The organism is Lactobacillus sp. ESL0261 (assembly GCF_003693025.1).
GTDB classification, from domain to species: domain Bacteria; phylum Bacillota; class Bacilli; order Lactobacillales; family Lactobacillaceae; genus Lactobacillus; species Lactobacillus kullabergensis.
Genome location: NZ_REHN01000006.1, coordinates 57,672 through 173,014 on the forward strand (window position 1 = coordinate 57,672; position 115,343 = coordinate 173,014).

The following is a 115,343-nucleotide window of genomic DNA, read 5'->3' on the forward strand; positions in this document are numbered from 1 at the left end:
AAGCATCGTTTAGAAATTAACCATGGCTCCCTAGATAAATTATGTGAAGAACTGGACTATGATCCGTACGATTTTTTAACAGATTCTTGTGATATTGATAATGGAGATAGTTTTTCGTCAATAATCGAATGGGCATACGGGAGTGAAAGAATAGGAGATTTAATAAAATGAAACTTTTTGAAATAAACAGTGCAATCAAAGAAGTTGCTGATAAGGATGATATTGATCCAGAAACATTAAAAGATACTCTTGATTCTCTAAAACTGACTAGAGATGACAAATTGGATGGATTAGCTGGATTAATTGAAAGAAATACTGCAAACATCGAATTTTTGACAAACAAAATTAAGCAGCTTACAGAGCAGAAAAATCATTACGAAAATCAGAAAAATAATTTGCAAAATTATATGACTGAAGTGATTGATGATGCCGGAATTAAAGAACTACATACAGAACATTACATTTTAAAACCACGCAATTATAAGCAAAAAACTATTATTTCAGATGAACGTAAATTACCTAAAGTTTATATCGTAACCAAAGAAGTTTCATCAATAGATAAGAGAAAACTTTATCAAGATATGAAAGATGGTCAAAACATACCGGGTGCTCATTTAGAACCAAATAGGAAAACAACAATTAGCTAGGAGGTTTTTATGATAAATGAAGATTTTTTAAGGTGGCAAGAAGAAACTTTTAAAGCGATTGAACTTTGGACCATTAGATTAAAAAATGAAGCTTTGAAGCAGGACACCTATAAGGGCGCGATTAATTACCTTGAAATAAATTATCCTAGTCCAATATGCGCATATGAAGGATCACCTAGCGAACAGTTTCAATCAGTGATTAGATCCATGTTTGAGGAAGCAAAAAAGATGGTTTATGACGAAGCACAAAGTCAGGAGATTAAACATAGTAAATAATAAAAATGTACGAATTAAGATCATATCAAAACGATTTAATTCAGAGGATTACTAAGTCAATGCAGAATGGTCATCATCATATTATTGTCCAGTCACCACCGAGGACGGGCAAAACAGTGGTAATGGCAGAAATTGCTAGGAGAACGACTGCTAAAAACAATCGCGTGATGTTTATCATTCATAGAAAAGAAGTATTGGATCAGGCTAAGGCTACTTTTAAAGCTCAAGGTGTTAATCCTAACCTAGCAACAATGGGGTTGGTACAGACACTATGCAGACGGGTAAATAAGTTACCTGAACCACAATTGATTCTGATTGATGAAGGACATCATGCACTTGCAAAAAGCTACCAGAAAATACTAATCAAATTCAAAAATGCTTATGTATTGCTCTTCACAGCTACTCCTAGACGAACTGGTCAGAAACAACTTGATCAGATAGCAGATGACATCATCATTGGCAAATCAATTAAAGAATTAACCAATGAAGGTTTTCTAGCACAATTCAGATATTTCCAACCACCTAATGATTTTAATAGTAAATTACTAAAACGCAATTCGACTGGCGATTATACCAACAAGTCTATGGCTGAAGCAATGAACACTAAAATCTTTGGCCATGTGGTTAAGCAATATCAGCGGATTGCCAAAGGGATGCAAGCAGTGGTTTACACCTATTCTATTGAATCAGCAAAGAGGGTAGCTCAAGAATTTAACAATGCAGGAATTTCAGCTAAAGAAGTTGATGGAAAAACACCAGAAGTCGAAAGGGATGAAATTGTTACTGATTTTAAAAATCAGAAATTAAAGATATTGGTTAATGTTAATTTGTTTACCGAAGGAGTAGACCTTCCAAATGTTGACTGTGTGATTATGGCAAGACCTACCATGTCACTAGCATTATATTTGCAATTTTCAATGCGTTGCCTAAATCCAAGACCAGGTAAGACAGCAATAATTATTGACCACGCTAATAATGTGCAGAAATTTGGCTATCCAGATGATGACCGTGACTGGAAGCAAGCAGTGATTAGTGGCACAAAATCAGTTTCGAAAATCAATACTGATCCCGGCATGCCAATAATTACATGTGATTACTGCTTTGCAGTTGTGAAAACCAGTGAAGTTAAAAATGGCAAATGTCCACTCTGTGGTAAGCCGATCAAAATCCACGAGGCAAAGCAAGTTAAAGATCTTGACTTAGTTGAAGCAAAAAATCGTAAAAAATTAATAGCGGAAATAGTAAAAAGCGACTTACTTAAAAAAGTCGCTAATAAGAAAGTTAGTGAATTAAAATCTCCAGCTGAATTTAATGCTTATGCAAAATTGCATGGCTATAAGCAAGGATGGGTTTATTTCCAACTTAAAATGAGAGGAATGATTAAGAAATGATAGTTTTACCAAAACCTAAAAAATTAGAACCAAAGGCACAGCCACACAACTTTTTTATCTGGGGCGCTCCCATGAGTGGCAAGAGTTACTTCGCGAGCTTTTTCCCGAATCCAATTGTGCTTAATACCGACGGCAACAGCGATCAGGGAACTGCACCAGCGTTTCAAATTAGGAATTTAAGAGATAAGAACGGCAAGCCAACGCAACTTGTTACCCAACAGCTAGACGATATTATCTTAGCTTTACAAACAGAAAACGAGCAAAGAAAATCAGAGGAGCAATTCAAAACTATTGTAGTGGATGTGATAGATGACATTATTGTTATGCTCGAGCAGGCGATATGCTGGGATAACAAAGTTAAGTCATTAAGCGATATCCCATATGGCAAAGGCTACGCATTATTCAACACTTCACTGCAACAATTAGTAATGGATTTAAAAGCACTTCCGATGAACATCATCTACATTAGCCGAGAAAATTCGATTACAGACGACAACACTGGTGCCACTACTTACCATCCTTCACTTAAGACTAAATATTTTAATGTGGTAAATGGCAATTGTGATGTGGAAATCAGGACTAAAAAAGTTGGTGATGGCTTTAATGCTTCCTACTTTAGAGAAGTAAAAAGCTTAAGAACACAATATAATCCGAAAAATATAACAGACCATCGTATTTTAAAACTATTGGAAACATGCAATGGAATTTTTAAAAAGGAGAGTAAATAATGAGTCTTTTAGATGCAATGAACGAATTGAAACAAAAAGGTTTTAACCCGAAAGAAGGTAAAGAATACAACCCATACGAGCCGATTCCAGATGATACCTATCTTATGAGTTTTGACAATGTGACTCATAATGTCAAAGGTGACCGAGATTTCCTGATGTTAACTTTTAGCGTTATCCAGGGTGAATATGAAGGTAGACAGGAGTCTATTTTCCCATCACTTGCGCAAACAAAAGCTAATGGTGATCCAATGCCGAATTCAGTTATTGCTAGAAGCATTTCTGAAATTCAAATTATTGGTGAAACTCTTAACAATCCAGTGCCTGACAAGTGTTTTGCTTTTGAAAATGAAACCGAGGCTTATGATGCAATTGCCGAAGCACTGCAGCCAGCATGTGGCAAAGTTTTAAAAGTGACTATCAAAACTACCCCTAATAAGAAAAATCCGCAATATCCGTTTAGAAATTATACATTTGAAAAACAGGAACAACCGAAAGTAGCCGATGCCAAAGATCCATTTAATGGCACAGGCGATACTGTTGATATTAACGATGACGACTTACCATTCTAGGAGACAAACAAAATGAATGTTAAACAAATAATTTTTAACGGTAATATTGATAACTTCAAAGCTAAAAATGGTGTTGTGAATATTCAAATCAGTACATCAGCTAAAAATTTATCATTAGACAGTTTAAATGAAATTGCAAAAAATCAGATTCAAGTAGTGCTTGAGTCTAACCAATTAGAAATGATTGATTCTGAAACTAAGTAATTATGCCACTAGAAAATTTAGTTAATTATGCAATTAGCTATGCAGCACACGGATTTTCTGTCATTCCAATTGGATCAAACAAACGACCGTTAATTAAATTTGCCGATAAGCCAGCACTTACTAGTGATGAAATTAGAAAGGTCTGGCAACGCTATCCATTGGCTAACATCGCTCTTAAAACTGACAAGTTTTTCGTGATTGATGTTGACCGTCATGGCGATGTTGATGGTCTACAGTCTATCCTTAAACAGAACCACAACGAATGGTTTAAAGACACTTTGAGAGAAAAAACTGCTCATAATGGTTATCATTTCTTTTTTCAAAAACCTAGCAATGAAACTATTGGTCAAAACATTGGTTTCTTACCAGGAGTCGATTTAAAAGCTCACGAAAATAATTATGTGGTAGTCGCTCCCAGTAAAATTGATGGCAAATCCTATCGGTGGCTTAATCATAAGCCCATAAGACCAGCTCCCGCTGGTTTACTGGAATTAATTAAAAGTAAAGCTAAGCCTGAGAAAAAGACGATTTTAGATTATAAAATTGCCAGCAAAACGCAGACTTCAAAACTCTTTGAATTAATTGTCAATGGTCTAGGCGATAATGGCAAACGAAATGATACTCTTACCAGTTTTGTCGGGGGATTATTATATCGAGGTGTTGATCCAGATGCAGCAGCTAAATTAGCATTAATTGCAAATACCAATACAACAGACAGTCTTCCACTGAATGAAGTGGAGCGAACAGTAAATTCTGTTATTGAAAAAGAGATTAAAAGAAGGGGGTTTGAATGAGTGACGTTATTAAAATCAATGAAAAAAATGCTGATAAGTTACGAAAAACTACCATTGAACTTGAACGTCAGAATAATGGTGCTGTTAAAACTACTAGCGTTAAAAACGTAGTGCTGATTCTATTGCATGATCCCAACCTCAAGAATCTATTTCGATTAAATGAATTTACCCAAGAAATTGATGTAGTTGATAATCGTAAATTAGAAATTAAAAATATTGGTACCGTCATAATTAGCAAGGGTCAATATACAGATCAGGTTACTAACTCAGTAGAATTATATATCGAAGCCCGTTCAGATTATGAGCATGCCACTTTTAAAAATGTGATTATCGAGCAAGCAATAGATAATGTCGCTTACATGAATTCTTATAACCCAGTGATTGATTATATGGATAATGCATATAAACATTGGGACAAGAAACGCAGAATTGATAATTTCTTTCCTGAATATTTAGGAGCTAAGAAGAATGCGACCACAACATTAATTACTCGGACATGGTTAATGGGAGCCGTAGCCAAAGCTTTTAATCCTGAAACTAAATTTGATTATGTTTTGGATTTGGTAGGTGGTCAAGGTGTGGGAAAAACATCTATTTTGAAAAATATTGCGCCAATGGGACTATATACGGACCAATTTAATACATTCACTAAGAAAGATGATTTTGAAGTAATGAAAAATGCTCTGATTGTCAATGATGATGAAATGACTGCCAGCAATGAGGCGAGTTTTGAAGAAATCAAAAAATTCATCACGATGCAAGACTTCGAATACCGCAAGCCTTATGGTCATAAACCATTACACTTCAAGAAAAAATTTGTCATCGCACGAACAACCAACGAAGTGCGGCACTTACGGGATCGTTCTGGTGATCGAAGATTTTTATCAATTTACGCTGATCCAGAAAAACAGACTAAAAATCCTGTGACCGATCTTACTCCAGCAGTAGTAGAACAAATATGGGGTGAAGCAGTTTGGCTCTATAAGAATGCTAAAGATCCATTTAGATTTACGCCAAAACAAGAAGCTTTGCTAAAGCAAAATAGAGAAGAATTCCGCTATACATCAGGTCTTGAAGATAATTTAATGGACGTTTTGGAGAATAAATTTAAAGGGCAGAAGTTTATTCCCAACAGAGAATTATCAGTTGCTTTGTTTCAGGACCCTAACGCTTTATCACGGAATAATAAACAGACACGTGATATTCGTTATTATATGGAACACATGGGTTACAACACAAGTGCTGTAGTTAAAATTAATAAAAAAGCTGTAAGAGGATTTCAAAAGTTACAGTAAGTTACAGTAAAGTTACAGTAACTGTAACCGCGAAATCGCTTGTGTAAGTAAGTAACAGGGGTATTGGTTACAGTAAAACAGTAAATATTAATAAAACTTTTTATTTATATAATACTTACCTCTATTAGCTTTAAAAAAGTTTTTATGAAATTTACTGTAACCAGTAAATTTTGATAAGCCAAACCCTTGAATGAGTAAGAAAAGAATAGGTTACAGTAACTGTAACCGGAGTGTAACTTTTGAGGAAAACATCATGGAAATAGTTGAAGGATATTTAGCTAAAAATCCTGTTGTGATGGGAAGTAAAGAATATAAGTATCAAAGAATAAAATTTAAAGTGAAAAACATAAATTGCTATTATTTGGGTCTTGCTGAAAATGTAAATCAAATTGTGATGACTGCAGAGAAATTAAATTGCAAAATGAAAATTTACGGCTATTGGATTGATTCAAATAATAAAAAAATAGGTATAAGTGTAGATCACGCAAAAGGTAGTTTTTCCCAATTGGATTTTGTTATAGATAAAAAATGTTTAGTAATTACCGAAGATGATGATTATTGGAGTGATAAAGATGAAGTTTAAAGACATTAACAGCAATGAATATGAAATTCCAGTAAGTGCTATTGATAGTATTCAAAAAATATATTCAGGTACTGAAAATAAAGTTGCTGAAGCTGTTTTAACGATTAATGATAAAAAATTACATGTTAATAAAAAAACCTGGGAAAAAATTCAAAAAGAATATAATCGAGAAAATGAAGTAATAATTGGAACTTATGAAGGTGCTTTTTATAGATCAAAGGTTGCAGTTTTAATAAACAATATAACTGAATTAATTGCTAAACCTGAAAATGGATATGCAATTAAATATAAGTCTGGAAATGGAAAAGAGAAACAAACATGCTCTATTACTAAATATCAATATGATTACTTACAAAAAAGACTAGTTTTTAATAGGAATGATAAAGATGCAGACTTTTAAATTTAAGGGGAGCGCTAGTGACGGTGTTATTAGAACATACGAAAAGCAAGCAATAGATATCAATGGTTTAAATATTAAAGTTAAAAATAAAAAAATTGTAGTTTATACAATCAAAATCAAAAATCGAATTTACTACATCAACAAAGAGGTATTCTTTGATGCTTTAGAAAAATTGCAAAATTTAAATTTACACGATATTAATTTTAGCTGAGGTAAAAAATTAGGAGAATTTAAATGGCAAGAACAGTATATCGGAAGAATAAGGATGGCAAGATAATCTATGTTGGTCACGTGCCACCTGAGTATCAGCTGAAAGACAATGAGTTTTTTCAGAAGTTGCCTAATGAAAGGAGCTAATTAATGAAGGGGATATATTTTATATGTGAAGCCTTAGGCCTCATATTCGGTATTATTGGCTACATACTTTTAGAAGTTAGGTCTGAAAAGAATTTAGCATTTGGAATAGCATTAGCATTGATTGCGGTGGGTTTCATTTTAATAATCGGATCAATTATTCTTGAAAAATATATGTGGTGGACAAGTTTAGGGTGGTAAAGTTGAAAACTATTATAAAAATGGATGATGGAAGGACACAGTATGATGTGTTAGGTGATATTGCGTTCGAAATAGTTAAGACAAAGGAACCATATGTAAAAGTTGATGAAAGCGAGTTAGGTGAGTTATTTATAAATAAAAGCCATATTCTATCTATGCAGCAAAAAAGAGAATATACGGATGATGGCAGGGTAATGACTATAGATCAGGTACTTAGTGAGCAAAAGAAAGTAGATCAATGAATGAAAACATGGTTATGTCTGAACATGAAATTCAAAAACAAATTATGCGTGAATTATCAATGCATCATTGTACTGTCTTTAGAGCTAATGTTGGCAAAGTGTTGATGCAAAATGGTAGATGGCTTGATACTGGACTACCTAAAGGACATCCAGATTTATATGGCTTCAGATGGGTGGACAATCAAGTGTTTTATATAGAAGTAAAATCTGAAACTGGTAAACCTAGAGATGATCAGATTAGATTTCATAAATTCCTATTATCACATAATGTGATACATGGAATTGCTCGTAGTACTAAAGATGCTCGTATGATTGTGGAAGGAGGCTTGGTGGGATATGGCTATCCCGTATAATTTAATCCATAGCTTAGAAAATGAATATGGAACATTAGCATTGGTACCAGAAAATAATTTAACTTTAAAGTCTATTCAAAAATCGCTGTATGACAATGAAGAAGAAATTATTGATGCTAAAATCACTACCTTAATTAATGACGGTTATTCAATTAGTGAGATAGCAACTGAATTAAATTTTAGCCAAAATAAAATTAGATCAGCTGTTAAACGTTTAGGATTAGAAGTTAAACCTTATTTTAAGTATGTAGCGATAAATCGAAAAACTGGACAAAAAATATATAGTAAAAACTTTAGCAAATACCGTGTTATCACTCATCAATCTTTACAATTTATATCAAGTGCTAGGCTTTATTTAAATAAAAAAGGATATTATTTAAGAAAATTTCGCAAAATTGTCCGTTTTAAAAATCTAAAATCTGGAGATAAGTATTTTTGTAAAAACAAAATTTATACTAAAGAATAGAAAGGAAAAGAGCTGTGGAAGAAAACATCGATCTACCTATTAATATTGATCAGAAAAAAACCGCTCAAAAGGTACGTGACTTTTTCAAATTTAATTTTGAACACTACCTAATAAGAGCTGGTTATCATCGTACCGATCTTAGCAGCCCACAGCTCGATCCTACTGGTATTATGAGTCATGGTGGTAACTCAGCTGAGAATAAAATGGCGACTATTTTTGAAGCACAAGATAAATGCCAAGCAGTCTATCATGCTATTGAACAATGCGCTGATAGTTCAAAACAACCATTCAGAACGATTTTAAAATCACTTTATATTGAAGAACTTACTGATTGGCAAGTGGCTGCAAAAGTGCAGTATAGTGATTCTAGATATAGTGATTTAAAGCGTTATGCTTTGTGTCAGTTTGCAGACACAATTGATACTTGGAAAACAATTTATAACGTAAAAATTCCAGAACTTAAGGTATTTAAAAATCGGGTCAATATCGGGTCAGAATCGGAGAAAGGTCGGGTTGAATAGGTGTTATATTGGTAGCATCAAGAATAAAAGATAATTCTTGAATGTGTATATACAAAAGTAGCGATAGGTTCGAATCCTATCGTTGCTATAACGTGTAATTCAATACGGAAGTCAAGGTATATTATTTAAAGGACTTAACCTATTGATTAACACGTTTTATTATATTCATCTCAATTAGACTGGCTTTTAAGGCTGGTTTTTTGTATTATTTTAATGGGGTGAATAAGATGAATTTGATATTAGATTTGATATATAAAATTACAATAACTTTTATAATTTTTTTATCTAAAGCAAATTTGAGTAAAGCAAACTGGGGCTCAGTTGCTGATTGGGTTAGTGGTATTGGTTCATTAGGGGCAATTATATTCGCTTATTGGCGAATGCATGTGCAAAAAAATAAAGAAGAGGAAGATAAAATATTAGCTAACCGACCGTACTTTTCATGTACAAGGCTATATTTCTTAAGAAGCGGAGTAGATCATTTATGGATAACAAGTGACGATAATTTTAATAAAGCAATAGACAATATTTTTTTTAAAAAAAGTACAGGCCAAATCAAATTTAAGAATGGTATTTATGCATATGAATTGAAAAATGTAAGTCGAGCCGTAGCTACTAATATAGTATTAAAAATTGTATATTATGGTATGGGAAGCAATAAAGTATTAAAAATAAACTATTGTAATATTGGAACAAGTGTGATAGGTAATGAACGAGCTATCATACTACCTCATAATCTAATTACTGAACCAATTCTTTTTCGTGATTGCCCTAAAAGAATTTATTTGTATTCTATGTCAATTGATAATATAGTTTATCGTCAAAGTTGGATTCAAAAATCTAATGAAACTGGTATATGCATACAGCAAGTTGATATCAAAGAAGTTCCGATTGAAGAAATGCCTAATGGAGAAGTTTGTATGCGTATACCACTGTAAATTCGACCAACGAAGACATATAAATATCACTAAAACAGACATGAATGTGTCTTTTTGTTTGCTCTAATTTAATTGGGTGCAGATTGCTTATTGTCTATGATTTATATTTGTATTCGAAAGGAAGTTAGATAAATGTTTAACAGTATATGAAATGCGTTATCGTATAATGTGTGGCCATTCACGGTTGCAGTATTTAATCTCTGAGCAATAAGCAAGGTCTTTGTTTCTAATTTATCAGAGTTATTGCTGATAGTTATCTTGAAATGCATTCCTTGAATTAAGGTTTCTGAGTTCATTAAAGATAGTCAAAAAGGCGAATGTTGAGTTCGCTTTTTATTTACCCGAACTTAGGAGGTGGTGAAATGATGTGAGTGAATTAAGAGGCAAACAGCGTAAGTTTGCTGATAATTATATAAAAAACGGTAATGCGACAGAAGCATATGTAAATGCTGGCTATAAAGTCAGAAGTAATGAAACTGCCAGAGCTAATGCAAGTCGAATGCTAACAAATGCTAACGTAAAAGCTTATATTGAAAAGCGGTTAAAACAGCTTGAATCGGCTAAATTAGCAACAGCTAAAGAGACTTTGGAGTATCTCACATCAGTAATGCGAGGTGAGCAAAAAGAGACTGTGGTAACTGCTAAAGGACTTTATAAAAATGTAGAAGTTTCAGCCAAAGATAGGATAACTGCAGCAAAGGAATTGCTTAAAAGATATCCAGTTGATCCATTGGCGAAAGCACAGTTACGTAAAATTAAAGCTGATGCAACAATTGCTGAACATCAGGCTGAGCAGTTAACATCAGACGACAATGACACAACAGTAAACATCAATTTTGACGTACCAAAGGGAGATAAGGATGCAAGTAAGTCTTAAGAACAACATCTCACCTGCGTTTTATGACTTGTTTTGGGACATACACAACAAAAAACATGCTAATTATTGGCTTAAAGGAGGACGTGGCTCAACCAAGTCCTCTTTTATTTCAATAATGATCGTTCTGGGAGTCATGCAGGATAAAAATGCGAATGCGATTGTTTTGCGTAAGGTAGCAAATACGTTGCGTGACTCAGTATTTGAGCAATACTTGTGGGCAATTGACTTATTGCACGTTGATGAATATTGGCAGTCGTCTGTTAGTCCAATGCAGTTGACATTCAAGCCAACTGGTCAACAGATTAGATTCAAAGGTGCAGACGATCCACGCAAGATTAAGTCACAAACTTTTAGACAAGGCTACACGAAGTTTAAGCACTTTGAAGAGGTAACCGAATTTAAAGGCATGGAAGAAATTCGTTCAATTAACCAGTCTCTTGGGCGTGGTGGTTCAGGTATCATTACCTTTTATTCATACAATCCACCTGCTAGGCAGTCTAATTGGGTTAATCAAGCAGTTGATCAGGAACAGATGCGTAAAGATACGTTGGTTAACCTATCTGATTATCGTTCTGTGCCTAAGTCTTGGCTTGGTATAGAGTTCTTAGCAGATGCAGAGCAGTTGAAAAAGGACAATGAGAAAGCATACAGACATGAGTATTTAGGCGAAGTAACTGGTACAGGTGCAGAAGTGTTCAACAATATTACGACACGGTCTATTACAGACGATGAAATCGCCCGATTTGATAAGGTTTATCATGGCTTGGACTTCGGTTTTGCACATGACCCTACAGCGTACGTCAAGATATATTGGGATGCTGCTAGGAGACGTATTTTTATTTTCGATGAATTTGAGCGAGTGGGACTTAAGAACCGAGATGCAGTTGAAATGATTAAACAGCGTAATCCGCTAAATGAACCAGTAATTGCAGATTCAGCATCCCCAGGGACAATTGCCGAGTACCGTGATTTAGGACTGAATATATATGGAGCTAGAAAGGGTCAAGGCTCACGTGATCATGGCTACAAGTGGCTCGAAGACCTACGAGAAATTGTCATTGATCCTGCCAGATGTCCTGACGCTTGGCGTGAATTTACGGGCTATGAATTTGAGCTTGATTTGAACGGTAACTATAAATCAGGTTATCCAGACGGCAATGACCATACAATGGACGCAACACGTTATGCGTTAGAGAGATTAATACAGAGAGGAGGTTTCGAATCGTGGAAGTAGATTCAATGAAAAAGCTCTTAGAGCAAACACAAGATAGGCGTAATATTTTTAATGAAAAGTATAGTAAGTCGAAACATTATTATTTAAATGAGAACGATATTACTATCAAAAATCATGGCGAATCAAAAACAAAGGAAGATGATGCTAGTAAAGAAAGCAAGAATCCGCTTAGACCAGCTGACAACAGGATCAGTTCTAATTTTCATCAATTATTGGTGGACCAAGAGGCGGGCTATCTTGCCACTAAACCGCCAACGATTGACGTTGATGACGATAAGCTCAACCAGCAAATTAAAAATACGCTGGGTGACAATTTCGGCTTGAGATTGAATGAGCTAGTTGTAGATGCAGCTAATGCAGGTATAGCATGGCTACATTATTGGATTGATTCAGATGGTCAATTTAGATATGGACTAGTCCCGCCTGATCAAGTAACACCGATTTATTCAACTGATTTAAATCGTAAACTGGTTGGTTTAAGACGATCATACAGGGAACTTGAGCCAGATACTGCAAAAACCTATTGGGTGCATGAATATTGGGATGAACAGACAGTTACCGCCTTTAAATCTAATGATGATCAATTTAGCGATTTGGAAGCAATCAATGACCGCTTTACTATTTTTGATGCCTCAACTAATGAAAAAATGGGCACATCAAGTGTGAATAAGCATGGTTTAGGGAGAATTCCTTTTATAGCATTTCCAAAAAACAAAGAACAACAGCCTGATTTATATCACTATAAAGGTCTGATAGATGTCTATGACAAAATCTATAATGGCTATGTTAATGATCTTGATGATATTCAGCAGGTATTTTTAATCCTTAAAAACCTGGATGGGCAAGATTTGGATGATTTCAGAGAAAATTTACGTAGATATAAATCCATTAAAATAAGAAGTATGGGTGCTGGCGATGATTCTGGCGTTGATCAGCTTGCAATTGATATTCCAACTGAAGCACGGAATTCTATGCTTGAAACTACTAAGACGAACATCTTTGTCCACGCTCAAGGTATAGATCCAACAGACTTTAAGACCAACAATGCAACCGGTACGGCGATTAAGATGTTGTATTCGCATTTGGAATTAAAGGCAGCTAAGACGGAAGCTTATTTCAGGGATGCATTAACTGAGCTAGTCCGTGCAATCATGAACTGGCTACACGTACCAGACGCAGATAGTCGACCAATCGAACAAACTTGGACTAGAACAGCAATTCAAAATAATGTTGAAAAAGCACAAGTAGTCAGTCAACTAGCTAACTGGACAAGCAAAGAAGCAATCGCTAAGGCAAATCCAATAGTTGAAGATTGGCAGCAGGAACTGAAAGACCAGCAGGAAGACCTAAAGAATCGCAATGATGAGTACGGCAACCCTGACAACCTAAACGGTGGTGACAATAATGATGACCAAGAGAGAGGTTAATTATTGGAAACGTCGTTTTCTTTTTGAAAAGAAGCAACAGCTGCAGAATACGGCTGAATATGAAACAGCAATGCGTGCTCGTTTAAAAGAAGTTGAGCAGGTGCTAGAGCAGGAAGTTGATTACTGGCTTAAACGTTATGCAGCTAATCAGGAAATTACTGTTAAAGACGCACGTAAGATACTCTCAACCATTGGTACACGTGACTGGCACATGACCTTAAAAGAGTTTAGAGCTAAGGCTAAAGCTGGCGGATTTGATAAGGAATTAGACGCTGAGTATTTTCGTAGCCAATTATCAAGGCTTGAGAACATAGACGAGCAATTGACTAACCTGTTAAGTCAATATGCAAGGTCTGAAACGGACAAAATGGAAAGTAGTCTATCTAACCAGTATCAGCAAACATACATGCACAGCATCTATTTAACGCAAATGGAGAGGGCTAAATTAACCAGTAACTTTGCAAATGTTAACGAGTATCAGGTAAAAGCAATTGTGCACAAGCCATGGCGAGGTAGTGATTTTTCAAAGCGAATATGGAAAAACTACACTGAAGTTTTACCCAATGAATTGGGAGATGCATTATTACGTGGTTCAGTCCTAGGTCATTCCCACGAACAGATTTTCAAAATGATGCGCCAACGCTTAAAAGACATAGAAGATTACCAATTACACAGACTGATTATCACTGAAATGGGACATGTAGCAGAGACAGCTACAGCTCAAGCATATAAAGAGGAAGAAGTTGACCAATATCAATATTTAGCAACGCTTGAATCACACACATGTGATGAGTGCGCTCATCTAGATTTAAAAGTCTTTGACTTGAAAGATAAGGTTTAAATTATCCGTTAATACATCCATATTGTAGATGTACAACAATGCCATATATTGAAGGTTTGCCCGATAGCTCTGAACGCTGGGCTCGTGATCCTGAAACGGGCAAAAGTATGTATGTTGAAAACATGACCTTTGACCAATGGCAAAAAGAAATAGATAATCAGCGTAAAAATCTAGTCAAAGTGTATAAAGTAAATAAAGCTTCAAGATACATAACAAATAAAAGAAAATATAAGTGGAATGAACTTAATGCAGAGCAGTATAATAAACATGTAAGGGATACGCCTGAATTTAATAACTATAAAAAGGGTCGGAAACGACCATTAAGTGAACTGGTTATATCTTTTGCTGAAGCTCAATCGTTGATTGACAAATATGGAAAGAAAAACGAAAGCGTTAATAAAAATCAGATTCTGTTTAAACATGAATCATATATTGGTTTATGGTCAGACATAAATGGTAAATTATTTCCAACTAAACGAGGACGTATTTCCTATAGAAAAAATAAAGGTGCACATATTACACCTAGAAAGCCAGACAAATTAGATTAGAAAGGTTGAAAAATGGATCCACATAAAATGTCTTTACCAGAAATAATTGCAAATTTTCGCGCAAGAAATGTCACATTTACATTAAAAGATGGTAGCAAGAAAACTATTTTTGTTGAAGAAATCGAAAATGAGGACGATGATCAGCCTGAACTAATCTTCATGGCTGCAGGTGACGATCCTCAAGATATTTGGATTTCAGATGTGGTCAGTGCAGTACCAGCATAGGAGAGAAATATTATGTCCCAAAACAGCTATGAAACTATAGAATTTAAAATTTTGCAGTATCTTAAAGAATGTAGAGATAATGTAGAACAAATTAATCCTGATCAAATAAAAAAGATAGCTGATAGTGTTGGCTCAGATAAATTTGTGAGTGTTTTAAGTGATTTAGAAAAGAGAGGGTATGTTGATAAAAAAACATTTGAAATAGATCCACAGGGCTTTTTAACAATTAACATACTAAAAGATAGCCCTATTACTGATCAAGGTTTACAATTCTTGTCTGAAAACTCCAGCATGACTAAATTGTATAAAGCTTTAAAAGAAGTAAAGTTTTGGCTTAGGTAAAGTTTATTAAAGCAGCTTAACAGCTGCTTTTTATTGCCCTGAGCATGGCGTAAAAAGGCTTATTTTTTATACCTTGATTTGTGTTCGCCACACGTAAAAAGAAGCGAGAGAGGAAACAAATATGAAACGTGAAGAACTAAAAAAATTAAATTTAACAGATGAACAAATTGACAAAGTAATGAGCCTACATGGCGCCGATGTTGAAAACTCAAAGTCCAAGATTGACGAATTGAATAAGACTAACGAGTCTTTGCAGTCGCAGATTGCAGAGCGCGACAAGGATTTAAAAACACTCAAAAAGCAAGCAGGCGATAACGAAGAACTCACTAATCAGTTCAAAGAGTTACAGAGCAAATACAAGCAAGACACCGAGAATTTAACTAAGGAATTGCAACAAACCAAGCTCAATAGCGCAGTCGACAGTGCATTGGGCAAGGCAAAGGTACGTAATACCAAGGCTGCTAAGGCTCTGCTGAATATGGACGATATACAGCTCAACGACAAAGGCGAACTTGAAGGCTTAGACGATCAAATTAGTTCATTACAGAAATCAGATGGCTATCTATTTGATCAAGGTAGTAAGGAACCATATCAACCACAAGGTGGTGGAGCTAAGACAGACCCTGATCCAATAGCGGCCATGACTAATATTTTCAAAGGAGAATAAAAGTAAATGGAAGCAATAGTTAATTATGCAGACAAGTATCAAAAAGCAGTTCAACAAGGATTTTATGATGGTCACTTATTTACCAGTGATCTATGGTTATCTCCATCTAATAAATTAATTGATTTTGATGGGGCAAAACATATTAAAATACCTAGACTGACAATTCTAGAAGGTCGAAAAGACAGAAAAAGACGTGAGATTACAGACATTAAAGCTAATTACAGCAACGATTGGGACAGTTATGAACTAACTAATGAGCGTTATTGGGACACTTTGGTTGATCCTAACGATGTGAATGAAACGAACTATGCAATTACAATTGCGAACATCACTCGTCAATTTAATTTGGACGAGAAAATGCCCGAGATGGATAAATATATGTTTAGTAAGCTGTTTTTAGAAAAGCAAACAAAGGATGGTGGCAAAGGTATTACTACTGACACTTTGGACGAAAAGAACATTCTAACTGCTTTTGATAATATGATGACCGACTTTGATGAGGCTCGAATTCCTAGCCAAGGCAGATTTCTTTATGTAACAACTAAAATTAATGCAATGTTGAAGAGAGCAGAAACCATCAATAGAAGTTTAGTATTAAAAGATCCTAACAATATTAATCGTTCTGTTCACAGCTTAGATGATGTATCAATTATTGTTGTGCCAACTGATTTAATGCAAACAGCGTACGACTTTACGGTAGGTGCCAAAACCATCGATAATTCTAAGCAAATTGATATGATGCTGATTAGTAATGGGGTTCAAATTGCACCAGAAAAATATAATTTTGTTGGCTTTGATGACCCAATGGCAATTAACAGCGGGAACTGTCTCTACTACGAAAGTTCATATAATGATGTCTTATTGCTAAACACTAAAACAGCTGGTATTCAGTTTGTAATTTCGGATAAAACAGTTCCACAAGCTCCAGCAACTAAGGCAGCAGATGCGGATTCAGACACTAAAGCAAGTAGCACTAAAACTGCAAGCAAAAGCGGGAAGTAAAAATGAACGATGAAAGAAAAAAGGAGATTAAAGATAAGGTCACCAAATTATTAGGTGACAAGGCAAACGGTGATCTGATTGATTATAGTGTAGATAGAGTAATCCAGTCTGTAGCAAACTTTACCAACATACCAGTTGGAGAACTGCCACCAGAAATAGACAGCACTATCATAGCAATGTGCCTGCAATTAATTCAGACACACGAATGGACTAGTAATGATACCGTCAATTCAATTAGTGAAGGTGATGTGTCGGTTAACTTCGGCTCGCCTGCTGAAATATACGCTCAGGTACAAAAGCTTAACCCGGTTACTGATGACTTTATCAGTGACCTAATTCATTTTCGGAGACTACCACAATGATTGATGCGCTAAATAAATTGAAAGACATAGCTCCGATGTTATGGACTGACAAGGTTACTATTCAGGCTACTAAAAAAGTAGTTAATGAGCACCACATAACCACCAGTGAGCCTGTGACGATAGTTACAGATGAACCAGCTAAGGTTATACTCAAAGGATTAAAAGCCAGTGAGCAGTCGTTTTTTGGCACAGATGAGTATGACGCAACGTTACTACTCAGAACAGGAATAGATGTGCCGGCAGGTGCGACTATTATTGTTACTGATGTTAATGGCAAGGTGACGAAGTACAAACGTAGTAGTAAAGGCTATTCAGGCTATGCGAGCCACCAAGAAATAGCAATGACAAGGGATGAAAAAGCATGAGCGCATTTGGAGATTTTGACAATAGTCAATTTGAAGAATTTGCCAAACATGTCAATGCTGAGATATCAGGTGGTCAGTTAAAAAACGAAGTCAAGAAAAGCGTTAAGAATGTGGGGGAGACCTATAAGCGCAATGCGGAAGCTAATACTCCTGTTAAAACTGGTGATCTAAGACGGAGTTGGCAATTAATTGGTCCGATTTTTTCAGGGGCTGACATAACAATTGAACTTAGAAATAGCAAAAACTATGCTTCTTTTGTCGAGAATGGACACAGACAGACACCAGGCAGATACGTACCTGCAATTGGTAAAAGACTAAAGGCAAGCTGGGTTCCTGGTCAGCATTTTCTGCAAAAAGCAACTAAACAGACTTCTAACCAAATTCCACAGCTGATTACGCCAGTTATGGACAATATCCTGAGGAGGCTGATGGAATGACAATAATTGAAAGGATTGCTGACGAGCTAGCACGGCTATTCCCTGATGCAACAATTTACACTGAAAATCAAGCAGACGGATTTCAAGAACCGTCTTTTTTTATTGAAAAAATTGATACCAGCGAAGCTCCTGAAATGTTTGACAGGCAATATCGAAAGTATGCCTATCAGGTAATCTATTTTCCTGATCCCGACAATCCTAAAACGGATATGGAGCGAGTGGAAGATTATCTTCTGAGCGGTTTATTAGAGTTAAAAAATTTTGCTCCGTTAAGGCATATACAGGTTACGCAACAAGAAGACAACACGCTAATCTATCAATTCGAAGTTTGGGGCAGGTTTTACCCCGACAAAAAAGATGAAATTAAATTAAACAATGAAGAAGTGAAAGGAAATATTAAATGAGTTGGAAAACACAGAATAAGCGCCGTCCAGGTGCCTATTTTAACGTTGTCGGTAAAGGCAATGACAATAATGGTATGGACATTGGACGGACATTACTACCAGTTGGCACTCAGCTAAATTGGGGAGCTAAAGGGATTATTAAATTAAACAGTGACTCAAACTTTAAGGCACTGTTAGGACACGATATTGATGAGCCTGAACTGCAAACGCTCCATGAAGTGCTTAAAGGTGCAAATACAGTTTTATTGTTAAACAACAATGATGGTGTTGCGGCTACAGCCAACGATGAGTCATTACCATGGGCATTCACTGCTAAATATTCTGGCACAGTCGGAAATAATTTGCATGTAACTGTACAAAAAAGTGATAGCAAAGTGATCGTATCAACATTGTTAGGCAGTAGGATTGTTGATCAACAGGATATTAATGTGGATAAGCCAGAAGCATTAATGTCAAATGACTATATCATAGTTAAATTGACTGACAGAACAACACCAACAAGTCCTACTACCCAGGACAGCGATGATAATGCTAAGGCACCAATTGTTAAACCAGCAAGCCTTAATCCATTGGCTGATTTACAGCATGATGTAACGGTTGATCTAACAGGCGGAACTACTATGCCAGTAGACATTAGCGACTTATTAAATGATGCACTTGAAACCGAAGACTACGATGTAGCCACTACAGCTGGTTTCCCAATTGATAGCCCGATACATAAGCAATTGGTCGATGAAATTAAGCATTTGCGTGAAGACAATGACATCAAAGTACGTGGTGTTATTCCTTATACAGCTGACAAGGTTAACTATGAAGGTATTTCTACTGTAGCGAATGGCGTTGTTTTAGGGGACGGCACAGAACTAGATGCTACAGTAGCTGCAGGTTTCTTTGCAGGTGCTTCAAGTTCAGCTGATGCAGCTAAATCATTGACCTATGTGGAATACCCAGATGCAATTAGCGCATATCCTAAATTCAGCAATGACAGAACTATCGAGGCTTTAGAAAATGGCGAAATAGTCTTTACAACAAAACGCAATGAAACTGTTGTAATTGAGCAGGACATTAATTCATTAACTAAAGTCACTGCAGAAAAGCCAGTCTTCTTCAGCAAAAACCGTGTAGTACGGACAATGGATACGATTGCAACCAATACCAAACGGACATTCGAAGATATGTTTATCGGCAAGATCACTAATAGTACAACAGGACGTGATCTGTTTAAGGCTAACCGAGTAAGCTATCTGCAAGGTTTAGCAGATGCGAATGTAATCAGTGATTTCAAGGAAGACGATATTTCTATTGAAGCAGGTAATGAACGTGATTCAATTCTCGTTAACTTAGCAGTAAAGCCTTTAGATTCAATGGAAAAGCTTTACATGACAATGGTTGTGCAATAATAGGAGGTTTTTAAAACATGGATGAAACAGTAAGCACAGTTGGCAGCTTTCTTAATGGTCGTGACACAATCTCAACCAAAGATGCCAAAGTATACGTCACAATTGAAGGCAAAGTTATTCCGCTAATTGAGTGCAAAAAATTTAGTGCAAAACTAGAAAAAAATAAAGAAGATGTGCAAACATTAGGCAGTCGCTGGAAGCACAAAAAAGTTACTTCAGTAGAAGGTACTGGAACACTTGGAGGTTACCTAATTAGTTCAAATTGGACAAAATACGCTTTGCCATATATTAATGGCGGCAAAGACTTATATTTTGAAATCACAATGACTATTAATGATCCTACCAGTAGAGCAGGAACACAAACTTTGCATTTTGGCGAAGTAAACTTAGATGATGTGCCGTTTGCTGACTTTGAAGCAGATGATGGCGTTATGGATTGGGAATCAGACTTTACCTTTGAACAGGTAAATTTAGTCACCGGTTTTAATGGATTCGATTTGTAATTAGGAGGAAACAAAAATGGCTTATAATGTCGAGGATTTTTTAGCAGAAAATGTCAAGCCCAAAAATGAAACTAAGGAAGTAAAAATAAAAGGTTTTAAGTCACCTTTTATTATTAAAGCACTCACAGCGGATGAATTTAATGAAATGCAAAAGCAAGCAACGACTAGCTATGTTAACAAAAAAACGCATCAACGTATTCAAGAAACTGACCAAGGCAAGCTAGTTGATTTGATGATGGCTGAAGCAGTTATACAACCAGATTTAAATAATGAAAAATTACAAAAGTCATGGGCTTGTATTGCAGATCCTGCTGGTGTCCTAAAGAAAATGCTAAATGCTGGTCAGTATGCTGACCTTGGACAATCAATCCAAGAAATATCAGGCTTTGATATTGACAGTATTAACAACTATGTCGAACAAGCAAAAAACTAATTAATGAGTCTTATGGCGATTTCAGCGTTTATTATTACTGCTTGAATGAATATCATTGGACTCCAGTACAATGGGCTGAATTGACACAAAAAGAAAAAGCACTAGTAGTAGCTTCTATTCAAATTAGGCAAAAAGAAGAAAAAAAGCAAGAGCGAGAAGCTAAACGTAAAGCTAGGTCTAAACATATATAGAAGGGAGGTAACTAATGGCTACAATAAGCAGTACTTTAAAAATAAATGATGCTTTCAGTAATGTATTAAATAAGTTTAATGCTGGTGTACAACGTAGTGTTAGCTGGAGTTCCCGTCTTAAAAATGCAATAAATGGGGGTAGTAATGGAATGCTATCTCTTGGAAATGGCGCTAGATCTGCAGGAATTGGACTAAAACAGATCATAGCAGGAACTGCCTTTGGCGGAATGATTAGTTCAGCTGCAAGTGCTGCTACCACCGGAATTCATTCAATGATTGATGAACTAAATGAGGCTAGTGTTTCCTGGCAAACATTTGATGGGAACATGCGTCAATTAGGTAGGTCACCAGCACAGATAGCAGCAGCCAAAAGTTCGATGCAAAAATTTGCCCAAGACACAATTTATTCTGCATCAGACATGTCCTCTACTTATAGCCAATTGGCAGCTGTAGGTGTTAAGAATACTACGAGGCTAGTCAAAGGATTTGGTGGATTGGCTGCAGCTGCTACTGATCCAAAGCAGGCTATGAAGACTTTGAGTCAACAAGCAACACAGATGGCTGCAAAGCCTACAGTTCAATGGCAAGACTTCAAACTTATGCTTGAACAAACACCAGCAGGTATGGCTGCAGTCGCTAAGTCTATGCATATGTCAACTCAAGACTTAGTTAAAAATGTGCAGGACGGAAAAATAAAAACCCAGGAATTTCTTAATTCTGTTGCCAAAACTGGTACTAATGCTAATTTCAGCAAAATGGCTACACAGTATAAAACTGTTGGTCAGGCAATGGATGGGCTGAAAGAAACTTTATCCAACGGTTTACAGCCACAATTTCAAAAATTAAGTAAAATTGGAATTAGTGCAATTGAAGGAATAACCAATAAAATGAGTGAGTTAAATTGGAACTCCTTTGGGGATGGCATCATTAATGCCATTAATTACGTTAAACCAATTTTTGACAAGTTTAAATTAGGTTTGCAAGATGTATTCGATGGCTTTAACAGTACTGGCGCTGGTAAAGAAGTTGGGAAAATGTTTCAAACTATAGCTGACGCTGTTAGTGATGTAATTGACACGATGAGCGAAGGAGATGGCAAGACTAGCTTTTTTACGACATTAGGCTCAATTTCTGGTAGAAGTATTTCGGGAATAGCCAAGGCAATCAGCGCAATTGCAAAAGTAATTGGTAAATTAGATCCAAGTAGTTTGCAGGCTTTAGGTACTGCATTCTTTATTCTGAAAACAGGAACTAGGGGACTAATATTTACAACTGTTGTATATGGTCTAAATAAACTTAGCAAACTGAAGCCTGGTACACTAAATAATATTGCAGGGGCTATTAAAAACCTTGCAATAGCTTTTGCGGCTTTCAAAGTAATAAATACTCTTGGTAAAGGAATTTCAGGTATAGCAAAAGTATTTGGAGCATTTAAAAAAGTAAAATCTCCTAAAATACCAACAAATAGTGTTCCTGAATCGGGAGGAATTATGCAAAGTGCTGGAGCCTTTTTAAAATTAGGTGCTGCATTGATGGAAGTCGGTGTTGCTGTCGTATTAGTTGCTAGTGGTTTCTGGATACTTGCTCAGGCAGCAAATTCTTTAGCAAGTGGCGGAGGTACGTCGATTGCCGTGTTCTTTGGAATGTTAGTTGCAATTGGCGCTTTAGCTGTAGTAGTTAAATTACTTGGACCGGCTTTTATTAGTTCAGCAGCAGGATTTCTTATCTTTGGAGCCTCGCTTCTATTGATTGGGGTAGCCATTTTTATAGCTACGGCAGGCTTGGCACTGTTAGGGATGCAATTGCCTAACATTGCCACCTATGGCGCTCAAGCTGCCTTAAATATTATTTTATTAGCAGTCGCAATTACAGTTTTCGGTGTAGCAGCAATCATTGGAGCAATCGGCATAGTTGCTCTAGCCCTAGCTATTGTAGTTTTATCTGTATCACTAGTAATTGCAGCAGTTGGAGCTGTTTTATTGGGCGCAGGACTATTAATATTAGGTGTTTTTGCAATTATAGCGGCAGTTGGCATTACTATGTTGGCAGTTGGTGTTGCATTACTTGCAGTATTTTCAGTTATAGCAGCAGTAGGATTAGTTTTAATGGGAGCTGGTATAGCAATATTAGCTGTTGTTGCTATCATTGCGGCAGTAGGAATGATGGTGTTTGCTTTGGCGTTAATGTTAGCTACACCATTACTTATGATAGACGCTGTTGCAACACTATTATTAGGTGTAGCAGCCGTTGTTCTGGGAGCCGGTCTACTAATAGTAGGTGTTGCATTGATGGTTGTTGCCAGTGGCTTAGCAGCCGTCGGAGTTGCAGTGATGATGTTAGTCACTATGTTTATCATGGCAGGAACCATGATGGTTACAGCTATCACGAGTGCAATGAGTAACGTCGTAAATAGTGTCAGAAATGGTATTTCAAATGCAGTTAATGCAGCAAGAAGTTTTGCTGGCTCACTAGTAAGTGTTGGTAGAGACTTGATTCAAGGCTTAGTTAATGGGATCAAATCCATGATTGGTGCTGCAGTTAATGCAGTATCAAATGTTGCAGGAAAAGTTGTTAGTGCAGCTAAGAGTTTCTTCCATTTGGGGTCACCTTCTAAACTGTTTAATCAATTTGGCCGATGGTTAGACCAGGGGCTTGCGATTGGTTTAAATCATGACGCGGATATAGCTGCAAATGCCTCAGCGAGCATGGCAGAGGGTGTAGTCGCCGCTGCATCAGATATGACACCAAGGCTTAATCCTTTGGTAATGGGTCAAACTAATGCAGGAGATTTGCTTGCTAATGGCTTTGACCGTGCCGCAACTGCTGTAAATAGTGTTGCCAATGCACTAAACGGATTGGATGGAGCTACAGCAGGAATTGGTATTAATGAACAAGATCAATTAGAAACTTCAATCAGTAGCAATGATGCTAATGGTTCGAATTTAATTGGAACTAAATTCGGCAGTAATAGTTTAAGCAACGACAATCGTAGCTCTACTGTCACGATAGAAAGTGGCGCTATCCAGATTAACAGCACAGGTAAAGAGGATGAAGACTTCGAAACTCTTGTTGGCAAATTTGAAGATTATCTTATTTCTAAAAGCGAAAAATCATTAAGTTAGAGAGGTGATGTTTATGGACGGTTTTGGCGTCTTTTTGACAAGTTACAAAACCAGCAAAACAATTCAACTACCAGTCAATCCAGCCGAGCTAAAGCTTAATTACGAGAACGATGACCAAAGTGAAACGGTAGTCAATTTAGGTGAAATAAATCGACTGGGCAATATTAAGCTAGTAGGAATTACTATCGAATCCGTTTTGCCAAAATACAAAACGACCTATCTAGCGGATGATTCGCCTAAAAAGCCTGATTATTACATCAAATGGATTAAAAAGATCCAAAAAGCCAAAGGATTAGTCAGGCTAGTTGTTGCCAACACCAAAATAAGCATGTGCATGACAATTGCCAGTTTCAATTATGGTTTTGAGGATGGCTTTGATGAAGAGTATAAGTACACGCTTGAACTAAAGCAATACCGTAGCTTTAAAGCTGAAAAAGTTAAAAAGAAGAAAAAACATAAGTCGAAAAAAGGTAAAAAGAGAGTTGCGCCACCTAAAAAGTTTGGAATTCATTCAAAAGTAATCGTAAATGGGCGTTTACATTTAGATTCGAACGGTAATGGTCCGGGAGCTTATGAAAAAAACGCCAAGCGCCAAGTAATTAACATTGCCAAAGGGCATAAGTACCCAATATGTGTTGGCATTAATGGCATTGCTCGGGGTTGGGTTAAGAAAAGCGATGTGAAGAAAGCATGATTACGACATTTAAGTTAGTGCGTCGTAGCAACATGTATCGTAAATCTAAGAAAAATGGCAAGGGAACCACTTACGATTTGCGTAAGATAGTGGCGAACGTTAAATGGACAACTGACCTTAACTTTAGTGCTGGCGAATTGACGTTTGACTTAATTCAGAAAGCACATCCGATTATCCCTTACACAGGCGATATCATTAAGTTCAGGTGGAGTCATTATAAAATCTTTTATGGCTACGTCTTTAATTACAAAGTCAAAGAAGATGACACAGTTAGTGTTACTTGCTATGACAAAGAACGCTACTTAAAAAACCAGGACTCAATCGTCTGGCAGTCAGGCACTATTGCTGATCGTTTTAACAATGTTTGCAAACGTGCAGGAATTAAGCATAAAGTAGTCGACAAGCCTACTCATAAAGTTGTTGCCGAAGTATGCGATGGTAAAACATACTTTGACATGCTTAAGAGTGCCATTTCCAAAACTTTGAGTGCGACTAAGCACATGTATTATGTGTATTGCAACTACGATACGGTGGAGCTAAGACGTGCGCCCTATAAGAAATTAAAAATTATAATTGGTAGTAAGTCCGCAATGACGGGCTTTTCTTATGCTGTTGATATTAACGATACAGCTAATGTGGTTAAGGTCATCCAAAAGGATGTTAAAAAGTCTCAGTCTAAATCAGCCACTGCCAAGCAAAAAAAGGCTAATGGTAAGAATCAAAAAACAACTAGTGCCAAAGCTAAGACCAGTAAAAAGGATGAAGCTAAGCGTACCAGTTTTAAAACTGTTAGTACCAAAGGCGATTCAACAGAGCAGTGGGGCAAATTGCAGGTTACTGTTAATAAGAAAAATAAGGCTAATCACGCTCAGATGGTAAAACAGGCTAAGGATGAATTACGCAAGCGTAATCGTGCGAACAAGGAATTAACAATTGACTGCATTGGTAACGTTGACCTGGTAGCAGGCAATGCCGTGACGATCAAGATTAACGACATTAACAAGACCTTGAAGAATTGCCCAATATTAAAGGCTGAGCATGATTTTGGCACAGATTACATGTGCCACTTAACAATGAAAGTAGGTGCGGAATGGCTGGAGAACGCTTAATTAAGATGCTAAAAAGCCGTGGCGGTAAAGACAGTGACTATGCTGATGTTGTCTATGGAGTTGTTATTAGCACGGAGCCATTGAAGGTGCAACTTTCTAATAACATGGTAATTGACGATAATTTTATCGTATTGGGAAAGCATATTGGCAAGTTCAAGCTACCAGGTAAAGCAACTATTACTGGCAGTGATGTCATAAAAACCGAAAAAATTACTTTTAAAGATATGGAATTTGATAACAGCCTAAAAAAGAACGACAAGGTAACCATGATCCGGATGGATGGCGGACAGCAGTTTTACCTATTCGAACGAGAGGAGGGATAGCATGGATGACGATGACAATATTATTGTGACTGACGATGACAACATGGACGATGAAAGTGCTGAACTGGAAGATACCGATATTGACACTGATGGCGGTGATGATGAGACTTTGGATGATGAGCCAACTCTAACTTTTAAAATTGAAAATGGACGCATTCGTGGTAAAGTTGATGAGAAGCAAGCCATGATTCAAGCAGTAAACAAAATACTGCAGACAGAGCGTCTAATCTATCCCATTTACTCTGACCAGTATGGCAATGATTTAAACGATTTAATTGGCAAAGACATGGGTTATGCCAAAGTTGAAGCCGAGCGAATGATCAAAGAAGCATTACTGGCAGATGACCGAGTGGTTGATGCTGATATAGATGAAGTAATTGAAGTAAGCCGAGATACTTTAGGAATTAAAGGCACCTGCGTCACGGTGTACGGCAATATTGGCATAGATAGTGAGGTGACGATTGATGAATCCTGATGAATTGGCTGCTAATTATATGGCGCAAGATTTTGAATATTGGCTTAATCTGATGCTAGATAATGTGCCAGATGATATTGATCAAAGAGAAGGCTCGGTCGTATATGACGCACTCGCACCTGCAGCTATGGTTATGGCACAGCAGTCACTATCTTTAGCTAATATTGTCAAGCAGACTTATGTCAAGACAGCTCAAGGACAATTCCTTGATTATCGGGCAGCCGAACACGGCACAGCCAGATATACGGCAACGCAGACAGAGGTCAAAGCAAAGTTTTTAGATTCAGACGGTAATCCCATTAACAACGTACAGATAGGCGACCAATTCGCAAGCATTGGGGAAACGCCTATTTTTTATACGGTGCAAAAAATTAATGATGATTTGACCGGTGAATTAACTGCCGATGACCCAGGGACAACAGCCAACTCTTACATCGGGCAAATATTGCCAGTAACGAGCAACGATAGTCTTTCATGGGCAGAAATAACCGAGATAGTGGCTCCAGCTCGAGATGCAGAAACAGACGACCACTTACGTGAACGTCTGTTAAGAGCAGATGACTGGATTGCTTACGGTGGGAACATTACTGATTATTTGGCAATGCTCAGCAAAATAAGCGAAGTTGGAGCAGGGCAAGTGTATCCAGTGTGGAATGGAGCAGGTACGGTTAAATTGGTTATCGTTGACAATAACCTAATGCCAGCCAGTGCTGATTTAGTCAAAAAAGTAAAGAACATAATTGATCCTACTGACAATGAGAGTCAAGGTTATGGCTTGGCTCCAATTGACCATCAAGTAACTGTAGTTGCACCAACACCATTGACAGTTAACATAGCAGCAACAGTAAACATTGATGGCACGCATGGTACTGACCTAGCTAAGGCAAAAATCAAGACTTCTATCGAAGAATATTTTAAGTTGCTAAGGCAAAGCTGGAACAATATTGATGCTAAAACTGGGCGAAGTTACTCTCAAACAATTTATCGCTCCAAAATCCTATCTCAAATCATGATGGTTGATGGAGTGATCAATGCGTCTGTGCCAACATTAAATGGCTCTGATCAAGACATTGCCCTTGTGTTTGATAATCAGACTTCACAACTGCCAGTTTTAGGGGAGGTAAAGTTAGATGGCTAACAATTTAATGGACTATCTTCCTGACTATTACAATGATGTTTACGAAATGCAGGCAATAATGCATGCACAGGGTGGCGTTCTGGACAAAGCAGAAAGTGAGCAATTACGGCTGCTTTTAAACCAATTTGTCACACAAACAGATGCGAAAGGCATTTCTGTCTTTGAAGATCAGGTAGGGATTAAACCTGCTCCAAATGATGATTTAGCGACACGAAAAAACAAAGTATTGATGCGACTTTTGCCTCCAAGACCAATTACAATTGGCTACTTGCGCGACTTGTTTGCAACTTTGAAAATACCTGCGACTATCAAAGTTATTAAGAGGGATGCCATAGTTGAGGCTAAAAGCACTGAAATTAATAGCAGTCAAATTGAAAACATTAAATACCTGCTTAACATATATCTGCCAGCCAACATGATCTATGAGATTAGAGTGGCGCTAAACAGAGCTGAAGTTAGTAACGATTTTAAAGTTGGTTTGGGGACTTGGCTGAAAGCAACAACTGCAGTGCAAGCCAACGTTTCTCAGTTTATTAATTAGAAAGGAGGAGCAAAGATTTGTCGAAATACAATAAAACGATTTTAACCAATGCAGGTCTTGATTTAGCTGCTAAAGCCAGTTCTGGTAAAACCAAGTTCACGATTACTAGGGCTGCCACATCAACTGAAAAATTGGCGGATAAGAGTATCAGCGAGTTGCAACAGTTGACGGCACTACCTAGCCTGATGCAGTATGGCGAGATTAATAATGTCGCAGATTCTGCACAGGATAAAAGCATTGTCATTGGAACTGAACTTATTTTTAACAACAAGGATTTATCAAACAGCTACAATATCAATACCGTTGGTTTATTTGCAAAAGAGGATGGCAGTGATAAGGAATTTCTTTATGCTTTAACTACGGCTTTGGAACCAGAAACTATGCCTGACTTCAAGGATAAAGTATTATTCAAGTTCAACTTAACAATGTTTGTGGTAGTCGGTCAGACTGATAATGTCACAGTTGATGTCACTGACAATGGTGTAGTTACGCAAGAGCAACTAGCTAAGGCTGTTCAGGCTTTGCCACAGAAGCAGGATATTACCAATCTATTCAACAAAATTGATATAGAGATTAACTCACTTCATCAAACGATTAACAATGATATTAAAAATTTAACAGCCCTTAACAGCGATAGTGGCAATAATATCTATAATACGAAAATTGACCTTGATACGTTCTCAACGGTTGGGATAAGCAAGTTTCTTGGGTGCCAATTGCAGTCTGACGGCAAAATGGCAGGCTTTGATGCAACGCAAGGCAATTTATATGGTTGGATATTTGATGTTCCTAAGTGGAATGGTGCAAATACGTACGAGCAAATTGTCTACATTAGCGACTACGGTCAAGGAAGCCTAACATACGTGCGCACCAAAGCCGATGCAACGAGCAAGGAAGCCTTTCTCAAAATTGCAAATGACAAGGATTTAGACAAAATCCATACAATTTCAAATCCAATTTTAAAAGATAATAAAACTAACCCTGATTCTTTAACAGAACCAGGGATTTATTATTCTAAAAATGGTTTTAATTTCGCTAAGAATGACATACCTGATGGCTATCGGAGTGATGGTAAGACATATATTTTCGTATTGGAGGGTGAAAACCCAGGGTATTCATTGAACTATTTTCAGCAATTCATGTTTCAAGCTACTAAATTTAATTTTGAGTGCTGGTACAGAGCTGGCTATAAATATGGCAGTGATGCTTACTATACAGTCAGCTTTGTTAACATGAAAGACATCTTCGGGAAGATGAAGCAGATCAGCCTTAATGGTGGCACAGCAATCAGTCCAAACGATAATGGTGTAGCTAATATTAACGTTGTCACAAAGGTTGACAACACAGCTCCTGACAACAATGGCAATGTGAATACTGACCACTACACAAAAGCTGAATCTGACAAGCGTCACAATGATCTGATTTCTAGGATTGAAATTCAGGAAAATAAGGAAATTGTCCACCAGTGTGATGATCTAGACAGTGGCATTGCATACTCAAAAGCGCATCCGAATGTTTTTGTGGCAACACCATAAGAGGAGGTAATGGAATGTTGATGAATGGCAAAGAAGTTAACAATCTAATTATAGCAGGACAACAGTTTTCAGCTGTTAAAAATTCTTTGATCGGAACCAATGTCCAAGTTAAAAAGGGGCAAACAGTATACTATGTTGGCGATGTTTCATTAGCTACGACAGGACGCTTTTCAATAGGTTCTACTTCCAAAGATGAAATAGTGCCAGTTAAGCAATGCCTATTTTTGATAAAAAAAACTAAACCTGAAGATGGAGAATATTGGATTCAGGTTCAAATTAGTTTTTCGGGCGAAGGAAATAAGTTTTTTTACGTTTCAACGCCATGTTATATAAGGCTGTCGGATATTACCATCAAAAGTGAAGTGGGGGGGGTAAATAGTCCCTCCTATTTACTAATAATATATAACATGAGGGAGGTGGCTCCCTTATGTTAATGAATGGCAAAGAAGTTAATCATTTGATTATAGATGGAGAAACATTTGATAAAAGTTATGTCGGTCGCAAAGTTCGATTACTTAAAGATTGCCTTCAAAGAGGATATATTAGCAATAGTTTTGGTGACCATTTAGTCGCTGAAGGCAACGCTGGCACAATGTTAGCTGGGTCAGAAAATACTATAATTGCAACATATAAAGATTGGGTATCAATTTATGGCGGTTGGGTAAAAAAATCAGATGTAGAGCTGATAAATTAAATTAAGGAGAGTTAAGATGGCAGAAACAAGTATTAATAATAGTTTTAAGCAAGTGTATATTTCATTTGCACAAGTTCCTTTTGCGTTTGGTTTTATTCCAAAAAGTGCGACAGTAAACTACCCATTTGTTGAGGAAGCGCCAGACCCAAATTTTAAATTTCCAATGTATGATTGGAATAACTATCGTTGGTTTGACGCTGATGGTAAAGTTCAAGGTCAACAATTGGCAGAAATGGCAGAAAGCATTAAGCAATTAAAAGATGATATTGCCAATGGCAAACTAAGCAATGAGGCTCTTAACCAGCAGCTAGGTACATTAGTAGGCTTAGTATCGCAAGGTGCTATTGCACAACAGGCATCACAGCCAAGCACTGATGACAAGGCTGATACTGCAACAGAATCTGATGGAGGTGCAAAATAATGAACATAATGAACGCATTTGAGTCGCTTTACAAATATCTCTTTAGCGTCAATGTATACACCAAAGCTATGATTGCTGGATACGTAGGCAAGACCATTGATGAGAAGGCATATAAGGAAATAACAGGTGATGACTATGTGGCACCGTCTGCTTAGTAATATTAATGAGAACCACGATCAGACCATAGCAGGTGGCACCATTTTAGCCATTGGCATCGCTTTGCTACGTGATAGGAACTATTTCTATTGGCCACCAGAGTGGACACTTTTTATGAACGATAAAAGACTTGACCTAGCAATAATATTACTAGGTCTTTTAATTACCGCTGATTCTATGTTTAAGAAGAGAAATAGAGGTTGGCGCATGTTTATCTTGATTTTGGGTGCCTGGACTTTGTGGTTTTTAATCGGCTTGCAACTGGGACATGCTTTTGGTGTGGGCGAATTTCGCATGGATATAACAGTGATTGTTGAGACCGCAATATCATTATTATGCCTATATAGTATTTATCAAAGTTAGAGAGGTGGTTGTGTGCATGATGTTAGTACTCTAATTTATGTACTAGGAACACTAATCGAAGCAGCTGCTACCTTTTTAGCTGTGACACACACATCACATAAGGAGGACACAGACGACATTATTAAGAACCTCAATATTGAAAGAGATAATTTTAAACAGGATTATCTTTATGAACGTAAAAAAAGACTGGAAATACAAGAAAAATACGAAGAATTAAAAAAGAAGCTAGAGAACACTATTTAGTGTTCTTTTTTTGTCGAAAGGAATAAAAATGACTCAATTTATTAATTTGTTAAATTCATTATTGCCATACGTTGTCCTATTAGCAGTCGGCATTGTTTCTGTCTATCAATATGCTAAACAACACAATCCAGCATTTGCCGAAAAAATGAAATGGCTGTATGACGTAGCGCAATATATCGTTACGCAACAGGCAACGCATACCGATATCACGGGAGCAGAGAAGAAGCAGGCAGCAACTGACGCTTTACTAGAACAAGCAAAGGCTTCGAAAGCAAAAATAACTAAAGAAACAGCTGAGGGCATGGTTGAGAAGGCTTATCAAGAAGGTGTTAAAAATGAAGCTAAATAAAAAGTATGCATTGTCTGCAAATGAAGGTGCGTCTGCTCTTGCTAAAAGAGATATTATTGTAGCTCATTCAACGGCAACACCTAATGGTGAAGCGTGGGCAATTGCTCACAACATGAAAGCTGGCATTAATACCGCACAGACCTACGTGCATTTGGTCGTTGACGACAAAGAGTGCTACCTGGTAGGTGGCTTAGGCTATGTAGCGTGGGGTTGTGGTTACTATGGCAATCAATTATCGCCAATGCAAATCGAGCTGTGTGAATTTAGCAATAAGACTCGAGCAAAGAAAGCCTACCGTAACTATATCGGGCTAATTCGTGAGTATGCTAAAAAGTACGGTATTCCGTTAACACTTGATACTTCTGCAAAACGTGGTGTAAAAACGCACAACTGGATCACTCAGCACTTAGGTAACACTGACCATTCTGATCCGTATGGCTATTTGTCAAGTATCGGCATTAGTAAGGCACAGTTTGCCCACGACGTTGCTCATAGTGTAGGTGGCACAGCACCTGCAGCAAAAAAGCCTGCTAAAAGTGCAAGCAACAAATCAAAATGGGTTAAGAAGCCAGGAACTTTTATTTTAGGAAAAGCACTTAAACTACATACCTCACCACACATTAGCGCACCAGCAATTGCTAAATTGCCAAAGGGCAGCGCGATTAAGTATGATGCTGTCTTACAAGGCCCAAAGAGATTATGGCTAAGGCAGCCACGTGTCAATGGCTACGGCTACATTGTCGGAAAAGATAAGTATGGTAAAGCAATGGGGAAATTTAAATAATATATAATTAAGCCACTCAGATTAATTTCTAGGTGGCTTATTTTTGTTGTGTTAAAGTATCAGTTTTATGCATTCTTAAAGCCATACATACTATATATAGAAAATTATTCTTAAAGCACTACTATATATTCCAATAACTTAAAATTTAATTGACATTATTATTCTAATACTATTTAATTATCTCTGGTTAAATTACTTTAAGGGAAAAATGAAATATATGAAATATAATAATCAAGAGGATTTTCCAGACTCTATCAAATATCAATGCCCGCCAAAGGAAGCTAAGCAATTTCAAGGAAAAATTTATAGATTTTCTAAAAAAGTCAATAATAAAACTGATAGCAAAGATTGGATATCAGACTCAAAAATTAAACATGCATACAATAAATGGAGATCTGCTAATAATTATGAACTAATGTGTCAGTCATCAGGGTATTCATGCTTTCTCTCAGAGAAACAAGCTAAAACAGCATTTATTAAAATGGCTAAAAACAATAAAGCAATCAAAAAGAAATTTAAAAGTTTTTATTATGTAGCAGTGAATAAGGCCGATGGTGTTTTACTTGATACCACCAATTATAAAAAAAAGTATAAACATTTTACATTCTGGATGTCTAGTAAATCAGATATAGCTACACAACATTTTCAAGTAACCAAATTACAGGCATAATTATGAGAAAAATAAAACATGTTCCTTTTAAACAAATAAACATTTATCATATTTACGATTATTATGATGAACCTATTCTATATTCTTTTGCTAGTGAGACTGGCGAACTTTTTGTCGCTAACTTTATCGATTATGAAGAAAATAGCGATACTGATGTGTGGGCATTTTTGCCAGTAACATTTGATAAATTACGTCATTTGGAAAATAGTGATATTTCTTTGTTAGACTTATATAAGAATCCGGTTTCACAAATTACTTATATTGAAAAGAAAAACACTAATCAAGATGAATTTTTCATTGAAGAAACAGCTAAAATTAAATCAAGTTGTTTACCTGATGAAGATTCTTTTATAGAATATGAAGACATTTCAACATTAAAAAATTCAATAATATCTGATCAAATTAGTAAAGATAATAGGTATGGTCTAAATATTTCTATTCGGCCGATTCGGTTTATACATGAAATTTCTGTTAGTATGTATACAATTTTTTTAAAAGAACTTCAAAATTTATTAATCGCTATTAAACAGCCCAAAAACTTCAAAACTTTGATAAAGAGATATGTGGAAGATACCACAACGCAGCTTCAAGTGGCAGGAACTTATCCTGGATCTTTTGGTACTAAGCTACTTTCAAATGGTGTGTCTTCACTAATAAATGACGATGAGGCTTTGCCATATAAAAAGCTTGTAGAGCTATTTCAAGAAACACAAAATGGCAATAAAATAGATTCAAATGAGATAGTAGAAAAATATGGCTGGCTTGTTCTTGAGCATCTAAATAAATTTTCTGAGTGTATTACAGGAGTAAAAGGAGGGAAAATCCAAGCAGAAATACCACGACCAGGAGAAAAAACTGAAATCTTGGATTCACATTTTACTCCTAATAATATTAGTAAATTTATAAATAAAGTTGATGAATTATCTCATACTACAGATGAGGAAACTAAAACTATGAGCGGATATTTAACACGTTATGATTTTAACCAAAAGAAGTTTACTTTAACTGTTATAGGTGAGAATGATAAATCTTTTAATTATAATGGAATTGTCAAAACAGAAAGAGAAAAATTTGTTATTCCAGCTTATGGTCAAGCAAAATTAAACGTAATTGTAAGTTCAGATCATCTTAATAGAGTCAAAGAACGTGTTACTTATGAACTTTTATCATGGGAAAGTAGTGACGAAGCAGATTAATATAATTAAAAAAGTTAAATTAAACCACTTTAGGTAAAACTAGGGTGGCTTTATTTTTGTGCAATAAAAAAGCTTCCACTTGGGAGCTACTATAAGTAAATAAAGCTACATGCTAGCTTCATAATAACGATATCTCTGTTCAACTAAAGAAAAAAACTGTTGATAAGAAAATACAGTTCGACATTGTCGGCTAAGTCAAAGGGTATGATGGCGATAAGATTGTTATCGGGGATACTGAGATAGAGTTAGGTAATACTAATCATATTGAGATTAATTAATATTTGACGATGTTCGCCAAAATGTTCGCCAACTTTATATTTAATAATTTTAGCAAACATAAAAATTATCGAAAATTATTGATATATAAAGAAACTAGCTTTAACTATTTTTATCTATTATCTTTATTTACGCCCCTCACCTCCATATAATCTATGTTGTAAATGCTGACTTTACCGCATTTAAGCATAATGATGGATTAAAAATGGACTAAACGGTGCTTATCATTAGCATTGTTTAGTCCATTTTTTATTTATAGCGTATCAAGTATTTCTTCAATGCGGTTATCAGTTTTAGCTTTTAGTTCGTCAATCATATGAGCATAAACTTTTGCTAAAGTTATCAAAATATTACAAGTGGCCGTGTAAAGAAATAATTTTTTAGTAAGTGTCAAGTTGAAAGTTAAGGTCGTTAGATATTAAATTAAAAAAACATATTTTTACTTTCTGAAAAATAGTTATATAATTTTTCTAATTACAGGTTGATTTTGGAATGTGTGATACAAATATGAATTTTAATCGCTTAATAAGTTGGTGTAATAGTTTTCAACTAGGATCTTTAGCTGATTGGGTGGGCATTATTTTTAGTTTAGTCAGCATTATGACTGTGTATTTTCAAACTAAAAAGCAAATTAACAATGAAATAAAACTGAATAAAGAAAAGGCTCGACCCGTTTTTAGTTTAGGATATTGGACAGTAGAAAATGTAGTTCAGCCAGAAATAAGATCTTTTTTTTCGGAGTTTAATAATCTATATGCTACAGAGGTTAGAATAAATTTACGTAAACATATTTACAATCACGGGAATGTTCTTGAAATTTATAATCCATCTATGGTACCAATTTTGTTTGTCAAGCTTATGATAAGATATAAATTAAAGATATCTGGTATACAAGATGAAACTTTTTATATAGGTAGGATAGAGCCGAGTGAAAGAATAAATTGTATACCTATCCAATTTGCCTTTCCTGATATTAATATTTCTGATTTTAAAAAATTGACGAAGGAGCAAAAAGTTTATGTTCACGATAAAGAAGTTATAGTAAGTCCTTCGGTAGTACATAATATTACTCTTTGGTATACAACTTCTGAAAATGAGCATCTTAAATGTGAATTTGTTGAAGATAATAATCTTGGATGCTTACGGTTAATCAATATTAAAGAAATTAAGCTTGATAGTAAGGATTATAGTACACAAGGCTTCTATGAAAGTGATTCAAAAATTTGGAAAATGAAAGACTTGAACGATTTTTTCATAGATGAAAAATTAGATGAAATTAACAGAAAAAAAGGAATTTATCCAAGTTTTAATAAGAAATAATAAAAAGGTAAAGTTTTTATTTGGAAGTTGATGAAATGGATCCACATAAAATGACATTGCAAGAGTTAGGAAAACATTTTTATGGTAGAACTGTTCAATTTAAGTTAAAAAATGGTAAAACGAAAACAATATTTGTCCAAGATATTATGAATGAAGAAGATGATGAACCAGAATTAACTTTTATTGGAGGTTCTGAAGAAAATGAAGTTCGCATCTCAGAAATTGTGAGTGCGTGTGAAATCAAGAAATAAAATTTTAACCAAAAAAATGACCTTCAAATATTTTATGAATTTTGAGGTCACATTTTGAAATAATTGTATTTTAATTGAATAGTTTAATTTTAGTTAGTTGTATTAAAGTTTACCATTCTACTTGTAATTATAAATCCGTTTATTTGAAATCTCATCAGATTAGGTAAAGACCTTTTTGTCTTAATACCTGTTCAGATGTTTTATCAGCAGGAGAATAACCATTATTTAGTAGTTCTGATATATACCAAGAATTATATTTGACACAGGTTACAATTCTTATAATTAGTCCTATAATTCCAAAAGAAAAAAATTCAAGTAATTGAATAATTCCAAAAAGAATGGCAAACTTCCAGTCTCCTCTGAAGATTGGTACCCACGCACCAAAGAAAAGGGCTGTCCAACTTGCCCCAGCTTTCACCTGTTTAATTACTCCTGTTTTATCACTTTTCAAATTTGCTTTCATTTTTGCACTCCTTAATTTTTACCTTAGGTTTTAGGTCGCTGGCAATATGGACAAATCTTAAGAAAATTTGCTATTCTATTTATATATATTTATTATACTAAAAATAAATCAAAAAACGATCTGATTTAAAAACTATCTTACTAACAATAAAACTACTTAAATTAATTTAAACTTAAAAACGGCAAATTATGTGCGTTGTAATAGTTAAGTACATAGTCTGTCGTAAATTTAAAAAGAAGTCACAATGAAAAATTTAACACAAAAAAACAAACTACTTTTAGGCTATGCCATTTCAGGACTGGGTGATCAATTTTATACTTTTGCAATTCCATTGCTGATGCTGTCTAGAACCCATTCATCAGTCATAATGGGACTGTTAACTGCAGTTGAATATCTGCCGACAGCTCTATTTGGACTAACAATTGGACCCATTTTTGATATATATTCTCGTAAGAAAATCATGCTCTTTTCTTTAATAATGCAAATGGTGCTAATTATAATTGCACCATTTTTGGTTATAAAAAACATTTCATTATATTGGCTTTTATTAGTAGTCTTTATACTTGGTACATTTGATTTAATTACTTGGACTGGATATCAAATATTCATAGCCGAGTCGGTTAAAAAAGAGGAACTTTCATCTGTTTCAGGACAAATGGGATTAATTTCGTCAATTCAAAAAACTTTTGGTCCAGGTATTGCAGCTGTCATTATCAATTTAATTGATTACGTAGGTGGTTTTTTACTGGATGCCTTAAGTTTTGGCTACTTAACCTATGTCATTAAAGATTATGAACCGTTGTATAAAGAAAATAAGTCAGTGAAAGAAGAAAAGTCTTTTAATAAAAGCGCAAAAGAGGGAATCACTTTTTTATTTGCACATCATGATATTAAATGGCTGATCGCAAGTTTTTTCGTGGCAAATATTGGATTTCAAGCAGTTGTTCCCATGCTTACTTTTTTGTTAAAACAAGAAATGAAAGTTTCTGTTAATATGGTCAGTATCTTTTACACAGTAGCAGCGATTGCAAGTATTCTAGGCAATTTTATTTATTTACGTATTAATAAAAACATGAGACTTGGTACGCAAATGATTCTGATTGCCTTGTTAATAATGGTAGGTTTCCTAATTATGCTTGATCTCCAGTCATTTATTTGGGTCACTTTTGGTTACGCAATGGTTTCGTTTGGTAGCGTCTGGTCGCAAGCCAACTTCTTTACTGTTATTCAAGCAGAAACCCCATCTAAATTTAAAGGAAAAATAACTTCGATTTCAACTTCACTAACAAGAATAATTGGTCCTGTTATGTCATTAATTAGTGGTTTTCTAATCAAAGCAGAAGTCCATTCAATATTTATTGTTGCCGCTATCTGTATGTTTTTTTCAATCCTTATAACTGTAGTTACTGGTTTAGGTAAATTGGGAAAACTGGAAAAACTGGACTAATTATAGAAAGCAGTTTAATATCTATTTTTTAGCCAGGGAACGATCTAATATATTAAAAATAGCCGGATTTTTATATATCGCAACAACGTCGTATTTTAATTTAGGCAAGTTTGGCAAAAAAGTAACATGATTATCATATATTTTCGGCAGTGGCAGCTCTTCTGGATATATAGCCATTCCATAATTTAAAACAACGTTTGATAAAGCAGCATCAAAGCTATCTAAATAATTAATTTGTTCATAACTAATATTCATTTTTTCTAGAATATTTTTAATTTTTGTTTGTACGTCATTATTATCAGTAGCAGTCCATTTTTGTAAGAAAAGGGGCTGCTTTTTTATAACTTCCCTTTTGAGTCTTCCTTTTTGATCAATAGCTTTTTGATTCAATAAAATGCCAAAATTGGCAGTGCCAACTTTTCTAACATGGATATTTTTAATTTTACTAACGGCAGTGGAAAACCCAATCAATACGTCATAATCTCCTGCATCGAGTTTAGGTATACTGGCGGCAAAGTTTTCAGTGTCAAGTTGTAATTGTAAACCTGGATTGTTTTTAGCAAGAGACTGTGCCAATTGAACTGCCCAATAATTGAAGGCGTGCAAATAATGAATTCTTATTGTTTGAAAGGAATTGTTTAATTGGCTGATTTTTTCGCTAAACTCATAATATTTGTTTAGTACAGGCACTGCACAATGGTACAAATTAATTCCGGCTAAAGTGACCTTAAAATGAGAAGTTGACCTATCAATAAGTTGAACGCCCAGGTCTTTCTCTAAATTTTTTATTGCATTGCTAATTGCTGTTTGGGAGACAAAATTTCTTTTGGCAGCAGGGGTAAATCCTTGAGTTTCAACGACGTCAATAAAGTACTTATATGTTAATAAACTATATTTCATCACACTTTGTCCTTTTACTTATAACTTTAACTAATAAGTTATTATCATTATATGTTAGCGCTTCCCAAAAAGCGAGGGTAAAATTGAATTGTAACGACAGTTACCTTTACTAAATTAGTTTTAAGACTAAAAAGGAGAAAGTATAATGGCTGAAAAATATATTTTAGCGATTGATGAAGGTACTACTAGTACAAGAGCAATTATTTTGGATCATTCTGGTAAAAAAGTAATTGACTCACGGAAAGAGTTTAATCAGTATTTTCCTAAACCTGGCTGGGTAGAACATGATGCCAATGAAATTTGGAACTCAGTTTTATCCACAATTGCCAATTCATTTATTAACTCAGGGATTAAGCCCAACCAAATTGCGGCTATCGGTATCACCAATCAGCGTGAAACGACTGTTATTTGGGATAAGAAGACTGGCTTGCCAATTTACCATGCGATTGTATGGCAGTCTCGTCAGACATCAGATATTGCAGATAAAATTATTGCTGATGGCTATTCAGACATGATTCATGAAAAAACTGGCTTAATTCCTGATGCCTACTTTTCAGCAACCAAAATTCGCTGGATTCTTGATCATGTTCCTGGTGCGCAGGAACGCGCAGAAAACGGTGAATTATTATTTGGTACCATTGATTCATGGTTGGTTTGGAAGCTAACTGGCGGCAAGGTCCATGTGACAGATTATACGAACGCCAGTCGGACAATGCTGTTTAATATCACCAAACTTGATTGGGATGATGAAATTCTTAAGCTATTAAACATTCCAAGAAAAATTTTACCTGAAATTCGTTCTAACTCCGAAATATACGGTACTACGGCTGAATTTCACTTTTATGGTAGTCAAGTACCAATTGCCGGCATGGCAGGTGACCAGCAGTCAGCTTTGTTTGGGCAGTTAGCATTTGAGCCGGGAATGGTTAAAAACACATATGGAACTGGTGCGTTCACCGTTATGAATACGGGTGAAAAGCCTAAGTTTTCAGCTAATAATTTATTAACTACTGTGGCATATGGCATAAACGGCAAAGTAAATTATGCTTTGGAAGGTAGTATTTACGTTGCTGGTTCAGCTATTCAGTGGCTGCGTGATCAACTGGGCATTATTGATGATGCTCCTCAATCAGAAGAAGCTGCCAAGCGCTCAAAAGATAACAATGAAGTTTTCGTCGTCCCTGCATTTACCGGTTTAGGAGCGCCGTACTGGGATTCTAATGTCCGAGGAGCTGTTTTTGGTCTGACTCGGGGAACAACCAGTGATGACTTTACAAAAGCCACATTACAATCTCTAGCTTATGAAAGTCGTGATGTTATTGATACGATGCACGAAGATACTAAAATTCAAATTCCAAAATTAAAGGTTGATGGTGGTGCTGCTAATAATGACTATTTAATGCAGTTCCAAGCTGATATCTTGGGTATCGAAATTGAGCGTGCTGCCAACCTCGAGACAACGGCATTAGGTGCAGCTTTTCTTGCTGGTTTAGCTATTGGCTTTTGGAAGGATTTTGATGAAATCAAGAAAATTCAAAAAGTAGGTAAAACCTTTAAACCGCAAATGAGCAATGCAGAAAGAGATCACCTTTATGAAGGCTGGAAATCAGCTGTTAAAGCTGCTCAGAGCTTTTCATATAAGCCATACCAGAAAAACAATTAGAAATTTTTATTAAAAAGAAAGAGGCCAAATCATGGCGTTTTCAATTGAAACCAGAAAAGAAGAAATTGAACGTTTAAAAAATGAAAAATTAGATTTGCTGGTTATCGGAGGCGGCATTACCGGAGCAGGCGTTGCTCTTCAGGCCAGTGCAGCCAAAATGAAGACAGGCTTGATTGATATGCAAGACTTTGGTGGAGGCACTTCATCAAGGTCTACCAGACTTGTACATGGTGGTATTCGCTATCTGAAGACTTTTGATGTCCAAGTCGTTTCTGATACAGTCAAGGAACGTGCTGTTATCCAGCATATCGCTCCACATATGACCCAACCTGATCCTATGATTTTGCCAATTTATGACGAACCAGGGACAACGTTTACTATGTTCTCGGTAAAAGTAGCAATGGATCTTTATGATCATTTGGCTGGTATCGAAGGAGATTCACCTTTAATTAAATATGCCAACTACATGATGGATAAGGAAGAAACATTAAAACGAGAGCCACAATTAAATAGTGAGAACTTGCAGGGTGCAGGTGTTTACTTAGATTATCAAAATAACGACTCCCGCTTGGTAGTAGAAAATGTTAAAAAAGCTCATGAATTAGGATGTCTGGCCGTTAGTCGCCTGAAGAGCATCGAAATTTTACATAATGATCAAAAACAAGTTAATGGTGTTCGCGTTCATGACAATTTAACAGGCGAAGAATTTGATATTCATGCTGATGTTGTTATTAACACTTCTGGGCCTTGGTCAGATTTGGTAAGACAAGAAGATAAAGAAGTTTACAAAAAACCGCGTTTGCGTCCTACAAAAGGTGTCCACTTGGTAGTTGACCAATCCCGCTTGACTGTGCCACAGCCAACATATTTTGGTTCGGGTACGGCTGATGGCCGAATGATTTTCACTATCCCTCGGGAAGGTAAAACCTATTTCGGCACAACGGATACTGACTTTACCGGTGATTATGCTCATCCTACTGTTGAACAAAGCGATGTAGATTACTTGTTAAATATTATCAATAAAAAGTATCCTGCTGCTCATTTAACAATTAATGATATCGAAGCTAGCTGGGCTGGTGTACGTCCTTTAATCGAAGTAGAAGTTGAAGGTAACGAAGCTGCAGATGCAGCAACTGGTGCCAGTGTTTCTGACAGTACTTCAGCGCCATCTGCCGTATCACGTGGTAGTTCGTTAACTGAAGCAGAAGATGGGTTGATCACTTTGGCCGGCGGTAAGTTGACAGATTACCGGATCATGGCTAATGGTGCAATGAAGAAAATCCAGCAAAAATTTCATGACGAGTTTTCTAAAAACTTTACGTTGCAAGATTCAGCAGAAATTAAAGTTGCTGGTGGCGATTTCGATTCTGACAACGCAGAAGCTGAACTTGCTCGCATTGCGAAAGATGGTGTGGCTGCTGGCCTTGCAGCTGATGATGCAAAAGAGATTGCAAACTTATTTGGTTCTCAGGCAGAGCAAATTTACGACTATGCGCAAACAATCAAACCAGAAGAAGGATTGAGTATTGGTGAAACTGCAGCTCTTGATTACTCTCTTGCAGAGGAAATGACATTAACACCAGTTGACTACCTATTAAGACGTACTTATCATATTTTATTCAAGAGCGATACATTAGACCAGGTAAAGAATGGCGTGATTAAACACATGTCTGATTATTATGGCTGGGATAAAGCCCAAAGAGAACAATATGAAAACGAGTTGGAACACGAGATTGCGGAATCAAGACTGGAGGGATTAAAAAGCAAAAGACAGTAGAAGAAAACAATAAAAATAGTAGTAAATTATTCCCCATTTAAAAACCTGTCAAAACAATATGACAGGTTTTTTCTTTGGTATTTTTGAAACGTTATATTAAAATAAACGAAATTATTTATTATAAATATTTTATTATGGAATCAGCTTTTAAAATAATAACATTTGTTTTCATATTTGAAAAAATAGTTTTAAATTTATAGTTTAAAAGATTAAACTAATAGTGAGGTGATCATAATGGAGCCATTTTTTCTTACCCCATATTTTAGACCCAAAATTTGGGGTGGACGAAAATTAAAAACTATTTTTAATTACGATATACCTGACGGTAAAGTTGGTGAAGCTTGGGTTATTTCCGGATATAAGGATGACGCTTCAACTATTACAAACGGTGACTTTAAAGGAAAGAGTTTACGTAAAGTATATTATGAAAATCCGGAACTATTTGGTAACCCCAAGAGTAAGGAATTTCCGCTCCTTGTTAAGTTTTTGGATGCCAATGATAATTTATCTGTGCAAGTTCATCCAAATGATGAATATGCTCGCAAAGTGGAAAATGACAGTGGAAAAACAGAAAGCTGGTATGTTTTACAAGCAGATCCAGGATCATATCTAATATATGGTCATACTGCTAAAACACGTTCAGAGCTTGCTGAAATGATTCACAAGGGCGAGTGGGACAAATTATTGCGCAAGGTTCCTGTTAAAGCTGGTGACTTTTTCTATGTTCCTTCAGGAACGATTCACGCATTGACTAAAGGAATCCTAGTCATTGAAACGCAGCAATCAAGTGATGTTACCTACCGTTTATATGATTATGATCGTGTAGATCAAAAGACTGGCAAAAAAAGGGAGCTTCACACCCAGAAGTCTATTGATGTCACTCAAGTACCTCACATTGATCCTAAACTTAAAATAACAACTAGCAAAAAGCAAGATACCATCATTAAGACCTTGGTGCAGCCACCACTGTCTCCTCATTTTTACCTGTGGCAAATAGATTTAAATGGTCAGTGGAATACTGGCTTAAATGGGCATCCTTTCTTATTAGTAACAATTATTAATGGTTCAGGTACAATTGAGTGTGAAAACAAGAGTTTTAATTTATCTATTGGTACAAATATGATAATTCCGAATAATATTAAGGAATTTAAATTTTTAGGTAATATGAAAATGGTTATTTCTACTCCTGGCAATCAGGATTAATTCTTAAGTCTTAAGATGGAAAGGAAAAGAGAATGATTTATATTGCGTGCGGTTCGATTATTATGGTAGTTGGACTGTTATGGCTGATATCGCCTCCCAAAAGACCACGTCCATTTTATAGTTATTATTCGTACTTGGCCCAAGTTAATAAAGCTAGTTTCAAATTTGCTCAGCACAAGGCAAGTTACTATTTTATTATATTTGGTTTAATCCAATTAGTATTAGGGATTGGAATCCATTTGCTTAAATGGGATCGATATTTTTTACTTTGGCTGCTGACATTTTATCTTTTCATTATCTTTCCAATCATGGCTACGGAAAAAAGTTTAAAAAGCTTTTTGCAAAAACGCCATGAATTGCCAGCAGATTACGTAGACCCTGACAAAGTAAAAAAGGAGAGAACAAAAGGATTTAGGGACCGAAAATGAAATTGAAAATTTTAATGGTCGAGGATGATCAGTCGGTTGCAGAAATGATGGAAATGTTCTTTGAAAAAGAAGGATGGACCACTGAAATTGCGACTGATGGAGAACAAGCCGTTAAAATGTTTGCAAAAAATCCAGATCAATATGATTTAATAACATTAGATCTTAACTTGCCGAAAAAAGATGGCATAGAAGTTGCTAAAGAAGTTTGTGCAATTTCACCATCCATACCAATTATCATGCTGACTGCTCGTAGTAGTGAAGAAGAACAGATTCAAGGATTTAATGCTGGTGCTGACGACTATGTATCCAAACCGTTTAGTCCCCTGGCTTTAATAGCTCGCATCAAGGCTTTGCAAAGAAGAATTAGAATTGAGGATAAGCAGGAACAAACAAAATCAGCAGAGAATACTGAAAAATTTGATGTCGAAACTGATCACATAAAAATTTCTAAAAGCCGGCGTGAGGTGCTTTATGATGGTCAATATGTTGAAAATATTACACCTAAAGAGTTTGATTTACTCTATACCATGGCACAGAAGCCCAAACAAGTATTTTCTCGTGAACAATTGTTAGAGTCTGTCTGGGGTTATGATTATTATGGTGAAGATCGCACCGTGGATGCACATATTAAAAAATTGCGCCAAAAATTGGAAAAAGTAGGTGCAAATGTTATCCAAACCGTTTGGGGCGTCGGCTATAAGTTTGATGATTCGTAGGTTTTAACATGAAGTTAATTTATCAGCATATGCTTAGTTTTTTACTAATCATTCTTACTACGGTATCAATAATCGGTTTTTCTGAAATAAATAATGCAACTAAACAATCATATGAATATAATTATCAGAGAATGGAAGATTTTGCTTCAGCTTTAGGCACACTAGCCGTAAGCGATGAAAAAAAGGGCTCGGCCATGTTAAACCCCAAATTTTTGCATAAATTAGAATTCGTCCTCCATAGTGATAGGGTGTATCTTAGTGTTTTTGATAAGCAAGGTGCTCAGATTTATCCTAAGAAAAATGACGACATCCACCTAACTTCAAAGAGGGTTCTGCAATTAAAGCAGGGAAAGAAGCTTCACATCAAAAATAATAATGAAGCACTTTCCAGCTTGGGGCATAAAAAGAATGCCTGTACTGGCGTTCTTTTACCGTGGAAAGACAAAGGCAAATTTATTGGGGCAATTTGGTTAGGAGTCCGGGTGGCCAAGGTTGAAAGACCGGTGACAATAGCTAAGCAAAATTTGTTTAGTGCTCTTGTTTCAGCAATTATTGTGGGTTTGATGCTTAGTTTGATTCTTTCTTTTTATGCAACTGACAGAATAAAAAAGCTATCACTTGCCACTAAAAAAGTTGCTGCTGGTGATTTTGATGTCCAAACAAACTATAGCGGAAATGATGAGATAACTCAGCTTGCTGATAACTTCAATCAAATGGTTCGCGCTTTAAAAAAATCAAATCAAGAGCTTAAGGAGCAAGAAAAAAGGCGTGATCAATTTATGGCTGATGCGGCTCATGAAATGCGAACCCCTCTGACTACTATTAATGGTATTTTAGAGGGCTTGCAATATGATGCCATTCCTGATAAAGCAAAGCCTAAATCTATTGCCTTAATGAATAGGGAAACTAAGCGTCTGATCAGGTTAGTTAACGAAAATTTGGATTATGAAAAAATTCGTAATAATCAAATAAACCTAGTTAAAACCACTTTTAATGCTAGAAAAACACTCGATGATGTGACAATGCAGCTTAAACAAAATGCTGCCAAGGTTAATGACACAATTACTATCAAGGCACCAAGAGATTTGCCTATCTATGCTGATAAAGATCGTTTTACTCAAATAATGGTTAATTTGGTTCAGAATGCAATTCAGTTTACTTCTGATGGCGAAATTCAAATAAGTGGCTACCGCGTTGCTCATGCAACAACTATTGTTGTTGAGGATAATGGTATTGGGATGAATCAACAACAAATTAAATATGTTTTTGAAAGATATTTTAAAGCTGATCCTTCTCGTAGCCGCTCTGGCAAAGGGGAGTATGGCTTAGGCTTGTCAATAGTTTCTTCTTTGATCAAACAACATGGTGGCAAAATAAGTGTGCAGTCAGAAATAAATCAGGGGGCTGAATTTACAATTATTTTATTTGATCGTGGATATGAACAATACCTTGAAAATTAAAAAAATCATTTCCAAGTTCGGAAATGATTTTTTGGTTTTCAGAGTTTATTCGTTATCTTTTGTTGCCTCATGCCAGATCTTTGCAGTCGCAGGAATGCTTCCCAAATTCGTAAGGTCGTCTTTATTAACTACAATTAGATTGTTAGGTCCCTTAGCTAAATTATTGAAACTGTCCAAACTCTGATTTTTAAAGTAGCCGTCACTTGCTTTAGCCAGACTGGCTTGCAATTGATCTATCCGATATGCTTCAGCTTCAGCTTCTGTTTTGACAGCTTCAGCTTTAGCCTTAGCCGTTGCAATTAAAGCATCATTTTTAGCCTTTGTAGTCAGTTCAATATTTTTAGCTTCACCTTCAGCTTTTTCAATAGCAGCTATTTTTTCACGATCGGCAGTTAGCTGTTTGTCCATGGCCTTTTGAATTTCGGTGCTAGGTAAAAGTTCATCAATGTTGACTCTGACTACACGAATGCCATAAATGTCCGTTAAATCACCAATAGCATCTGAGAGCTGACTGTTAATACTACTTGTTGAACCTAAAGCATCATTTAGATCCATCCGTCCAATAATGTCCCTTAAATGGCCACGGATAAGCTCAACCATTGATTTAACTGAATCTGTATTATTGTAAAAATACTTATAGGAATCAGTTACTAAGTAATTTAAAGTTAAGCTGGTAGTAATTTCTGCATTGTCTTTAGTAATAATTGAGTATTTTGAAATTTCTGCCGGAAACATTGCCAAGGAAACTTTACGCAACCTCTGTATTACGGGGATGATTAGCACTAAACCAGCTTTTACGGTTCTGGAATATTTTCCTAATGTTTCTATTAAACCTTCATTATTTTGCGGGACGACCCGGCAGCAAGAGAGTAATAAAAACAAAAGCAGCACGACAATTATGATAAATTTCATTTTAACCTCCAAATTAAAAAATTATGATTATTTCTTAATTATATGACTTTTTATGATTTTTTCTAGGTTTAGTCTGCTTTTCAGTTAAATGATTGCCAGAAACAGATTCTGGAATTGTTGTGATTTCTTCTTCACGACCTTTAAGTTCTGTAGCATCCGTTTTGTATAATCTGGTAGTAGATTTGCGCTGTTTGCTTATAAGTGCAGTGGATTTATTTTTTAATTGCTGTCGGAGGTCTTCCATCTGCATATAATTGGTTAAATAGTCAAACTGTGTGGGGTCAACGGGTTTAAAACCACTAGGAGTGTAAAAACGCAATAAATTATGATTATTTAATAAGTCGGAGTATTTAAGTGACTTTTTGCCTGCTTTTGCCAACTTTGTAATTTCATATTTTTCTTGTTCAGTAAAATTAATGATCTGCTTTCCGCTTTTACGGTCGTAAACAATGCCCTTTAACCCTTTACCTCCAATAATAACGTATTTCTGACTAACAATAGTTCCGTTCCTAAAAGTAAGCCATGGGCGATATTTTGGAGCTAGCAGATCACTGCCAAACTGTATATAATTGCGATTTGAAATTCCCAGAAGATGGAGCAAAGTCGGCAATACATCTATTTCACCTGCAACTTCCTGTTTGATTTTTCCCTTTAAATTCGTAGCATGTATCATAAAAGGTACACGTTGCATTTGAACATTATTATAAGTATTCCAAGTGTCAGAACTTTCACCTACGATTGGTGCCAAAGTTTCATTTTCAGAATTTGTTAATCCATAATGATCTCCATAAATTACAACCATAGTATTTTTAATCAAACCTGATTTCTTCAGGTAATTGAAAAATTCGCGGATAGATTGATCCAAATAATGGGCTGTTTCAAAGTAGTTATTAATTGAATTGTCTGAAGTATCACTGGTTTTAAAACTCGGATCCAGGTCCTCTTCGTCCATGTCAAAGGGAGTATGATTTGTAACGGTAATAAATTTAGTATAAAAAGGCTGCTGCATCCTTTCTAAATATTTGATGCTTTCAGCAAACATAATTTTATCTTTGATGCCATAGCCAATATGGTCATTTTTATCATGACTAAAGTAATTTTGGTCAAAGAAATAGTTATAACCCATATTTTTATAAACATCATCACGGTTCCAAAAAGTGCCGACATTGCCATGAAATACAGCAGAAGTGTAGTTGCCATGTTGACGCAAAATTTGAGGAGCAGCCTGAAAAGTATTTGAGCTGCCCATGGCAGTGAATAATGATCCGTCAGAAATACCATAAGTGCTGGTTTCCAGCATGTTTTCGGCGTCACTGGTTCGGCCAATTCCAACTTGGTGGTAAAAATTGGCAAAACTTAATGTATGTTTGTTGTGATAAAGTGAATTGAGATAGGGAGTAACTTCCTTACCATTAATTTTTAAATCAATTAAAAACTGTTGAAAGCTTTCCAAATGAATTACTATTACATTTTTCCCTTTTTCTTTACCAAAATATTCTGTGTTTACTGGTAATTTGTTTTTTTTGGTATAAGCTAAAATTTTATTTAAATCAGCAGTATTGGCATTTTTATTTACCTGTTCGGTTTGTTCATTTTTAACAGCATCATAAACCGTGTAGGTATCAATACCAAGATATTTAACAATGTATGATCGATCGAATGTGGTACCTAACAAGCGTGGTCTGGAAGACTCAGCTAAAAAGACATTTAGCACTAAAATTAAAGCACCAACTGAAGTAACAGCAAAAGGTGTAAGGAGGCCAAAAGATTTTTGATCAATTCTGATTTTGTGCGCAATCAGTAATATGATTATTATGATAAGGTCAAGCCACAACAACAAGTCAGAAGGTTGGAGCAGTGCCACTGCACTTTTTCCGAGGCCAGGTGCAACTTTACCAGCATTAGTAATGGTCTTCGCTGTAATAAAATCAGAAAATTGCCGATAGTAAAGAACATTAGCAAATAACAGACCAGAATTTGCCACATCAAGCAGGACCATTGCGCAATATGAAATAACAGGCTTAGAAAAATATAAACCGATACTTATTAATAAAATTGCACTACCAACAGGACTTAACCACATGATAATATGTTGGTAAGGATCTGAAATACCCAAATTGAAATCATGGTAGGCTGCAAAAATGTATTTGAGCGCAAATAAAACAACCAGAAGGCAGAAAAAGCCTATACGAGTCTGAATGAAGTTAGTCAGATTTTTTTTATTCAAAATGAACTCTCCCTTATCAGACTATTTTAAAAGTTTCTGTACTTTTAGACAATCTTTTCTGTTTTGTTAGACCTTTTTTAATAATTAATTGCGGAAACTTGAGTATAATTTAAATGAACTATATTTTAGGAATTGAATCAGAATGATATTTTTAGGACCACTGTATAACCTGCTTTCGCAACTTTACGCTACTAAAATAAATCATTTTGCTTTGATTAAGTTGATTGTACTGGCACTGGATAAAACTATCTTTTATTTTCTGTTTTTTATGGTAATACGCTTAATCTGGCTAATGACTATTAGAAGTCGGCGTACAATTAAGTCTGAGGCGTCAGTATGGTTATTTGCTTTTTATTTAATTTTAGTACTGATGTTGACTACTTTTCGTAACACTTATTTTCCCTGGAACCTGACGCTTAATCTGCACAGGCCTTTAAACGAAATAAATTTTGTCTTTTTGAGGGAAACTTGGAAAATGTATCATGCCCCTAGCAGGCTAGACTTTGTATATAATTCTTTAGGTAATATCCTGTGCTTTATCCCATTTGGATTTTTGTCACCCTTTGTTTTTTCAAAAAAACAAACCTTCTGGCGTGTTGTTTTGGCCGGTGTCATTTTTTCGGTATTTATTGAAGGAATGCAGTTTTTACTGGAAACCGGCGTGACTGATATTGACGATGTGTTCTTTAACAGTTGTGGAACGGTAATTGGTTATTTCTGCTATTGGCTTGTAATGATAATCAGGAGAAAGACGCGTAAAACTAACTAAAAGCACTGGTATTTGTAAAATAAGATTGCTAAAATGTTCTTGTGAAATACATATTTAATTCAGTAAGGAGAGCGTGTTTATGAGTTTAATTAAATTTGATAGTACAAAACTGACACCATTTGTTCACGATAACGAACTAGGCGAGATGCAAGCTTTAGTTAACGTTGCCGATAAAGAACTTAGAGATGGTTCAGGTGCTGGCAATGATTTTCTGGGTTGGGTCGATTTGCCAGTTAATTATGACAAAGAGGAATTTGCCAGAATCAAAAAAGCAGCCCAAAAGATTCAAAGTGACTCTGAAGTTTTAGTTTGTATCGGTATTGGTGGTTCATATTTAGGCGCTCAGGCAGCTATTGAGTTTTTAAATGGTGCATTTTATGGCAAGGGTAAAGAAAAATATCCTACTGTTGTATTTTGCGGCAACTCCTTATCAGGCTCGTATTTACATGATCTGATTGAATGGCTTGGTGACAAGGACTTTAGTGTTAATGTCATTTCTAAATCTGGTACTACTACTGAACCAGCTGTTGCTTTTCGCATTTTTAAAGATAAATTAATTGAAAAGTATGGCGCAGATGAGGCTAAGAATAGAATCTTTGCTACAACAGATCGTGCTAAAGGAGCTTTAAAAACTGAAGCAGATGCTGAAGGTTATGAAGAATTTGTTGTGCCGGATGATATTGGTGGACGCTACAGCGTACTGTCAGCTGTTGGTTTGTTGCCGATTGCAGTTTCGGGAGCTGATATTGACCAATTAATGAAAGGCGCTGCTGATGCAAGAGCAGAGTTTACTAATACGGATTTAAGCAACGCGACTCCTTATCAATATGCTGCTTTGCGTAATATTCTTTATCGCAAAGGCTACACCACTGAAATTGTTGAAAACTATGAACCAACTTTAAGAATGTTCAGTGAATGGTGCAAGCAATTAATGGGAGAATCAGAAGGAAAGGATAATAAGGGCATTTGGCCGGCCAGTGCCAACTTTACGACTGATTTGCACTCATTGGGTCAATATATTCAAGAAGGCAGAAGAAATCTTTTCGAAACAGTTATTAGAGTCGAAAATCCAGCAAATGATGTGAAAATCCCTTCTGATGATCGTAATTTAGACCAGTTAAATTTCTTATCTGGTAAAAGTTTAAACTTTGTAAATGAACGTGCCTATGAAGGAGTTGTTCTTGCTCACACTGATGGTGGTGTTCCTGTTATGACAGTTAATATTCCTGATCAAACAGAACACACTTTAGGTTACTTAATTTACTTCTTTGAACTGGCAATTGCTGTTTCTGGCTACGTTAATGGCATTAATCCATTCAACCAACCTGGTGTTGAAGAATATAAACGGAACATGTTTGGATTGCTTAATAAACCAGGTTATGAAGAATTACACGATGATTTGACAGCTAGATTCAAGGAAGAAAAATAATTTTTAATTATTGAAACTTTTTTAAAATAAGCTTATTATAATTATATGCTTACTTTATACAAGCTATATTGATATAAATTAAATATAAAATATATATCATCCTGTACATTGTATCTATTCATGTTAACCATTATGGAAAGGGTAAAAGTTTTTGACTTTTAACCTTTTTTTATTAGGGAGATTTATTTATATGGAAGAAAAGAAAGAAACACCCAAGAGGGTTTTGGCAATTATCAGTTGTGCTTTAATGGCTTTTGTTTCCATTTTGACAGAAACAAGTTTAAACGTTACCTTTCCCACATTGATGAAACAATTTCATATTGGTTTGGGATTAGTTCAGTGGACGACAACAGGGTATTTATTAACAATTTCTGTGATTATGGTTGCAAGCTCATATTTAAATGACCGTTTTTCGGCAAGACAGTTGTTTTTAACCGCTGCAATTGCATTTATTGCCGGTTCAATTGTGGCTGCTTTTGCCTCTAATTTCTGGGTCTTACTCGCAGGTCGGTTAATTTCTTCAATTGGAGCAGGATTGTCAATACCGTTAATGTTTAATATGGTAGTGGAATTAATGCCGCAAGAAAAATGGGGCTTCTATATGGGTTTGACTGGTTTAGTCATTATTCTTGCGCCGTCTCTAGGTCCCACATTTGGTGGCACAGTTGTTTACTATTTTGGCTGGCCACTAATTTTTGAGATTGTAGCTGTAATTGCTGTATTTATTATGATTTTGGGTTTATTCGTAATTGAACAATACCATGAGAAAAAGCATCCGAGTTTTGACTGGCTAAGTTATATTGTTATTGCTAGTGCAATGGTAATTTTTAACTTAGGTTTCAATAGAATTAGTAATGGTTTTACAGATATTGGTTTTTGGCTCAGCATGATTGTCGTGGCAATTTTGGTATACACATTTATAAAATTGTCACGCTCCAGCAAAAAGAAACTGATAAACTTGAATATTTTTAAAAATAAACCCTTTATTTTTGCCATGATATCTTATCTATTATTGCAGTTTATCAATATTGGTACCAGTTTCGCTGTGCCTAATTATGTGCAAATTGTTAATCATGCCAGTTCTTTAATCGGGGGATTAGTTTTGCTTCCCGGTTGTATTATTAGTGGTATTTTAAACCCCTGGTTTGGTCATATTTATGATAAAAAGGGTGCGCCATTGCCACTGCTTACGGGAACAGTATTCTGCTTAACGGCCTGTTTGCTTTTTTCTTTGTTTAGTTTGAAAATCAGTACATTCATGGTCGGTGTTTTTTATGGCATTATGATTATTGGTCGCCAGATGGCGTTTAACAACACTATGGCTGAAGCATCGAAATTACAACCAGAAGAATTGCATACTGATGCGACCGCAGTCTTTCAAACTGGCCAACAATATGCTGGATCAATGGGAACAACAGTAATGGCAGCTATTATTTCATCATGGCAAAAAAGACCTGGTAATTATGCAACACTTACGGCACAGGGCAGTCAGGAAGCATTTTTATTTTTGACATTTGTCAGTGTGATAATTTTGCTTAGTTATTTAAACTTATTCAGACTTGAGAAGAAATTGAATTAAAATAAATCAAAAAATGGCTATTGAAAGCTTCGTTACAAATAACGAGGCTTTTTTTTCACCTCTTTAGTGCAAATCTCTGATTTAAGCATTTTCAAAAATTTGTCATGATAGAGGTGTAGAAAATGTTTTTTAGAAAGGAAAATTTTATGAGTAAGAAAATTTTATTAATTTGTGGTTCAGGTGCATCTTCTGGTTTTATGGCTGCAAATATGCGTAAAGCCGCGAAGAAAGCTGGTTTGGATTTTAAAATTCAAGCTAGAAGTGAAGCAGAATTATCTGATTATGCTAACGATATTGATGCATTAATGGTAGGACCTCACTTAAAATCTGAATTTAATGCAATAAAAAGTAGGGTACCTGAGAATGTAAAAGTTATTTTGATGAAGCCAGATTACTATTCAATCCTAGATGGTAAGGGTGCAATAGAGCATTTGGAAAAAGAACTAGAACAGTAGGATAAGAAAGGAGTTTTAAAAATGAATAGCTTCATGAATTTTTTAAATAATAAATTCGCTCCCAGAGCGCAAAAAATTGCAAATAATCAGTGGATTGTGACAATTAAAAACTCAATATTGGAAGTGCTGCCATTTATTTTTGTTGGTTCACTGATAACTCTATTAAATATTCCAACAAATTTTTGGAAATGGTGGCCAGACTTGTCTCCAATCAGTAGTTTTACTTTTGGCTTAACTTCAATCTTTGTTGCTTTTTTAGTACCGTTTAATTTTATGGAATTTAAAAAGATTAATAAGCAAAGAATAATTGCGGGCTTATCTTCAGTTGCACTTTTTTTGATGTTAGCTAACCCGTCTTGGGATAAAACAGGCAGTATAATATCATATCAATTTTCAGAACTAGGTGCAGGAGGCATGTTTGTAGCTTTAATTGAAGGAATTTACGTTTCTTTAATTATGGAACTGTTTGGTAAATTTAGTTTTTTTAGTGATGATACCTCGATGCCAGACTTTGTGACCGCATGGTTTGATTCTATGCTGCCAATCACGGTCGTGATTGCGACAGGATGGATACTAACAAATATTTTGCATTTTAATTTTTATCAATTGATAGTGAATATTTTTGCCCCTCTAACTACTTCATTAGATACCTGGTGGGGTTTCTCCATATTTCTTTTTTTCGAATGCTTTATCTATTCAATGGGTATATCTGGATGGGTGTTAGCTGCAATTGATCAGCCTGTTATGTTTGCTGGTATAGCAGCTAATGCTAAAGCATTTAGTTCTGGACATGCAGTTACACATATCTTTACCAGTGAACTTATTTATAGTTTTCCTTGGATTGGAGGGGTTGGTTGTACTATGCCGCTAGTATTAATGATGTTATTTTTAGCGAAATCAAATCGTCTAAAAGCTCTTGGCAAAGCCAGCGTTTTACCAACTGTTTTTAATATTAATGAACCAGTTGTATTTGGCACAATAGTTTGGAATCCTTACTTAATGATTCCATTATGGATCAATGGCATTGTTTTGCCTTTAATTACTGCGTTTTGGTTTAAAGCAGGACTTTCTCCAATACCCCACTCGTTAATGCAGATGTGGTATATCCCATTTCCTTTTGTCACTTGGATTGTTAGTCCAGCAATCAGTTCAATAATTTTATTATTACTTCTCTTTGTCGTTGGTGGATTAATATATTATCCATTTTTTAAAGTTTACGACAGGAATTTGGTTAAACAAGAAACTGGAAGAGAGGCATAGAAGTGGAAGATAGTAAACAGTTGAGAGAAGAAAATATCAAAAACACAATGAACATTATTCTAAACGCTGGCGATGCGCGCGATTTCATTAGTAAAGCCCTTGATGATGTCGCAGATTATAATTATGACAATGCAAAAATGAATATGAAGAAAGCAAATGAAAAATTAATAATAGCTCATCGTCTGCAAACCAAGAAAATTCAGGAAGAAGCTGAAGGTAAACCTATAGAATATTCTGTATTATTTACCCATGCTCAAGATACATTGATGACAATTAATAGTGAATATAATTTGGTAAAGCATTTAATAAATTTATTTGAAAAGCGCAATTGTAAATGTGGAGGTGTTCAAAATGAGAAAAAATAATTTTCCATTTTTCCCCAATAACTTCTTATGGGGAGGTGCTCAAGCTGCAAGTCAAGCAGATGGTGCGTTTAAAGAAGATGGTAAAGGATTAAATTCCTCAGACATACAGCCATATCTTCAAGGTTTAACTAACGACGAGTTACAGAGTATAGAGTCAAAAGGGATGACACTTAAGGACGTTAAAAAATATAGTCAAGATACTGAAAATTATTTTCCTAAACGTTTTGGTATTGACTTTTATCATACTTATAAAGAAGATTTACAGCTTTTAGCTGATGCAGGTTTTACTACCTTTAGAACTTCTCTAGATTGGTCGAGAATTTTTCCTAATGGAGACGATGAAAAGCCTAATGAAAAGGCACTAAGGCACTACTCAGATATGATCGATTGTATGGTGCAATTAGGAATTGAACCAATTATCACAATGAATCATTATGAAACTCCTATTAATATTACACTTAAATATGGGGGTTGGCCTAATAAGAAAGTAATTCCTCTTTTTGTGAAATTTGGCAAAGTATTGTTGAATTGGTTCGGTGATCGCGTAAAATATTGGATTGTAGTTAATCAAATTAATATGGTTCAAATAGAACCTTGGCTTTCAGTTGGAGTAGCTAGTGATCAATATCCAAATCAAGAACAAGCTCTTTATCAAGCAATGCATAATCAAATTGTGGCAGCAGCAGAAATAAAAAATTATGCACGTTCTTTGAATAATCCTAATATACACATTGGAACAATGGTTGCTGATGGTACTGTTTATCCTGCAAGTAGTAAGCCGGACGATGTTATTCTTGCAATGCAGCAAAATCGTATGCAATATTTTGTGACAGATGTTCAATTTAGAGGTAAATATCCCAAATTTGCTTTAAATTATTTTAATGATGAGCATATTGAACTTGATATTACGCAAAATGAAATGAAATTAATTAACGAAAATCGTATGGATTTTTTAGCTATTTCTTATTACTATTCTCGTATGGTTGACTCAACTAAGAATAAGATGCAGCCAGCAGATAATTTACAAAATCCGAATTTGAAACAAAGTAGTTGGGGCTGGGCCATTGATCCTCAAGGACTATACAATACTTTATCTCAATATTATGATCGCTATCAAAAACCAATTATTATTGCTGAAAACGGCTTAGGTGCTTATGACAAATTGGAAAGTGACAAAAAAATACATGATCCTTATCGTTCAGAATATCTGAGTATGCATATTGAACAAGTAGGAAGGGCAATACATGATGGGGCAGAAGTAATTGCTTATTGCGCTTGGGGTCCGATTGATATCGTTTCGTGTTCTTCTCAACAAATGTCAAAACGTTATGGCTTTGTTTATGTAGATATTGATGATAACGGACAGGGAAGCAGAAAACGTTACTTAAAAGACAGCTACTTCTGGTATAAACAAGTAATTAGCTCGAATGGTAAATATATATAAATGAATCAGGAATAAGAAAAAATTTTAAAAGCAACAAATGCACTTTTTGAGATGACTTAATTAATAGCGAAAATTCCTCGAGAGGATTTAGTACATTATAAAAAGTTTTTTGCTCAAGAATAGTGAAAGCCAGTTTTGTAAATCTTTAAACAGGTAACAATTTTGTTATCTAAGTTTCTCCTTAAAAAGATTGATTTTAAAATTTTAATGATACTATCATTGATATTATAAAAATAAAATACATTTTTGCAGTATAACTAGACTCCAAGAGTATCTAGTTATACTTTTTTATTACTCAGTATAAAATTAAATATTTTTAATATTTTTATGTACATTTTTAAATAAAATGATAAAATACTTAATAATTAAATTTAAGGAGGAAAAAGCAATGAGGCGAATTAGCAATCAGCATATTTCGATTTTGTCACAAATTATTTTGCAGACAATGTATACCTAATCAACTATTATATTAAAGGAGTACAAATATGGCTGATACAACCAATACTAACAAACTAACAGTAAAAACTTTTCTAAACAACATTTTAGCAGGAACTGCAACTGGAATAATCGTAGGCTTGATTCCAAATGCAGTTGTCAGTGCAATTTTAAAACTATTTGGTCAAAATACAGTGACGGCATCTATTAACCAGGCATTACTGATTTTTCAATGTGCTACACCTTTGCTAATTGGTGCGTTAATTGCCATCCAATTTAAAATGGTGCCACTGGATGTTGCCATTGTAGGGGCAGCTGCTTATGTTGGCTCTGGTGTTACAAAATTCGTACCACAAATTGTGAACCCTGCTACTAAAGCTCAAGGTGTCTTTGTTTCGGCAGGAACAGGCGATCTTATTAATACTATGATTACAGCTGGCTTGGCTGTGGGGCTTTTGTTATTAGTGGGTCAACGTTTTGGCTCTGTCAAAATTGTTGCAGCTCCGATTGTTGTTGGTGGAGGAGCAGGTTGGATCGGCATGATGATTTTGCCATATGTAAGCAAAATCACCACCTGGCTTGGGTCAGTAATTAATTCCTTTACTAATTTACAGCCGATATTAATGTGTATTTTAATTTCCTGTATGTTTGCAATTTTGATAATTTCACCAATATCAACTGTGGCAATTGGAATGGCTATACAATTAAATGGTCTTTCGGCAGGTGCAGCAGCAATGGGAGTCGCGGCAACGACACTGGTATTGGTCGTTCATTCTTGGCGAACTAATAAATCAGGAGTTACTATTGCAATTGCATTAGGAGCAATGAAAATGATGATGCCCAATCTTTTCAGGCATCCAGTTATTGTTTTACCAACATTAATTACAGCAGCACTTTCCGCTATTCCAGTGGCTCTATTTCACGTTAGTGGAACTCCAGCTTCTGCTGGTTTCGGTCTCGTTGGCCTAGTAGGGCCCCTGGCATCCTTAGATGCTGGCAAAGCAAGTATTAATATTGTAATGGCCTTGATTGTCTGGATAGTATTTCCAGTTCTAGTAGCAATGGTTTGCCGTTTTCTCTTTGAAAAAGTATTTCATGTTTATGATGAAAAGGTAGCCTTTGCCTATCTAGGTGAATAATTGTAATTACTTAAATCTGTCATAAAAAACAAATCCTTACTTACACCAATTTATTTTAAACATCAAAAAACTCGTGAAAAACAAATTTTGTTTTATTCACGAGTTTTTATTTGTAAACAGGTTACTAATTTAAATTAAATTTTTCCCATGCAGTTTCGATTTGATCATAATTTAATGCTGCTGTCTTAGGAAAAAGTAATTTAGCATCTTTTAGATCCGTTTTAGAACCAACGCCAACTGATAAAGCACCTGACTTGTTGATAGCAGTGATACCTGCAATTGAATCTTCAATACCTACGCAATCTTGTGGTTTAAGATTAATTGCTTCAGCTGCAGCAATAAAAATGTCTGGTGCTGGCTTACCAGCAGCAACTTTACTTGGATCTGCAATAGCATCAAATGCATCTGTCAACTGTAATTTTTCCAAAATGAATGGACCATTTAAACTAGCAGAAGCCAAAGATAGTTTAACGTTGTTTTTCTTTAGGGCTGAAATTAACTCACTAATTCCAGGTAAGATATTAGCGGGGGTTAAACTGGCTAGTAAATTCCGAAAAATATTGTTTTTTTCAGTGGTCATTTCATTAAATTTTTCTTGTGACACGGAGATATTTAAAAATTTTAAGATTGCCTTTAAAGAATCTGTTCGGCTGACACCTTTTGTTTGTTTTTCAAGTTCATCTGGCAATTCAAGGTTAAAATGAATTTTGATTAATTTTCTCCAAGCTTGGAAATGGTATACGGATGTATCTGCAATGACTCCATCTAGATCAAAGAGAACGCCTTTCATTTAAAAACTTCCTTTCACTTGTTACTGGCGTAGTATCAAGTATTTTCTTAATTTGGTTAAAATCTTCGTCTGAAATATTAATAAATGGCAACAGACTATTCAATTCTACCATAGAATTTTCACCAAATTTTTTGAGATTGTCGGGATCTTGCAAAAAGTCAAAAACTGTATTGATTGGTCTTAGCTGTTTAACCAGATCCGGATCACCCATTATTAGTTTGGCTGGCATGTTGATATTGTAGTATTCAATATAACTGTTTTCAGGCACATAAGAAATTGTAAAATCACCGTTAGTCAATACCAAAGGTAAATATGCTCGCTTGCCATTAATTTCTACTTTATCCTTCACTTTAGGTAATTTTACAGTCACTTTTTGACCAAAGGGAATGCGAAGGTTGACTTTGATAGTGTGTTGGGTCTCAGCTTCAAGTTGGTAAGCCATTTTGAGATCACCGTATGAACTGTGGTAGTGACCTGAAATCTTTTTCAATCGGTAATCAAATTGGGGTGCAAAAAGCACGTTTTGATAGCCATTGGTTTGTTTTCTTAGTCCCAAAACTTGTTGATAAGCCCACTGCATAATGGCACCGATTGAATAGTGGTTCAAAGAGTTCATCCCTTCCGGATTCATTGAGCCATCTGGCAAGACTGAGTTCCAGCGTTCCCAAATAGTAGTAGCTCCTAAATTAACTTCATAGAGCCAGCTTGGAAAATCTTCGTTGAGAAAAATTTCTGTTGCTAATTTATGTTTGCCATTTTCTGATAAAACCTGACAAATAAAGGGCGTTCCAATAAAGCCAGTTTGTAAATGATTGTTGTCCTTTTTTAGCCTCTGAACAAGATCCTTAACAACGCGTTTTTTCTGTTCTTTTGATACCAGATTAAAATGAAGGGCTAGGGCATATGCAGTTTGTGTATCAATTGCTAGACGGCCATTTTTAGTAATAAATTCAGCTCTGATAGCTTTTTTAATGGTTTGGGCTTGTTGTTGATACTTTTGAGCATCATTGGTATTACCCAAAATTTTTGCTGCTTGAGCAACAATCCAACTGGAATAAGCGTAATAAACCGAGGCAATATAATCTTCATCGGTCTTTCCGCTAGGAACCGCAGGGTTTTCACTATCTAAAGACAGCCAATCACCAAACTGAAAGCAACCAGTCCAAAGGTTCTTGGTAGTGGTTGCTTGACTGATCCAATCTACCCAGTTTTTCATACTAGAATAGTTTTGCCTTAAAATAGCTGGATCAGCTGTTGCTTGATAGGCAGTCCACGGGATAACAGTCGCTGCATCACCCCAAATTGCTGCACCACCACTGTCATTTCCCATAGCTGGCGCGTACATTGTTAGCATACCGTTATGTGCAGCCTGTTCAATTTTCATATCTTTAGCATATTTTTTAAAAAATGGATAGGCATTCATGTTTAAGATGGCAGTGCTGGCAAAAATGTCGGCATCCCCAGACCAGCCTAAACGCTCATCTCGTTGCGGACAGTCTGTTGGAACATCAAAGAAGTTGCTTTTTTGACTCCATAAAACGTTTTGAAGCAGGCGATTAACTTTGGCATTAGTGGTTTTTATACTACCAGTAAGTTCAAGATCGGAATAAATTACCGCTGCCCTGAAATCATCTTTTCTTAAGGGGTGGGAATTGCCGGAGACTTTGACATAGCGGTAACCGTAGTAGGTAAAATGTGGTCTGATCCATTTTTGTTTACCGTTTGAAATATAGTGAAAAGCAGCACGAGCCTCGCGCAAATTATCCCGGTAAAAATTGCCGTCTTGAAGGATTTCTCCCATTTGTAAGTCAATTTCCTTGCCAGCTGATTCGTGATTGTAAAATTCTGGCCAACCAGCATGATTTTGACCGAAATCAAGAACTGTTTCACCTTTGGGGGTGTGAATAATTTCTTTAACAGGTAAATATTCTTTTATTTTTAGCGGGAGACTTAAACGATCTTGTAATATTTCTTTAGAATGGTTTAATGCGATTGCTGGTTGCCAATCAATTATTTTCTTGGTAGCGTCAAAGTCTTCACCATAATAAATGGCTGATTTGGTTATTTTGCCAGCAGAAGTTTGCCATGAGGCGTCGGTATTTATTATCTGACTACTGCCATCATCATAATCGATATGCAACTCAGCAATAGCCATTTGTTGGTCGCCATAAATGCAATCTTTACCGCCATCGAAACCGAAGTTGCCTTTATACCAACCATTCCCAAGGGAAATTAAAAGTTCCTGTTGTGATTTTTCATTCAGCCTCTCAGTTACGTCATAAGTTTGAATCTGTACCAGTTTGTCATAGGCTGTAACACCTGGTGCAAGGAACTCATTACCAATTTTTTTCTTATTTAAAAAAGCTTCGTAAACTCCTAAACCGCTAATATAAAGGCGAGCTTTTACTACCTTTTTGTTTAAAACAAATTCTTTCTTTAAAAGTGTATTTTGAATGTTGTTATCTTGGTTACCAATCCATTCTGCAGTGAAAGGTTCATTCATCTTACCAGTTTCAAAGAAAGTATTTGCACTTGTTTGGGTATCATCGTTTTTTAACCAAACAGTAACTTCATATCTCGTGCGCGGTTTAAGCTCCAATTCAAAGTCAAAGTAATTATTGTTGTATTGTTGCCACTGACTGTCGAAAATTGGTTCATTTGCAGCAATTGTTATTCTTTTTTGCATATTGATTGAATCATGATCGGCTTCAGCGCTGAATTCAATTCTTAAATGATTGTCTAAATCGTAACCAAGAGGTTTGGTATAATGGTTGACTAAAATATCTTTGATTTTTAACATTGATTTTCCTCTTTATAAATGAGTTTCAAAATGGCCACAGAATGGATCTACAGGGCTTTGCCCGATAAATTTGTCGTGTCCCATCATTTTTTCTAGAAGAGCATCAATTGTGACATCATTGCCTGTATAAGCATTAATATAAGTTGAAACCATTGGAATATCGAAAAGGTGGTAGGGATTGCAGGTGGAAACAAAAACTGTAGGGATGCTTCTCATAAACCAGGGAGCATCAGCTGCCATTAGATGAATCCAATCAAGTCTGGTTGTGGTTTGATTACTTGCCGTTTCAACGTTAGCTACATAAAATGCCAGGTCAAATTGATCCTTTTCGTATTGCACTCCACCTTCGAAAACTTCTGTAAAATCAAGATTTTTACGGTCAAAAACAGTAACTTTAAATCCTTTTTCTTCAAGTTTTTCCTTAAACTTTGCGGTTACTTTTCCGCCCTCTTTAAAGCCGCCATCGTCTGTATCACCTAAAACAACTAACCGTACTCGAGGATATTTTTCAGGAGTAATAGGCAAAAGCTTATCGCGATCTTTAACTAAGGTAACCGATTCTTGTGCTACTTTTTTTGCCATCTTCTTATGTGCAGATAGTTTCAAATCAATATCTGGCGATGCAGGTTCGCAAAGATTATTTTCTGTATCCATCACGCCTTGTGCAACTTTAGTTGCAATTATTCTGGTAACAGCTTCGTCGAGTCGAGTCATTGAAATTCTGCCGCTTTTGACTGCGTCAGTCACAAACCGATAGTCTTCATCGATATCCTTGTTGAATAGGATCATGTCGATTCCTGCGTTAATGGTGGCGGGTAATGCTTCTAAGCGTGGCAAAATTGCATTGTACCCAATCATTGGCGTGGCATCAGTAATTGTGAGACCATTAAAATGCAAAACAGTCCGTAAAAGTCCATCAGTTAGCAGTTTGGAAGTAGAGGCAGGGCGTAAATCCTTATTTTCAATACCTGGTTGTAAACGGCGTTCCCAGGCTGGTTGCATAATGTGGGCAATCATTATGGCAGGCAAACCATTTTGAATTAAGTGACGATAGATTTGCCCGTATGATTCCATCCATTTGTCAGCAGATAACGAGTTAATTGAACTCAAAAGATGTTGGTCTCGCTCATCAACGCCATCACCGGGGAAGTGTTTTGCTACTGGAATAATATGATTAGCATTAAAACCTTTGATTTGTGCATCTGACATTCTAAGCACACGCTCTTTATTGCTGCCATATGTTCTTACATTCATTATGGGGTTACGAAAGTTTAAATCAAGATCTACAATTGGTGCAAAAGCCATGTTGCCACCGACTTGTTTAGCCTCATAGCCCGATACATAACCCAAATTATATGCATTCTTTTCGTTGTTGGTAGCAGCAATTTGCAAAGGTCTGCCGAACCATGTTCCTTCGCCTAATAATCCATTCCCACCTGCTTCCAAGTTGGCAGCAACAAAAAGGGGAGTTTGACTTGCTTTCTGCGAAACTGCTATTTCACGTTGCAATTTTTGAGCTTTATCAGGACGATACATAATACCACCAGGCTGATATTTCTGAATAAATTTAGTTAAATCTTTTTTATCTTCATCTTCACCAATAACAAAGAAAAGCTGTCCTATTTTAGCAGCAAGAGACATGTTAGTTATTTTATTTTTGACAAAAGCGATCTCTGCAGCTGATAAGTTATACGGACTTTGAGTTAAATCAGTCATATTTTCCTCCCAAATTTAGAAAAGTCTTGCTTTGTTCTTCATTTTAACTTAATGTAAAAAAGCAAACTATTGTTAAATTACATAATAAAACTGTTTATTTCACAGAATCTCTTTCATAAATTAAAGGTATCAAAATGCACGAAAAAATAATCCAAATGTTACGTCAGAATAATGGGTTTCGCGATTGGAACACGATGTTGCAAGATTTTAAATCAGATGAATTTAAATTGAAAATTGCTGGTCATATCAATAGTGAGCCTGTTTATGAGTTCTTCAATACTTATTCTGATAACTTTGTATTAAACAGTAGTTCTATCACAATTTCTGTTCAACCCGTAAAATCATATATTCCATTTCATATACATGATTATGTAGAAATCAACATTCCTTTGGTAGGTAATTGTGTCGTAGTAACTGAGCATGAGCGTATTAAAGTTAATCAGGATAACATGATTTTTATCGGTATCAAAACTCCTCACAAAGTAGAACCAATTGGTAAAAATGGTGTAGTTTTAAATATTGAATTGCGTACGTCTGCTTTCTCTTTAAATGAACTTAATTTTTTGCAATCAAAGGGCAAAGGTATTTCAATTTCCAACTTACTTTTTTCTTTATTATCTGACGAAGATCATGGTGAAGGTCGATATAGTCTGTTCGAGATTGACCATGACCCCAAAATTACTGATATTATTTACGATATCATTGACGAATATTATGACAATAAAATTCAGTCCGATCAGATCATTAAATTAGAAATGTTGACTATGTTTTCCCTGCTGATCAGAAAAACTTATTATCGTGAGGCTCAAGTAACTGATTCAAAAAAGAAAAATAATAATTTGCTCTCTTTGTTACTTTATATTGAGAAAAATTATTCTGATATCACATTGGAGCAAATGGCACAGCACTTTGGCTTTAATCCAAATTATTTATCAGATTACTTAAAGAATGAAACTGGATTGTCGTTTATTAAATTAGTTCAGTTGCAAAGAGTAAATATAGCTGCAGAATATTTGACTTACACTAAGGCACCAATCGAAAAGATTGCTACCAGAGTAGGATATGAAAATGCGTCCTATTTTTATAAAATTTTCAGACATTACTTTGGCATTTCTCCAGCAAAATACCGTTCTAATACCAGATAAGGGCATTTTTTCGTGTTTTCTTTTTTCGTTAAAATCTGTGAAATCAACATAAATATTCTGTTTTTTATATATAGTTAACAGAAAAAATTTTATTTAGAATTTAGATAACTGATCAGTAAAATCATGACATTAAGGAATTTTATGATTTGTATTATCTAGGAGGATATTTATGGAAAGATTGCTAGATAACCCATTTATGAAAAAACTTCAAGAATGGGGCGAAAAAGTTGGGAAAAATAAGTTTTTGTCTTCTCTTCAAGCTGCTATGATGGGCACTATGGGGATTATATTAGTTGGCTCAGTAGCTCAGATTCTAATGGTATTCTTAGGACCAAATTTATTAAAAATTGTTTCAGAAAAAAATATAGTTTATACTTCCCTAAATTATATTTATCAATTTACCATGAATCTTATGTCATTATGGGTAGTTTCATTGTTAGCATATAATTATGCTAAAACTCTAAAATTAAAAGCCCCATTAATGAATATTTTGGATGCTCTGGTTTGCTTCTTTTTGACTGTTGGAACTATTACTGTTGGAAAAACTGGTCAATCAAGTATTGATATGACATTTTTAGGCACTCAGGGAATGTTTTTAGGATTTTTTGTTGCATTTTTGTCAGTGCAAATAGAAAAGTATTTTCAAAAACATAATATTCGAATAAAAATGCCAGATGTTGTACCTCCTTTCTTGGGGGAGAGTTTTTCTGCTTTGTTACCTTTATTATTTAGCACAATATTCTTCTCTGTTTTAGTAGGAGCAGTATCTTGCTTAACCAATGGAAAGTTTACTCTTGCTTCTGGTTTTACTGCGGTTTTATCTTATCCACTTAAGACTTTAACTTCAGTACCAGGAATGATAATACTTTGTACTTTGGCTTCTATTTTATGGTGTTTTGGTATTCACGGAACTATGTTGATTTCATCAATTGTTTTCCCTTTGTCTGTGCAAGCAATAGCGATGAATGCAGCGGCACATGGAGCTGGGCATCCCATGCAATTTTATCCTGTGTTTTTATATGCTGGTCTGTCAATGGTAGGCGGAACCGGCAATACTTTGCCACTAGTTCTGATGGGCTTAAGATCAAAGTCAGAACAAATTAAATCAATATCCAAAGTTTCATTAATTCCAGGATTATTTAATATCAATGAACCTGTAGCTTTTGGAATGCCTATTATGTATAATCCGATTTTATGTATACCGTATGTTTTAAGTGTCCCTATTATTATGTTCCTAACATATTTAGGATATAAAAGTGGATTTATTCAAGTTCCTTGGATTTTAATACCTCCAATGATGCCTTTAGGATTTCAGAGATATTTAGAAGGATTAAAATGGCAAAATGCAATTTGGGATTACTTGATGGTTATTCCATCAGCGATTTTATATTATCCATTCTTCAAAATTTATGAAAAACAATTATTGGCAAAAGAAAAAAGTAAAAAGAATAACTAATAAAAGAAGGTGACATTTATGGTAAAGTTTCCTAAAGAATTTTTATGGGGTGGAGCGGTATCTGCTAATCAAACAGAAGGCACTTTTTTACAAAAAGGAAAGGGTTGGTCAACGGCAGATATTGATAAATTTATACCGGAAACTGAACGAAATTCAGGTCCTTCGAATAATTTAGTGACAAGAACAGACATAGAATTCGCTATGGATGATGAAAAAGGTAGATATCCTAAAAGAAATGGTATTGATTTTTACCATCATTATAAGAGCGATATAAAAATGTTGGCAGATGCAGGTTTTAAAATGTTTCGGACTTCAATTGCATGGTCAAGAATTTTTCCTAATGGCAATGACGTTGAACCAAATGAAGAAGGACTAAAATTTTATGATAAAGTTTTTGATGAGTGTTTAAAATATAATATTCAACCTATGATTACATTGTCCCATTTTGAAATGCCACTAAATCTCGTATTAAAGCAAAATGGCTGGCTTTCCCGTAAAACAATAGATCAATTTGTTCATTTTGCAGAAGTAGTTTTTAGAAGGTATAGAAACAAAGTAAAATATTGGATTACTTTTAATGAAATTAACGTTCTTGAAATGAGTGGTTTTACCAGTGGTGGAATAGTTGCGGATAATGTTAAAAATAATATTGAAACTAGGTACCAAGCAGCCCATCACCAATTTTTGGCTAGTGCATTAGCTGTTAAAAAATGTCACCAAATAATTCCAGATGCAAAAATTGGAGGGATGATTGCTCGTTTTGAGAGTTATCCCGGTACTTGTAAGCCTGAAGATGCTTTAGCAAATTTAAAAGCTAATCAAAATAATTTGTTCTTTAGCGATGTACAAATTCGAGGACAATATCCTGATTATTTTGCAAGATTTGCAAAGGAAAATAATATTCAAATTGATTTTAGGCAAAACGATAAAGAAATTTTAAAAGAAGGAGTTGTCGATTTCTTAGGCATTAGTTATTACTCATCCATGATTGCTTTTGATCCAAAATCTAGCGAGGGTAAAAAAATGACATCAGGAAATCTTAAATTATCTTTTAAAAATCCTTATCTGAAATCCAGTGATTGGGGATGGCAATATGATCCAATTGGGTTAAGAATAGCTTTAAATGAATTATACGATAGATATCAGATTCCTCTTTTTGTTGTAGAAAATGGTCTAGGAGCAAAAGATTATATAACTAAAGATAACAAAATACATGATGATTATAGAATTGAATATTTAAAGCAACATATTAAGCAGGTTGGTGAAGCTTGCGAAGATGGTGTAAAAGTTTTAGGTTACTTGATATGGGGTTGCATAGACTTAATAAGTGCTGGATCTTGCGAAATGTCAAAACGGTATGGAATTATATATGTTGATCTGGATGATAATGGTAAAGGAACACTTAACCGCAAGAAAAAAGTTTCTTTTGATTGGTATAAGCAAGTAATAGAATCAAATGGTTCAAATATCTAGTTTTGGTAAGGTAAGTTATGAATTCTCTAAATTTCAAAATAAATTCAAATTCGAAAACACCATTCCCACATTATTGGGAAATGTGTGTCGGCAGCAGTCATGCATATACTGCATTGAGAGCTGATTATCAAGAGCAATTAATCAAGGTTCATCAGGAACTCGGTTTTAAATATGTTCGTTTTCATGGTTTGTTTGACGATGAAATGAGTGTCTGTATTGAAAATTTTGGTTTTGACGGGAAATCGCAAGGAATCACTTATAATTTTGTTAATATCGATAAGATTTATGATTTTTTACTCAAAATTGGTATGAAACCTTTTGTAGAATTAAGTTTTATGCCAACCTGCTTGGCTTCAAAAAAGAATCAAATCTTTCCTTATGGTGGCAATAACTCTATGCCAAAATATGATAAGGCGTGGACGGATTTAATAAACAAGTTTATTAAGCATATTATTAAACGCTATGGTAAAGAGGAAGTGGAATCATGGTATTTTGAGGTTTGGAATGAACCTAATTTGCCAATATTTTTCTCAGGTACCAAAGAAGATTATTTCCACTTGTATGAAATAACTGTAAAAGCTGCCAAGAAGATTGATGAGAAATTGCGCTTTGGTGGTCCTGCAACATCTTACAATTCATGGGTACCAGATATGATTGATTTTTGTCAGGAAAACAAGTTGCCTTTAGACTTCATTTCAACACATCATTATCCGACAGATGATCCGTTGTGGGAAAGTGGCATGGATATCGATGAATTCTTCAAGAAGACTAACGGGGTTCCACAAGATTACTCTCGAGGGATATTAAAATCTATGACTACCAAAACAAGAGAAGAAGCTCAAAACTATCCACTCTTTTATACAGAATGGAGTGTTTCAGCAATGGTTGGTGATTCCGCTCATGATACACCTTACGGGGCAGCAATGGTAGCCAAAACTTTAGCAGATAATGATGGACTAGTTGATGGCTATTCTTACTGGACATTTTCTGATATTTTTGAAGAACAGTCGCAAAAGCCCGGTATTTTTCACGGCGGTTTTGGAATGCAAACAGTTGATGGCATAGAAAAGCCTGTTTATAGATTATTTGAAATATTCCATAATTTAGGCTACCAAAGAATTAAGGTTGAAGATAATAATAATGCAACTGCAGAAATTTTAGCTATCCAAAAAGGTAATGACCTTCAGATCGTAGCATATAATCATAATGTACCAAAAAAGCCAATTAAAACAGAGCAGTTGGAAATAAATCTAGATAAAACAATTAGTGGTACCTGCGAAATAAAAAGAATTGATAAAAATCATGCTAATCCAAAGAAATTGTGGCAAGAGATGGGTGAACCAACCTATGTTAACAAGGATCAAGTTAAGAAATTGCGTGCTGCTTCACAGGTAAAAGCGGATAGCCTAAAAATAAAGGATGGTAAGATTAGCTTTGAACTAATACCACAATCATGCGCATTGATTACCGTTTCTAATTATTTTTAAAACAATAAAAGAACTTTAAACTACTGTGCTTAAAGTTCTTTTTTATGGTTGCAAAAGTAATTAAATTACATAACAGATAAAAAGCGGTAAAATGCTTTCATCAAAAAAATTATTTTACAAAAAGTTTATTAACGCTTACGAATGTAAACATTTTTATATAATAACATTTATTGTAAATAATTTTGGCAAAACAACTTTTAAGTGATTAAATAACTAAAAATAGCCCCAATTTTTGTCTAAAAAAAGGTATAATTTGAAATGAATTGAAGGGAGTTTTTTTACAAATGATGTGTGATAATTTGTTTTTCAAAATTTTGTGGGTAGTCGTTTACGCTATTACCGCTTATTATACCTTTACCGGCAATATGATGATGGGGATGTACTGGATGGCAGGCGGTATGCTGGCTCAAGCAGTAGTTGACCTTGTCTATCATTTTTGGCCAAATCGTAAAAAGTGCTAAATAAGTTTTAAATTTTAATAGCGTAAGTTTATTAAGGATTAATTTTTAACTCAGTGGGTAAAGAATTGTCCTTTTTTGTTTTCCTTGATAATAAAAACCCCGAAACTTATCCAGTTTCGAGGTTTTGCTTTTAGCTAATTTAATTCTTGGCAACATTCACTTTACGGATGTAACGGTTTTTACCAATTCGGTAGAAAGTCTTCTTCTTAATACGGTAGGTCTTGCCGTTGATTTTGACAATCGCGCCTTTCTTGAGTTTCTTCTTCGAAACACGTTTGCCTTTGTGTGTGTACTGATATGACGCTTTACGCAACTTTACAAAACGTGACTTGAACTTGTGCTTTGCTGGAGTGACCGTAGTAGAGTCACTATTGCTATTAGATGAACTGCTAGAGTTACCAGAGTTTGAATTACCACTTACGAGGTGACCAGTCTTCTTATAGTTTGCAACTGCATCATTAATCTCTTTAGTTAAGGCATCAACGGTTGATTGTGGAACGCCCATTGCTTTGGCTGCACTATAGCGCTGATTAATGGTATCTCCCCACTTATTATCAGCAGTTGACATATGTTTCCAATGATAGAGGTGACTTGTGTATTCAGCAAAAGCTGCATCAAGTGCATCCGTATTTGCTACTGGCACATCAGGGTTATTGCTATCTACGGGGTGAAAATCTCTGGACGCAAGATCAGTTGGATCTTCGGTATTTTGTACTAGAACTACCTCGTCAGCAGGATAATCAATCTCATTCCAGTCTTCATAGTTAACATAAGTCTCGGCAATTTTGCCACCACCGAAGTCTTGTAAGGTTTCCATACCAGGTAATCCGCCAATTAATAATGTTAAATAGAATGATCTACCGTGCATTGAAATAGGTGGTTTAGCATCGTCGCTAACTTCACGTACAACCTTAGTACCAGCAGGGTAAACTCGACCTGATGGTCCTCTTAAAGCGTACTTTAAAGTACCATATTGTAGCCAAACTTTGGTTCCTTGGTGATTGGCTGAAACAGTTTGAACATTGTCTAGATTAAAGACTGCAGTCATTGGCGCAGCCAGACTTAAAGCGGCAATCGTTGCAAAGATTATGCGTTTATTCTTCTTCATTTTTTCACTCCTTATAACAAAAAACTATTGCTTTACTGGCAGAACCGATATCAACGAACTGGGAGTAAAATGCTGTCTTCTTCTACCAGTATACTACAAGCTAATTTTGAAAAGGAGTGTCAACTTCAGCTGTAATGCGATTAAACTATTTTTTTACTGATCGTTTTCTTTTAAAAAGCTCTGAATAATTCTTTCTCTCATAGTTAGAAAGACTTGATTATGGCCAGTAGGGTGGATTCGATTGGTCAAAAGAATTAAGCCCGACTTTTTCACACGGTCAAGAAGCATCAGAACACCAGTGAAGCCGGTATGCAGAATCAGCGGATAGTGCAACTGAGGATCAAAGCGCAAGTCCCAGCCCCATGAGCGTGGCTTGATACCCGCCGGATTTTTATTATCGAATAACATTGCGACAAGTTCTTGACTGAAGGGTAGAATGTGTTTATCCAAGCCCAAGTAACCTTTACTTAATTTAACCAAGTCATTCATTGTGGAGAAGAGTCCTGCTGAACCGCAATCACTACCAAGCTGGCGTGCTTTAGGATCGTGCGGTTCTCCTTGCAAAACTTTTCCTTGGTAAACAGCAGTTGGGACACATAATTCCTTAGGGGGATTGAATGTCGTATTTTCCAAACCAGAAGGCTCAATTATTAATTTTTGACCAACTTCTTGAACTGGTTGCCCAAATATTTTTTTAACAACCAACCCCAACAAGATAAAATTCGTATCGGCATAGCGCATTTGATGTTCAAACTCGTCTGTGACGGGTAAATGAATGATGGCATTGATTAATTCGTCGCGAGATAACTGATCGCGCTTTTCAATCCAGCCACGTATTCCGCTGGTATGAGTAAGCAGATGAAAAAGGCGGACACGTTCATCTTTAAATTCAGGAATAAAGTCGTGCAGTGGTTCAGTAAAATTGAGCTGTCCGTCTTGATATAATTTGAGAAAAATATTTTCAGTAATAATTACTTTGGTCAGACTGGCTAAATCATAAATAGCAAACGGGCTAAGTTGCGTAACTGTCGGATAGGTACTTGCAAAGCCGACGGTTGAAGTGAAAACTTGTTCATTTTTTATAAAAGCATAGTTAACGCCCGGTACAATGCGTTCCGTAACCATTGATTCAATTAAATTTTGGGTGTTTGAGTAGTCAATCATATAAACTATCCTTTGTTCAAAGTTTCTTACTCTATTATATACAATTCATTGATTTATTTTTGCAAATAAGTGTGAATGAAATTTTAAATGTTAAAAAACAGATTTAATGGTAAATTTGATGTAATCGCTTGCATAAATGGAATTCTAATGTTAGATTTAAGTTTGTAAAATAAAAGAACTTTTATTTGACGTGTTACTGGTAATGCAGGCAAGATCAAATGTATGTAATTAAGAACCGAGATTAACGGTTTTATTTACGTATGTTTGGTCTTTTTTATTGAAATAAAAGAAGGAAAATTATGGATAATCATAAAATCGCGCTACAAATCTTAGATGGTGTAGGTGGAAAAGAAAATGTCTCTGGTTTAACTCATTGTTTTACCAGATTGAGATTTGTTTTAAAAGACGAAAGTAAAGCTAGTACGGATAAAGCTTCCAGTATAGAGGGAGTGATTCAGGTCGTAGAGGCCAGCGGTCAATTTCAAGTTGTTTTAGGTAATAAAGTTGAAGCAATCTATGATGAAATCATGCCTCTGCTCGGAACTACTGAGACCGAAAATGATGAGCAAGACAAAAAAGTTGGTATTGGTACAAAGATTTTAAATGTTGTAACTGCTATTTTTACGCCAACTATTCCGGCCATTGCTGCTTCGGGAATGTTAAAGGGTATCCTGGCTGTTGCAGCATTAATTGGCTTAAATGTCTATCACGTTGATATAAAGACATTTAATACTTATATTATTTTGAATGCCGCTTCAGACGCTTTATTTTATTTTATGCCAGTGATTTTGGCTAGATCGGCTGCTAAAGTTTTTAAAACAAATGAATACATAGCTATGACTCTGGGAGCAACGCTATGTTATCCCACTTTGGTAGAGTTGATGACGGGAAACAAAGCAGTAACGCTGTTTGGGATCGGAATTACCAAGGCAAATTATGTTTCCTCGGTTGTTCCCATCATCATAGCAGTTTTTGTACTGGCCTACGTTGAAAAATTTGTTAAAAAAATAATGCCGGATGTGCTCAAAATAATTATGGTACCAACTTTGTCTTTACTTATAATGGTACCGGCAACCTTAATGATTTTCGGCCCAATTGGTATTTATATTGGTAACGCTGTTAACTGGGCATATCACTATATCATGAATTTGAGTCCGATTTTATTGGGCGCCTTTGTTGGTGGTATTTGGTGTGTACTTGTTATTTTTGGTGCTCACAGAGCAATCATTCCAATTGGTATAAACGATGTTGCTAAAACAGGACGACAAAACCTGCTCGCTTTTGCCGGTGCAGCAAACTTTTCACAAGCTGGTGCTGCTTTGGGAGTTTTTCTCAAAACTAAAAATAAAAATCTGAAAACTGTTGCAGCTTCAGCTACAGTGACTGCATTGTTTGGTATTACCGAGCCGGCTATTTATGGTGCTAACTTGCGTCTGAAAAAGCCTATGGTTTATGCAGTAATTAGTGGTGCATTAGGCGGTGCTTTGATGGGCTGGGGAGGTTCTTACGGAAATGCTTTTGCAAATCAAGGTGTCTTGACCATTCCCGTATATGCTTCTGCCGGAACTAAGGCTTTCATTTGTTACATTTTGGGTTGTTTAATTGCCTTTGGTGGAGCTTGCACTTTAACAGTTATATTAGGTTTTAATGATTTACCTAGTGATGCAGCTCCAGCAGAAAAAAATAGTTCAAAAACTGACCAGATTGAGGATAATCAGAAAGAAAATCCTGCTAAAACCATTGATGAAGATTTAGTTGCAGATGACTGCGACTTATCTGTAAATTCTCCTGTTGAAGGTAAAACGATACCTCTAGCTCAGGTTTCAGATGAAGTTTTTGCATCCGGAGTTTTGGGTAAAGGTATTGCAGTTCAACCTGCTTCAGGAAAAATTTTAGCTCCTGCAGATGCCACAGTCAGCATGATATATCCTACTTTACATGCAGTTGGTTTAATATTAGACAATGGAATTGAAATGATGATCCATATTGGCATAGACACAGTAAAACTAAATGGACAGTATTTTGAAAAGCATGTTCAGGATGGAGATCATGTCAAGAAGGGGCAACTGCTAGTTTCATTTGACATGCAAAAGATTGAGCAGGCAGGTTATGACTTAACCACGACCGTTGTAGTGACTAATTCGAAAAACTATGCAGCCATTGGTTCGACAAACAAGGATAACGTCACTAATAACGATCAGTTGTTATACCTGTTATCAAATTCATAATATCTAAGTCTAAAAAATGATTAAATAGAGGAGTAAATATGGAAAAATTTGACTCAGACTTTTTATGGGGTGCGTCCTCATCAGCCTTTCAAATTGAAGGCGGATGGAACGAAGATGGTAAGGGAGAATCAGTTGCAGATTATAATTCTTTTCTTCATGCTGGTCCCGAGCAAGCTGACACAAAAGTAGCCAGTGATTTTTACCATCATTATCAAGAAGATATTTCTTTAATGAAAGAATTAGGTCTTAAAGTATACCGTTTCTCCATTGCCTGGGCGAGAATTATTCCTGATGGTGATGGTCAGGTTAACCAAAAGGGGATAGACTTTTACAATAAAGTGATTGACAGCCTAATCAAAAATGGGATTGAGCCGTTTGTTACTCTATATCATTTTGATTTGCCTCTGGCCTTGGTAGAAAAATATAACGGCTGGGAAAACAGGTCTTGCATTTCTGCTTTTAGAAGATACGCCCAAATATGTTTTAAAGAATTTGGTGACAGAGTCAAGAACTGGCAGGTAATCAATGAGCAAAACCTGATGGTTCGTGTAGATGAGCGCTTAAATATGTATCATGTTAAAGCCAAGAATAAAGAACGTGTCAGAGCTCAAATGGATTACAATATGTTTGTAGCAAGTGCCTACGTTATGCAAGATTGTCATAAGATGGTGCCAAACGGTAAAATAGGACCAGCAATATCATCCACCATGACTTATCCGGCATCTACTAAGCCACTTGATGTTTGGGCTGCTAAAATGAATGACAATTTTAAAACTAATTATGCCCTAGAAATGTATTGTCATGGTCAATATCCTGGGTACTATAGCAATTACCTTAAAAAAATTGGCATTTTGCCATCAATGCAGGATCAAGATGAGCAAGTATTACGGGATGCTCGGCCTGACTTCATAGCAGTCAATTATTACCGTACGCTCGTTGCCAGTTACTTGCCGAGCGATGCTAAGCACCCATTTGGTACAAGGAAAAATGATGTGGATTTTGATCTGTATGGCTATTTTAAGATCGAAAAAAATACTAACTTGTCCGCAACGGAATATGGTGCTCAAATCGATCCAATGGGCTTAAGAATTGTACTGAATGAATATTATCGTCAGTTTCGTTTACCAATGATTATTACTGAAAATGGTTTAGGTACTCCAGACATTATGGCAAAGGATGGCAAGATTCATGATCAATACCGCATAAAATATCTTGCAGATCATATCCGGGCTTGTTATGATGCAATTCAGGATGGGGTAAAACTAATCGGTTATTGTCCTTGGTCAGTTATGGATCTGTTAAGTTCACATCAGGGATTTAAAAAGCGTTATGGCTTTATTTACGTCAATAGAACTGACAATGATCTAAAAGATCTACGTCGGATTCCCAAGGACAGTTTTTACTGGTACCAAAAAGTTATTGCAAATAACGGATTGGTCAACTAAGCAATTGTATGCAATTAGGCGGTGAGCTGATGAAAGTGCTAAAAGTTTTGAATAATTCGCTTATTTTGGCATTAGATGAATCAGGTGCAGAGTGTATCCTAATGGGCAAGGGCATAGGCTACCATAAAGCAATTGGTTATCCTGTTAAAAAAGCTGAAATTCAAAAGATTTTTGTCTTAACCGATAATAAAATGCTAAAAAACTTTATTCAGCTAGCCAGTACAATAGATGAAACTTATCTAAATATTGTTAGGGAAATAATAGATTTTGCCGCTGATAAATATCAAATCAAGGTTAAAGATTACCTTTATTTATCGTTAGCTGATCATATTTCTTTTGTGGTAAAGCGAGTTAAAGAGGGAAATATAGGTGAAAATTTCAACTATCCTGACGTCTTACTTCACCATAGAAATGAATATCAGATAGGATTATTTGCAGTTAATTTGATTAATAAAAAAATGCATGTTTCGTTACCAAATAGCGAAGCAACAGGCATTGGTTTACATTTTGTGGATGCGGAAGTTGACGTTGGTGACCAACAGAAAAACAGGGAAATAGCTGATTTGGTAAGTAGTCTCGAAAAAATAGCTCAAAGGATTATCGGGGGAAAAATCGACCAAAATACTTTCACTTACTCGCGTTTTTTGACTCATCTAAATTATTTTTGTGAAAGAGTTTATGAAAACAAACTGTTTTCAGATGAAGATCAAGAGGGACTATATCAAGACCTGGCTGCAAAAATGCCCAAGGAAGTTGAAATTATTAATGCTTTCGATGAGTTTATTAGGAAAAAAATTAACTTGAGGATTACTAAACAGGAGAAAATATACTTAATTGTTCATTTGCACAAAGTAGTTGAAGAAAATTGCAAAAAAGTGTAGTTGGTCAAAAATATGGGCAATAATAAAAAACTTCCGGATTGAAAAGCTTTCCGAAAGTTTTTCTTTGGGCTAAAAAACCTTATTAGTTAAATTTAGTTTTTGAACTGAAAGTACTTGACAATAACCGTCTCTTCAAGCATAATAATTACTGTTGATTTTGCCCGCTGGTCAAATGGTTAAGACGCCACCCTCTCAAGGTGGAGTTACGAGTTCAATTCTCGTGCGGGTGATTTAACACTGGGATATAGCCAAATGGTAAGGCACAGGTTTCTGGTTCCTGCATGTTTCGGTTCGAGCCCGGATATCCCAATAATTACATTTTTGCCTTTATATCAGGTGGTTTAAACACTGGTATAAAGGCATTTTTGTTTTTTCAAATTTTCTGAAACTAGCTCAAAGTGGGCTAAAAAACTTCATATTAGACTTCATATTTTTAAGCAGACGTGCAAGTGGGCTAATCTTAAATATTTAGCTAAATTGGTTTAGTTGGTTAATGGAAAACGTTAATTTTTAAGTGATTTAAAGGGATACTAAGTAAATTGAAAGTTGTTTAAGAAATGTTAAATTAAACAGTAGTACTAGTAAAAAAGACTTCATATTTTGGATGGGACTACAAACTGTGGTTAAAAAATAAAGTTTTAACCAAAAGGAGGAATATAAAGAAGATGTAAGAACTTTTCTTAAACGTGATTTAGGCGTCTTTGCTGTTCGATCAGGGCAACATAAAGCTGATTTAATCAAAGGGCTAAAAGATATATTTAAAGGCGTTAAAACTAACAATAGAATTGAATACGCTAAGAACATCACCACATGTGCTTTTAAAGCAATTAATGCTTGTTCAGATAAATCAAGAAAAATCTTAACGGGAGTGTATATACTTGATAAACCTAATCGTGTAGTAATGAAGGATGTTGGTTACAAACAATCACGCTATTACGATCTAAAGCACATAGCAATCGATGAGTTTATAGCGAATTTTGCTAAAATTCAAAAAAGTATGAATCTTAACCCTTCATTTAAGTTAATAAAATAAGCTGCAGTACCATTCTATGTACTACAGCTTTTTATCTAGACAAAAATGTTCAAGCTTTTTCAGGTTTTAATCTAATATTAGGTGACCATTTTAACTAGGCTAAAAAAATTAATCCTAGCAAATACTAGCATACCAGGGCTGTTATTTAATAAGAAAAAAACAAAAATATTTATACACATATTTTCACCAATGAATGAATTTCTATATAAGTATATTTTTATGAAATTGCATCATTAATAATATTTTTAAGAAACTGAGTTTTTTGTTATCTATTTTTGTTTAAAAATTTTATGTCTATAAATTTTGTAAAAAATAAATATACCTATGTAAACTAATAATACAACTCCAATACAAGAAATTCCGCTTGGCAATGGAACAATATTCTTATTCCACTGCCATTTACCATTGACAGTGAAAATAAATATATAACCTATTAAAAACATAACTGTCAATGTAGCTAGTACTATGATATTGAGTAATAGGGGTAGTTTAAAGTCTCTTTTAGTGACTTTACTTATACCAGCGAATAATACAGTTATATTTCCAAACAAAAGCAAGCCTAATACGGCTGCACCGATTAACAAGTTACCTAAATTTTGTGGGTTTTTGGAAGAAATTTTCAAATTGGACGAAATAGAGTTTATTGTGACTATTCCACCAAAGATAGAAAAAGTTATTGCTGTGAATATTCCTAAAATAGTAATAAGAACAGGATAAATACTATTTGCTACATGATTTGTCACTTCATCAATTTCTATTTGTGTCCGTTTTTTGAATCTATTATTTATCTTTTTTTGCTGGTTAGCTCCTTCATAGTTTAGGTCATGTTCTTTAGCCAATTGATTGACAAATTTTAACTTGTAATAGAAGTCATTATAAGAATTCCTGATTTTAAAAAGATTCTTTAAGTTTTTTGAATTTGTTCCAATTGAAAAAGAGCTTACTGTATGAAGTGGTGGATTAAGTGGTTGTGAATTATTACTTTGCGTGCTACTGGTCTGTGAATTACTACTTTGTGTGTTGTTAACTTCATAAGTAGTAAATAGGTTATTGTTAATATATCCGTTAAGTATTTCTTTATTTATGCTGTCCTTTTCATCGAACTCATCCCAAGTTTGAAAACTTTCTGGATTTTTTTTCCTTCTTTCTATAATTGTTTGATATATTTCCCATAATCCTGAAGGAGTATTTAAGGTATTAATTATCTTGTCAATCTCTTCAGGCAAAACGTTGTCATTTTCATCAGACTGATTAAGTATATACTCAATTAATATATTGCTATACTCGGTACGATTCGAACCATCTTCATCATAAAAAATAATATCATTTGTTAGATCACTCATTTGGTTCTCCTTTGTATGCATTTAATATATATTTTTGGAAGACTTATATAAATATCTATTCATAATACAATAATAGCACAATATATTATTTTGAAGGATGTATTTTTTATCAAATATATTTTTTAATTCAAGATATAATATTGTTATAATAATTGCCTAAATACTTACTAATGCAAACTTTTAGGACGAGTTAATAATAAAATATAAATATAAAAAACTTCCTTGTTATAGTAATTATTAAACCTAAATTTAGATTAATGCAAGCTTAAATAGAAGGATAAAAATATGAATATGAATTTAGAATATATTTTATAAAAAAGACATAGTGATAGTAATATTTAGATTTTTTAATGTTGGTAACAACGTCGTCAAAGCTAATGATTTAGCGGGAAGGGCAAACCAAACTCTTGCAAATAAAATGCAGTCAGCGGGCAATAAAAGCACATTTGGATCTACTAAAATTGGTTATCAAGAACTGGATAAAAGAGTAGATGATGATTCTCAGAAACAAAAAAATTCTGTACAAACTCAAGATGAATCAACTGCTGTCAAGTCCTGGCAAATGGGGTACTGACGGTCCTGAATGGAGTTATGATCCTTCAAATAACACATTAAAAGTGGGTGCCGGTACAATTAAGGGTACAGACAATGGCGCGGGCGCATTTGCGAACCCAGATATATTAAAAAACGTAAAGAAAATCCAATTTGACCAGCGTTTAAAACTAGTAGGCGACTTTGGCTATTGGTTTCGATTTGTAAAGGATGAGCGTTTAATAAATCTCACGGAGATTAATGGTCTAAGTAACATTGATACTTCAGAAGTACAAGCATGAAAGGGATGTTTTATGCCAGTAAAATTAAGTCTCTTGATTTATCAAGCTGGGACACTTCTGCAGTTACTGATATGAGTTACATGTTTAGGGATATGTTCATAGATGGTGATGACGGATCATTAAATATTGGTGGTAATTTTGCTTCCAATGCAAAAAATGTCAAAGATATGACTTTTATGTTTAATGGCTGTGCAAATCTTACTAAAATTGATGGAATCAAAGATCTTAATATCAGTTCTGTAACTTCAATGAAAAATATGTTTCATGGTGATTATAATTTAACTGAACTTGATTTAAGTCATTTCAATACTGAAAAATTGACTGACATGGCAGATATGCTTAGTTATTTGATCAGCCTCAACTACTTGGATTTGAGTTCGTTTGATACTACCCAAAGTCCCAATATGAAAAATATGCTGGCAAATGATTTGACTCTACCAGTGGGGGCTATTGTGAACGGCAAGGTAGTATACCAATACGCACCAGGTATAACTACTTTAGTTTTAGGTTCAAAAACAAAATTAAGTACCGATGTGGCTTTGGGGCAACCAAATCCTGAAAAAACACCGAATAAAGAGAACTTTATCAACAAATGGCGATTAGCCAATAATAATAACGAGCCTCAATTAACTACTGCTGAATTAATTCAAAAAAGTCAAGGTGGATCTCTTAAGCCGGGTGCTTATACTTGGAAAAAACTAGTAACACCACAAGATGATACCGACAATAATTATCCTGCTCCTAATCCCGTTTCGGTTGAGCCGACAAATCCAGTGGAAAATAATGATGAAAATAAGGACAAAGACGAAAACAATAATAACGGTTCAAGCAGTGAAAAGACTGTAGTGTTGATGCACAATGCTTATCTTTATGACAATACAGGTAATCGTGCAAACCAAATTATTTTAAAAATTGGTTCGAAACTAAAGACCTATGGTAAAACGACTATCAACGGACGCAATTTTTACGTTCTAAATGATAAGGGCAATAGCAACATAAAATATTACATTGCTGCCGGTAATGTTGATTCTGTAGTCCGTAAAATAAAACATAATGCATACATTTATAATCAATATGGTGATCACAAGAATAAGAGACTTTTGAAAAAAGGTTCAAAAGCAAAAACATATGGTGAGCCCGTCAAAATTAGGAATAAAAAATATTACATTGTAGATAACAATAGATTTGTTAAGAAAGCAAATTTTTAAAAAGAACTTTTACATAAATATAAATATTAAATTGTTCCTATTAGGAATCTTATAATACTTAACTTCTAAAAATATTTTTGCTTAATTGTTGAATTTATTTTTTTCAATAGCTATAACTTTTTAATGGTAGATCAATCTATGAATTAACATATAACAATATGGTTATATTTTTGACATTAAGAGGTCTTTTACTGAAATCTTTTTTCCATACATAATGAGTGTATAAAAGAAAGGAAGATTTCAATTATGACAGTTTTAAATAATCCAAAATGGGACAGAATTTATGACGTAATAGTTATAGGCTTTGGAGGCGCCGGGGCCACAGCTGCTCGTTTTGCAGCAGATAACGGAGCTAAAGTTTTGCTGACTGATGTAGCTCCACTTTACCATGAAGGTGGTAATACTAGGTATGCAGGTCAGGGTGTATCATCCAATCACAATCCTGAAAAAGCTTTGGCTTATTATCAAAGTTTGTATGATGGTTATGATATGGATAAAGGCGTTCTTGAGGCTTTAACAAATGCCCAATATCAATTTCCAGATTATTTCAAAAAGTTTCTTGATTCAACGCCAATTAGCTCATTAGAAATCATGAAAAATGATCCTTCAATGCCACGTCTTGTACCAGAATATCCTGGAAAACCTGGTTATGAAGCAATGGACGCTCTGCTAATTCATAATGGGTCCTTTGACAGTGCATTATGGAAGAAATTACGTCAAAAGGTTCTTGAGAGAGCTGATAAAATAGATGTTTGGTTAAATTCTCCTGCAACGCATTTAATTCAAAGACCGAACGATCAAACAATTTACGGTGCTGAAATAAATAGAAAGGGTAAACATGTTTTAATTAAGGCAAAAAAAGGAGTCGTTTTGACATTAGGTGGTTTCGAAAATAATAAACATATGATTGAAACATTTTTGGGAGCACCAAAATTAAAGCCTTTAGGGAGCCTATATAATAAAGGAGATGGTGTTAAAATGGTTTCAGAAATTGGAGCAAAATTATGGCATATGTCCGATTATGAAGCTCTTGGCTTTTCCGGCTTTTCTGTTGATTTGCCAGATAAAAGTTCTGGCCACTTGATTATGAAATGGCCATCAGTTTCAAGAGGTTCAATTATAATTACGGCCGATGACGGTGGAAGATTCCTTCGTGAAGACGAAGAAAACAAACATGGTCACCTAAAAGATCATGATACTTATACAATTCCAACCCCACAATTACACCCTCACTTAGTTTTTGATCAAACTAAATTTGATAACTTTAAAAATGAAGATATACCTGAACCTGAATTTTTTAACGTTATGATCAAAGCAGATAGCATTGAAGAACTTGCAAAAAAAATAGATGCTGATCCTAGAACCTTAAAGCAAACTATTTTGGACTTTAATAAATTTGCTGAAAATGGGAGAGATATTCAATTTAATCGAAATCCTGAAACTATGCGTTCCTTTGACAATGGGCCATATTATGCAGTTCCGCTGGCAAATACAATTTTAAATACACAAGGTGGAGCAGAAAAAAATTCTAGAGCCCAGATAATTAATTGGGATAATCAAGTTATACCTCATTTATATGAAGCGGGTGAATTTGGAGGACTAACTGGTCGACTATATAATGGTGCAACCAACCTTGCTGAATGCCTAATTTTCGGTAAAATAGCAGGAGAAAATGTAGTTAAAGAAAGGGCACTTGTTTCAGACAACGACGTTAACACTAGTGCCTCTGTAGTAAATGATAATTTAGGTAATAACGATATATTAAATAATAATACGTATCAAAATATACGAGTAGGATCTAATCAACTTTTAGGTGAAAGCAATATAGGCATGGGTGGCACCTTATATGCATTAGTAACTTTTACAAATAATAAAATTGCCAAAGTAGAATTTCCATATAATCATGAAACTGAGGGTATCGGATCACGTGCAATTGAAAAAATGCCTGACAGAATCGTTAATGCGAACAGTTATAATGTAGATGTAGTTTCTGGGGCAACTGTAACAAGTAATGCTATTAAAGATGCTGTCAAAAATGCATTAGATAAAAGAAATAAATAAGTTTAAATACTTGAAAAATTTGTTGAGTTTTTCAAGTATTTTTTGTTATTGATTATTTTCTTAAGTGTTGCATCTTTAATGCTTTCAATATCTTTCTTTAATAAATTATATTTACTTTTGTTAACACTAATGCATAAATTAAATGATATATCTTTAGTTGGAATCGGTACTACATTATATTCTACTTTGTTTTCCTGCAATACATCAACTTTAAAAAAGTTAGGAGCGATGCAAATCCCAAATCCCATTAGACATAGCTGAATCATTGTTGTTGAGTCAGGAGCACTAATATCGTAGTTAATATCAATATTATTGTTATAAAAATAATTATTAACTGCTGTACTATAAAGCCTTTCTGAGTTTTGACAAATTAACTTTTCTTTCTTAAGACTTTTAAGAAATTTTGTTTCGTTCCATTTTACAACGCGACAGTTTTTTTCAAATAATATCGAAGAGCTTGGAACAATAAGACTCACTCCGATCTTATCAATCATTTTTGAATATAAATCACTATTAAAAATTTCTTTTCCTAAATAAAGATCAATTTCTTCACTTAGTAGTTTTTTCTCTGCTACCTCGGTTTCAATAGATGTGATAGAAATTCTTAAATTAGGATGAATCTTTTTAATAGATTTTATTAAATCGGAGGATATATTAGTGCCCAAGTCGCGGTTTAACCCAATATTAAGACTTTGAAAATAGCTATGTTTTAAAATTCTAAGTTCGTGTTGTAACTTTTGGTGAATTACATTTTCTTGTGAAAGTCGTTTAACCACTAATTTCCCTGCTGGAGTCAAAACAATTGGCTTTTGCTTACGATCAACTAATTCTATGCCTAATTGTTTTTCTTTTTCTTTTAAAAACCGGCTCAAATATGGCTGACTTACAAATAAAAACTTAGCTGCTTCTGAAATTGAATTACAGTTATTAATTGCTTTTAAAAATTTAAATAAATTTTCATCCATCATATCTGTCTCCAAAAAATAACTATTTTTGTCTTTTATGAGACATCAAACAAAATTATTACAACATTTGATATTTAATCATGTTTATCATACATAATAGCTACCTTTTTTAGCAAGATTTAATTTAACTAGAGGACCATTGTCCTTTTTAATGAGTTCATTGCATACCATATTTAAGCCACTTAGCTGAAAAAATCGGCCTCTTACTCACATCTGATAGTCATTTGTTTTTAATCTTGCTATAATTACAAACTAAATAACTTAAACTAAGATGAGGTAAAAGCATGAACAAAAAAGAGGTAAATGTCACATTAAAGTGGGTTTTGAAAAATCTTAATCCATGGATGATACTTTGTTTATTTATCTTTGGTATTACCAGTTCTTTTGAAGGAGTATTAAATGGTTATATATTAGGTTATATTCCCAGACTTAACGTCAAAGATGGAAACAGTTTGATCGTATTTGGCATAGCCGCAGTTTTATCATATTTAACCGTTTATGTTTCTCTTTTCTTATTTAGCCTGTTAATGCAAAAAGCAATTCAGATTTTAAATGAAAAGATAAAAGGCATTTATTTTAGGGCAAATTTTGCCAGTTCATTTAACAATCTTAATTTGGATTCATCTGAAGTTTTGAACAACATGACTAGTATTTCCAAACAGATAGAAGAAAAGTATTTTGAACCGCTTTTATTGCTTTTTCAAAGTCTCATGACGGTCATATCTTCTACAGTTGTAGTATTAATGACTAATCCAGTTTTAGGTCTAATTTATTTGGCTCTTTCTTTCATGTCACTTCTTCCCAGTTATATGGGTAAAGAAAAGATGAAAATTAAGACAGACATGTGGAGCCATTCTAATTCCAATTTTTTAGCGATTACGCGTGACTTATTTGCAGGGCGTTTTGAAATTATGAATTTTGGCGTTAAAAAACTATTTATGCAGAAATTTGATCATTTTTTGCACGATGAGGAACAAAGATATTACCAATTGAATGCTTTCCAATATGTTCTGCAGTTTATTTCTTGGCTATTTGCCATATTAATAACTTTAACTCCGATTTTCATAGGGCTTTGGATGGCCAAAAACAGCATCTTAGGGGTCACAGTAAGTACGATTCTTACCTTGACTCTTACTGCGGATCACGTGGTTGGTGGCTTTCGGCAGCTAACTAATTTTGAAACTCAAATTCAAAGTACAGAAGGAATTAGAAAGATTTCTTGGACTGAAACAAAAACGAATCAAGAAATTTCACAGCCAGTCGCTGACAATAAACTGGTTGTTGAAAACCTGTCGGTTAAACGTGGTGACCGGGAAATTTTTAAAAACCTGTCTTTAAGCCTAAATGAAAACGACAAAATGATTATTACAGGACCTTCGGGAGTTGGCAAATCAACTTTGCTAAGTGCCACAGCAGGATACATTCCAATTGAAATAGGTGATGTGAAATTTGGCGGGCACAAATTGAAATATTCAGATTTTGTGTTTATTTCACAGAATATTTGGTTATTTGCAGGAACGATTCGGGAAAATCTTTCTCTTTTGCAAAATTTCACAGACGAAGAATTAGTTGCTTCTTTGAAAAAGGTAGGTTTATACAAAGAGCTAGGCAGCAAAGCGCTGGATTTTGAAATTAAGGAGCAAGGCAGCAATCTTTCAGGTGGGCAAGCGCAGAGACTGGCTGTTGCCAGAGGACTGCTGCGTCATAAGAAGATCTTTTTACTAGATGAAATTACCTCTAGCCTGGATCATCAAAATGCTGATGAAGTACACCGCTTAATTTACCAGCTGCCTTCAATTGTTATTGAAGTGGCTCACAATTTTAACGAAAAAATAGCGCAAGAAAACAACGTCAAGATCTTTGACTTAGCACAAAATACAAAATAAAAATAACCCGCAAAATGTTTCATTACACACTTTGCGGGTTTTCAATTTATATTATTGCTACTTTTTACATCCCAGCCTTAATCATCTTTTTCTCAGCCATAGCTTTGCGTAAAGAGAGCATAGCAGTATAGGTAGACAAAATGTAAACCTTTTTCGTTGGTAAATTAGCAAGATTGGCAATTACTTCTTCATTGTCGGTGCAGGTAACCATTTTACCCGGGTCAAAACCGGCAACTTCCAGTCGAAAGCCCATGTCGTGCCAACGCTCGCCACCAACCAAAATTTTTTTAATTTGATCGTGATTTAAGTCTTCGAATTGACCGTCCCATATCCAAGAAGTGTCGATGCCGTCAGCGTGGTTCGCATTAAGCAAGGCTACTAATGAATAATCATCTTTTTCAGTGTTAAGCATGTGCAGCACCTCATCTAGACCAACCGGATTTTTAACTAAGATCAGGTCAATCTCTTTTCCTTCATATTTAATTAATTCTTGTCTGCCAAAAATCCGCTTGTTTTTTCCAAAAGCCTGAGCAATTTCTTCTTCACTCAGGTCAAAATAACGTGCCACAGAATAGGCAGCTAGAGCATTATAAATATTGTAAGTGCCGCCAATGTTGATTGCGTATTCCTTTTTGCCCATTTGAAATTTGAGTTTATTAGGTGACTGCTCAATAATTTTGTTAACAGAATATGTTAATTCGGGTCTGTGATAGTTGCAGTTAGGACAGAAAAAATCTCCCAAGTTGGCATAAATTCGTTCATGATAATGCAAGATATGATCGCACTTAGGGCATAAGATGCCATCCGTGTTGACAGGAGCCTTGCTGTCATTTTGCGGCTCATCTCTAGGTAATTTAAAACCGTAAAAAATTTTAGGATTAGGCAAGTCGACTGAAGAAAAGATACTGGCATCACCATTGGTAATAATAGTAGCCTCGGGTGCCAGTTTGATTCCTTCAACAATTTTATCGTAGGTAGTGTAGATTTCACCGTAGCGATCCATTTGGTCGCGAAAAATATTGGTTAAAACAAAAACGCTGGGATGAAGCAGTTCCGTCACCATTTTGACATTTGCTTCGTCAACTTCTAACACTGCAATTGGTCTTGAAGATTTTTTCTTTTTGTGTGCTAAAAAGGCCGTCACAATTCCTTGTTGCATGTTGGAACCCGATGGATTGGTTAAAACATCGCCGTATTTTTCTCTTAGTGCAGCCACGATTAAAGCTGTAGTCATGGTTTTGCCGTTTGTACCGGTAACAATAACAGTTTCATATCCTTCAGCCAGTGTTTTTAAAATTTCAGGATCCAGGTCCATTGCCAACTTGCCAGGAAAACTGGTACCGCCTTTTAACACATTATGTAAAAACCAGTAACTTGATTTACCCGCGCTTTTTGCTATTACAGACTTAAAACTCATTTTCTTCCCTCACTTTAAAATCATTATCAACTATAGCATAGCCACAAACTGAAAACGAGTTTTTAACCATTTAACTACACATATTTTATTTTTACATTATACTAGATTAGTTAGGTGAATTTAAATGAATCAAAGGAGCAAAAATGGCACAATTATTTTTTGAGTATGGCACGATGAGCAGTGGCAAAACTTTGGAGATACTAAAGGATGCTCATAACTATGAAGCTCAAGGTCGTAAAATCGCTTTGTTAACAAGCGGTATTGATAACCGTAGTGGAGTTGGAACTGTGGCCTCAAGAATTGGACTTCACAGAAATGCAGTTCCAATTGACCATGATTTTGATATTTTTGCTTATATAAAAAAGTTGAATGAGCAGGAAAAAGCACGTGGAGATGGCGCGATTGCCTGCGTGTTTGTTGATGAAGCTCAGTTTTTGGAGCGTCATCATGTGGTGGAATGCGCACAAATAGTGGACGATTTAGGTATTCCGGTAATGACATTTGGCTTAAAAAACGACTTCCAAAATAATTTATTTGAAGGAACCAAGAATTTATTAATTTTTGCTGATAAAATAAAAGAGATCAAAACGATTTGCCACTACTGCGGTAGAAAGGCTACAATGAATCAGCGGATACACAATGGTAAACCGGTTTATGAAGGCGAACAGGTTCAAATTGGCGGGGATGAAAGTTATTACCCGGTTTGTCGGTTTCATTATTTTCACCCGGAGCAAGAAAGATAGGAAGGGATTAGAACAACATGGATAAGATTATGGCACAGCTTGAAAGTCTTGTTGCTCATTATGATGAATTACAAGAAATGATGGCTGACCCAGAAGTTATCAATGATACTAAAAGGTACATGGAGGTTTCTAAAGAAGAAGCAGATTTGCGAGATGTAGTTGAAAAATACCGCAAATATAAGGCTGATAAAAAAGAGATTTCTGATAACAAGGATATTATTGCTAATGAAAATGATTCTGATTTGGTAGAAATGGCCAAAGACGAAAATGAAGATTTAGAGCAGGATATTGACAAACTGGAAGATGAAATCAAGATTTTAATGCTGCCAAAAGATCCTAATGATGACAAGGATATTATTATGGAAATCAGAGGAGCAGCTGGTGGGGATGAAGCTTCCTTATTTGCCGGTGATTTGCTCAGAATGTATGAAAAATATGCAGAAAGACAAAACTGGCAGGTTTCTATTGTCGACAGTGAACCAACCGAAGTTGGCGGTTACAAACGGGTTGCAATTATGATTACTGGCAATAAGGTTTATTCAAAACTTAAATATGAAAACGGAGCGCACCGCGTGCAACGCGTTCCTGTAACTGAATCTCAAGGTCGTGTTCATACTTCAACGGCAACTGTTGCCGTAATGCCTGAATATGAGCAGGTTGACCTTGATTTAGATCCCAAAGATATTAGAGTTGATGTCTACCGTTCCAGTGGTGCCGGCGGTCAGCATATTAACAAAACTTCAAGTGCTGTGCGTATGACGCACTTACCTACTGGTATTGTTGTCGCAATGCAGGATCAACGTAGCCAGCAGCAAAACCGGGAAAAAGCGATGCAGATTTTAAAATCTCGTGTCTATGATTATTATGAAAGTCAAAATCGGGATCAATATGATGCTAAACGCAAAAATGCTGTCGGGACTGGTGACAGGTCAGAGCGCATCAGAACTTATAACTACCCGCAAAACCGTGTGACTGATCATCGTATCGGCTTGACGCTTAATAAACTTGACCGGGTAATGAATGGTGAACTTGATGAAATCATTGATGCTTTGATTTTGTATAATCAAACTAAGCAACTAGAGGAGCTGGCTGAACAAAATGTCTAAGATTGACACTTTAAAGAGTCTGAGAATCTGGGCTGCGGAAACGGCACCAGAAGAAAGGCCGGAAGACATCGCTTTTTTGCTGGCTGAAAGATTGCAACTCAGTCCAAGTGAGTTTCAATTAAAACAAGATATGGAACTAACTCCTCAGCAGGTTAAACAGGCACAAAATGATGTCCGCAAGCTGGCTAAAGGAATATCACCTCAGTATATTTTGGGTTATTCCTGGTTTTTTGGCTACAAGATTTTAGTAAAACGCGGTGTTTTAATACCCCGCTTTGAAACAGAAGAATTGGTTGAATGGACTCTGCAGGATCTAGCTAATGGTGACAAAGTGCTTGATTTGGGTACCGGTTCTGGCTGCATTACCGTAGCTCTAGCTAAAGAAGCTGCCAAAAAGCAAATTACGAATCTTGATTTATACGCTTCTGATGTCACCGACGCCGCCTTAAGAACAAGCGAAGAAAACTTTTTGATTCATAAAGTGGATGTAACAGTCCGCAAAGCCAATATCTTAATCGGACTGGAAAAATTCGATAAAATAATTTCTAATCCACCCTATATTAAGGAAACAGAAAAAGACGTGATGGACCAAAATGTTCTGCAAAATGAACCAAAAGAAGCACTTTTTGGTGGTAAAAACGGCATTGAATTTTATCAAAAATTTGTTAAACAGGTGCGCGACCACTTAAATAGTGGCGGAGAATTTTTCCTGGAGTTTGGCTTTAGCGAAAAAGACCAGCTGGCTGAATTATTTGCTCAAGAATTGCCTGATTTTACTATTGAATTTAAGAAAGATTTAGCCGGGAAACCGCGTATGGTTAGGGGAAAGTGGAATAAATGATGGAAACAAAAATTTTTTCACAGGATCAAATAGATGATGCAGTAAAATTGCTTGCTGAAGGGGAGTTAGTTGCTTTTCCCACTGAAACCGTTTATGGCTTAGGTGCGATTGCTACAAATGAGCAAGCCGTTAAAAATGTATACGCAGCTAAAGGTCGTCCTAGTGACAATCCCTTAATTGTGACAGTCTCTGATGCTCAAATGATGTCTAAATATGCCAAAGAAGTTCCAGAACGTGCTCAAAAATTAATTAAAAAATTTTGGCCTGGTCCGCTAACTCTCTTGCTATATGTTAAACCTGACAGTTTGCCTAAAGCTGTAACCGGTGGTCTTGACACCGTGGCTTTTCGTTGCCCTCATGATGCTCTGACTAATGAATTGATCAGTAAATTGGGTTATCCAATTGTTGGGCCTTCTGCAAACACATCAACTAAGCCCAGCCCAACTACTGCCCAGCATGTTTATCATGACTTAAAAGGTAAAATTGCAGGGATTATTGATGGGGGACCTACAGAAGTGGGGTTGGAATCAACAATTATTGACCTCTCTGTTCCAACTCCAGTCGTTTTACGTCCTGGTGCAATCACACCTGAAGAGTTGAGCAATGCCTTGGGGGAAAAAGTTTTAATTAATAGTGGCAAGGTTTCTGATAAGGATGTTCCAAAAGCTCCGGGGATGAAATATCGCCATTATGCTCCTAGCGCTCCTGTAGTCGTTGTCGATGATCCGCAGGATTTTGCAAATATAGAATTGACGAGTGCAACAGGCGTAATGGCTTTAAACGATGTGCTTAACAAAATCAATTTACCGGCAGTTAATAAATTTAATCTAGGCAAAAATTTAGCAGATGCCGATCATAACTTGTTCGGGGGCTTGCGTTACTTCGATGATAAGCCCGAAATTAAACAAATTTTTGTGCAGGGATTTAACGGCAGCGAAGATACTTTAGCCTACATGAATCGCCTTAATAAGGCTGCTGCAGGTCATCATTATATGGCAAAATAAAAATTTACTAGCAAAGGACTTTAAACCCTTTGTTTTTTTTATTAAAATACTCGTAAACGTAATTATGTTTATAGGAGGAAAAAGATGGGCAAATTTACGGTTTTGAATCATCCGTTAATTCAACACAAGTTAACAATTATTAGGCGTAAGGAAACAAGTTCCAACGAGTTTCGGCGGATAGTCGGTGAAATCGGTGGACTGATGACTTATGAAATTACCAGAGATTTGCCGCTAAAAGATGTTGAAATTGAAACACCGATTGGCAAGACCACACAAAAAGAAATTGCCGGCAAAAAATTGACTATTGTGCCAATTTTACGTGCCGGTATTGGTATGCTTAATGGTGTTATGGAAATGATTCCTTCGGCTAAAGTTGGAGTAATTGGCATGTACCGGGATGAAGAAACCCTTACGCCACATGAATATTTCTGTAAAATGCCAAAAGATGTTGCCGAACGCGAATGTTTGGTAGTTGATCCAATGCTTGCTACTGGTGGTTCAGCTAATATGGCGATTGGTGCGCTTAAAAAGCGTGGCGTCAAAGTTATCAAACTGGCTGTACTGGTAGCTGCTCCTGAAGGTGTCAAGGCTATTCAAAAAGAAAATCCTGACGTTGATATCTATGCTGCCGCAGAAGACGAAAAATTGCTGCCAAACGGCTATATTACGCCAGGTTTGGGAGATGCAGGTGACAGACTATTTGGTACTAAATAACTATTTTTAGGTAAATTAGTCGCAAAATACGCTTACATTTTTCACAAAATTATTGAATGGTGTTAATATTGTATGAGTGTTCGATAATTTGGGCACGAGAAGGGAGGTCACGAAGAATTGGAGCAATCATTTGTTTTTAAATTTCTGGGTTTGACATTTGATCTTTCTGGGATCATCGGCTCAACTTTAATGGCAGCTGTAGTACTGTTTGTCTGCATTTGGTTATCACGAAAAGTTGAGATGAAACCGAATAAAAAGCAAAATATCATGGAATATTTGATAGACTTCACTGATGGTATTGTTAAAGACAATGTCAGTGATGTTGATGCGCGAAAGCACCTTTCGCTTTATGCTTTTGTTCTGTTCATCTACATTTGGTTCATGAACCAGTTGGGCCTCTTCTTAGAGGTTAAAGCGGGGGACAATATTTTTGTTAAATCTCCCACAGCAGATCCGGTGACGACAATGTCGTTTGCAATGATGACCTTGCTTCTTTCATTTACATTTGGAATGCAAAAATTCGGTACTGGTGGCTACTGGCGTAATTATGCCGAACCTGTTAGTTTCCTGTTCCCCATTAATATGATTGAAGAGGTCACTAACTTCTTGACATTATCTTTGCGTTTATATGGTAATATTTACGCAGGTGAAGTGTTATTAACTTTAATAGGTAATAGCTTTGCTCCTAGCTTTGGTGTTATCACTTTGGTTTTAGCAGCACCGTTAGCTATGATCTGGCAAGGATTCTCTGTCTTCATTGGCTCTATCCAGGCATATGTTTTCGTAACTTTATCCATGGTCTATGTCGGAAAAAAGGTTACAAAAGAATAATTTTTTGGAGGTTTAAACATGTCACAAGCTTTTAAATATATCTCAGCAGCTATCGTAGCTGGTATTGCTGCTTTAGCAGCTTCTTGGGGTAACGGTAAAGTTATTACTAAGACAGTTGAGAGCATGGCTCGTCAACCAGAAAGCGCTGGTAACTTAAGATCAACAATGTTCATTGGTGTTGGTCTGATTGAAGCCGTTCCTATTTTGGCGATTGTTGTTGCTTTCCTGATTCTCTTCGTTTAATTTTATTTAAAATAATTTAGGTAAAAGAGAGAAGGGCAGTAAATGACATTTCAAATTTTATTTGCAGCCTCAGCAGGTCACATTTATCTTGGAAATACTCTTTGGTATTTAATTGTTTTCGCAATTTTGCTTATTTTGGTTAAACATTATGCCTGGGGACCTGTTTCCGACATGATGGAAAAAAGACGCCAAAAGGTAATTAGTGATCTTGATTCAGCTGCAGACAATCGCAAAAAGGCCGAGGTTTTGGCTAATGAGCGTGAAGCTGCCTTGAAGAACTCAAGACAAGAAGCAACGCAAATTCTGACTGACGCAAAGGCAAGTGCTGAGAAAACCAGTACGCAAATTGTGGCAGAAGCAAATGATAATGCGGCTTCTATTCATGAAAAAGCAAAAGCTGATGCTGCTCAGGCAAAAGCTGATGCCTTAGATGAAGCTCGTGCACAAGTTGCAGATATTTCTGTAACGATTGCGGAAAAAGTGATTTCTAAGAATTTATCTGCTGATGACCAAAAAGATTTGGTTGATCAATTTATTAAGGGGCTGAATAAATAATGGCCTTAAGTAAAGCAGAAATTGCTGCACGCTATGGTACTGCACTATTTGATTATGCAGAAGATATGGATGCCTTGGCTTCAGTTCACGCAGATTTGCAGGAACTGGCACAAGCCATCTCAGAATATCCGCAAATTTTGAAAGTTTTTAGCGATCCAATTTTTAACAGTGCTGAAAAAGCAAAGTCGCTTTCTGCGATTGAGCAGGGTCTAACTAAAGAAGTTCAGAATTTTTTGAATTTATTGTTAGACTATGATCATTTTTTGGAATTGCCTGATATTATAAATTGTTTCAATAATTTATATAATAAAAGTCAAAAAATTGAAACCGGCGTTGCTGTTTCAGCAGTGCCACTGGATCAGGAGCAATTACAAAAATTAGGTGCTGGTTACGCCCAGAAATATAATTTGCAAAAAGTCATTCTCACTAATGTGGTTGACCCAAATATTATTGGCGGTGTAATTTTAAAAGTTGGCGATTGCGTAATCGATGGGTCAGTCAAAAACAAACTGAAAAAGATTCGTGCGCAGTTAGTTAATAAAAATTAAAAGAGGTGAAACCATTGAGCATAAAAGCAGAAGAGATTAGCTCTTTAATCAAGCAGCAGCTTGAACACTATGATGACAAACTCGACATTAATGAAGTCGGAGTTGTTACTTACATAGGTGATGGTATCGCCCGGGCTCACGGATTGAACAATGTTTTGGCCAACGAGCTATTGGAATTTGACAATGGTTCTTATGGTATTGCACAAAACCTTGAATCAAATGATGTTGGTATCATTATTTTGGGCAATTTTGATGATATTCGTGAAGGTGACCAAGTCAAAAGAACCGGTGAAATTATGCGTGTGCCGGTTGGAGATGCATTAATTGGTCGCGTTGTAAACCCATTAGGTCAGCCAGTTGATGGACTTGGCGAAATTAAAACGTCAAAGACTCGTCCAATCGAGTCTTCGGCACCGGGTGTTATGGAACGCCAGTCAGTTAATCAGCCGCTGCAAACGGGTATCAAAGCCATTGATGCTTTGGTGCCAATCGGTCGAGGTCAACGTGAGTTAATTATTGGTGACCGTAAGACTGGTAAAACAAGTTTGGCAATTGATACAATTTTGAGTCAAAAAGGACAAGATGTTATTTGTATTTATGTCTTTATTGGTCAAAAGGAATCAACTGTCAGATCACAAGTAGAAACGTTAAAGCGCTTTGGCGCAATGGATTATACAATTGTAGTTGAAGCCGGTCCAAGTGAACCGGCACCAATGCTGTATATAGCACCATATGCCGGAACGGCTATGGGCGAGGAATTCATGTACAATGGCAAGGATGTCTTGGTGGTCTTCGATGACCTGTCAAAACAAGCCGTTGCTTACCGTGAACTTTCTTTGCTTCTCCGTCGTCCGCCTGGTCGTGAAGCTTATCCTGGTGATGTCTTCTATCTGCATTCTCGTTTACTAGAACGTAGTGCAAAATTGAGTGATAAACTTGGTGGCGGCTCAATGACTGCTATTCCGTTTATTCAAACTGAAGCGGGAGATATTTCGGCATATATTCCAACTAACGTAATTTCAATTACTGACGGACAAATTTTCCTGCAAAGTGATTTGTTCTTCGCTGGTACTCGTCCGGCTATTGATGCTGGTAATTCAGTTTCTCGTGTTGGTGGTAGTGCTCAAATTAAGGCTATGAAGAAAGTTGCTGGTACGCTTCGTACGGACTTGGCAGCTTATCATGAACTTGAAAGCTTTGCTCAATTTGGCAGTGATTTGGATCAGGCAACCCAAGCCAAGCTGAATCGTGGACGAAGAGTTGTTGAAGTTTTGAAACAGCCTTTACATACGCCAATTGCGGTTGAAAAGCAAGTTGTCATTCTTTACGCTTTAACTCATGGCTATCTTGATTCTGTTCCAGTTGATGATATAGCCAAGTTTGAAAAAGAGTTATACGACAACTTCGATACTAATCACGCAGATTTACTAGAACATATTCGTAAGACTGGTGACCTGCCAGATGAAAAGAAATTGCAGGAAGCAATTTCTAAATTTGCGGATAGTTTTTCACCAAGTAATAAATAGGAGGTAGTTATATGCCTGCATCTTTACTTGCGTTGAAGAAAAAAATAGCTTCAGTTAAGCAAACTGGTAAAATTACCGAAGCCATGAGAATGGTTTCGGCCTCGAAATTAAACCAAACAGAAAAACGGGATAAAGGTTACACGATTTATAATGATCATGTGCGACAAACTTTATCACGTTTGATGAGTGCAGAGGTAGTCAATCACTTGCGTAAAGAGCATGTAGCAATTGACGAAGACAGCATTGGCAAGATTGATTATGAAAATGTCTTTGGCTTGGGGATTGTTTCTGATATGGTTCAGGCACGTAAAAAGATCAATTCTACCGGTTATTTGGTTATTACCGGTGATCGTGGTCTAGTCGGATCATATAACAGTGCCGTCATTAAAAACATGATGGGTCTGTTTGAGGATTCAAAAGTTGAACATAAAGACGTTAAAGTCTTAGCCGTTGGTTCGGTTGGTGCAGACTTTTTCAAGAAAAACAATCTCAATGTCGTGTATGAAAATGATAGCATTAGCGATGTACCAACATTCGATGAAGTTTTGCCTATTGTTTCAACTGCGATCAAAATGTATTTAAACGGAGTTTATGATGAGCTGTATGTTTGTTACACCCACCACATTAACTCGTTATCATCTGCATTTCGGGTTGAAAAAATGCTGCCGATCGTTGACATTGATATTGGTGTCAAAGAAGCTGAAGCTCATAAAGACTTAGAATACGATATCGAACCTGATGTTAATGCCGTTTTAACGACACTAATTCCTCAATATGCCCGTTCTACAATATACGGAGCTATTCTGGATGCAAAAACTGCAGAACATGCCAGTTCAATGACTGCAATGCAGAGTGCCACGGACAACGTTGATGATTTGGTTTCGAGTTTAACTACTAAATTAAACCGTGCAAGACAAGCAGAAATCACTACTGAAATTACTGAAATTGTCAGTGGTGCTAATGCTTTGAAATAATTAAGAAAAGGAGGTAGATGTTTTGAGTGAAGGTGAAGTTGTTCAAGTAATCGGCCCAGTTGTCGATGTCAGATTTCCGCTTGACAAAAATCTGCCTGATATTGACAATGCTTTGCGCGTCGTTAAGTCGGACGATGAATCTGTTGTTCTTGAAGTTACCTTGGAACTTGGCGATGGCGTTTTAAGAACAATTGCCATGGAATCTACCAATGGTCTTAGACGGGGCATGAAAGTTGAAGACACAGGTGGACCTATTTCTGTACCTGTTGGTAATGACACTTTGGGTCGCGTCTTCAATGTTTTAGGTCAGCCTATTGATAATGGTCCTAAATTTGACAAAGATCATGCTCGTGACAGCATTCATAAGAATGCTCCTAAATATGATGAGTTAACTACAAGTCAAGAAATTCTTGAAACTGGTATTAAAGTTATTGATTTGCTTGAACCTTATGTTCGAGGCGGAAAAGTTGGATTGTTCGGTGGTGCCGGTGTCGGTAAGACCACGATCATTCAGGAATTAATCCATAACATTGCCCAAGAACATGGTGGTATTTCTGTCTTTACCGGTGTTGGTGAAAGAACACGTGAAGGTAATGACCTTTACTTTGAAATGAAAGCATCTGGCGTTTTAAGCAAAACAGCCATGGTCTTTGGTCAAATGAATGAGCCGCCTGGTGCCAGAATGCGTGTAGCATTGACTGGACTTACTTTAGCTGAATACTTCAGAGACGTTGAAGGCCAAGACGTATTGCTCTTTATTGATAACATTTTCCGGTTTACTCAGGCTGGTTCCGAGGTTTCCGCTCTGTTAGGACGTATGCCTAGTGCCGTTGGTTATCAGCCAACTTTAGCTACTGAAATGGGACAGCTGCAGGAAAGAATTACTTCAACTAAGAAGGGTTCTATTACTTCGATTCAGGCGGTTTATGTGCCGGCCGATGACTATACTGACCCAGCTCCAGCTACTACTTTTGCTCACCTTGACGCTACCACCAACTTGGAACGTAGCTTAGTTGAGCAAGGTATTTACCCGGCTGTTGACCCGTTGCAGTCAACTTCGAGTGCTTTGGACCCAGAAATTGTCGGTCAAGAACATTATGAAGTGGCAACAAGGGTACAGCATATTTTGCAACGTTACCATGAATTGCAAGATATCATTTCAGTTTTGGGAATGGATGAATTGTCTGACGAGGAAAAGGTCATTGTTAGCCGTGCTCGTAAAGTACAGTTTTTCTTATCACAAAACTTCTTTGTGGCAGAGCAATTTACAGGTGTGCCTGGTTCTTATGTTCCAATTAAGGAAACAATTAAAGGCTTTAAGATGATTTTGGATGGTCACTTAGATGATCTTCCTGAAGATGCATTCCGTAGTGTAGGCCGAATTGAAGATGTTTTAAAGAAGGCTGAGCAAATGGGTGTAACTCCTAGTGATCCAGAAGCTAAAGCATTATTAGAAAAGTAAGGTGATGTCAAATGGCAGATCCAGAAAAACTTTTTATGGTAAATGTTGTAACTCCAGATGGACTGATTTTTTCTCACCACTCCAGTATTGTGGAAATGCGGGCAATTGACGGTCAACGTTCAGTGATGTACAATCACTTGCCAATATTGACTCCACTGGCAATTGGTGAGATTAAGGTCAAAAGAAGCCGCGAAATGAACAATATTGTCAATCACATTGCTGTTAGCGGTGGCTACTTTGAATTTTCTAATAATGTAGCTACGATTATTGCTGACAGTGCTGAACGAGCAGGCAATATTGATGTATCTCGGGCTAAAGCAGCTAGAGAACGTGCACAAAATGCACTGAAAAAAGCTCAAGCTGCTCACGACCAGCGATCACTTGAGAGGGCACAGGTTGCACTAAGAAGAGCAGTCAATCGAATAAGTGTTTACAATTCAGACAAATAGAACTAAAGTTTTAAGCGGATGCACTGCTTTGTGCGTCCGCTTTTATTGTGACTTAAGAAAAGCGAGAAAAAATATGTTTCAACTTGGCGTCCACGCACTAATTAGTATAGTAATTTATTTAATTACAATCGGTTTGTCTTTTCAAATTATGAAAAGCGTCCGTATTGAAAAAATAATTCGTAAAAACAGGATCTTCGAAGCACAGCTGCTGCTGATTTTTGCTGCGATTGCTCTAGGTTTTCTTGTTGGTAATTTTTTCATCACATTAATTGATACTTCTTTGCAATTAAGTAATTTCTTTTAAGACTTGGTAAAGCGGATAAAGTCGCAAACAAACTTGAAATCTTTATGGTAAAATATACATTGAATATGATGGAGGATTATCGTGGCAAGAGATATAGGAATAGATTTAGGGACAGCAAATGTGCTCATCAATGTTTCCGGCAAGGGAATTGTCTTAAATGAGCCATCAGTTGTTGCCGTTAATACAAGTACAAATAAAGTAGTAGCTGTCGGGACAGAAGCATATAAGATGGTAGGGAGAACTCCGGGCAATATCCGTGTAATTCGTCCTTTAAAAAATGGTGTTATTGCCGATTTTGATATTACCGAAGCAATGCTGTCATACTTTATTGAAAAGCTAAACGTCAAGGGCTTTATGTCCAAGCCAAATATTTTGATTTGTGCTCCTACAGGAGTAACATCAATTGAACAGAAAGCGATTATTCAGGCTGCTGAAAAATCTGGTGGTGGGAAAGTCTACCTTGATTTTGAGCCTAAAGTTGCTGCTGTTGGTGCTGGTCTTGATATTTTTAAACCTCAAGGCAACATCGTAATCGATATTGGCGGTGGTACTACTGATATTGCTGTTTTGTCAATGGGTGAAATTGTTACCAGTCAATCACTGCGCTATGCCGGTGATCATATGAACCAGGCTGTTGTTTCTTATATCAAAAATAAGCATAACTTGCTGATTGGTTCTCGTACCGCTGAACAAATTAAAATTGAAATTGGTAGTGCTTTTGAACCAGATAAGGATGAAACAATCACTGTTCGCGGTCGTGATGTGGTTGATGGCTTGCCGAAGCAGGCCACTGTGACTGCGCCTGAAATTCAGGAAGCACTTCACGATGGTTTGATGACTATTATCGCGTCTACTAAAGAAGTTTTGGAAAAAACACCACCTGAGCTTTCGGCAGATATCATTGATCGCGGTATCATGTTGACTGGTGGTGGGGCGCTTTTGAAAAATATTGACAAGCTGATTTCATATTACCTTAAAGTGCCGGTACTTACAGCTGACCATCCACTTGAAGCGGTAGCACTTGGTACTGGAATTTTGCTCAAGAATATTGAAAAGCATCAGCGCCACTAATTTTTGGAGGCTCGATTTGCGAAAAATACTGATTTATTTAGTTAAAATCTACCAGAGATTTATTTCTCCGGCTTTACCAAAATCTTGCCGTTATTATCCGACTTGCTCAACTTATATGGTTGATGCATTGACCAAATTTGGGCCATTTTTAGGACTAATAATGGGAATTTGCCGGATATTGCGTTGCAATCCTTTTGTGCGCGGTGGAGTTGATCCTGTACCAGATAAATTTACTATTTTTCGAAATCCTCATCCAGAACGATATGAAGATGAAATTATAGCGAAAAAGTTTCATCCAAATATAAAGTAGGAGAATTTATGTCAAAAAAACCAGAAAATATTAACGTTGAAATCAATGAAATCAAAGGTAAAGAAAACCCTACCTGGGAAGTTGTAATTCCTCAGAAAAAATCTATTGGTGTAATTGAAAAAATTGCAGGTCGTTATCGGGCTACAACTGGCAAAACCAATAGCATCTTGTATGCAAAAAGCTTAGAAAGCAGCATTAATGATTTGCTTTCATACTTTGCTTTACATGAAAAATAATAGGTTGTGATAATTAATGGTCAAAGTACAAAATAAAACCAATCTTTTTGATCGAATTGCCTGGAATATTGTTGTCCCTGTGCTGCTTTTGGCAGCAGTGGGCCTTTATTCCATTTATTTTGCGGCAATTGATGATCCCAGTCACATGGGCAGCCCGGTAAGAGCTGTGGCAATGCAGGGACTTTGGTATATTATTTCAGTGGCCATCGTTGTTTTTGTAATTCAGTTTGATGCTGAGCAACTATACAGGATTGCGCCATATGTTTATGGGCTGGGCATCTTGCTATTGATTGCGGTTTTGTTCTTTTACAATCGCAGCATTGCCGCAGATGCCGGCGCCAAAAGTTGGTTTAAGCTGGGGCCAATTTCTTTTCAGCCATCAGAGGTCATGAAACCCGCTTTTATACTGATGCTGGCGCGGGTCGTGCGCGAGCATAATGACAAGTTTGCCCATACTATCAAAAATGATTGGGTTTTAATTGGCAAAATGCTGGCTTGGCTTTTACCGATTGCCATTCTGTTAAAATTGCAAAATGACTTCGGTACGATGCTAGTCTTTATTGCAATTGTAGGGGGCGTTGTATTAGTTTCCGGTATTTCTTGGAAAATAATTGCACCGATGTTTGCGGCGGTCTTTGTTCTGGGAGTCGTAGTCATTTACATGGTTACAACGCCTGGAGGACAATCAATTTTAAGTCACTTTTTCCAGCCATATCAGTTCAGACGTATAATGTCATGGCTGAATCCATCTACTGATACTTCTAAAGCCGCCTATCAATTGTGGCAAAGTATGCAGTCAATTGGGTCTGGCCAAATTTTTGGCAATGGCTTTGGCAAACTGAGTGTTTATGTACCAGTGCGGGGCTCTGACATGGTTTATTCAGTAATTGGTGAATCATTTGGCTTTGTTGGTAGTGTAGCCGTCATTCTGCTTTACTTGTACTTGATCGTGCAGATGGTTCGCATCACATTCGATACTAAGAACGCATTTTATTCTTATGTCTCAACCGGTGTAATTATGATGATACTTTTCCACGTGTTTGAAAACATCGGCATGAGTATTGATCTTTTGCCACTTACAGGTATTCCATTGCCGTTCATTTCCCAGGGTGGTTCGGCCCTAATTGGAAACATGATTGGTATTGGGATGATTTTGTCCATGAAGTTTCATAATAAAGACTACATGTTCAGCCAGGCAGGCGATTTCTAACAATTTAATAACACACAAAAAGAGCATTTCACATCAAAAATGAAATGCTCTTTTTTACTTGGTTAAGTTTTCGTTTGAACGACACACTAAGACGTCACAATCAGCAGTTCTGGTAACATATTCTGTCACGCTGCCGATTAATATGCGCTCAACAGCGTTCAGGCCTGTAGCTCCTAATACGATTAAATCAATTTGGTGCTTTTTAGGAAACTGGTGGGCAATGATTGCCTTGGGAGCTCCAAATTCAATAGAATAGTGAACCTCCTTTACGCCAGCTTCCGTAGCTTGCTTGTAGTAATTCTGCAATTTTTCCTTAGCGTCATTTGATACTTGCTCAACCATCTCTGAATCAAAGCTGGAGACATTTTGGAAAGATCTGGTATCAATGACATGCAGAATTTCCAATGCAGCATCGTTCCGTTTAGCAGCAGCGATAGCTTTTTTAAAAGCTAAGTCGGCTTCCTTGGAGCCATCAACTGCGACTTGAATACGGTGATATTGTTTCATCATTTAAAACACCTCTTTTACCACTATTTTACCAAATTTCTGGGCAATTAATCATCCTTTTGATTAAGTATAAGACTAAAAATTAAAATAGTGATGCTGCTAAGAGCTAAGGTAATTAAATTCAGATACTTATTCGCCTGAAATACTAAAATCAAACCTAGCAAAGTTTCTAAAAGCAAGATGACTGCAGTCCATGACATGATAGAGCTGAAATTAGAAATGTTCTTACTATTATAAATCAAAAAATGACTGTGACGGTTATGCCATAAATAAAAGGCAGTCAAAAGTAGTATTGCTAGATATATTATGATAACAACTTTTATAGCCATAAAATCTCCAAACAAAAAACGGTCCACAGACCGTTTCCTAATATTCTCAAGAAATCCGAGTCATCGAAACATAGCAAAACAATGCTTGTTGAACCCGCAGTGTTCAAAAAATGAGACGTATCGCAACGAATGTGGATCCTATCGCAAAAGATAGTTTTCCGATTCGAAAGTTATTTACTATCTCGCATGTCTTATGTTTGACCGGTCAACCTTATACAATTAAGCTATTCGATCGACTCAGATCAATTATTATACTACTAAGCATCATAACTTTTGTCAAGATAGAAAACTAAATATCTGTTCCAGCAAAAATAAAATATTTTATTTGTCCAAAATCAGTGCTATATATTTAATGCTATTTTCTTGCTATTTATTTTTTATAGTCTAAAAAGTTGTACAAATATATTACAAAAAATAAGTTTTTTATTACAAACTTTTACGAATAAAAAGATAAATTTGTTATAAAACTTCTATGATTAAATTATATTCATGTAATTTTAAATATGTTTTAAATTTATAAACAAGAAATATTTTATTATCTAACAAACCCTATTTTTATAACGAAACGAACATCACTAAAATGTGATTTATGGTATTATTTAAAATTCAAAAAAACATAGTTTTTAATCTCACAATTTTATTTATAATAATTATTTGCTTCAAAAAAACATACGAAAGTCAATTTTTTTGTCAGTTATAATGTTATTTTTTGTAAATAGTAGAGTAAATTAATAAAAAATTTAACTTTTACAGCATTTCTTAGTATTTAAAATTTATCAATTTTTAAATCATAGTTATTTATAAATACCTCATTAGTTATAGATATTATATTGACATTAATATTAAGCTATTCTAAAATAGTATTCGAACATACTAAACATACATACTTTTTTAGGAAGGATAAATATGCTAGGAAAAAATAATTATAATGAGAGACTAAGGAAGATGGAGATGCAGGACAAGCAGGACCACTTCTCAATTCGTAAATTGAGTATTGGTGCTGCTTCTGTTTTGTTGGGTTTTACTTTCTTTGGTTGGAATAGCCAAAGCGTAAAAGCTGATACTATAGATCCATCGCAAAATGTCACAGAGGAGTCGAACAGGGATAACTCTAATACTGAAACTAAGGAAACAGGTACTAAGGATAAAACCAAGGCAGACGCTGCTGCGTCTAAAAAGAAGAATGAAACGGACTTGTCAACTTTTTCAGGTTTGAGTTCATTCTTAAAAAGCTCAAAGACTGATGAAGTAAAAGATACCAGTTCTAAGGACAAGACTGATACTACTGCTAAAGATAAAACTGATAAGGATAAACAGGAAACTTCTGATTCAACTGGCAATAGTGCAACTACTCCTGCAACCGGCTCAGATAAAGGTAAACAAGATACCACTACTGATAAGACTCCAACTGACATAACTGGTTCAGATGATCAAAATTCTGACACTAGTAAGTTGCCAACTGATGTAACTGGTGATACTAATTCAGATAAGGATACTGATACTACTCAAGATTCAAAAGCTAATGAAGCTAAGAAATTAGCTAATGATTTAGCTAATGATGATAAAACTGGTGACACTCCAACTGTCATAAATGGGGTAGCACATGTTTATAATTGGAATCAGCTTGTTTATGCTCTTGATAATAAAGACTGTTTTGTTAAAGATGCACAAAACCCTGATGAGACTAAACGTATTTCTGAAATAGATATCATGAATAATATCACAGCGGATAATAAAGGTGGTCAAAATGGGTTAGACGTATATGGTAGAACTTTATTAATAAAATCTTATGATGCCGATGGTAGTAAGAATAAATACAAAATAGACTTTAACGGTTACCACCCTAGAATTAGAGGAAACAGCTCTGAAGTTACTAACTTAACGTATAGTAACCTTGAACTTTGGTGTGCCGATTATTGGGGCATTATTATGACTGACCGTAATAGTAGTTCAAGTAAGCCTCATGATGGTAAGGGAGAAAAAATTGGTGTCTCCAATCTAACATTTAATAATATTGACTTCCATGGTTCTCAAATGGTTCACTCTGCTTCGGACACTCATATTACATTTACAGGGACAAATACCGCTGAAACAATCTATACTCCTTATAAAGATGGGGGAGCAAGCAGTGCCAATCACCAACAATTATTTGAATTTGGTGGAAGTGATAATAGTATCGACTTTAAAGGCGACTTTACCGGTGCCACATTTGGTGGTAACGTTATCGAAATGGGGGGCAGTAACTGCTACGTCACAGTCGAAAAAGGCGTAACAGTAACCTTAAATCCAAGACTTAATTCTGACGGGAAAACGTTAGGAAATAATCCAGCAGAAACTACTCATGCAGTCCACGCAATCTATATCTCAGGTACTGGAAAAGTTGACGTTAAAGGTGAATTAAATATTAACGTCGGAATTAATTCTGGAGATAACGCATACCAAGGCAAACTTGATGCAAATAGAGCTACAGCCATCAGATTAAATGACAAGGCATCTCAGTTTACTGTTGAAAGTGGTGGTTCCGTTAATGTTACAACAAACGGCGATATTTCAGACTATAACAGTGGTAACAACCTGATTTATGATGGTGGTAATTTTACTGTCAAGCCTGATGGAAAATTAAGTATTACCGGTAAACACATGGGTGATTATAAGGGTACTTTGGTTCAAATTGCTGGAATAGCTAATGTCCAAAATGGTACATTCGAAATCAGACTTGAAGAAGACCCGAACCATCCTTATGATAAAAGCGATCCAACCAGTGCTCAAAATAAAGATGCTCAAATCTTTGGTGCAGGAACTAACCCAATTGTGTTAGTAGACGTTACTGGTAGTGATAGTGAATTAATTGTGAACAACCCACAGTCACTTGTACTTGATTCACATTTAAACACAGCAACAGGCACAAGTATTATTGGTGATAGTAGTGCTGTCACGATTACCAATGTCCGCCAGAAATTAAACTTTTTAGGTAATAGTCTAACTTTGCCACCATTCCATACTTTACAAGTTAGCAAAGATAGCAAAACTAAAAATATTGTAGTTGATAAACTTGTACTACTTAATGGACAAGGTGGTAAGAATGGCGAATATATGTTTACACCTGAGTTGTGGGCGAAAGTTAGTGAATTACCATACTTTAAAATTCCAGCATTAAAGAACATTAAGACTTTATTAGATGGATTGGCTGAAAAAGGCAACCCAATAAACTATGATACAATTTTTTCAAATATTATTGATGCTGCTTTCTCTGATCCAAAGAACATTGGGTATAATGACATTGCCTTTGGTCCGGCCAATAGTTCTGGATTTTTAGATATCAAGCCTGAAAATGTCACTGCCACAGCAAATGTTGATGCTTCAGGTAAAAAAGATGGTTCCTGGACAATTTCTGGAATTGTAGATGGTTATAAGAGTGATAAAGATGGACCTGATTCAGATCTCAAAAACCCATTTAGAGAGTTTTTGAAGTTACCTCTTGGCACTAAAGCATATATCATGGCAGAGATAGATTATGGAAAAGGTACTAAACCTTTAAGCTTAAATAATAATATCGAAGATCCTCCATATCAATATACAAATAATGGTGATAACGATTTGCCAACTGCGTTTGCTGGTGAAGTTACCAAATCTGAAAATGGTAATTATATATTTAAGGTGAATGTACCTGCTGATGTTGTGGGCAAGATTAATTCCAATACTAAAATCAAACTAACACCTACTGCTAACTTTATTGACTACAACCCACTGGATAAAGACAGTAAAGAACGTCCAGTAATTGTAAGCATCTTAAAAATAGCACAGGATACCGCTGCTAAAAATATTAATTCAAAAGTACACGCAGCTAATGATTTAGATAGACAATTCCCTAAGTCAGATCCTAAATCTAAAGAACAAGTTGCTCTTGAAACTGCAATTAATAATGCAGCAGAAGTTGCAAAAACTGCACTGGATCCTGGTTACGAGTCTGGGAAATCTGTATATGGTGCGGGAAATGTAAATGAAGTATCTCAGCGTGAAGAAAATGCATTAAAAGATTTACAAACAGCTATGGATGCAGCCCAGAAAGTGGTTAAACAAATTCAAGACGCTAAAGAGGCTAAAGACAAGGCACAAAAAGCTATCACTGATGCAGCTAATAACGCGATTTCGCGTGTAAACCAGCAATCAATCTTAACTGATGCGGAAAAAGCACAATACATTGACGCCATTAATAGCGCTGAAAAGGTCGCTCTGGAAAACCCTTCGACTAACAAGAATTCAATTTACAATCCTGCGAATAAGCCAAGCGATATTACAAACATCCAAAATGCATTTGAAAACAAAGTTAATAAAGAAGCAGCAAAAGCCGAAGTTGCTGGCTATACTGAAAACGGCAAGAAAACTTTAGGTGTTTCTTCAGATAAAATTGATAATGCATTGTCTGAACAACTTAAGGCTATTGACAATGCTACTGACATAGCTACGGCTGAAAATGATGCTAAGAAAGCTATATTAGATAAATTAAAGAATGCTGCAAAAGCTAAAGTTGAAAATGATGCTAAAGCTGCCAGGGGTGGTCTTGGAGTTGAATCCAACACAGACATTGATAAAGCCGTTAAAGATGCTGAAGATGCTATTGATGGCCACACTGATTTTAATGAAATCAAGAATGATATGACTACAGGTCAGACCAACGTCCTAACTGCATATAAGAAAGCTGCTAAGGACCAACTTGCTAAAATTGCTCAGAATGATAAAAAGGCACTTGGTGTAGATTCTGACTCTAATATTGACCAAGCTGTTGATAACGCCAATACTTTAATTGGTCAGGCTAGCTCGGTTGAATTAGTTACTAAAGATTTAAATAGTGCTAAGTCCAATGTTGCGGACAAGTTCAAGGACTCTGCTAAGAAGCAAGTTCAAGATTATGCCGATGAAGCTAAGAGCAATCTCGGTGTTGACACAGATACTGGTATTGATGATGCTGCTAAAAATGCTAAATCTGCTATAGATGGTGACACCGCAGCAAGTGCCATTGGTACTGATATTACTAACGGTAAGAATGCTATTTTAGCTGCCTACAAGGACTCAGCAAAGAAGCAACTTGATCAAGCTGAAAAGGATATTGAAAGCAAACTTGAAAACGTCAAGGGCTTGACTGCTGATGATATTGAAAAAGCTAAGAAAGTAGCTAAAGGTCTGCTAACTAATAACGAGAAGACTGGTTACAAGGACAAAGTTGATGCTGCTGAAACTTTTGAAGATGTTAATACTGCCACTAAGGATGGTATTGCTGCTCTAAACAAATTATTGACGGACAAGTCCTCTCTTGGTAACAAGAACGATGCAATCGATGCTATTAATCAAGCAAGAGACAAAGCTATTAATGATATTAATGATAAAACTAAATATCCTAACTTATCTGATGAAGATAGAAATTCATTAATTAACACTATTAAAGATGATGCTACTGAAGGTGTTGACAATGTCAACAAAGATACTGATCCTGATAAAATCAAAACTGATAAACAGGCGGCAATAGACAAAATTAATAGTGTCACGGCCACAGCTTCAAGCAAAGATTTGGCAGATCTTAAGAATGAGCAAAAATCACAAACAGCAGCTTTACAAGATGCAGCTGAAAAAGCTAAGGAAACTATTGACCAGATTGATAACAAGTATCTTAGCCCAAGTGACAAGCAGTACTACAAAGATTTGATTGATAAGCATGCTGCTTCCGCAACTAACGCCATCAACTCAGCAAGTAACAAAGATGATATTGATACTGCTGAAAAAGACGGTGAAAGTAACATAAATAGTGATCTTGTTTCAGCCCAAGTTGCTGCCGCTAAATCACAAGCAATTGCGGAACTGAATAAGGCAAAGAGTGATGACAAGAAAGCTATTAATGATGTTCATAAGAACGGTACACTTTCTGACGATGACTGGGAGAAAGCTCTTGATGCTATTGACAATGCCTATACCACTGCGATAACTGCTGTATCTAATGACCATACTCCAGCCGATATTGTTACTGACAAGAACACTGGTATCAATGCTATGCAGACAGTTGTTGACAGCGTTTCTGGAAATGCAGAACAGGCTGAATTAGCAAAAACTAAGAATAAAGCGATTGCAGATCTGAAAGATCAAGCTCAAGAACTGCATGACCATATTCAAGCAGACCCTAATTTATCTAACACTGAAAAGAACGATTACCTTGACCAGGTTGCTTCTGCTTTGAATAATGCAGAACAAGCTGTTAGCGCAGCTGATAAGAACACTGTTAATTCAGCACACAATGCAGGTATTGAAGAATTAAATAACATTAGAAATAACGCTGATTTGCAATCTGCTAGAGACAAGGCTCTAACTGATTTACAAAACGAATTCAATGCTGATAGTGCTGCTATTGATGGCTTAACCAATATTAGTACTGCTGGTAAAACTGGTATTAAGACGGACCTGCAAAATGCGTATAATGAAGCCGTCAACAAGGTTAAAGATCCAGCTTCTAATACTATTGCTTTGATTAATTCGGCAAGTGATGCTGGCATTACCAACATGGAGAATATTTTGGGTAAGGCCAAGGGCTTAGACCAGACAATAGCTGATGATCAGCAAAAGCTGGAAGACTATGCTCAAAAAGCAATTGACCGGATTAACAGTTCAACTATGTCAGACGCTGATAAAGGAAAAGCCATTAAGGATATTCAAAATGCCCGTGATGATGCTCAAGGAGAAGTTGGCAACAAACTTACCGTTGAAGATGCTAATCAGGCCGAAAAAGACGGTGAAACCAGCATCCAAAAAGCTGAGGCCACGGCTAATAAGAAAGATATGGATACGGCCAGGAATGCAGCCAAAGCTAGAATTGATGGTGCTAGAGACAAAGCTTTACAGAACTTAGAAGATGTTTATAACGCTTTAACTGCTGATGAAAAGAAGCAAGCTCAGGCTGCATACGATAAGGCTGTCAAAGATATTCCAGAAATTGCTAAACAAGCTGAGGCCGCAATTGATAAATCCTTCGACAAAGGTGCTATCAGTGACTTAACTAACGATACCATCAATTCAATTAACTCAACTGGTGACACAGCCAACGTAGCAATGACTAAGGTTGTCGCTGTACAAGCTGTTAAGGATGCCGCACAAGCCGCTAAGGATAAATTGACAAACGAAAGAGACAAAGCCGGCGTTGATGATGTTGCTAACTTAGGAATTGCTGATATTAATGCTGCCACTACCAGTTCAACAGTACTTGACATCAAAGATAATGCTCTTAACAGTATTAAAAACATTAAAGATTCTGGTACTGGTGATGCAAGTGCTGATGACGCTCTTTGGGCTAAAAAGAATAAGGCTAATGCTGAACTTGCTCAAGAACTTGCTGATACCGACTCTGCTATTGACAAGCTGACTGATCTAACTGCTGATCAAAAGAAGCAATTTAAAGATCAGGCTCAGGCTGCTCACGATAGAGCTCATATCAGAATTGAAGGTGCTACTGAGGATCAAATCGATTCTGAAAAAGGCCTTGGCAAGACTAATATTGATAAAGCACTAACAGATGCTAAACTGCAAGCTGTTAAGAATGTTGCTAAAGCAGATGTTGACAAGACCGCTGATGATGCCATTGATAAAGTTAATAAGGACGATACTATTAATAAAGATGATAAACAAAATATCATCAATAATATCAACAAAGACCGTGACAAGACTAAAGAAGACATTGATAATGCCGACACACCTGATAAAGTTAATAATGCTAAAAACGATGGTGAAGGAGAAATCAAGGGTCACGTTGATAATGGTACTTCATCAGCTAAAGAGAAACAGACTGCTAAAGATAAGCTTGCTGCTGCCGCTGATAAAATTTATGACCGTCTAAAGAAAGACAGGGATAGTGGAAAGCTAGATTATAATCAATATCAAGACCTGAAAGACAAGGTAGATAATGCTGTTGATGCAGCAAACGGAGCCATTTCAAATGCTGATGGTACATCAAACATTAATGGTGCTGAAAGTGATGGTGAAAGTGCCTTAAGCGGAATTAATACCGATATAGATAAAGTCGAAGCAGTTAACACTGCTTTAGGCAAATTATCTGATGCGGTTAACAAAGCTAATGATGCAGCTGATGCGGTTGCTAAAGAAGTAGGCAAGACTGAGAAAGAGCAGAAAAAACTCGCTAAACAAATGAAGGATGCTATCGAACAGCAGCGTGCTAAAGCAGCTAAGAACATTAAAGATGCTCAAAATGCAGCAGATGATCCATTAAATGCCATTAAGACTGCTGGCCAAAAAGGTGTTGATGCCATTACAGGTCTGACTAATGATTACACCGATAAGGTTGACCAGATTAAGACTCTGAAAGAAAAAGCTGATGCTACTAAGGACGACCTTAACAAACTTAAGACAGATGAAAATGGCAACCCTGTACTTACTGCAAGCGATGTTGCACAAGGTGAAGCTGATATTGACGACGCTGTGCAAACTGGAATCAGCGATATTTACCAAGCATCTTCTGTAGATGATGCAAAAACAGCGGAACAAAAAGCTGAAGACGCGGTTGAGTTAGCGAAATTACCAACTGAACTTCTCGCAGAAAAGAACAAACAGATTGCTGCTATCAACCAGTATGCTGCTGATGCTGAAAAGACAATTGATGGTTTTGCTCAATCCGATCAGAATAAGGATGGTCTACCAGCTGATACTATCACAGCACTTAAGAAACAAGTTGAAGCTGCCAAGAATAAGGCTATTTCTAAAATCAATGATGTTACTTTAGCAAAAGTTGCAAGTCAGGCTAAATTTGACGAAGCCAAAACTAAAGTTCAAAATGCCGAACAAGGTGTTGCTAAAGGTGGCGAAACAGTTGACTTTGGTGAAGCTGGAATTGACAAGGTTAAGAAACTTGCTCAACAAAAAGCCGATATAGTTAAGGCTAAGAATGACGCGATTGCCAAACTTGAGCAGAAACAAGAAGAAGCAAATAATACTATCGAAAACTCAGGTATGTCTGCTGCTGATCAAAAGCCATTGAAGGATCAAGTTCAAGAACTCGTTGATAAAGCTAAGGATCAGATTATTAATATCTCTGACACAGATGATAAGGGTAATATTAAGACTCCTAAACAGGTAAAAGACGAAGCTGATACAATTATTAACAATACTGTTAATGGCTTTGAAGATCAAGACAATAGTGGTAATAAAGTACCAGGAATTAACAATATTGTCGATAATGCTAAACTTAAGGGTGCTCAGACAACAGCTGAAACCATACTTAATGATAAACGTGCTCAAGCGCATGACGTTATTAACGGTTCACAGTTAACTGCAGATCAAAAGCAAAAAGCTACTGATGCAATTGATAAGGCCTTTAACGATGAAAAGTCTGATATTGATGGTAAGACTGACATTAAGGATGTTCCAACTAATAAGGACGAGATTGGTAAAGCAATTGACGCCATCTGCACTAAACCTAGTGAATGGTTCGCTGATGAACAAAAGAATGCTTTGACCGGTACGGACGGTGTAGCTGGTTTACAATCAGGTCTTGATAAATTAACCTCTGGCCAAAAGGCTGATCCTGATTACAAAGACTACCTCGACGATATTAATAATGCTATTGCAGCAATTAATAAAGCTGAGAACATTAAGGATGCAAGTTCAGCTTACGATAAGGGTATGACTTCACTTAACAAGTTGAAGGCTCTTGAACAAGTTAAGGCAGATGCTAATAAGGCAGAGAGTGATATTGATGATAGTGATTTAAATGATCCAGCTAAAGACCGTCTAAAAGGTGACGTTGATAAAATTGTTGAAGACACTAAGGACAAGCTTAACCAGATCGATTCTTCTGTTGGTAACGCGTCAACTAACAAGGACAAGATTGATCAGATTACCCACGATGCTCAAAGCGATATTACCACCATTGAAAACGACTTCGGTGTTGGGGACCAAGACCAATCTCAAGATGTTATTGATGCCAACAATCAAATCTCCCAGAATCATAGTGATGCGATTGATACCATTCACAATGAGTTTGGTGATGACAGCCAGACACCTAAGACAGATGATGCTTATGAAAAGAACAAACAAGTTCATAGTACAACTGATGAAGGTATCAACTCTGATAAGACCAATGCTGATAAGGAAATTTCTAAAGGCGCAATTGACGATGCAGCTGATATTGCTAAAGACAAAGTCAACCATCTGAAACATGAAGATGGTACCGATTACACTGATGCAGATAAGAATAAGATTAATGAGCAGATTGATAAAGATGCTAAAGATGCCAAGGATAAAATCGATAAAGCTGACAAAGTAACTGATATTGATAATATTCGTGATAACGGTATCCACCAAATCCATCAGGATTGCTCTGACCCAGCTACAATTGATAATATTTTGCATGGTAATAGCAACAATGGTAATAACGGTGGTGGCGGAGTTGTTGCTCCTATTCAACCAGCAAATCCTGCTAAGAAGCCGACTACTACTAACACTTCTGACAAGGATAAACCTAACGGAACCAATGTTGATTTGAGCAATGCTACAGATGTAACTTTGATGCACAACGCATATCTTTATGATGAAACTGGTAAACGTGCTAATAAAGTAACGCTTGGAGTTGGCTCAGTCTTGACTACTTACGGCACTAAGACCATCAACGGCAAGGATTACTACCTTCTTGTAGATAAGGGTGCTAACAACAAGAAATATTATGTTGCTGTTGGTAATGTTGTAGCGGCTACTCGCAAACTGAAGCATAACGCATATATTTACAATCAATTTGGCAAACGGGTAAAGAATACTGGCGTATTCAAGAAGGGCAAGCTGATTAAGACCTTCGGTAATGCCGTCAAGATTCGTGGCAAGAAGTACTTCATCATTGACAAGAACCGCTTCGTTAAAGCTGCCAACTTTGCTAAAGGAGTTGTTACTGTAAGCACAGCCAAAGTTGAAGTAGTTCCAACAAGTGCGGTTGCTGAAAAACCAAAAACTATTGTTGAAAAGACTTTAATGCATAATGCTTACCTGTATGATCAAAATGGTACTCGTGCTAATAAGTTGATCTTCCAGGCAGGTTCTAAAGTCGGAACTGTTGGCAAGAAGACAGTCAACGGCAAGGTTTGTTACGAACTTCCAGATGGTATGTTTATTGCAGCCGGCAATATTGATGCCAAGAAGTTGAAGTTAAAGCACAATGCCTATGTATACAACCAATACGGTCATCGTGCAAACAAGAAAGTGCTGAAGAAACGTAAGTCAGTTAAGACTTATGGTAATTCAGTCAAGATAAACGGCAAGAGATATTTCATTATTTCAAAAGGACGTTTTGTTAAGAAAGCCAACTTTTAAATTGAAATAGCTTAAATAAAGTGTCGCGAATTGTTAATTATAACAATTCGTGGCACTTTTTTTTGCATTTTTTTAATTTTTATAAATAAATACTATATAAATATAATTTTATATATTATTTATTAAAACGATAGATTTAATTTTAAAAAATTAAGCTATTAAAGGGCTTGCATAAATAGTTGAATATAGTAAATAATATTTAAAATCACGTATAGTATATATAAATATATGAAGATATAAAGTAATGAAAATATTTCTTATATACATAAAAATATTACAAATTTCCGTTTTTTTATAAATTATTAATGTTATTTTATATCATAATAAACCTTATATTTATATAAATTAAGATATTTTAAAGTTATTTAAAAAAATTAAATTTTTATTTTTTATCTATATGTTATTTAAGGATAGTTTATAATGAATACTATATTGACACAAAATACACCTAGCATTAAAATATTGCTATAAATAGTATTTTTGAGAAAGGATTATTTTATGCTAGGTAAAAATAATAATAGAGAAAGAATACGTAAAATGGAAATGCAGGCAAAGCAAGACCACTTCTCAATTCGTAAATTGACAATTGGTGCTGCTTCTGTCTTGCTCGGTTTTACTTTTTTTGGCTTGAATAGTCAGACCGCTAAGGCTGATACTGTTGATCCTGCAAAGGAAGAAATTAATACTAAAACTAATGAGTCTCAGACTGAGCTTGATCAAACAGCAGATAAAGCCCAAACTCCAAGTGAAAACAAGCAAAGTAACTCAACGAAAAAGGATGCAGACTTAACTACATTTTCTGGTCTGAGTTCTTTTTTAAAGAGTACCGATACTGAGAAACCAACTACTGCAGGAAAAGATTCTACAGACAAAACTGAGGATTCCAGGACTGATGATCCAAAAGATAAGGACAAGGATAAGGGTAATAATGTTGACGACAGTTCCAAAACCCCTGATCAGGATCAAAGTAATGCTAAGGATCCAGCTAAAACTGATGATGACACAAATCAGGATACTTCAGAAACGAATGATCCTGAAAAAACTGATTCTCAGGATCCTGAATTAGTTGATAAAGATGCAAAAAAGGATGCTACTGCTAGCGAAGTTAAGCAGGTAACAGATTGGGACGAATTTAGTGCTGCTTTACTTAATGCAAATGTGAGCGAAATTCGTATCATGA

117 protein-coding genes and 2 tRNA genes (2 of these 119 cut by a window edge) are annotated in these 115,343 nt (G+C 35.8%); 105 read left to right on the plus strand and 14 right to left on the minus strand.

Features of this window, described 5'->3' with window-relative positions; all coding sequences use genetic code 11:
• The 55 genes from F5ESL0261_RS03855 to F5ESL0261_RS04120 all read left to right on the plus strand — a co-directional run.
• Nucleotides 1-171 carry the final stretch of a hypothetical protein gene (locus F5ESL0261_RS03855; RefSeq protein WP_122052222.1) on the plus strand. It extends 180 nt beyond the left edge of the window, so only the last 171 of its 351 coding nucleotides appear in the window; its start codon lies off the left edge, out of view; it ends in the stop codon at nt 169-171.
• Nucleotides 168-647 (plus strand): siphovirus Gp157 family protein, encoded by a 480-nt coding sequence (locus F5ESL0261_RS03860; RefSeq protein WP_122052223.1) that lies wholly within the window; start codon nt 168-170, stop codon nt 645-647. The genes F5ESL0261_RS03855 and F5ESL0261_RS03860 overlap by 4 nt, the downstream gene beginning before the upstream one ends.
• 9 nt (nt 648-656) lie before the next feature.
• A complete protein-coding gene (locus F5ESL0261_RS03865; protein WP_122052224.1) occupies nt 657-923 on the plus strand; it encodes a hypothetical protein in 267 nt (88 codons plus the stop codon).
• Nucleotides 924-928: 5 nt separating this feature from the next.
• Nucleotides 929-2,314, plus strand: coding sequence for a DEAD/DEAH box helicase (locus tag F5ESL0261_RS03870; protein ID WP_122052225.1), 1,386 nt, complete (start codon nt 929-931; stop codon nt 2,312-2,314).
• Nucleotides 2,311-3,042: an AAA family ATPase gene (locus tag F5ESL0261_RS03875; protein WP_122052226.1), complete on the plus strand. Its 732-nt coding sequence runs from the start codon at nt 2,311-2,313 to the stop codon at nt 3,040-3,042. The genes F5ESL0261_RS03870 and F5ESL0261_RS03875 overlap by 4 nt, the downstream gene beginning before the upstream one ends.
• The gene (locus F5ESL0261_RS03880; protein ID WP_122052227.1) at nt 3,042-3,611 is read left to right on the plus strand and encodes a single-stranded DNA-binding protein; all 570 of its coding nucleotides are present in this window, start codon (nt 3,042-3,044) and stop codon (nt 3,609-3,611) included. Before F5ESL0261_RS03875 ends, F5ESL0261_RS03880 begins: the two co-directional genes overlap by 1 nt.
• A gap of 12 nt (nt 3,612-3,623) precedes the next feature.
• Nucleotides 3,624-3,815: a hypothetical protein gene (locus tag F5ESL0261_RS03885; protein WP_122052228.1), complete on the plus strand. Its 192-nt coding sequence runs from the start codon at nt 3,624-3,626 to the stop codon at nt 3,813-3,815.
• Nucleotides 3,816-3,817: 2 nt separating this feature from the next.
• On the plus strand, nt 3,818-4,609 hold the full coding sequence (locus F5ESL0261_RS03890; RefSeq protein ID WP_122052229.1) for a bifunctional DNA primase/polymerase: 792 nt from the start codon (nt 3,818-3,820) through the stop codon (nt 4,607-4,609).
• On the plus strand, nt 4,606-5,904 hold the full coding sequence (locus tag F5ESL0261_RS03895; RefSeq protein ID WP_122052230.1) for a VapE domain-containing protein: 1,299 nt from the start codon (nt 4,606-4,608) through the stop codon (nt 5,902-5,904). Before F5ESL0261_RS03890 ends, F5ESL0261_RS03895 begins: the two co-directional genes overlap by 4 nt.
• A gap of 253 nt (nt 5,905-6,157) precedes the next feature.
• Entirely contained in the window at nt 6,158-6,487 is a 330-nt protein-coding gene (locus F5ESL0261_RS03900) for a hypothetical protein (RefSeq protein ID WP_122052231.1), read from the plus strand.
• Nucleotides 6,477-6,887, plus strand: a complete 411-nt coding sequence (locus tag F5ESL0261_RS03905; RefSeq protein WP_122052232.1) for a hypothetical protein — start codon at nt 6,477-6,479, stop codon at nt 6,885-6,887. Before F5ESL0261_RS03900 ends, F5ESL0261_RS03905 begins: the two co-directional genes overlap by 11 nt.
• Nucleotides 6,874-7,098, plus strand: coding sequence for a hypothetical protein (locus tag F5ESL0261_RS03910; protein WP_122052233.1), 225 nt, complete (start codon nt 6,874-6,876; stop codon nt 7,096-7,098). Before F5ESL0261_RS03905 ends, F5ESL0261_RS03910 begins: the two co-directional genes overlap by 14 nt.
• 23 nt (nt 7,099-7,121) lie before the next feature.
• On the plus strand, nt 7,122-7,244 hold the full coding sequence (locus F5ESL0261_RS10260) for a hypothetical protein (RefSeq protein WP_255409677.1): 123 nt from the start codon (nt 7,122-7,124) through the stop codon (nt 7,242-7,244).
• 3 nt (nt 7,245-7,247) lie between these two features.
• Nucleotides 7,248-7,442 (plus strand): hypothetical protein, encoded by a 195-nt coding sequence (locus F5ESL0261_RS03915; RefSeq protein WP_122052234.1) that lies wholly within the window; start codon nt 7,248-7,250, stop codon nt 7,440-7,442.
• A 20-nt stretch (nt 7,443-7,462) separates the two neighbouring features.
• Entirely contained in the window at nt 7,463-7,684 is a 222-nt protein-coding gene (locus F5ESL0261_RS03920) for a hypothetical protein (protein WP_147446229.1), read from the plus strand.
• Between the two features lie 8 nt (nt 7,685-7,692).
• A complete protein-coding gene (locus tag F5ESL0261_RS03925; RefSeq protein WP_122052514.1) occupies nt 7,693-8,037 on the plus strand; it encodes a VRR-NUC domain-containing protein in 345 nt (114 codons plus the stop codon).
• Nucleotides 8,021-8,503, plus strand: coding sequence for a hypothetical protein (locus tag F5ESL0261_RS03930; RefSeq protein ID WP_122052236.1), 483 nt, complete (start codon nt 8,021-8,023; stop codon nt 8,501-8,503). The genes F5ESL0261_RS03925 and F5ESL0261_RS03930 overlap by 17 nt, the downstream gene beginning before the upstream one ends.
• A 14-nt stretch (nt 8,504-8,517) precedes the next feature.
• A complete protein-coding gene (locus F5ESL0261_RS03935; protein WP_158595195.1) occupies nt 8,518-9,024 on the plus strand; it encodes an ArpU family phage packaging/lysis transcriptional regulator in 507 nt (168 codons plus the stop codon).
• Between the two features lie 227 nt (nt 9,025-9,251).
• Nucleotides 9,252-9,962: a hypothetical protein gene (locus tag F5ESL0261_RS03940; protein ID WP_122052238.1), complete on the plus strand. Its 711-nt coding sequence runs from the start codon at nt 9,252-9,254 to the stop codon at nt 9,960-9,962.
• Nucleotides 9,963-10,329: 367 nt separating this feature from the next.
• Nucleotides 10,330-10,839, plus strand: a complete 510-nt coding sequence (locus F5ESL0261_RS03945) for a terminase small subunit (RefSeq protein WP_122052239.1) — start codon at nt 10,330-10,332, stop codon at nt 10,837-10,839.
• Nucleotides 10,823-12,073 (plus strand): PBSX family phage terminase large subunit, encoded by a 1,251-nt coding sequence (locus F5ESL0261_RS03950; protein WP_122052240.1) that lies wholly within the window; start codon nt 10,823-10,825, stop codon nt 12,071-12,073. Before F5ESL0261_RS03945 ends, F5ESL0261_RS03950 begins: the two co-directional genes overlap by 17 nt.
• The gene (locus F5ESL0261_RS03955; RefSeq protein WP_122052241.1) at nt 12,064-13,500 is read left to right on the plus strand and encodes a phage portal protein; all 1,437 of its coding nucleotides are present in this window, start codon (nt 12,064-12,066) and stop codon (nt 13,498-13,500) included. The genes F5ESL0261_RS03950 and F5ESL0261_RS03955 overlap by 10 nt, the downstream gene beginning before the upstream one ends.
• Nucleotides 13,478-14,341, plus strand: a complete 864-nt coding sequence (locus tag F5ESL0261_RS03960) for a minor capsid protein (RefSeq protein ID WP_122052242.1) — start codon at nt 13,478-13,480, stop codon at nt 14,339-14,341. The genes F5ESL0261_RS03955 and F5ESL0261_RS03960 overlap by 23 nt, the downstream gene beginning before the upstream one ends.
• 38 nt (nt 14,342-14,379) lie before the next feature.
• Nucleotides 14,380-14,889, plus strand: coding sequence for a polymorphic toxin type 50 domain-containing protein (locus tag F5ESL0261_RS03965; RefSeq protein WP_122052243.1), 510 nt, complete (start codon nt 14,380-14,382; stop codon nt 14,887-14,889).
• A 12-nt stretch (nt 14,890-14,901) separates the two neighbouring features.
• The gene (locus tag F5ESL0261_RS03970; protein WP_122052244.1) at nt 14,902-15,114 is read left to right on the plus strand and encodes a hypothetical protein; all 213 of its coding nucleotides are present in this window, start codon (nt 14,902-14,904) and stop codon (nt 15,112-15,114) included.
• Between the two features lie 12 nt (nt 15,115-15,126).
• Nucleotides 15,127-15,456, plus strand: a complete 330-nt coding sequence (locus F5ESL0261_RS03975; protein ID WP_122052245.1) for a YjcQ family protein — start codon at nt 15,127-15,129, stop codon at nt 15,454-15,456.
• Between the two features lie 121 nt (nt 15,457-15,577).
• Complete coding sequence (locus tag F5ESL0261_RS03980; protein WP_045927891.1) at nt 15,578-16,123, plus strand: phage scaffolding protein; 546 nt, start codon at nt 15,578-15,580, stop codon at nt 16,121-16,123.
• A 6-nt stretch (nt 16,124-16,129) separates the two neighbouring features.
• Entirely contained in the window at nt 16,130-17,125 is a 996-nt protein-coding gene (locus tag F5ESL0261_RS03985; RefSeq protein WP_233560894.1) for a capsid protein, read from the plus strand.
• Nucleotides 17,126-17,127: 2 nt separating this feature from the next.
• On the plus strand, nt 17,128-17,487 hold the full coding sequence (locus F5ESL0261_RS03990; protein ID WP_122052246.1) for a hypothetical protein: 360 nt from the start codon (nt 17,128-17,130) through the stop codon (nt 17,485-17,487).
• Complete coding sequence (locus tag F5ESL0261_RS03995) at nt 17,487-17,852, plus strand: hypothetical protein (RefSeq protein ID WP_122052517.1); 366 nt, start codon at nt 17,487-17,489, stop codon at nt 17,850-17,852. Before F5ESL0261_RS03990 ends, F5ESL0261_RS03995 begins: the two co-directional genes overlap by 1 nt.
• The gene (locus tag F5ESL0261_RS04000; protein ID WP_122052247.1) at nt 17,849-18,289 is read left to right on the plus strand and encodes an HK97 gp10 family phage protein; all 441 of its coding nucleotides are present in this window, start codon (nt 17,849-17,851) and stop codon (nt 18,287-18,289) included. The genes F5ESL0261_RS03995 and F5ESL0261_RS04000 overlap by 4 nt, the downstream gene beginning before the upstream one ends.
• Nucleotides 18,286-18,693, plus strand: coding sequence for a DUF6838 family protein (locus F5ESL0261_RS04005; RefSeq protein ID WP_122052248.1), 408 nt, complete (start codon nt 18,286-18,288; stop codon nt 18,691-18,693). Before F5ESL0261_RS04000 ends, F5ESL0261_RS04005 begins: the two co-directional genes overlap by 4 nt.
• Nucleotides 18,690-20,093 carry a phage tail sheath subtilisin-like domain-containing protein gene (locus F5ESL0261_RS04010; RefSeq protein WP_122052249.1) on the plus strand — a complete coding sequence of 468 codons (1,404 nt, stop codon included), beginning with the start codon at nt 18,690-18,692 and terminating at the stop codon, nt 20,091-20,093. Before F5ESL0261_RS04005 ends, F5ESL0261_RS04010 begins: the two co-directional genes overlap by 4 nt.
• A 17-nt stretch (nt 20,094-20,110) precedes the next feature.
• Nucleotides 20,111-20,596, plus strand: coding sequence for a phage tail tube protein (locus F5ESL0261_RS04015; RefSeq protein ID WP_122052250.1), 486 nt, complete (start codon nt 20,111-20,113; stop codon nt 20,594-20,596).
• A gap of 16 nt (nt 20,597-20,612) precedes the next feature.
• Complete coding sequence (locus tag F5ESL0261_RS04020) at nt 20,613-21,029, plus strand: hypothetical protein (protein ID WP_122052251.1); 417 nt, start codon at nt 20,613-20,615, stop codon at nt 21,027-21,029.
• A 205-nt stretch (nt 21,030-21,234) separates the two neighbouring features.
• Nucleotides 21,235-24,342, plus strand: a complete 3,108-nt coding sequence (locus F5ESL0261_RS04025) for a tape measure protein (RefSeq protein ID WP_122052252.1) — start codon at nt 21,235-21,237, stop codon at nt 24,340-24,342.
• Nucleotides 24,343-24,355: 13 nt separating this feature from the next.
• Nucleotides 24,356-25,036 carry a hypothetical protein gene (locus F5ESL0261_RS04030; protein ID WP_233560895.1) on the plus strand — a complete coding sequence of 227 codons (681 nt, stop codon included), beginning with the start codon at nt 24,356-24,358 and terminating at the stop codon, nt 25,034-25,036.
• Nucleotides 25,033-26,145 carry a hypothetical protein gene (locus F5ESL0261_RS04035; protein WP_233560896.1) on the plus strand — a complete coding sequence of 371 codons (1,113 nt, stop codon included), beginning with the start codon at nt 25,033-25,035 and terminating at the stop codon, nt 26,143-26,145. The genes F5ESL0261_RS04030 and F5ESL0261_RS04035 overlap by 4 nt, the downstream gene beginning before the upstream one ends.
• Entirely contained in the window at nt 26,127-26,468 is a 342-nt protein-coding gene (locus tag F5ESL0261_RS04040) for a DUF2577 domain-containing protein (RefSeq protein WP_122052254.1), read from the plus strand. The genes F5ESL0261_RS04035 and F5ESL0261_RS04040 overlap by 19 nt, the downstream gene beginning before the upstream one ends.
• Before the next feature lies 1 nt (nt 26,469).
• On the plus strand, nt 26,470-26,943 hold the full coding sequence (locus F5ESL0261_RS04045; RefSeq protein WP_122052255.1) for a DUF2634 domain-containing protein: 474 nt from the start codon (nt 26,470-26,472) through the stop codon (nt 26,941-26,943).
• Complete coding sequence (locus F5ESL0261_RS04050) at nt 26,933-28,081, plus strand: baseplate J/gp47 family protein (RefSeq protein ID WP_122052256.1); 1,149 nt, start codon at nt 26,933-26,935, stop codon at nt 28,079-28,081. The genes F5ESL0261_RS04045 and F5ESL0261_RS04050 overlap by 11 nt, the downstream gene beginning before the upstream one ends.
• Nucleotides 28,074-28,622: a putative phage tail protein gene (locus F5ESL0261_RS04055; RefSeq protein WP_122052257.1), complete on the plus strand. Its 549-nt coding sequence runs from the start codon at nt 28,074-28,076 to the stop codon at nt 28,620-28,622. Before F5ESL0261_RS04050 ends, F5ESL0261_RS04055 begins: the two co-directional genes overlap by 8 nt.
• A 17-nt stretch (nt 28,623-28,639) precedes the next feature.
• On the plus strand, nt 28,640-30,157 hold the full coding sequence (locus F5ESL0261_RS04060) for a hypothetical protein (RefSeq protein WP_122052258.1): 1,518 nt from the start codon (nt 28,640-28,642) through the stop codon (nt 30,155-30,157).
• Between the two features lie 14 nt (nt 30,158-30,171).
• Complete coding sequence (locus F5ESL0261_RS04065) at nt 30,172-30,591, plus strand: hypothetical protein (RefSeq protein WP_122052259.1); 420 nt, start codon at nt 30,172-30,174, stop codon at nt 30,589-30,591.
• Nucleotides 30,591-30,851 carry a hypothetical protein gene (locus tag F5ESL0261_RS04070; protein ID WP_147446230.1) on the plus strand — a complete coding sequence of 87 codons (261 nt, stop codon included), beginning with the start codon at nt 30,591-30,593 and terminating at the stop codon, nt 30,849-30,851. Before F5ESL0261_RS04065 ends, F5ESL0261_RS04070 begins: the two co-directional genes overlap by 1 nt.
• Nucleotides 30,852-30,867: 16 nt before the next feature.
• Nucleotides 30,868-31,272 (plus strand): hypothetical protein, encoded by a 405-nt coding sequence (locus tag F5ESL0261_RS04075; RefSeq protein ID WP_122052261.1) that lies wholly within the window; start codon nt 30,868-30,870, stop codon nt 31,270-31,272.
• On the plus strand, nt 31,272-31,427 hold the full coding sequence (locus F5ESL0261_RS04080) for an XkdX family protein (protein WP_233560897.1): 156 nt from the start codon (nt 31,272-31,274) through the stop codon (nt 31,425-31,427). Before F5ESL0261_RS04075 ends, F5ESL0261_RS04080 begins: the two co-directional genes overlap by 1 nt.
• On the plus strand, nt 31,402-31,791 hold the full coding sequence (locus tag F5ESL0261_RS04085; protein ID WP_122052262.1) for a hypothetical protein: 390 nt from the start codon (nt 31,402-31,404) through the stop codon (nt 31,789-31,791). Before F5ESL0261_RS04080 ends, F5ESL0261_RS04085 begins: the two co-directional genes overlap by 26 nt.
• Before the next feature lie 12 nt (nt 31,792-31,803).
• The gene (locus F5ESL0261_RS04090; RefSeq protein WP_122052263.1) at nt 31,804-32,034 is read left to right on the plus strand and encodes a hypothetical protein; all 231 of its coding nucleotides are present in this window, start codon (nt 31,804-31,806) and stop codon (nt 32,032-32,034) included.
• 28 nt (nt 32,035-32,062) lie between these two features.
• Complete coding sequence (locus F5ESL0261_RS04095; RefSeq protein WP_122052264.1) at nt 32,063-32,383, plus strand: phage holin, LLH family; 321 nt, start codon at nt 32,063-32,065, stop codon at nt 32,381-32,383.
• Nucleotides 32,370-33,167 (plus strand): N-acetylmuramoyl-L-alanine amidase, encoded by a 798-nt coding sequence (locus F5ESL0261_RS04100; protein ID WP_122052265.1) that lies wholly within the window; start codon nt 32,370-32,372, stop codon nt 33,165-33,167. Before F5ESL0261_RS04095 ends, F5ESL0261_RS04100 begins: the two co-directional genes overlap by 14 nt.
• A 217-nt stretch (nt 33,168-33,384) precedes the next feature.
• Nucleotides 33,385-33,837 carry a hypothetical protein gene (locus F5ESL0261_RS04105; RefSeq protein ID WP_122052266.1) on the plus strand — a complete coding sequence of 151 codons (453 nt, stop codon included), beginning with the start codon at nt 33,385-33,387 and terminating at the stop codon, nt 33,835-33,837.
• A gap of 2 nt (nt 33,838-33,839) precedes the next feature.
• Nucleotides 33,840-35,033, plus strand: coding sequence for a DUF6575 domain-containing protein (locus F5ESL0261_RS04110; RefSeq protein ID WP_122052267.1), 1,194 nt, complete (start codon nt 33,840-33,842; stop codon nt 35,031-35,033).
• Between the two features lie 783 nt (nt 35,034-35,816).
• Nucleotides 35,817-36,629 carry a hypothetical protein gene (locus F5ESL0261_RS04115; protein WP_122052268.1) on the plus strand — a complete coding sequence of 271 codons (813 nt, stop codon included), beginning with the start codon at nt 35,817-35,819 and terminating at the stop codon, nt 36,627-36,629.
• A gap of 35 nt (nt 36,630-36,664) precedes the next feature.
• On the plus strand, nt 36,665-36,880 hold the full coding sequence (locus tag F5ESL0261_RS04120; protein WP_034977671.1) for a hypothetical protein: 216 nt from the start codon (nt 36,665-36,667) through the stop codon (nt 36,878-36,880).
• Nucleotides 36,881-37,034: 154 nt separating this feature from the next.
• Here F5ESL0261_RS04120 and F5ESL0261_RS04125 read toward each other — a convergent pair whose 3' ends face one another.
• Entirely contained in the window at nt 37,035-37,343 is a 309-nt protein-coding gene (locus F5ESL0261_RS04125; protein ID WP_122052269.1) for a DUF2628 domain-containing protein, read from the minus strand.
• A gap of 244 nt (nt 37,344-37,587) precedes the next feature.
• Here F5ESL0261_RS04125 and F5ESL0261_RS04130 point away from each other — a divergent pair, with 244 nt between their 5' ends.
• The gene (locus F5ESL0261_RS04130) at nt 37,588-38,790 is read left to right on the plus strand and encodes an MFS transporter (RefSeq protein WP_122052270.1); all 1,203 of its coding nucleotides are present in this window, start codon (nt 37,588-37,590) and stop codon (nt 38,788-38,790) included.
• Between the two features lie 21 nt (nt 38,791-38,811).
• Here the strand turns inward: F5ESL0261_RS04130 and F5ESL0261_RS04135 are convergent, their stop codons facing one another.
• Nucleotides 38,812-39,690, minus strand: a complete 879-nt coding sequence (locus tag F5ESL0261_RS04135) for a LysR family transcriptional regulator (RefSeq protein ID WP_122052271.1) — start codon at nt 39,688-39,690, stop codon at nt 38,812-38,814.
• A 145-nt stretch (nt 39,691-39,835) separates the two neighbouring features.
• Between F5ESL0261_RS04135 and glpK the strand changes: the two genes are divergently transcribed.
• From glpK to F5ESL0261_RS04165, 6 genes are all read left to right on the plus strand, one after another.
• Nucleotides 39,836-41,353 carry a glycerol kinase GlpK gene (gene glpK / locus F5ESL0261_RS04140; RefSeq protein WP_122052272.1) on the plus strand — a complete coding sequence of 506 codons (1,518 nt, stop codon included), beginning with the start codon at nt 39,836-39,838 and terminating at the stop codon, nt 41,351-41,353.
• A gap of 31 nt (nt 41,354-41,384) precedes the next feature.
• A complete protein-coding gene (locus F5ESL0261_RS04145) occupies nt 41,385-43,130 on the plus strand; it encodes an FAD-dependent oxidoreductase (protein WP_122052273.1) in 1,746 nt (581 codons plus the stop codon).
• Between the two features lie 234 nt (nt 43,131-43,364).
• Entirely contained in the window at nt 43,365-44,333 is a 969-nt protein-coding gene (manA, locus tag F5ESL0261_RS04150; protein ID WP_122052274.1) for a mannose-6-phosphate isomerase, class I, read from the plus strand.
• A gap of 32 nt (nt 44,334-44,365) precedes the next feature.
• Complete coding sequence (locus F5ESL0261_RS04155; RefSeq protein WP_109586149.1) at nt 44,366-44,761, plus strand: SdpI family protein; 396 nt, start codon at nt 44,366-44,368, stop codon at nt 44,759-44,761.
• Nucleotides 44,758-45,477, plus strand: coding sequence for a response regulator transcription factor (locus tag F5ESL0261_RS04160; protein ID WP_034977691.1), 720 nt, complete (start codon nt 44,758-44,760; stop codon nt 45,475-45,477). The genes F5ESL0261_RS04155 and F5ESL0261_RS04160 overlap by 4 nt, the downstream gene beginning before the upstream one ends.
• An 8-nt stretch (nt 45,478-45,485) precedes the next feature.
• Nucleotides 45,486-46,937, plus strand: coding sequence for a HAMP domain-containing sensor histidine kinase (locus tag F5ESL0261_RS04165; RefSeq protein ID WP_122052275.1), 1,452 nt, complete (start codon nt 45,486-45,488; stop codon nt 46,935-46,937).
• Nucleotides 46,938-46,982: 45 nt separating this feature from the next.
• Here the strand turns inward: F5ESL0261_RS04165 and F5ESL0261_RS04170 are convergent, their stop codons facing one another.
• The gene (locus F5ESL0261_RS04170) at nt 46,983-47,849 is read right to left on the minus strand and encodes an SPFH domain-containing protein (protein WP_122052276.1); all 867 of its coding nucleotides are present in this window, start codon (nt 47,847-47,849) and stop codon (nt 46,983-46,985) included.
• A 34-nt stretch (nt 47,850-47,883) separates the two neighbouring features.
• On the minus strand, nt 47,884-50,076 hold the full coding sequence (locus tag F5ESL0261_RS04175) for an LTA synthase family protein (protein WP_122052277.1): 2,193 nt from the start codon (nt 50,074-50,076) through the stop codon (nt 47,884-47,886).
• Between the two features lie 142 nt (nt 50,077-50,218).
• Between F5ESL0261_RS04175 and F5ESL0261_RS04180 the strand changes: the two genes are divergently transcribed.
• The 8 genes from F5ESL0261_RS04180 (at nt 50,219) to F5ESL0261_RS04215 (ending at nt 58,951) form a co-directional block, all read left to right on the plus strand.
• Nucleotides 50,219-50,845: a VanZ family protein gene (locus tag F5ESL0261_RS04180; protein ID WP_046331943.1), complete on the plus strand. Its 627-nt coding sequence runs from the start codon at nt 50,219-50,221 to the stop codon at nt 50,843-50,845.
• 79 nt (nt 50,846-50,924) lie between these two features.
• Entirely contained in the window at nt 50,925-52,274 is a 1,350-nt protein-coding gene (locus tag F5ESL0261_RS04185) for a glucose-6-phosphate isomerase (protein WP_122052278.1), read from the plus strand.
• A 190-nt stretch (nt 52,275-52,464) separates the two neighbouring features.
• Nucleotides 52,465-53,853, plus strand: coding sequence for an MFS transporter (locus F5ESL0261_RS04190; protein WP_122052279.1), 1,389 nt, complete (start codon nt 52,465-52,467; stop codon nt 53,851-53,853).
• 146 nt (nt 53,854-53,999) lie between these two features.
• Nucleotides 54,000-54,308, plus strand: coding sequence for a PTS sugar transporter subunit IIB (locus F5ESL0261_RS04195; protein ID WP_122052522.1), 309 nt, complete (start codon nt 54,000-54,002; stop codon nt 54,306-54,308).
• A 21-nt stretch (nt 54,309-54,329) separates the two neighbouring features.
• Nucleotides 54,330-55,568, plus strand: a complete 1,239-nt coding sequence (locus tag F5ESL0261_RS04200; protein ID WP_122052280.1) for a PTS sugar transporter subunit IIC — start codon at nt 54,330-54,332, stop codon at nt 55,566-55,568.
• A 2-nt stretch (nt 55,569-55,570) separates the two neighbouring features.
• Nucleotides 55,571-55,933: a PTS lactose/cellobiose transporter subunit IIA gene (locus F5ESL0261_RS04205; RefSeq protein WP_233560898.1), complete on the plus strand. Its 363-nt coding sequence runs from the start codon at nt 55,571-55,573 to the stop codon at nt 55,931-55,933.
• Nucleotides 55,920-57,377: a glycoside hydrolase family 1 protein gene (locus tag F5ESL0261_RS04210; RefSeq protein WP_122052281.1), complete on the plus strand. Its 1,458-nt coding sequence runs from the start codon at nt 55,920-55,922 to the stop codon at nt 57,375-57,377. Before F5ESL0261_RS04205 ends, F5ESL0261_RS04210 begins: the two co-directional genes overlap by 14 nt.
• Nucleotides 57,378-57,862: 485 nt before the next feature.
• Nucleotides 57,863-58,951 carry a PTS sugar transporter subunit IIC gene (locus F5ESL0261_RS04215; RefSeq protein ID WP_122052282.1) on the plus strand — a complete coding sequence of 363 codons (1,089 nt, stop codon included), beginning with the start codon at nt 57,863-57,865 and terminating at the stop codon, nt 58,949-58,951.
• A 124-nt stretch (nt 58,952-59,075) separates the two neighbouring features.
• On the opposite strand, the gene pgmB is transcribed toward F5ESL0261_RS04215, so the two are convergent.
• From pgmB to F5ESL0261_RS04230, 3 genes are read right to left on the minus strand one after another with little or no spacing between them, the layout of a single operon-like run.
• Nucleotides 59,076-59,741, minus strand: a complete 666-nt coding sequence (pgmB, locus tag F5ESL0261_RS04220; RefSeq protein WP_122052283.1) for a beta-phosphoglucomutase — start codon at nt 59,739-59,741, stop codon at nt 59,076-59,078.
• Nucleotides 59,722-62,541, minus strand: coding sequence for an alpha-L-rhamnosidase (locus tag F5ESL0261_RS04225; RefSeq protein ID WP_122052284.1), 2,820 nt, complete (start codon nt 62,539-62,541; stop codon nt 59,722-59,724). Before F5ESL0261_RS04225 ends, pgmB begins: the two co-directional genes overlap by 20 nt.
• Nucleotides 62,542-62,553: 12 nt before the next feature.
• Nucleotides 62,554-64,257 (minus strand): glycoside hydrolase family 3 protein, encoded by a 1,704-nt coding sequence (locus tag F5ESL0261_RS04230; protein ID WP_122052285.1) that lies wholly within the window; start codon nt 64,255-64,257, stop codon nt 62,554-62,556.
• A gap of 134 nt (nt 64,258-64,391) precedes the next feature.
• On the opposite strand from F5ESL0261_RS04230, the gene F5ESL0261_RS04235 reads away from it, so the two are divergent.
• The 5 genes from F5ESL0261_RS04235 to F5ESL0261_RS10160 all read left to right on the plus strand — a co-directional run bounded on the left by F5ESL0261_RS04235 (nt 64,392) and on the right by F5ESL0261_RS10160 (nt 70,279).
• The gene (locus F5ESL0261_RS04235) at nt 64,392-65,402 is read left to right on the plus strand and encodes an AraC family transcriptional regulator (protein ID WP_122052286.1); all 1,011 of its coding nucleotides are present in this window, start codon (nt 64,392-64,394) and stop codon (nt 65,400-65,402) included.
• 169 nt (nt 65,403-65,571) lie between these two features.
• Complete coding sequence (locus F5ESL0261_RS04240; protein WP_122052287.1) at nt 65,572-66,858, plus strand: PTS sugar transporter subunit IIC; 1,287 nt, start codon at nt 65,572-65,574, stop codon at nt 66,856-66,858.
• A gap of 18 nt (nt 66,859-66,876) precedes the next feature.
• Complete coding sequence (locus F5ESL0261_RS04245) at nt 66,877-68,331, plus strand: glycoside hydrolase family 1 protein (protein ID WP_122052288.1); 1,455 nt, start codon at nt 66,877-66,879, stop codon at nt 68,329-68,331.
• A 17-nt stretch (nt 68,332-68,348) separates the two neighbouring features.
• Entirely contained in the window at nt 68,349-69,818 is a 1,470-nt protein-coding gene (locus F5ESL0261_RS04250; RefSeq protein WP_122052289.1) for a beta-xylosidase, read from the plus strand.
• Between the two features lie 284 nt (nt 69,819-70,102).
• Nucleotides 70,103-70,279 (plus strand): hypothetical protein, encoded by a 177-nt coding sequence (locus F5ESL0261_RS10160; protein ID WP_162833769.1) that lies wholly within the window; start codon nt 70,103-70,105, stop codon nt 70,277-70,279.
• 139 nt (nt 70,280-70,418) lie between these two features.
• Here the strand turns inward: F5ESL0261_RS10160 and F5ESL0261_RS04255 are convergent, their stop codons facing one another.
• Nucleotides 70,419-71,387, minus strand: coding sequence for an SLAP domain-containing protein (locus F5ESL0261_RS04255; protein ID WP_122052290.1), 969 nt, complete (start codon nt 71,385-71,387; stop codon nt 70,419-70,421).
• Nucleotides 71,388-71,540: 153 nt separating this feature from the next.
• Nucleotides 71,541-72,551: a serine hydrolase gene (locus F5ESL0261_RS04260; RefSeq protein ID WP_122052291.1), complete on the minus strand. Its 1,011-nt coding sequence runs from the start codon at nt 72,549-72,551 to the stop codon at nt 71,541-71,543.
• A gap of 299 nt (nt 72,552-72,850) precedes the next feature.
• Between F5ESL0261_RS04260 and F5ESL0261_RS04265 the strand changes: the two genes are divergently transcribed.
• The 5 genes from F5ESL0261_RS04265 (at nt 72,851) to F5ESL0261_RS04285 (ending at nt 77,415) form a co-directional block, all read left to right on the plus strand.
• Nucleotides 72,851-74,779, plus strand: coding sequence for a beta-glucoside-specific PTS transporter subunit IIABC (locus F5ESL0261_RS04265; RefSeq protein WP_122052292.1), 1,929 nt, complete (start codon nt 72,851-72,853; stop codon nt 74,777-74,779).
• 38 nt (nt 74,780-74,817) lie between these two features.
• Nucleotides 74,818-76,224: a glycoside hydrolase family 1 protein gene (locus tag F5ESL0261_RS04270; RefSeq protein WP_122052293.1), complete on the plus strand. Its 1,407-nt coding sequence runs from the start codon at nt 74,818-74,820 to the stop codon at nt 76,222-76,224.
• A gap of 29 nt (nt 76,225-76,253) precedes the next feature.
• Nucleotides 76,254-77,105 (plus strand): PRD domain-containing protein, encoded by an 852-nt coding sequence (locus F5ESL0261_RS04275; protein ID WP_122052294.1) that lies wholly within the window; start codon nt 76,254-76,256, stop codon nt 77,103-77,105.
• 158 nt (nt 77,106-77,263) lie between these two features.
• Nucleotides 77,264-77,335, plus strand: a tRNA-Glu gene (locus F5ESL0261_RS04280).
• Nucleotides 77,336-77,343: 8 nt separating this feature from the next.
• Nucleotides 77,344-77,415: transfer RNA gene (locus F5ESL0261_RS04285), tRNA-Gln, on the plus strand.
• Between the two features lie 992 nt (nt 77,416-78,407).
• Here the strand turns inward: F5ESL0261_RS04285 and F5ESL0261_RS04290 are convergent.
• Nucleotides 78,408-79,481, minus strand: a complete 1,074-nt coding sequence (locus tag F5ESL0261_RS04290; protein WP_122052295.1) for a hypothetical protein — start codon at nt 79,479-79,481, stop codon at nt 78,408-78,410.
• A gap of 325 nt (nt 79,482-79,806) precedes the next feature.
• Here F5ESL0261_RS04290 and F5ESL0261_RS04295 point away from each other — a divergent pair, with 325 nt between their 5' ends.
• The 4 genes from F5ESL0261_RS04295 (at nt 79,807) to F5ESL0261_RS04310 (ending at nt 83,583) form a co-directional block, all read left to right on the plus strand.
• Nucleotides 79,807-80,055: a hypothetical protein gene (locus F5ESL0261_RS04295; protein ID WP_122052296.1), complete on the plus strand. Its 249-nt coding sequence runs from the start codon at nt 79,807-79,809 to the stop codon at nt 80,053-80,055.
• The gene (locus tag F5ESL0261_RS04300; protein ID WP_147446231.1) at nt 80,015-80,314 is read left to right on the plus strand and encodes a hypothetical protein; all 300 of its coding nucleotides are present in this window, start codon (nt 80,015-80,017) and stop codon (nt 80,312-80,314) included. The genes F5ESL0261_RS04295 and F5ESL0261_RS04300 overlap by 41 nt, the downstream gene beginning before the upstream one ends.
• Complete coding sequence (locus F5ESL0261_RS04305; RefSeq protein WP_122052298.1) at nt 80,311-81,522, plus strand: BspA family leucine-rich repeat surface protein; 1,212 nt, start codon at nt 80,311-80,313, stop codon at nt 81,520-81,522. The genes F5ESL0261_RS04300 and F5ESL0261_RS04305 overlap by 4 nt, the downstream gene beginning before the upstream one ends.
• Nucleotides 81,523-81,768: 246 nt before the next feature.
• Complete coding sequence (locus tag F5ESL0261_RS04310) at nt 81,769-83,583, plus strand: FAD-binding protein (RefSeq protein WP_122052299.1); 1,815 nt, start codon at nt 81,769-81,771, stop codon at nt 83,581-83,583.
• 2 nt (nt 83,584-83,585) lie between these two features.
• Here F5ESL0261_RS04310 and F5ESL0261_RS04315 read toward each other — a convergent pair whose 3' ends face one another.
• Nucleotides 83,586-84,551, minus strand: coding sequence for a LysR family transcriptional regulator (locus tag F5ESL0261_RS04315; protein WP_122052300.1), 966 nt, complete (start codon nt 84,549-84,551; stop codon nt 83,586-83,588).
• Between the two features lie 281 nt (nt 84,552-84,832).
• Here F5ESL0261_RS04315 and F5ESL0261_RS04320 point away from each other — a divergent pair, with 281 nt between their 5' ends.
• Entirely contained in the window at nt 84,833-86,434 is a 1,602-nt protein-coding gene (locus F5ESL0261_RS04320; protein ID WP_122052301.1) for an ABC transporter ATP-binding protein, read from the plus strand.
• 64 nt (nt 86,435-86,498) lie between these two features.
• Here the strand turns inward: F5ESL0261_RS04320 and F5ESL0261_RS04325 are convergent, their stop codons facing one another.
• Nucleotides 86,499-87,851: a Mur ligase family protein gene (locus F5ESL0261_RS04325; protein ID WP_122052302.1), complete on the minus strand. Its 1,353-nt coding sequence runs from the start codon at nt 87,849-87,851 to the stop codon at nt 86,499-86,501.
• A 143-nt stretch (nt 87,852-87,994) separates the two neighbouring features.
• Between F5ESL0261_RS04325 and F5ESL0261_RS04330 the strand changes: the two genes are divergently transcribed.
• From F5ESL0261_RS04330 to F5ESL0261_RS04415, 18 genes are all read left to right on the plus strand, one after another.
• Nucleotides 87,995-88,594 carry a thymidine kinase gene (locus F5ESL0261_RS04330; protein ID WP_122052303.1) on the plus strand — a complete coding sequence of 200 codons (600 nt, stop codon included), beginning with the start codon at nt 87,995-87,997 and terminating at the stop codon, nt 88,592-88,594.
• A 17-nt stretch (nt 88,595-88,611) separates the two neighbouring features.
• A complete protein-coding gene (gene prfA, locus F5ESL0261_RS04335) occupies nt 88,612-89,700 on the plus strand; it encodes a peptide chain release factor 1 (RefSeq protein WP_122052304.1) in 1,089 nt (362 codons plus the stop codon).
• Nucleotides 89,693-90,541, plus strand: coding sequence for a peptide chain release factor N(5)-glutamine methyltransferase (gene prmC, locus F5ESL0261_RS04340; RefSeq protein ID WP_122052305.1), 849 nt, complete (start codon nt 89,693-89,695; stop codon nt 90,539-90,541). Before prfA ends, prmC begins: the two co-directional genes overlap by 8 nt.
• Nucleotides 90,541-91,545, plus strand: a complete 1,005-nt coding sequence (locus F5ESL0261_RS04345) for an L-threonylcarbamoyladenylate synthase (protein WP_199699941.1) — start codon at nt 90,541-90,543, stop codon at nt 91,543-91,545. Before prmC ends, F5ESL0261_RS04345 begins: the two co-directional genes overlap by 1 nt.
• Nucleotides 91,546-91,629: 84 nt before the next feature.
• The gene (upp, locus tag F5ESL0261_RS04350; protein ID WP_109586188.1) at nt 91,630-92,259 is read left to right on the plus strand and encodes a uracil phosphoribosyltransferase; all 630 of its coding nucleotides are present in this window, start codon (nt 91,630-91,632) and stop codon (nt 92,257-92,259) included.
• Between the two features lie 117 nt (nt 92,260-92,376).
• On the plus strand, nt 92,377-93,090 hold the full coding sequence (gene atpB / locus F5ESL0261_RS04355) for a F0F1 ATP synthase subunit A (RefSeq protein WP_034981202.1): 714 nt from the start codon (nt 92,377-92,379) through the stop codon (nt 93,088-93,090).
• An 18-nt stretch (nt 93,091-93,108) separates the two neighbouring features.
• Nucleotides 93,109-93,333: a F0F1 ATP synthase subunit C gene (gene atpE, locus F5ESL0261_RS04360; protein ID WP_034981200.1), complete on the plus strand. Its 225-nt coding sequence runs from the start codon at nt 93,109-93,111 to the stop codon at nt 93,331-93,333.
• 42 nt (nt 93,334-93,375) lie between these two features.
• On the plus strand, nt 93,376-93,888 hold the full coding sequence (gene atpF, locus F5ESL0261_RS04365; protein WP_034981197.1) for a F0F1 ATP synthase subunit B: 513 nt from the start codon (nt 93,376-93,378) through the stop codon (nt 93,886-93,888).
• Complete coding sequence (gene atpH, locus F5ESL0261_RS04370; RefSeq protein WP_122052307.1) at nt 93,888-94,436, plus strand: ATP synthase F1 subunit delta; 549 nt, start codon at nt 93,888-93,890, stop codon at nt 94,434-94,436. Before atpF ends, atpH begins: the two co-directional genes overlap by 1 nt.
• A gap of 14 nt (nt 94,437-94,450) precedes the next feature.
• Nucleotides 94,451-95,962 carry a F0F1 ATP synthase subunit alpha gene (atpA, locus tag F5ESL0261_RS04375; RefSeq protein WP_034981193.1) on the plus strand — a complete coding sequence of 504 codons (1,512 nt, stop codon included), beginning with the start codon at nt 94,451-94,453 and terminating at the stop codon, nt 95,960-95,962.
• Nucleotides 95,963-95,973: 11 nt separating this feature from the next.
• Complete coding sequence (locus tag F5ESL0261_RS04380) at nt 95,974-96,936, plus strand: F0F1 ATP synthase subunit gamma (RefSeq protein ID WP_034981191.1); 963 nt, start codon at nt 95,974-95,976, stop codon at nt 96,934-96,936.
• Nucleotides 96,937-96,958: 22 nt separating this feature from the next.
• A complete protein-coding gene (atpD, locus tag F5ESL0261_RS04385; protein ID WP_034981189.1) occupies nt 96,959-98,398 on the plus strand; it encodes a F0F1 ATP synthase subunit beta in 1,440 nt (479 codons plus the stop codon).
• An 11-nt stretch (nt 98,399-98,409) separates the two neighbouring features.
• Nucleotides 98,410-98,847, plus strand: a complete 438-nt coding sequence (locus F5ESL0261_RS04390) for a F0F1 ATP synthase subunit epsilon (protein WP_034981186.1) — start codon at nt 98,410-98,412, stop codon at nt 98,845-98,847.
• Between the two features lie 73 nt (nt 98,848-98,920).
• Entirely contained in the window at nt 98,921-99,151 is a 231-nt protein-coding gene (locus tag F5ESL0261_RS04395; protein WP_034981184.1) for a DUF1146 family protein, read from the plus strand.
• A gap of 81 nt (nt 99,152-99,232) precedes the next feature.
• Entirely contained in the window at nt 99,233-100,222 is a 990-nt protein-coding gene (locus F5ESL0261_RS04400; protein WP_045927967.1) for a rod shape-determining protein, read from the plus strand.
• 16 nt (nt 100,223-100,238) lie between these two features.
• Nucleotides 100,239-100,532 (plus strand): membrane protein insertion efficiency factor YidD, encoded by a 294-nt coding sequence (gene yidD / locus F5ESL0261_RS04405; protein ID WP_034981179.1) that lies wholly within the window; start codon nt 100,239-100,241, stop codon nt 100,530-100,532.
• An 8-nt stretch (nt 100,533-100,540) separates the two neighbouring features.
• Entirely contained in the window at nt 100,541-100,768 is a 228-nt protein-coding gene (locus tag F5ESL0261_RS04410) for a DUF2969 domain-containing protein (protein WP_034981177.1), read from the plus strand.
• A gap of 16 nt (nt 100,769-100,784) precedes the next feature.
• The gene (locus tag F5ESL0261_RS04415; RefSeq protein ID WP_109586193.1) at nt 100,785-101,978 is read left to right on the plus strand and encodes an FtsW/RodA/SpoVE family cell cycle protein; all 1,194 of its coding nucleotides are present in this window, start codon (nt 100,785-100,787) and stop codon (nt 101,976-101,978) included.
• 54 nt (nt 101,979-102,032) lie between these two features.
• Here F5ESL0261_RS04415 and F5ESL0261_RS04420 read toward each other — a convergent pair whose 3' ends face one another.
• Both F5ESL0261_RS04420 and F5ESL0261_RS04425 read right to left on the minus strand, forming a co-directional pair.
• A complete protein-coding gene (locus F5ESL0261_RS04420; protein ID WP_045927969.1) occupies nt 102,033-102,488 on the minus strand; it encodes a universal stress protein in 456 nt (151 codons plus the stop codon).
• Nucleotides 102,489-102,532: 44 nt separating this feature from the next.
• Nucleotides 102,533-102,814: a hypothetical protein gene (locus tag F5ESL0261_RS04425; protein WP_109586195.1), complete on the minus strand. Its 282-nt coding sequence runs from the start codon at nt 102,812-102,814 to the stop codon at nt 102,533-102,535.
• 906 nt (nt 102,815-103,720) lie between these two features.
• Here F5ESL0261_RS04425 and F5ESL0261_RS04430 point away from each other — a divergent pair.
• Together F5ESL0261_RS04430 and F5ESL0261_RS04435 are read left to right on the plus strand one after the other, a co-directional pair.
• Nucleotides 103,721-114,163: an SLAP domain-containing protein gene (locus F5ESL0261_RS04430; protein WP_122052308.1), complete on the plus strand. Its 10,443-nt coding sequence runs from the start codon at nt 103,721-103,723 to the stop codon at nt 114,161-114,163.
• Nucleotides 114,164-114,661: 498 nt separating this feature from the next.
• Nucleotides 114,662-115,343 carry the 5' end (the start) of an SLAP domain-containing protein gene (locus F5ESL0261_RS04435; RefSeq protein ID WP_122052309.1) on the plus strand. The gene runs 9,485 nt beyond the window's last position, so only the first 682 of its 10,167 coding nucleotides appear in the window; its start codon is at nt 114,662-114,664; its stop codon lies off the right edge, out of view.

Coding starts and splice junctions, on each gene's coding strand:
- F5ESL0261_RS03860 (WP_122052223.1), top strand. CDS start 168: ATGAAACTTTTTGAAATAAACAGTGCAATCAAAGAAGTTGCTGATAAG.
- F5ESL0261_RS03865 (WP_122052224.1), top strand. CDS start 657: ATGATAAATGAAGATTTTTTAAGGTGGCAAGAAGAAACTTTTAAAGCG.
- F5ESL0261_RS03870 (WP_122052225.1), top strand. CDS start 929: ATGTACGAATTAAGATCATATCAAAACGATTTAATTCAGAGGATTACT.
- F5ESL0261_RS03875 (WP_122052226.1), top strand. CDS start 2,311: ATGATAGTTTTACCAAAACCTAAAAAATTAGAACCAAAGGCACAGCCA.
- F5ESL0261_RS03880 (WP_122052227.1), top strand. CDS start 3,042: ATGAGTCTTTTAGATGCAATGAACGAATTGAAACAAAAAGGTTTTAAC.
- F5ESL0261_RS03885 (WP_122052228.1), top strand. CDS start 3,624: ATGAATGTTAAACAAATAATTTTTAACGGTAATATTGATAACTTCAAA.
- F5ESL0261_RS03890 (WP_122052229.1), top strand. CDS start 3,818: ATGCCACTAGAAAATTTAGTTAATTATGCAATTAGCTATGCAGCACAC.
- F5ESL0261_RS03895 (WP_122052230.1), top strand. CDS start 4,606: ATGAGTGACGTTATTAAAATCAATGAAAAAAATGCTGATAAGTTACGA.
- F5ESL0261_RS03900 (WP_122052231.1), top strand. CDS start 6,158: ATGGAAATAGTTGAAGGATATTTAGCTAAAAATCCTGTTGTGATGGGA.
- F5ESL0261_RS03905 (WP_122052232.1), top strand. CDS start 6,477: ATGAAGTTTAAAGACATTAACAGCAATGAATATGAAATTCCAGTAAGT.
- F5ESL0261_RS03910 (WP_122052233.1), top strand. CDS start 6,874: ATGCAGACTTTTAAATTTAAGGGGAGCGCTAGTGACGGTGTTATTAGA.
- F5ESL0261_RS10260 (WP_255409677.1), top strand. CDS start 7,122: ATGGCAAGAACAGTATATCGGAAGAATAAGGATGGCAAGATAATCTAT.
- F5ESL0261_RS03915 (WP_122052234.1), top strand. CDS start 7,248: ATGAAGGGGATATATTTTATATGTGAAGCCTTAGGCCTCATATTCGGT.
- F5ESL0261_RS03920 (WP_147446229.1), top strand. CDS start 7,463: ATGGATGATGGAAGGACACAGTATGATGTGTTAGGTGATATTGCGTTC.
- F5ESL0261_RS03925 (WP_122052514.1), top strand. CDS start 7,693: ATGGTTATGTCTGAACATGAAATTCAAAAACAAATTATGCGTGAATTA.
- F5ESL0261_RS03930 (WP_122052236.1), top strand. CDS start 8,021: ATGGCTATCCCGTATAATTTAATCCATAGCTTAGAAAATGAATATGGA.
- F5ESL0261_RS03940 (WP_122052238.1), top strand. CDS start 9,252: ATGAATTTGATATTAGATTTGATATATAAAATTACAATAACTTTTATA.
- F5ESL0261_RS03950 (WP_122052240.1), top strand. CDS start 10,823: ATGCAAGTAAGTCTTAAGAACAACATCTCACCTGCGTTTTATGACTTG.
- F5ESL0261_RS03960 (WP_122052242.1), top strand. CDS start 13,478: ATGATGACCAAGAGAGAGGTTAATTATTGGAAACGTCGTTTTCTTTTT.
- F5ESL0261_RS03965 (WP_122052243.1), top strand. CDS start 14,380: ATGCCATATATTGAAGGTTTGCCCGATAGCTCTGAACGCTGGGCTCGT.
- F5ESL0261_RS03970 (WP_122052244.1), top strand. CDS start 14,902: ATGGATCCACATAAAATGTCTTTACCAGAAATAATTGCAAATTTTCGC.
- F5ESL0261_RS03975 (WP_122052245.1), top strand. CDS start 15,127: ATGTCCCAAAACAGCTATGAAACTATAGAATTTAAAATTTTGCAGTAT.
- F5ESL0261_RS03980 (WP_045927891.1), top strand. CDS start 15,578: ATGAAACGTGAAGAACTAAAAAAATTAAATTTAACAGATGAACAAATT.
- F5ESL0261_RS03985 (WP_233560894.1), top strand. CDS start 16,130: ATGGAAGCAATAGTTAATTATGCAGACAAGTATCAAAAAGCAGTTCAA.
- F5ESL0261_RS03990 (WP_122052246.1), top strand. CDS start 17,128: ATGAACGATGAAAGAAAAAAGGAGATTAAAGATAAGGTCACCAAATTA.
- F5ESL0261_RS04000 (WP_122052247.1), top strand. CDS start 17,849: ATGAGCGCATTTGGAGATTTTGACAATAGTCAATTTGAAGAATTTGCC.
- F5ESL0261_RS04005 (WP_122052248.1), top strand. CDS start 18,286: ATGACAATAATTGAAAGGATTGCTGACGAGCTAGCACGGCTATTCCCT.
- F5ESL0261_RS04010 (WP_122052249.1), top strand. CDS start 18,690: ATGAGTTGGAAAACACAGAATAAGCGCCGTCCAGGTGCCTATTTTAAC.
- F5ESL0261_RS04015 (WP_122052250.1), top strand. CDS start 20,111: ATGGATGAAACAGTAAGCACAGTTGGCAGCTTTCTTAATGGTCGTGAC.
- F5ESL0261_RS04020 (WP_122052251.1), top strand. CDS start 20,613: ATGGCTTATAATGTCGAGGATTTTTTAGCAGAAAATGTCAAGCCCAAA.
- F5ESL0261_RS04025 (WP_122052252.1), top strand. CDS start 21,235: ATGGCTACAATAAGCAGTACTTTAAAAATAAATGATGCTTTCAGTAAT.
- F5ESL0261_RS04030 (WP_233560895.1), top strand. CDS start 24,356: ATGGACGGTTTTGGCGTCTTTTTGACAAGTTACAAAACCAGCAAAACA.
- F5ESL0261_RS04035 (WP_233560896.1), top strand. CDS start 25,033: ATGATTACGACATTTAAGTTAGTGCGTCGTAGCAACATGTATCGTAAA.
- F5ESL0261_RS04040 (WP_122052254.1), top strand. CDS start 26,127: ATGGCTGGAGAACGCTTAATTAAGATGCTAAAAAGCCGTGGCGGTAAA.
- F5ESL0261_RS04045 (WP_122052255.1), top strand. CDS start 26,470: ATGGATGACGATGACAATATTATTGTGACTGACGATGACAACATGGAC.
- F5ESL0261_RS04050 (WP_122052256.1), top strand. CDS start 26,933: ATGAATCCTGATGAATTGGCTGCTAATTATATGGCGCAAGATTTTGAA.
- F5ESL0261_RS04055 (WP_122052257.1), top strand. CDS start 28,074: ATGGCTAACAATTTAATGGACTATCTTCCTGACTATTACAATGATGTT.
- F5ESL0261_RS04065 (WP_122052259.1), top strand. CDS start 30,172: ATGTTGATGAATGGCAAAGAAGTTAACAATCTAATTATAGCAGGACAA.
- F5ESL0261_RS04070 (WP_147446230.1), top strand. CDS start 30,591: ATGAATGGCAAAGAAGTTAATCATTTGATTATAGATGGAGAAACATTT.
- F5ESL0261_RS04075 (WP_122052261.1), top strand. CDS start 30,868: ATGGCAGAAACAAGTATTAATAATAGTTTTAAGCAAGTGTATATTTCA.
- F5ESL0261_RS04080 (WP_233560897.1), top strand. CDS start 31,272: ATGAACATAATGAACGCATTTGAGTCGCTTTACAAATATCTCTTTAGC.
- F5ESL0261_RS04085 (WP_122052262.1), top strand. CDS start 31,402: ATGACTATGTGGCACCGTCTGCTTAGTAATATTAATGAGAACCACGAT.
- F5ESL0261_RS04095 (WP_122052264.1), top strand. CDS start 32,063: ATGACTCAATTTATTAATTTGTTAAATTCATTATTGCCATACGTTGTC.
- F5ESL0261_RS04100 (WP_122052265.1), top strand. CDS start 32,370: ATGAAGCTAAATAAAAAGTATGCATTGTCTGCAAATGAAGGTGCGTCT.
- F5ESL0261_RS04105 (WP_122052266.1), top strand. CDS start 33,385: ATGAAATATAATAATCAAGAGGATTTTCCAGACTCTATCAAATATCAA.
- F5ESL0261_RS04110 (WP_122052267.1), top strand. CDS start 33,840: ATGAGAAAAATAAAACATGTTCCTTTTAAACAAATAAACATTTATCAT.
- F5ESL0261_RS04115 (WP_122052268.1), top strand. CDS start 35,817: ATGAATTTTAATCGCTTAATAAGTTGGTGTAATAGTTTTCAACTAGGA.
- F5ESL0261_RS04120 (WP_034977671.1), top strand. CDS start 36,665: ATGGATCCACATAAAATGACATTGCAAGAGTTAGGAAAACATTTTTAT.
- F5ESL0261_RS04125 (WP_122052269.1), bottom strand. CDS start 37,343: ATGAAAGCAAATTTGAAAAGTGATAAAACAGGAGTAATTAAACAGGTG.
- F5ESL0261_RS04130 (WP_122052270.1), top strand. CDS start 37,588: ATGAAAAATTTAACACAAAAAAACAAACTACTTTTAGGCTATGCCATT.
- F5ESL0261_RS04135 (WP_122052271.1), bottom strand. CDS start 39,690: ATGAAATATAGTTTATTAACATATAAGTACTTTATTGACGTCGTTGAA.
- glpK (WP_122052272.1), top strand. CDS start 39,836: ATGGCTGAAAAATATATTTTAGCGATTGATGAAGGTACTACTAGTACA.
- F5ESL0261_RS04145 (WP_122052273.1), top strand. CDS start 41,385: ATGGCGTTTTCAATTGAAACCAGAAAAGAAGAAATTGAACGTTTAAAA.
- manA (WP_122052274.1), top strand. CDS start 43,365: ATGGAGCCATTTTTTCTTACCCCATATTTTAGACCCAAAATTTGGGGT.
- F5ESL0261_RS04155 (WP_109586149.1), top strand. CDS start 44,366: ATGATTTATATTGCGTGCGGTTCGATTATTATGGTAGTTGGACTGTTA.
- F5ESL0261_RS04160 (WP_034977691.1), top strand. CDS start 44,758: ATGAAATTGAAAATTTTAATGGTCGAGGATGATCAGTCGGTTGCAGAA.
- F5ESL0261_RS04165 (WP_122052275.1), top strand. CDS start 45,486: ATGAAGTTAATTTATCAGCATATGCTTAGTTTTTTACTAATCATTCTT.
- F5ESL0261_RS04170 (WP_122052276.1), bottom strand. CDS start 47,849: ATGAAATTTATCATAATTGTCGTGCTGCTTTTGTTTTTATTACTCTCT.
- F5ESL0261_RS04180 (WP_046331943.1), top strand. CDS start 50,219: ATGATATTTTTAGGACCACTGTATAACCTGCTTTCGCAACTTTACGCT.
- F5ESL0261_RS04185 (WP_122052278.1), top strand. CDS start 50,925: ATGAGTTTAATTAAATTTGATAGTACAAAACTGACACCATTTGTTCAC.
- F5ESL0261_RS04190 (WP_122052279.1), top strand. CDS start 52,465: ATGGAAGAAAAGAAAGAAACACCCAAGAGGGTTTTGGCAATTATCAGT.
- F5ESL0261_RS04195 (WP_122052522.1), top strand. CDS start 54,000: ATGAGTAAGAAAATTTTATTAATTTGTGGTTCAGGTGCATCTTCTGGT.
- F5ESL0261_RS04200 (WP_122052280.1), top strand. CDS start 54,330: ATGAATAGCTTCATGAATTTTTTAAATAATAAATTCGCTCCCAGAGCG.
- F5ESL0261_RS04210 (WP_122052281.1), top strand. CDS start 55,920: ATGAGAAAAAATAATTTTCCATTTTTCCCCAATAACTTCTTATGGGGA.
- F5ESL0261_RS04215 (WP_122052282.1), top strand. CDS start 57,863: ATGGCTGATACAACCAATACTAACAAACTAACAGTAAAAACTTTTCTA.
- pgmB (WP_122052283.1), bottom strand. CDS start 59,741: ATGAAAGGCGTTCTCTTTGATCTAGATGGAGTCATTGCAGATACATCC.
- F5ESL0261_RS04225 (WP_122052284.1), bottom strand. CDS start 62,541: ATGTTAAAAATCAAAGATATTTTAGTCAACCATTATACCAAACCTCTT.
- F5ESL0261_RS04230 (WP_122052285.1), bottom strand. CDS start 64,257: ATGACTGATTTAACTCAAAGTCCGTATAACTTATCAGCTGCAGAGATC.
- F5ESL0261_RS04235 (WP_122052286.1), top strand. CDS start 64,392: ATGCACGAAAAAATAATCCAAATGTTACGTCAGAATAATGGGTTTCGC.
- F5ESL0261_RS04240 (WP_122052287.1), top strand. CDS start 65,572: ATGGAAAGATTGCTAGATAACCCATTTATGAAAAAACTTCAAGAATGG.
- F5ESL0261_RS04245 (WP_122052288.1), top strand. CDS start 66,877: ATGGTAAAGTTTCCTAAAGAATTTTTATGGGGTGGAGCGGTATCTGCT.
- F5ESL0261_RS04250 (WP_122052289.1), top strand. CDS start 68,349: ATGAATTCTCTAAATTTCAAAATAAATTCAAATTCGAAAACACCATTC.
- F5ESL0261_RS10160 (WP_162833769.1), top strand. CDS start 70,103: ATGATGTGTGATAATTTGTTTTTCAAAATTTTGTGGGTAGTCGTTTAC.
- F5ESL0261_RS04255 (WP_122052290.1), bottom strand. CDS start 71,387: ATGAAGAAGAATAAACGCATAATCTTTGCAACGATTGCCGCTTTAAGT.
- F5ESL0261_RS04260 (WP_122052291.1), bottom strand. CDS start 72,551: ATGATTGACTACTCAAACACCCAAAATTTAATTGAATCAATGGTTACG.
- F5ESL0261_RS04265 (WP_122052292.1), top strand. CDS start 72,851: ATGGATAATCATAAAATCGCGCTACAAATCTTAGATGGTGTAGGTGGA.
- F5ESL0261_RS04270 (WP_122052293.1), top strand. CDS start 74,818: ATGGAAAAATTTGACTCAGACTTTTTATGGGGTGCGTCCTCATCAGCC.
- F5ESL0261_RS04275 (WP_122052294.1), top strand. CDS start 76,254: ATGAAAGTGCTAAAAGTTTTGAATAATTCGCTTATTTTGGCATTAGAT.
- F5ESL0261_RS04290 (WP_122052295.1), bottom strand. CDS start 79,481: ATGAGTGATCTAACAAATGATATTATTTTTTATGATGAAGATGGTTCG.
- F5ESL0261_RS04300 (WP_147446231.1), top strand. CDS start 80,015: ATGAATCAACTGCTGTCAAGTCCTGGCAAATGGGGTACTGACGGTCCT.
- F5ESL0261_RS04305 (WP_122052298.1), top strand. CDS start 80,311: ATGAAAGGGATGTTTTATGCCAGTAAAATTAAGTCTCTTGATTTATCA.
- F5ESL0261_RS04310 (WP_122052299.1), top strand. CDS start 81,769: ATGACAGTTTTAAATAATCCAAAATGGGACAGAATTTATGACGTAATA.
- F5ESL0261_RS04315 (WP_122052300.1), bottom strand. CDS start 84,551: ATGATGGATGAAAATTTATTTAAATTTTTAAAAGCAATTAATAACTGT.
- F5ESL0261_RS04320 (WP_122052301.1), top strand. CDS start 84,833: ATGAACAAAAAAGAGGTAAATGTCACATTAAAGTGGGTTTTGAAAAAT.
- F5ESL0261_RS04325 (WP_122052302.1), bottom strand. CDS start 87,851: ATGAGTTTTAAGTCTGTAATAGCAAAAAGCGCGGGTAAATCAAGTTAC.
- F5ESL0261_RS04330 (WP_122052303.1), top strand. CDS start 87,995: ATGGCACAATTATTTTTTGAGTATGGCACGATGAGCAGTGGCAAAACT.
- prfA (WP_122052304.1), top strand. CDS start 88,612: ATGGATAAGATTATGGCACAGCTTGAAAGTCTTGTTGCTCATTATGAT.
- prmC (WP_122052305.1), top strand. CDS start 89,693: ATGTCTAAGATTGACACTTTAAAGAGTCTGAGAATCTGGGCTGCGGAA.
- F5ESL0261_RS04345 (WP_199699941.1), top strand. CDS start 90,541: ATGGAAACAAAAATTTTTTCACAGGATCAAATAGATGATGCAGTAAAA.
- upp (WP_109586188.1), top strand. CDS start 91,630: ATGGGCAAATTTACGGTTTTGAATCATCCGTTAATTCAACACAAGTTA.
- atpE (WP_034981200.1), top strand. CDS start 93,109: ATGTCACAAGCTTTTAAATATATCTCAGCAGCTATCGTAGCTGGTATT.
- atpF (WP_034981197.1), top strand. CDS start 93,376: ATGACATTTCAAATTTTATTTGCAGCCTCAGCAGGTCACATTTATCTT.
- atpH (WP_122052307.1), top strand. CDS start 93,888: ATGGCCTTAAGTAAAGCAGAAATTGCTGCACGCTATGGTACTGCACTA.
- F5ESL0261_RS04380 (WP_034981191.1), top strand. CDS start 95,974: ATGCCTGCATCTTTACTTGCGTTGAAGAAAAAAATAGCTTCAGTTAAG.
- F5ESL0261_RS04390 (WP_034981186.1), top strand. CDS start 98,410: ATGGCAGATCCAGAAAAACTTTTTATGGTAAATGTTGTAACTCCAGAT.
- F5ESL0261_RS04395 (WP_034981184.1), top strand. CDS start 98,921: ATGTTTCAACTTGGCGTCCACGCACTAATTAGTATAGTAATTTATTTA.
- F5ESL0261_RS04410 (WP_034981177.1), top strand. CDS start 100,541: ATGTCAAAAAAACCAGAAAATATTAACGTTGAAATCAATGAAATCAAA.
- F5ESL0261_RS04415 (WP_109586193.1), top strand. CDS start 100,785: ATGGTCAAAGTACAAAATAAAACCAATCTTTTTGATCGAATTGCCTGG.
- F5ESL0261_RS04420 (WP_045927969.1), bottom strand. CDS start 102,488: ATGATGAAACAATATCACCGTATTCAAGTCGCAGTTGATGGCTCCAAG.
- F5ESL0261_RS04425 (WP_109586195.1), bottom strand. CDS start 102,814: ATGGCTATAAAAGTTGTTATCATAATATATCTAGCAATACTACTTTTG.
- F5ESL0261_RS04430 (WP_122052308.1), top strand. CDS start 103,721: ATGCTAGGAAAAAATAATTATAATGAGAGACTAAGGAAGATGGAGATG.